This is a genomic window from Savagea serpentis (assembly GCF_015351395.1).
In the GTDB taxonomy this organism is placed as follows: domain Bacteria; phylum Bacillota; class Bacilli; order Bacillales_A; family Planococcaceae; genus Savagea; species Savagea serpentis.
On the sequence record NZ_JADKPV010000005.1, the window covers coordinates 115343 to 205933 of the forward strand.

Genomic DNA, 90591 nt, shown 5'->3' on the forward strand with positions numbered 1-90591 from the left:
AATTTGAGCAACATGTTGTTCACCGTAATATTGTTGTACCGCTTGTAATAATGCCAGCCTCTCCGTATCTTGAATATCCACATCGATATCTGGAATCGTCACACGTTCCTCGTTTAAAAAACGTTCAAACACTAAACCGTAATGTAGGGGATCGACCGCTGTAATATTTAAACAATAAGCGACGAGTGAACTCGCTGAAGAACCACGACCAGGACCGACGATAATATTTCGTTCATGAGCTAATTCAATGATGTGAGCAACGACCAAAAAATAATCTGCGAAATTTAAACGATCAATGACATCGAGTTCATATGTTAAACGGTCTCGATAACGAGCTTCATCGAGTCCTTTTTCCACGAGTTGACTATATGCTCGTTCTCTTAATAATTGCATCGTATCGCCATCGTATGGATAACGCGGCATTTGTAAATCGTTTGGTAAATCATATGGTTCACATTGTGAGAATAATTCTTCTTGAACAGTAAACCAGTCAGCATGATCAGCATATAAATCTTTCAGTTCCTGTTCAGAACGTGATACATACACTCCATTTGCAATCGATACTTCATCCAATGTTGTCGTTTGACGAATAGCGGTCGCAATCGCATACGTTTCAGCGTCTTCGGCATGAAGATAACGTATTTCATGATAATACGTGAGAGGAATTTCCTGCTCCTTCGTAAATGCAAGCCATTGTAATTCCATTTGCTCTTCAATCTCAAACTGACGGCTCAATGCAAAAGCAAATGTCGTACTTTCCAATAAATTGTCCGTAAAGGCATCGTACAACTGTGGCGAGCGATACCCTGTGATATCATTAGCGGGTGCGATAATTAAACAGTGTGCACTGTAAGCTCTAAGCCAGCGATACGGAATGATTCCGCCTTCTGTTTGAGCGATTGCACTCGATAGCTTTACGAGCATATGATACCCTTGAAGATTTTTGGCATACACGTAGAGCGGAACAATTTGTTCGTCAATGCGAATAGAGGCAGTCAAACCGATAATCGGTTCAATGCCTCTTTCGCGTGTATGGCGCAAAAAGGAAGGGACGCCGTACAAATAGTGATTGACGATGGCCATTTTGCGACTCGTCGCCAGATGTCTCGTTACTTGTTCTGTCGTCACAATGCTTCGCAATACATCATCACTCGTCACAATTTGTCCGTAAATCATGAACAGTCCCTCCTTTTATTATTCATCACATAATTGTTTCAATCGTTCAATCACTTCATCCGCTTCTTCCCAAGAGTAAACAGAAGCACCAGATGCTAACGGATGTCCTCCACCGCGATATTCAGCAGCTAATCCATTAATAACCGGTCCTTTTGAGCGGAGACGAACACGAATTAATCGATCTTCTTCCACAAAAATTACCCATGATTTAATTCCTTTTACATTCCCTAAAGAACCGACGAGTTGCGAAGTTTGTTCTGTTGTAACACCGTATTCACGCAATAATTCTTTCGTAATTTTAATATACGCAGCTCCATTTTCAAACATCGTGAAATTTTGGAAGATATACCCTTGTAAATGTAAAACATCGCGATTCACTTCATACATGGCATCAAATAGCGCTGTGCGGTCAAAGTCATAGGCAACGAGTTCTGATGCGGCTTGAAACGTAAATTGCGTTGCACTTGGGAAGACAAAACGCCCCGTATCTCCTACAATCCCAGCAAAAATTAAACGTGCCGCTTCATTTGGTAATGTCCAATTATAATGTTGTTCTCCGTATTTAAATAAACGGAAAATGAGTTCACTCGATGAACTGGACGTCGTATCTACCCAGCGGATGTCACCATAATGATCGACGTCTGGATGGTGGTCAATTTTAATCATATAGTCACCTTGTTCATAATAAGGGCTGTCGATACGACCTGTATTTCCCGTATCGGTAATAATGATGAGTGCTCCTTTGTATTGTTCTTCTGCTACTTCATCTTGCGTCGCTAAATATGTAAGCAATTCATCATGTTGCCCTGTTGCATATACCTCTTTATTCGGATAATTCGTTTGAATTAATTGTTTTAATCCCACTTGTGATCCATAGGCATCTGGATCTGGACGCATATGTCTTAAAATGATAATTCGATCATACTGCTCAATTTTCTCAATAATTTGCTGTTTCAATACAGTCACTCCTTCTATATTCATAGTAAAAAACAATAGTCGCATTTTCAATGATTTATCGTTACAATAGAAATATGTATGAATAAACGGAGGTTCTTTTTAGTATGAAAGTTTTGAACTCAATTTTTCTTTTCGGACTCTCAGCGTCTTTCATTTTTTATTTCTATTTAAAAACGAAACAATTCCATACTCTTCAAGTATACCCGATTCGCAAAAAAATGTATGCTAGTCTCGCTGGAATTCCGCTCGGTTTTTTATTGATCTTTTTTGCTTTGAATCAATTTGTCTTATTTGATGGTTGGATTACATATGTCGTTGGAATTATTTTTATTGTGTACGGAATTTATATGGCCGTCGCTAATTATAAAAAATATAAACATTATGAGCAATTTATCGAAGAAGAAACACGACTTAATCAAAAATAAAATGAGACGAGACCGATAGCAATTCGAGTTGCTAAATGGGTCTCGTCTCATTTTATTTTTCAAATAATTGATACATAACCATTGCACTCGCAATGACTTCTTGATTATGAACGAAATCAAAACTGAATTTAACAGAACGTCGACTTAAATGCAAAATACGCGACTTGACTAACACGCGGCCACCGAGAGGGACTTGTTTAACAAAGTAAACGGTTAAACTTTCTGGCACCCCTTCGCTCCTTTTATTTTGCTTTAACAGTTGACTACCAAATTCAGTTAATATTGTCGTCAATGCGCCATATGACAACGCTCCGAAATGATTCGTCAATTGCGGCGTCACAGTGAACGCTAATGATGTCGGGTCTTCTGGGACATCCGCCATTTGGTTACGCACGATGTCATCAATCGTTTCGCCTTGCTGTGGTTGGCGCTGCGCCATTTGAAATGCCTTTAAAACATCACGTCGACTAATAATTCCTTCTAAATAATCATCGCGATCGACTACCGGTGTTAAGTCAACACCTTCCCAAATCATATTATGTCCAGCCGCAGCTACCGTCATTTTGTCATTGACAGTGACAGGATGAGTAGACATGACGTCTCGAATGAGTAAATGTTCTTCTTTTCCTACAGCGTCACGACTCGTTACAATTCCGACAAGTTTTTTATTTTCATCGATAACAGGATAACCAGAATGAGCTGATTTACGATTTACCTGATTGAAATATTCAATCGTATCAGACGGCTCAAAATAAATTGTTTTTTCTAAAGGTGTAATAATATCTTCTACGAGCAAAATTTCTTTTTCAATCAATTGATCGTAAATTGCACGATTCAACATCGTCGCAACAGTGAATGTATCATAACTTGTAGATATGATTGGCATATCGAGTTCATCCGCAATTCGTTTAGCACTTTCCGCTGTATCGAAACCACCTGTAATTAAAATTGCCGCTCCTGCGTTGAGCGCACTTTCATGAGCACGTTCACGGTTACCGACAATTAAAAGACTTCCCGCATCAATATATTTCTCCATGTCAGGTAGTTGCATCGCACCGATAACAAATTTCGTCAATGTTTTATGAAGACCGTTACGACCACCTAATACTTGGCCATCGACAATATTGACGACTTCAGCAAACGTTAACTTTTCAATATTTTCTTTTTTCTTTTTTTCAATTCGAATCGTTCCGACTCGTTCGATCGTGTTAACGAGCTTTTGATTTTCTGCCTCTTTAATTGCTCGGTAAGCCGTTCCTTCACTGACAGAAAGTGCTCGTGCTACTTGACGAACGGATATTTTTTCTCCGACTTCCAATCCTTCAATATATCTGAGGATCTGTTCATGTTTCGTAGCCATCGGTTCATCCTTCCTCTTTTCGACTGAAGAAGAACACCTCGTGATGCGAGGTGTTCTTCTTCTTATAATTCGAGCATTGCGCCCACTTGCATAATATTGACCTCTGCATGCTCCACCAAATTTTTAAAGTTGTCTGGGTTTTGACGAATAGGTGGGAATGTATCGTAATGAACAGGTACAACGATTTTCGGTTTTAACATGCTCACTGCCAATGCCGCATCTTCTGGTCCCATTGTGAAATTATCTCCAATCGGTACAAAAGCGACATCGATTTCATTTGTGCGACCGATGATTTCCATATCGCCAAATACAGAAGTATCTCCTGCGTGATACACTGTTTTTCCTTCGGCATAAAGTAGAATACCTGCAGGCATCCCTGTATAAATAATTTCGCCGTCTTCTGTTGTATAAGACGAACTATGAAATGCTTGCGTATATTTTAATTTTCCGAATTCAAATTCAAAGGCACCCCCGATATTCATTCCATGCGTATCGAGTCCTTGTTGACCGAGATAAATCGCTAATTCATTTGGCGCGATCACTTTCGCTCCACTCGCTTTCGCAATTTCAACTGTATCTCCTACATGATCGTTATGACCGTGCGTCAATAAAATGTAATCAGGTTTTTGCTCTTCTACTTTCAAGTCGGTTAATGTATTTCCATTAATAAATGGATCAATTAATAATGTTAAACCGTTCGTTTCAATTTTGACAATCGAGTGTCCATGATAAGATAGTTTCATCTTACACTAGCCTCCCCTATACATAATCATTCTAATTGTTCCTACAACTCATACTTCTACTGTATAACAGATTGGACAAAAATGCACCTTTTCTTTCTCCTTGTATCGCGTTTCCTTTTCTATGCTTTCATTCTTATTTTCTGTTCTTTATTCTATTATTTTCAAATAACAAAACAGAAAAAAACTGTGAAACGATTGCGTTCCACAGTCTGTATCTATATTTATTGTAACAAAGTTAATGGATCTACGTATTGTAAGTCTTGCGCTTCCGCGATTGCACGATAGGTCACTTCACCTTTGTACGTGTTCAAGCCGAGACGTAATGATTCATCGTCTAAACATGCTCGTTCTAATCCTTTGTTTGCAATTTGAAGCGCGTAAGGAATTGTTACATTTGTTAAAGCCATCGTCGATGTACGTGGTACAGCTCCTGGCATATTCGCAACTGCATAGTGAATAACGTCATGCTTCACATGTATCGGATTGTCATGTGTCGTAATACGGTCAGACGTTTCAAAAATACCGCCCTGGTCAATCGCAATATCGACGAGTACAGAACCTGGTTGCATTTTTTTGACCATCTCTTCTGTCACTAACTTCGGTGCACGCGCCCCTGGAATGAGGACTGCTCCAATAACGAGATCTGATTCAGCAACCGCTGCTTCAATATTGTATGGATTGGACACTAAAGTTTGGATGCTATTGCCGAAAATTTCGTCTAATTGGCGAAGACGATCAACCGATAAGTCAAGTACATTGACATGTGCTCCGAGACCGATTGCGACACGTGCCGCGTTCGCACCAGCCTGTCCGCCACCGATAATCGTTACTCGACCGCGGTCGACACCTGTTACACCCGCGAGTAAAATTCCTTTTCCACCTTTTGTTTTCTCTAAATATTGTGAACCGATTTGTGTTGCCATACGCCCGGCTACTTCACTCATCGGTGCTAGAAGTGGAAGTGAGCGATTCGGCATTTGAACTGTTTCATATGCAACACCTGTTACACCCGTTTCTAACAATTTCTTCGTTAATTTTAATTCCGGTGCTAAATGTAAATAAGCGAAAATGATTAAGCCTTCACGGAAATATTGATATTCGTCTTCAGTTGGTTCTTTTACTTTCAATACCATGTCAACGTCCCATGCATCTTTCGCATGAGTGGCGATTGTCGCTCCCGCTTCACGGTACTCCTCATCTGTAAAGCCTGACCCTTCGCCTGCATTCGTCTCGACGATCACTGTATGACCGTTCGTCACGAGGTTGTGAGTGCCTGCTGGTGTCATTGCCACACGATTTTCACTATTCAGTAACTCTTTTGGCACACCTATTCTCATCTTATTCTTCCTCCTTAAACGTAGCCGTTCATCCTTCTTCATAAGACGACTATTCAACATATTTTAGGGCATCGAAATCATTATTTCAACCATTGTTAACGAATAAATTATCAAAATCTTCACAATCGGTAAAATATGTTTAAACAATTTTTGTATTTCCAATAAAAAAGGAGTACAATAGCATTAGGTTAAATAATAAAAAATGGAGTTGATTGGAAATGACAATGAAATACTCACACATTCTCGTAGCAGTGGATGGTTCACCAGAAGCGAAACATGCATTTGAAAAAGCAATCGAAATCGCAAAACGTAACGGCGCAACTTTACATCTTGCAAACGTAATTGACACTCGTTCATACGCTGCAGTGGAAGCGTACGACCGTACAATTGCAGAACGTGCACAAGAGTTCGCTGAAGATTTACTCGGCGACTACTCAACGCAAGCGAAAGAAGCTGGTGTGGATGCAGTTGAAATCCACGTCGAGTACGGAAATCCAAAAACATTAATTCCACGCGACTTATCGAAAAAAGTGGAAGCGGACTTAATCGTCTGTGGTGCTACAGGACTTAACAAAGTGGAACGCTTCTTAATTGGTAGCGTTTCAGAAAACATCGTACGTTCTGCACATTGTGACGTTTTAGTCGTTCGTTCTGACGCTTAATCTCAAGTAAAAAACGTGTTGTCTTTCACTTCTAGTGAAACGCAACACGTTTTTTTATTAAAGACGTTTTGTGGACTCGTGTACTTTGGCAAAAAAACGAGCCATCGCATTCGCATCAGATAAATCAGGTACTGTCGCAAGTAAAACTTCTTTTTTCTGTTTTTTCTTTTCAATGACGAGCACACTCTTTCCTTGATTCGCATCTTTAAATAAAGTAGCAGGTAATTGGAAAAGTGCACTAATTGTCCCTTCTTTTTTGAAAAACGGATACAGTAAATCAGATTGTTCCGATGAGAATAAATGATTCGGAACGAGCAACACCGCAACACCATCTTCTTTTAAATAGTTTAATGTTTGTTCAATAAATAAATGATGAGCATATGCGTGGCCTTCTGCTGGCATGAGACGGTAATTCAAACCATTTTCGTCATCTGGATAGTAACCAACTGGTAAATCGCTCACAATGACATCGACTGGATCGATATAAAGTGGACGTAAACTATCTTGACAATAATACGTAATCGGTTGTTCGATTAAATCGCTTGCTGCCGCTCCGATACGAAGAAGTAAATCATCAATCTCTACTCCGTACCCTTGCATTATCTTATGTTGTAAATGATTCATCACCGTTAATAATAAATTGCTCGTACCTACTGCTAAATCTGCAATGACGAGTTCTTTTTTCTGTTCTGTCCATTTTTCAACAAAATAACTCATTAACATACCGAGCGCATCAGGCGTCATTTGATGATGCGATTGTGTTGATTGCTTCATCCCTTTAATAAGCGCAAGTTGTACAGCTTTGCGGCGCTCTTCCTTCGTTCCTATTTTCTCTGCGTCGTTCAGTTGTTCTAAACGAGTGAGTAAATGTTCTAAATAAGCGACGCCTTCTTTTTCGTCAGATTCTTCGTCCAATTGATGAAATAATGTTTCTACTGTTGACATCGTTATTCCTCCTGTTGAAAAATGACAAGGCGATGGAAACACCTTGTCATCTGTCATTATTGTACTTCTGGTTGTTCGACCCTGTTCGTCGGAATCGCCGGTTCTCGGAAGATTGGCTGATGCTTTAACGCATACGTATCTTCATAGACGACGACTGTATCCGCAATTAAATCATGCACCGCTTCTTTCTTCGGTAAGAAAGGAATCGATAAATACGGAAGGACGAGTAAACGTGAAATGAACCGTCCGATCACTTCTCGGAAAAATACTTGCTTCCATGTTAACGGTGTGTCAAATGCTGATTTCACTTGAATTCCAACAATCATTTTACCGAGTGTCTGCCCTAACTTTTTCGTCATAATAGCGAAGTAAAGGAAGGCGATGATGAATAATGTAATTCGGTACGGAGTGAAAAATAAAAACCACCCTTTGCTCAATGACCACCCGAACCATTTAAACAACGGTTTCACTAAAATAGCGCCGATCGCATTGACCGTTAACATATCGAGGACAAATGCCCAAAAACGAACCCAAAAACCAGCGTATTTCAATTCATATTGATCGGCTGTCGTCGCTTGTCGTTCTATCATTTGTATTCCTCCTCTCAATATTCACCGTATAAGTACATCATGCGTGGTGCGCCATTATCGCTCAACAATTTCGCGACCATCTGTGTTTCAAAGTCCGGACGTAACATTTGTTGCATTTTTAAGCCGAATAATGAAGCGAATCCTTGGTTTTGTGAATAAGAGAATACTTGTGCATTTTCTAATCCGAAGTCTTTTTTCAACGCTTCAATCACTTCTGCACGTTTGGCAAATTCATCTGCTAAACCTGCTTCAATCGCTTGGCGACCGTTCATAATACGTCCGTCTGCTACTTTCTTTACATCTGCGACTGACATTTCACGGCCTTGTGCGATAATTTCAACGAAACGTTCATATGAATCGTTCAGCATTTCTTGCAATAAATTACGCTCGCGATCTGTCATCGCACGGTTCGGGCTCATCATATCTTTAAATTCGCCTGATTTGATCGTGTTGAATGAAATCCCTACTTTTTCTGCAAGTTCACTATAATTCATCGCTTGCATAATGACACCGATTGATCCTGTAATCGTTTCACGGTTGACGAAGATTTTATCAGCGGGTGCACTAATATAATACCCACCTGACGCTGCCATTCCACCCATTGACACGTAAATTGGAATTTCACGTTCTTCTTGAATAGCGATTAACGCATCATAAATGTCTGCCGATTCTAACACGCCACCACCTGGGCTGTTCACAGCGAGCACGATTCCTTTTACAGAATCATCTTCACGAATATCTTGGAGCTGCTTCATGAAAAATGTATGGTCATAACCTGAGCTAAACATGCCTGTTGCGCCTAAATCTTGAATAGCGCCATCTACTTCTAACACGGCGATTCGATTTGTTGCGTCTCCTTTTTCAAGTACTTTAATCCCTGTATTCGTTAATGCTTCTTCTTGGATTTCTTCCATCGCTGTTGAAAAATCAGTCGTGACAAATGACCAGACAACATTGACTGCAATAGAAATAAAAATCAGTGCTGCAACTGTAATCAAAGCGATAATTTGTTTTAATTTCATCTTCAATTCTCCTCATTTTCTGTCTATCCTTACAATAATTCACTAAAGCTCGCTACTTTTTCGCGTTTTGTAGAAATAACGACTTCTCGTTCATTCACTGCTTCTGTAATTAATTCTTCGAAATCTACTTGCCCTTCAAAATGCTCTACTTTATCGAGGCGCGGCTTCGTCGTCGGATTCGCTGGTGTGAAAATCGTACAACAATCTTCGTAAGGACGTATCGATATGTCATACGTTCCAATATGCTCGGAAGTTTCAATAATTTCACTTTTATCGAATGTGACGAGCGGACGAATGATCGGTGTTGCGGTTACTGCGTTGATCGCTGTCATACTTTCTAACGTTTGACTTGCGACTTGTCCGATACTTTCCCCTGTTACAATCCCGAGTAAACCACGCTCTTCTCGTACCCGGTCTGCAATGCGCATCATGAGTCGACGTGTCACCGTCATCGTCAAGTTCGCTGGAATTTTTTCATCGATTAACTTTTGAATTTTCGTAAATGGAATGACATGCACTTTAATCGTCGGTCCGAACTTCGATAAATGTTCCGCGAGGTCGAGCACTTTTTCTTTCGCTAAGTCACTCGTATATGGCGGACTCGCAAAGTGAATCGCCTCTAAAGCAACACCGCGCTTCATCATGTAATAACCTGCGACCGGACTGTCAATTCCTCCTGATAACATGAGCAAAGAACGCCCGCTTGAACCGACTGGGAAACCTCCTGGACCTTTGTACACTTCACTTGAAATGTAAGCCGCATCGCGACGAATGTCGACATGAAGTACGAAATCAGGATTTTTCATTTGAGCGGTTAACTCTGGGTAGTTGCGCAACGCATGTGCACCGATCCATTGTTGAATTTGTTGAGACGTTTTGCCATACGTTTTATCGGCACGTTTCGCTTCCACTTTAAATGTTTTTCCCGTTAAGTCTTTCATACTCAATACATCGAGGACGAGCTTTTCAATCGCTTCGTCTGTCCGTTCTGTACGTGCAATCGGGCTGTAAGAATGAATACCGAAAACATGCTGCAAACGTTGAAGCACTTCTTCAATCTCCGATTCATCTTCCGCTCGAATAAACATACGATCTCGCTCCGCATGAACAGAAACCGTTTCTAAATCTTTCGTTTGAAACTTCACATTTTTACGTAAACGTTGTACGAATAAGTTACGATTGCGCCCTTTGAGCGATAATTCTCCGTAACGAACTAAAATTTCATTCCATTTCATTGTTCATTTCCTCACTTTACTTGTTCATTTAATGCTGTTAAAGCATGTAATAATCGATCGATATCTGATCCATTCGTTGTCGTACCAAAACTGATACGAATGATGCCAGCTGCCCATTCTTTTGAAATGCCGAGCGCCTCCGCTACATGACTAATTGATCCATCTAGCGAACTACAAGCACTCGACGTCGACACAATGATGTCCCTTTGTTGCAAGAAGTTCACAGCGACTTCTCCACGTATCCCGCGAATCGCTAAAGCCGTAATATGAGCTGCTCCATCTTTCGGACCGACCACTTGAATTTGGCTTAATGTCTCCACATGTTCTAAAATGCGATTTTTCCACTGACGATATTCTGCTCGTTCCGTCGTACAAATAGCAAGTCGCATCGCTTTTGCTAAAGCGACCGCTTCTGCTAATGGAATCGTTCCGCTACGCTTATTACGCTGTTGCCCTCCACCGACAATCATTGGATGAAGCGGAATTCGATAGCGCAAAAAGAGCGCTCCACTCCCACGTATGCCATTGATTTTATGTGCAGAAATAGACATCATATCCGCTCCATCCACACCGAACGGTACTACCATTTTCCCGAAGCTTTGCACAGCATCAACGTGAAAAACAGCTGGACTATTTTTTTGAATTACTTTCTTTAATGAACGTAAATCTTGCACTGCTCCCATTTCATTATTGACGTGCATAATGGAAACAAGAATCGTTTCATCGGTTAAAGCGCCTTTCAATACGTCCATTTCAACTTGTCCTTCTTTATTAACAGGCAAGTAGGTCACACGGAAGCCCTCTCTCTCTAATTCTCGACATGCCTCTAACACAGAAGGATGCTCCATATTCGTCGTGACGATATGCTTTCCAAGATGTGCATGTTTTTTCGCATATCCGAGAATCGCTAAATTATTCGCTTCCGTACCTCCAGAAGTATATACTACTTCACCTTGATTCATCTTCAACAATTGCTTCATCTGTTCCGTTGCTTGTTGGAACAAAGCATTCGCCTCTACACCTAGCTTATGTAACGAGGACGGATTAGCAAAATAACGAGTGCTGACAGCGACATACGATTGTAAAACCTCCTCATTCGGGGGAGATGTTGCACTATGGTCTAAGTAAATCATCTTTCTTTCCTCCAACTGTTTACGAATGAAAGCCACCAGCAACGAATGCGCGGTGGCTCATCTTTTCGATGTTATAATGATTGTTTAATTTTTTCAAGTGCGCCTGGCTCTACTTCTTCAACAGCAGCCATCGCTTCTTCTAATGCTTTCGTATAACGATAATCCATAAATGATCGTTCTGCAATCTTTAAACGTTCATCTAGTTGAGAATCATTTAAACGATAACGATTTCCATATTGAATAATCTCTTCAATTAAGAGAACATTTGCTAATAATTGTTCTACCTCTTCAGCAATATGTTCGGTCGCAACTTTCGCTTCTTGCGTTTGTAATTCAACAGATTCCATATCGATTGGCGCTTCATTTAAGCTTTCATACGCTACGTAAATCTTCTCTTCTGCTTCTTCCATACGAGTATTGATATCGTTTGGAATTCCTGGCATATTACTGCGATGTAATCGTCGATCAGCATCTTGCATTTGTTTCGTTAACTGATCTAATTGTTCACGCACGCGATTTTCATCCGTACGTAAATTTGTAATTTTCGAAACGAATCCTTCAAGCTCTTCTTCAATTTGATCAACGTGCAACAATACTTTCTCCACTTCTTCCCATACAACTGAATAAGTTGTCGGCGGATGGTTGTACTGGTGAAGCAAATCTTCATAGCGAATTCGAAATTCTTGTAGCACGCGCACTAATTTCTCAGGTAAAGTCGCTTCTTGAACACTCAAGTGATAACTTCTCTGAACAGACTCCGCTTCCGTCGCAGCACCACTTGCTTCGTGAATTAAATGATTTAAACGATTATAACCATCTTCAATATCTTTTTGTAATTTACTACGAGCGCGAACTTCTTGTTCAAGCAAATCATAAAACTGCTCCATTTGATTTTCGATGAACAGTAATTGTTCTTCGACTGATTGTAAATTTAATTCTTTCACTTCTAATCCTAGCTCTTTTAACTGTACTTCTACTTGCTCTAGTTGTTCTTCGATATCCAAGTGAACTAAACTGTATTGTTGCTCTTCCATATCGCGCATACCGTTACGCAAATCTTTCATAGTAGCTGGAATGACCTTATTTAATTTGCTTAATAATGTCGGTGTCTTATCAATTAATCGAATGACTTCTTCAGATTCCTTCGTTAAATGTAATACAATTTCACGCGCTGTTAAATAATTTCCTTGCTTCGTTAATTCTTCATATTCTTCAAATTGTGGTGTGAATGTTTCTAACTTTTTTTCTAACGGCTCAAACGCTTGTCCAAAATCGTATTGCTTCGCTAAAATGGTTTGACGAGCTGTTCGATATTTCTCTTGAATTGCTTCCATTTCAAGCCGATTTTTCTCTTCACTTCCCATAAGTTCATCTAATTCTTCCAATATTTGTTTATGCTTTTGATCACATTTTTGAATCTCTTCAAAAATTTCTCTTTCGATAGCGCTCGCTTTCTTAAATTTCAAGCGATCAATCGCGTCTTCAGCATCGAATAGCATCGTATCAATTTGTGGCATAACAACATCGATGACTTCCGTCCACTCTTTGCGCCATCGTTCAAACTTCTCTTCTGTTTCCCCAGTCATATTTAAACGCTTTAACTTTGTCAGTTCCTCAAAGATTGGTTGATGTTGAATTTGTAGTTTCTCATCTTCCAATAACAAAATTTCGTTTATATGTTTTTTACGTATTAAATAAATGGCCATTGCAATTGCAAATAAAAATACGATGATTAATATAATCATTTTACCCAAACACGTTCACCTCTATTTTCCACTATGTATATTTATATTATCTTATATGCCAAGCGGTTTAAACTATTTTCCTTTCTTTTTTTATAATTCCTTTCATTCTTCGCAAAAAAACGACAGACTGCTAACAGTTCTGTCGCTTTCTATCATCCATCGGATTGCAGTGGCTTATAAATCACATATTTATTTTTCCCAGTTCCTTTCGCTTCATACAAAGCTTCGTCTGTGAAAATAAATAATTCCTTATATGTGTACTGATTCGCTTTTGACCAATACATCACACCCATAGAGACTGTCACTTTTGGGGTCGTTTTTATAGGAATTTGTTCTAATATTTGATCTGCAAATTTCAAGCCATTGGATAGATCAATCGCGGGCAATAATACCGTAATTTCTTCGCCACCCCAACGGCTAGCAATTCCATATTCGCCTACAATCGATTTCACGATTTTCGCTGCTTGAACGAGCACTTGGTCTCCAATCGCATGACCATGTGTATCATTTATTTTTTTGAAATCATCTATATCTAAAATGAGTAAAACGCCACACTCGTCGTATTTTAAAGATTGCGCAATCACTTTATCTGCATAGCGACGAGAATACAATTTTGTCAAACTATCTTTATCAACAAGTTCTTGAAGCTGTTCACGCAATAATATATTTGAAAGCGCTAAACTCGCATGACTAATTAAAGAACGGACTAATTTAAAATCTTCAAATGAAAAGGCATATTTTTCTTGATGTAATAAAATTACAAATCCTTGCACTTGACCTCGACTAATGACTGGAGCTGCAATTAAAGATTGAAATTCTGGTACTTTTGATGAATCAATATCAAAATCAGCATCGAAAATCGCATCATTTGTTTCGATAATTCTCTGTCCAATTTGATACAAATAACGCTCACCTCGCTCCGATGCGAAATATGGTGAACTTTCTTTTAAAATATGCAATAAACCTTCTTCAAAAAATACAAAAGCGTATTCCGTTGGGTGGAAAGCACGAACGAGTTGATTTTTTAAAAAGACAATCATTTCTCGTAAACCTAAATTATCATTTAAACGCTTTGATGTTTCATTCACTAATTGTAAATCATCGATTAAATTGGATGATTGGTTGTACAAACTAGCATTTTCCAAAGCATTTCCAGCAGATTGTGCAACCATTTGGATAAATTCTATTTCCAGTTCTGAATAGACATAAGATTTACTGGAACAAATTTGTAAAATTCCATAAATCCCTTGTTTTCCTTTAATCGGAACGTTGCGCACAACACGTGTTGGGAGTCGTCCTTCATCAATCGTCATTTCTCCAGATAAAAAAGCTTCAATTGTCAATTGACGCTCATTTAAATAATCAAAAAGACGGTAGCTCGTAACATGTTCCTTTTGTTCGTGTGACAACAATAAGTCGACCCTCATATTTGGAAAGCGTTCTTTAATCGTTCGCATAACAAGATCTAAAATTTCTTTGCTCTCCATCGTCGCATTAAAAGCTTTTGTTACTTCATAGAGCTTGCGATAATTCGTTTCACGATTTTGCATTTTCATCAATTTTGTAATAAAGCGACATGCTTGAAAGAACATGCGACTAAATTCCTGATATCGTTCTTCTTTTTTAAATGCGATCCATTGTTCAGTAGATTGAAGAAGAATTACAACTAACACTTGTTCACCTTCGCGATAGGCTAAAACATCATCGTATTGATGTTCGTACATTTCATACAACCATTGCATTTTCGGTTCGAAGTCTTCTTCTTTAATAAAAGAATCTATAATAGAAAAAGGAAGGCCATGATGATTTTGATAAGAGATGAGCTGTTGATGTTCAGCATACAAAAGCTGAGTACGTTGAACGTTGAAATAGCCTTTTAGAACTAATTTTATCTTTTCGTATAATAAAGCGTGCGTCCATTCAATCATTTCCGCATCATATAAGCTATAGATTTCTGTTTTCAACGATTCATACGTTTGAGCATCCATTCCATCGGTCACCTCACTATCCACTTGATTAACACAATTATTATAATACAAAGTAACTACTATTGCTACTAAACGAAATGAATTATATTAGTTCCTTCCTTTCCCCTATTCCTTGACAAGCGTTGAGATAGCTAGTAGAATATTTCAAGTGTAAGATAAACGCAGCAGTTGTACACATTTTTATTTTATTCTAATCCACATTCGTGGTGATGCATCACGTAATTCGATGGCTGCTCGAACGAAGGTGCAATAAGTTAGAATAGATAAGGTGACGCGTACTTCTGGTTTTTATTTTACAAATAAAACCAATTTAAAAGGAGGAGTCATTCATGGCTCGTTATACAGGTCCAACTTGGAAAATCTCACGTCGCTTAGGAATCTCTTTAAGCGGTACTGGTAAAGAAATCGAAAAGCGTCCATACGCACCAGGACAACATGGTCCAACTCAACGTACGAAATTATCAGAGTACGGTAAACAATTACAGGAAAAACAAAAACTTCGTTTCATGTACGGTGTAAACGAACGTCAATTCCGTAACTTATTCAACAAAGCAGGTCAAATGCAAGGGGTACACGGTGAGAACTTCATGATCTTACTCGAAACACGCCTTGATAACTTAGTATACCGTATGGGTCTTGCACGCACACGTCGTGCTGCTCGTCAGCTCGTTAACCACGGCCACATCTTAGTGGACGGAAAACGTCTTGACATCCCATCATACAGCGTAAAACCAGGTCAAGAAATCTCTTTACGCGAACGTTCATCAAACTTAAGCGTTGTAACTGAAGCTTTAGAATTAAACAGCTTCGTTCCAGAATACTTAGAGTTCGATGCAGAAGCTAAAAAAGCAAAATTCGTTCGTTTACCAGAACGTAGCGAATTATCAAGCGAAATCGACGAAGCATTAATCGTTGAGTTCTACTCACGTTAATTTTTTCACGATTTTTCAGCCTTTTTACAAGAAGCCTCATCTATCAACAAACGTTGATATGATGGGGTTTTCTTATATTTCCAGTCGAATATGCCTCTCTATAAGAATACATATAAATAACTCAATTTGGGGCAAGTTGTGGGGCAAGATTTCCAAAATTACTGCTAACTTTTTATGAAAGGGGATGAACTTTTGATCGTCGCTATTGGAATTACTTCAATCATTCCGAATGACACATTTCATTATACCGATACCACCGTCATTCAAACGAAAAATGCCCGCCTTCGTTATCGTTCATCCTACGATAAAAACCGCGTTGATTTTCACTTCACTGTCGTCTTTCCTGAAAACCGTTCTTGTCGCACAATTGATGATTATTACTCTTATGTGAAACCTCATGTCGATCTGGCATTCGGAACGAGAGGCGTTGTCACATTCGTTCAGACATACGAATTAGAAATAACAACTCGTCACCCTTTTCAATAATTCAAAAACGGAGTTGAGAGGTATACTATCTCAACTCCGTTTTTTAGTTAATTTACAACTTTAAAAGCCTCAATCGCAATATCATCTTCAAAATGCGTAAACAATTGCGCGAGACGTTCTTCTTTAAACTGAAGTAACGCGAGAGAACGTGTCTCTAAATCTAAATCTTCAAATGAATCGACATCCGCAATAATAACGACATCTGCATAATCAAACCGCTCGTCACCAATCGCTAAATCACCACTGTAACTCGTTGTTACCCGGATCTCTTCTGGTAAGACAGATTCTGATGTGGCAAAAGATAATAACGGACGCTCAGAATCGATTCTGCGCCATGCTTTATATTTTTTATCTGTTTTCACACGCAAGAGGCGCTCATCAATTAAAATATCAGCCATTTGCCTGCTCATATAGACAATTTTCTTTCCATCTACTTCTTCTTTTTTTATTTCGAATGTTTTGTTGTTCTCAAGTTGATTCGTCCAAGCAATTGGCGAATCATCCCAATCTCGTTCATCACCGATTACGAGAACTGAGCGCTCTTTTTCAAATGCTGAACAGCCTGCTAAAAACAGCGTGAGCACTATGACGAGAACAAACGGCTTCACCCATTTTTTCATCTGTTCACTCTCCTTCTTACTATGATATAAGAAATCTTACAAAATAGCATCTTCTTTCAATCGTTATCTTTTTGTCTAAATTGTGAACTTCCACAATAATCTCTACTATTATTTTAGCATACTTTAGCATTTCTCTCATCTTTAAATTGCTTTAAACATTGATTTAACAACATTCCGTAAACCCCATACCGTATGAGCAATTCACTAGAGTTTCACAACTAATCATGTTAAATTGTTACATAGTATGTGAAAAGATAAACATAGTTAGAAAGGAAGTTACATATGTCAACACCACAAATGATACCAAAACCACTCGTTCAAACGAATCAAGTATTTATTATTGTCACCGTTCTACTCGGAATGTTCGTCAACCCAAATATTTTGTACATTCCCTTTGTTCTCGGACTATTTACTGTGCTTACTAAAATGAATCCTGTCATCATTGCAGCACGCCCATTTTTACGTAAACCAGCTGATCAATATCATCCGGAAGATAAAGATCAACAAATCTTCAACCAATGGATTGCGACGATTATGCTAGGATTTGCTATTTTATCATTTACAATGGGGTGGACAATCGCAGGATATGTCTTCTCGATTATGATGTTAATTGCGACAGGTTTAGCTTTATTCTTTGATTTCTGCTTAGGCTGCACCGTACGCTTCCAATATCAAATGTGGAAAGGTCGCCGCAAACGTGCGAAAATGTCTCAATAATAAAATGCCTGAAGTCAACACTCTATATGACTTCAGGCATTTTTTTATTTCACAGCTTTTTGAAAACCGTCTCCGAGCACTTCACGTACGTCATGAATGACGACAAATGCGTCTTCATCAACGCCTGACACGAGCGCTTTTAGCTTCACAAGTTCTGGTTTGTTAATGACGATATAGAGCACTTCTTTCTCTTCTCCCGTATAACCACCATGTCCGTCCAATACAGTAACACCACGCTGAATTTTTTTCATAATTTCATCGCGAATCGCTTCCGGTTGACGTGAAATGATTGTCACTGCTGTTCGGTGATTCAGTCCTTCAATAACATAGTCCATCACTCTCGCTCCAACATAAACCGCAACGAGTGTGTACATCGCTTTCGCTTCTCCGATAACAAAGTATGATCCTGCGATGACGAGCACATCGATGAGAAGCATTCCTTTGGCGATTGACCAACCTAAAAATTGATGGGCAAGTTGGGCTAAGATTGCCGAACCTCCACTTGTCCCTCCTGCGCGGAAAATCAAGCCGAGACCAATACCTACGAACAATCCTGAAAATAATGCCGCGAGTAAAGTATCCTCATGTGGAGTGAGTAAAATTCCTTCCGTTAGATACAAGAAAAACGACGACATAAGGGTGACAGCAATCGTATAATATAATGTTTTTCGACTGAAATATTTATAACCGATAATTAATAAAAGTCCATTTAAAATAAAGTTAATCAGACCTGGAGACCATTCAAATACATAATAGGCGATAATCGTAAGACCGATGACGCCCCCTTCTGCTAATTCGTTCGGGATGGAGAAATAGTTCACCCCAAATGCAAATAAGAAAGAACCTATAATAAGCCCTATCCATTCAATCCATCTTGACACATGCTACCTCCGTTCTCATTTCCATTCTTTCGCTTGCGTCGTCACCGTGTGCATAAAACTCTCAAGCGCTGGTGTCATCCATTTATCTTCATGATATGCAAGTTGTGTATGCACGATAAATGTTTGACAAGCGAGTTGCAACTGCACGAGCTCTCCCCGACTCAACTCTTCACAAACCGTCATCTTCGGCAAAAACGACAACCCGAGCTCTGCTTTCACAGACTGCTTAATTGCTTCAATACTCCAAAAAGATAATGCGTGATACGGTATGCGGCGCTCATCTAATTCCGATTCTAACAATTCACGATAACTTCCAGGTTCCGTCAGTAAAAACACTTCATTTTTCAACTGATGATAATGAATGTTCAGCCCTTTCGCTAACGGATGATTTGGGGATGCAACGATCACAAGCTCTTCTTCAATTAAATCGATGGTCACGATATCTTCATTCAATCGCTCTGGATTAATAAACAATGCACAATCGAATTTTCCTTCTTTTAATTCTTGTTGCAATGACTGATTTTCTGATGGCTGTAATAAAAGATGAACATTCGGATATTTCTTTTTATATTCAGACAAAATCGTTGGCAAACGATAGGCCATAAGCGATTCATTCGCGCCGATGCGAATCGTTCCTTTGGGCGTTTCCATACATTGTGCTGAACGCACCGCTTCATCATGCAATTGTACAATTTGCTTCGCATAAGTTAATAATCGCTCTCCACTGTCTGTTAACGTCACCGTTTTCCCTAAGCGATCGAACACGCGATTTCCTACCTCTTCTTCAATCGCCCGAATGTGGTTCGTAACGGTAGATTGAGTATAGCCAAGTCGTTCTCCTGCTTTCGTAAATCCTTCACAATTTGCAACTTGAATAAATGTTCGTAGTTGACGAATCTCCAATAAATTCAACCTTCTTTCTCAGTTCGTCCAACGATGAAAAGCCGTCATCGGTCATTATAGTATGACATGAACGATAATTGAAATGAATGATTTTAATCAAAATGATTTATAAATCTAATGACATTTGGTAAAGTAAGAAGAAGCACGATTATTTTACATGTAGAGAGGGGTATTTATCAATATGACAATACGTAAATTTGGTTTTGCTTTCTTACTCGCGATGTTGTCTGTCATTTTAATCGCTTGTTCTTCAAACGATTCAAATGAAGACACATCAGAAAAAGGAACAGAATCAGACGACAAAGCTGCAAATGAACTCGTCATCGGTGTGGCAATTGAAGCAACAACGATTGACCCTGCAGGATCTAATGATTTATCAAGCGAAAAAATTCAAGCGAATATTTTCGAAAAACTAACAGAACGTGACGACAATAATGAAATTATTCCGAGCCTTGCAGAATCTTGGGAGTTCATTGATGAAACGACAGTGGAATTCAAACTGCGTCAAGGGGTCAAATTCCACGATGGAGAAGATTTCAATGCTGAAGCTGTCAAAATGAATCTCGATCGTATCTTAGATGAAGAAGTTGCCTCACCGAAAGCGAACACACTCGATATGATTGAATCTGTTACCGTCATCGACGATTATACAGTACAAGTGAAAACAGAGTTCCCATTTTCACCAATTCTCGTACACTTATCACATAGCGCTGGAGGAATGGTGAGTCCTAAAGTCATCGAAGAAGATTACGCTGCTATGAAAGAAGGGAAAGCAGTCGGTACGATCGTCAACCAAAAACCGATCGGCACAGGCTTCTTAAAATTTGAAGAGTGGAAACCTGATCAAGAAATTACACTCGTCAAAAATGAAGATTACTGGGGAGAACCTGTTAAATACGAGAAAGCGATTTTTAAAGTCATTCCTGAAACAGCGACACGTGTTGCCGACTTAGAACGTGGCTTCATTCATATCGCCGAAGAAATGCAAGCGACACAAGTTGAAACGATTAACGAAGGAGACTATGCAACAATCGATGTCACACAATCGACTGGTCTCACATTTATCGGCTTCAACGTCGAAAAAGAACCGTTCAATGATGTCGATGTTCGTAAAGCGATGACAATGCTTGTCAATAAACAAGAAATCATCGATGGGGTTTATGAAGGGTATGCTCAAGAAGCAATCGGTCCCCTTGCACCGCTCGCATTCGGCTTCTCTGAAAACTTAAAACCATTACCTTATAATGTCGAACAAGCGACACAAATTTTAAAAGAAAAAAATCTAGAAGGCATGAAATTGTCATTCTGGACAAACGATGACGATAAGCGTAAAGATACAGCTGTCATCTTACAATCTACTTTGAAAGATCTCGGCATTGATATGACGATTGAAACGATGGAATTCGGTGCGTATTTAGATGAACTTCGCGCTGGAAAACACGATATGTACATGCTGAGTTGGGGGAACAGTTTAGCAGACGGAGACAATGGACTGTATAACTTATTCCACTCATCTGGTAAAGGTGCGCCTCCAAATGCAATGTTCTTTGCAAATGATCGTGTCGATGAATTGTTAAAACAAGGCCGTGAAGAACAAGATACCGAAAAACGTCGCCTCGTTTATGAAGAATTACAACAACTTCTCATCGATGAAGCACCGATGATGTACTTGAACCACCCGGATTATTTAACAGCTGTCAGCAATAAAGTAAAAGGCTTTAAAATGTCGACAGCCAATATCTTTAAAATTCACGATGTTGAAATTACGCCATAATTCACATCAAAATGCCTGCGTACTTATGTGCGCAGGCATTTTTTATTTCAATCGAATATGGTGTTTTAAAATATGTTGTTGAAGCCCTGGCTTTGCCACGATGAATGTTTCTTGTCCTAATAGGGAGAGAGGTTCTCCTGTCATCGTCGAAGAAACAGCACCTACTTCCGATGCAATAACCATACCACCTGCAACATCCCATGGTGATAATCGCATCGACATGTAAGCATCCATTCTACCACTAGAAACATAAGCTAATTCAATCGCTGCTGAACCGTAAGACCGAGTGCCCCTGCAACTGCGCACAAGCTCAATTAACGGTTCATGTTCAACATATCGATTAGGCGTTACCCAAATGGCATTAATCCCTATAACAGCTTCTGAGAGCGGTGTGTTTTCAAGACGCGGTAGACGTTCATCATTGAAATAAGCCCCTTCTCCTCGCGTTGCATGATAAAAATCATCACGCATCACATCATAAATATAGCCAAACATCCCTACTCCATCAACGTAAATGCCTAAAGAAATTGCAAAATTTCTTTTTTGATGAACAAAGTTCATCGTGCCGTCAATGGGATCTAAAAACCAAACGACCCCGTCTAATGAATCGATCGTATCTCCAAATCCCTCTTCTCCAACGATGCGATGCTCAGGAAAATCTTTCGTAATGCGTTCGATAAAAAATTGTTCAATCTCTCGATCGATATTCGTCACTAAATCATTTGCGCTCGCTTTCGTATCAACGGAAATATTCGTATAAAAGGATACACGGATGCGATGTCCCGCTTCTTTTATTAATGATTTTGCATATTTGTCAATCGCGCCCCAATTCATATGTGCCACCACCTTCTATTGTTAATTATAACACGAAAAAGGTATGAACAAACGTCTCATCGCTCGTTCATACCTTATGTCGTTTCATTATTCTTTCGCAACGATCGTTTCATCTACAACTCCCCATACTGTTTCAATTCGTCTGTAATTTCAAATAAACGTTTTTTACTCATTTGAGCGGCATCTTGTTCTTCTCTTTGCATCGCATCATGCAAACAAAGCAACTCATAATCTAATTCATAACGCAACCCTTGAATGTATACTTCATATTGATTAAGTTCAGTATTCAAGTCAATCACTTGTCGCATATTAATCATCCTCTCTCCTCGTCATTTATACTCTACTTATTCCCATATTTTTGTTACACTAAACCTATGTGAAAGGAGAATGTTTTGTGACTTATTGGACAGAAGATGATTTTAATGTATTTACAATAGAAGGACTTGAAAATAGAATGACCGCCTTACAACAACAAATTCAACCAAAATTTAGGGAGCTAGGCGAAATATACAGTGCGACATTATCCGCTCATGGTTTAGGTGAGTTTCATCCACATGTAGCGAAACACGCGAGACGGACTGTCAACCCTCCGAACGATAGCTGGGTCGCTTTCGCACCGTCAAAACGAGGCTATAAAGCGTTACCTCACTTCCAAATCGGCTTGTGGGACGACAGACTGTTTATTACGCTCGTCGTCATTTATGAAAATACGAAAAAGCGTGAAATTAGTGAGGCTTTAACGAAACATCCTGAAGTCATTATAAACTTACCGGATCACTTCATCATGAGTGGCGATCATACGAAAAAACCGAGCGACTCTTTACAGTCACTCGGCCAAAACGGCATCGAAGCTCTCATCGCTCGTTTGCACGATGTGAAAAGCGCAGAACTTGTCATCGGCGTTAGTTTGACAGCAAAAGAGGCTTGCCAATTATCGAAAATTCAATTTTTCGATCTCGTTCATAAAACGTTTGAACAATTGATGCCAGTATACCGTCTCTATATCAATACCCCTTAACGCTTCATTGAAATTTTGGTTGCATCTGGACTTTCTTTAGCGAGTTTTACAGCGTGATAACAGCTGTATGAACTCGCTTTTTCAAATTGTCGAAAAATTGTTTTCTCTTCTGCTTTCGATGGAACGACTGTTTTAAATTGACGATAAGCTTCGATTAAATCATCGCGTGAAACAGATGTTTCATACGCCTGTTCAACTGCTTCAAAGAAGCGTACGACTTGTACCATTTCTTCTGTTGACCAATCGAGGTCGAGTGGGTAACTGTAATCCATTTATATCCTCCTATGAAAAATACCGCTTATACGACGTATAAGCGGTATAACAAGCTATTTTATTTTGTTACCATATGAATCGGCTTGCCGAGAGCAACTTCCGCTGCCTCCATCGCAATTTCACCTAATGTTGGGTGAGCATGAATTGTCATTGCCATATCTTCAAGTGTCATACCTGCTTCAATCGCAATACCGAACTCTGAAATCATATCAGATGCGTTCGCGCCTACGATTTGACCACCAAGGATGAGTCCGTCTTCTTTACGAGCGACGATTTTAACGAATCCTTCAGTCGCACCAAGTGCAAGTGCACGGCCATTTGCAGCATATGGGAATTTACCAGCGATTACTTCATAACCTTCTTCTTTCGCTTGATCTTCTGAAAGACCAACTGTTGCGAGTTCTGGAGATGTAAAGCATACTGCAGGAATTGCGATGTAGTCTACTTCAGATTTTTCACCTGAAATAGCTTCCGCCGCTACTTTTGCTTCGTATGAAGCTTTATGCGCAAGTTGTGGACCTTCGACAACGTCACCGATTGCATAGATGTTTGGAACATTCGTACGACCTTGTTTATCTACTTTGATTAATCCGCGGTCTGTCATTTCGATTCCAACGCCTTCTAAACCGATTTCGTCTGTGTTTGGACGGCGACCTACTGTAACGAGTACGTAATCAGCTTCGATTGTTTTCTCTTCACCTTTTACTTCGTAAGTTACTTTCACTTCGTCGTCTTTTTCTTCCACACCTTTAGCGAGTGCTTCTGTAACGATTTCAACGTCTTTTTTCTTCAAGCCTTTTTTGACGATTGCTGTCATTTGTTTTTCGAAGCCGAGTAAAATGTCTTTTCCACCTTCAAGGATCGTTACTTCCGTTCCTAAGTTCGCGTATGCTGAACCGAGTTCTGTCCCGATGTATCCTCCACCGATGACAACTAATTTTTTAGGTAATTTTTCTAATGAGAGTGCTCCTGTTGAGTTGAGAACACGTTTTGAGTAAGCGAAACCAGGGATTTCAACTGGACGTGAACCTGTGGCGATAATCGCATTTTTGAACTTGTACGTCTGTGCAGAGTCTTCGTTCATCACGCGTGCAGTGTTCGCATCGTTGAAATATGCTTCCCCTTTAATAATTTCAACTTTATTCCCTTTCAGCAATCCTTCAACGCCACCTGTTAAACGGTTTACGACGCTTTCTTTATACTTCATTGCTTGTGAGAAATCGAGCTTAACGTCTTTCACTTCAATTCCCATATCGTCTGCTTCTTGTGCTTGCACAAAACGCTCTCCTACTGAGATTAAAGCTTTAGATGGGATACAGCCGACGTTTAAACATACGCCACCGAGTTCATCTTTCTCCACGATTGCTACCTTCTGACCGAGTTGTGCTGCACGAATCGCTGCAACGTATCCTCCTGGGCCTGATCCTACTACGAGTGTGTCAACTTCGATTGGAAAATCTCCTACTACCATTTGCTTACGCCTCCATTAATAATAGTTCTGGATTACTTATGAGTTCCTTAAAATAGTTTAACGCATTTTGACCTGTTGCGCCATCAATAACTCTATGATCGAATACAAACGATAATGCGAGCATTGGAGCTGCAACAATTTCGCCATCTTTTACAATCGCTTTTTCAGCGATGCGGCCGATTCCTAAAATCATTACTTCTGGGTGGTTAATAATTGGTGTAAACCATTGTCCACCTGCTGAACCGATATTCGTAATTGAACATGAAGCACCTTGCATTTCATTTGGAGCAAGTTTACCGTCACGTGCTTTCACTGCGAGTTCATTAATTTCAGATGAAATGTTAAAGATTGATTTGCGGTCTGCATGTTTCACGACTGGAACGAGAAGTCCACGGTCTGTATCCGCTGCAATTCCGATGTTGTAGTAATGTTTTTGGATAAGTTCGTCTGTCTCATCATCGAGTGATGTGTTCAATACAGGGAACTCACGTAATGTCGCAACGAGTGCTTTTACGACGTATGGTAAAAATGTTAATTTAATATCTTTCGCTGCTGCCACTTCTTTAAATTTCTTACGATGTGCAACGAGTTTCGTTACGTCTACTTCGTCGATTAATGTAACGTGTGGAACTGTTTTCTTCGAATTTACCATCGCTTTTGCAATCGCACGACGCATACCTGATAATTTTTCACGCGTTTCCGGGAAGTCTCCTTCTGGAACGTCAGGTTTTGAAGCTTTTGCTTCTGGTGCTGCTGTTTCTTCAGAAGTTGAATCTGCTGCCGGTGCTGTTTGATCACCGTTTAAGAATGCCTCGATATCTTCTTTTAATATACGACCGTTTTTACCTGTTCCTGTTACGTCGGCAATTTGAACGTCATTGTCACGAGCAAATTTACGTACAGATGGCATCGCAATAACGCGGCTAGGACCTTTTGACGGAACGGCTTCACCTTTTTCTTGCTCTTTTGCAACAGGTGTTGCTTCTTGCTTCGGCTCTTCCGCTACTTTCTCTTCTGCTTTCGGTTGTTCGATTTCTTCATCGTCTGAATCATCTGATTCATAACCAGGTGCGTCAAAGCTTACTAAAACATCTCCAACGACTGCTACAGTTCCTTCTTCAACGTGAATTTCTTCTACTGTTCCTGTCACTGGTGACGGAATTTCAACGACCGCTTTATCGTTTTGGACTTCAAGTAATGTATCGTCCTCTTCGATTGCATCGCCTTCTTTTACGAACCACTTTACGATTTCACCTTCATGGATACCTTCACCGATATCTGGCAACTTAAATTTAAATGCCAAATTGCTCACCCTTTCTTTATCAAATTCGAGCGGAGAGTCCATGTGACTCTCGCTCATCCTTTATTGTGTCAATTAAAATGTCAATACATTCAATGCTGTTTCTTTAATGTCATTTGCATCCGGTAACCAAGCGCGCTCACCTTGAGCGAATGGATAAATTGTATCCGGTGCCGTTACACGAAGTACAGGTGCTTCTAAATGTAAAATCGCACGCTCTGTAATTTCTGCTACGACATTCGCCGCAATACCTGCTTGTTTTTGTGCTTCTTGAACGACGATTGCACGATTTGTTTTTTCGACAGAAGCGATGATTGTTTCGATATCTAACGGTTGAACTGTTCGAAGGTCAATCACTTCCACAGAATGTCCTTCTTTTTCAAGTTCCTCTGCTGCTTTCAAGCTTTCGTGAACCATCGCACCGTATGTGATGATTGAAAGATCTGTACCTTCACGTTTCACAGCTGCTTTTCCGAGTGGAATTGTGTATTCTTCTTCCGGAACTTCTTCACGGAATGAACGGTATAATTTCATATGCTCTAAGAAGATGACTGGGTTTTCATCGCGAATCGCTGAAATTAAAAGCCCTTTCGCATCGTATGGCGATGATGGAATAACGACTGTTAATCCAGGTTGTGATGCGACAATTCCTTCTAAACTATCCGCGTGCATTTCTGGTGTTGCTACACCGCCACCGAATGGTGAACGAATCGTCACAGGCGCATTTAATTTACCTGCTGTACGGAAGCTTTGACGAGCGAGTTGACCACTTACTGAGTCAATCACTTCGAATAAGAAACCGAAAAATTGAATTTCCATTACTGGACGGTAACCTGTCATAGATAGACCAACGGCAAGGCCACCAATTCCTGATTCTGCAAGAGGAGTATCGAACACTCGACTTTCTCCAAATTCTTTTTGAAGACCTTCCGTCGCGCGGAACACTCCGCCGTTAACACCGACGTCTTCTCCAAAGACGAGTACTTTTTCATCTTTTTTAAGCTCTACGCGCATTGCGTCTGTGATCGCTTGAATCATCGTCATTTGTGCCATAGTTTATTTCGACTCCTTTGCTTTGTAAATGTCATATTGTTCTTTTACGTTATATGGCATTTCGCCTTTATACATAATTTCGAGGAAGTCTGTCACCTTTTGTTTCGGTGCAGCATCCGCTTTTTTAATCGCTTCTTTAACGTCTTCTTTCGCACGTTCAATCACTTCATTTTCTTTCTCTTCTGTCCAGAGGCCTTTGCCTTCTAAGAAGATGCGGAAACGTACAAGTGGATCTTTTTTCTCCCACTCATCATCTGTGTCGCTCGTACGGTAACGTGTTGGGTCATCTCCAGCCATCGTATGTGGACCATATCGATATGTCATCGTTTCAATCAATGTTGGACCTTCTCCCGCAATTGCACGATCACGCGCATCTTTCGTTACTTTGTAGACAGCTAACGCATCCATACCATCGACTAAGATGCTTGGAATACCTGCTGCAATCCCTTTTTGCGCAAGTGTTTTACCACGTGTTTGCAATTCGCGTGGTGTAGAGATTGCGAATTGGTTGTTTTGTACGATGAATACCGCCGGCAAGTTGAATGCTCCTGCGAAGTTAATTCCTTCATAGAAGTCTCCTTGTGACGTACCGCCATCCCCTGTATACGTAAGTGCAATCGCTTCCTTACCGCTCTTTTGATAACCCATCGCAACACCTGCTGCTTGGATGTATTGAGCTCCAATAATAATTTGTGGAATGAAAATATTTAAGTCTTCTGGTAAGTCACTTCCTAAATAATGACCACGTGACCAGAGGAATGCTTGATGTAATGGTAAGCCGTGGAATACGATTTGTGGTACATCGCGATATCCCGGTAAAATAAAGTCTTCTTTCGTCGTTGCAAAATGACTTGCAAGCTGTGAAGCTTCTTGACCTGCTGTCGGTGCATAGAAGCCGAGACGACCTTGACGATTTAAAGAGATTGAACGTTGATCAAGCACACGAACGTATACCATACGCTCCATCAATTCAACAAGTTCTTCATCCGTTAAGTCTGGCATTAAATCCTCGTTAACGATCTCTCCTTTTTCGTTTAAAATTTGAAGCATTTCAAATTTTTCTTCAACTTCTTGCAATGTTTGAACTGGGTCAAATTGCGTTTTCTTATTTGCTGCCATGTGAGCACCTCTCCTTTAACTGTATTAATACTTTATGAATGACAAGGTAGTACAATATATCTTAATTACAAATTATACAGACGTTTTTTCTGCTTGTCAATCATCGTAATCTTAGTGTTTAGCGGTTTTATGCTTATTTAAGCTATACCATTCTGTACTACCTCAATAGGTAAGCTGTACTATAATACATTATGAATTTCATCTGTTTCCTCTATCTATTCCACATCTCGATTCATTTCAAACTGTTCATATTAAAACGAGTTGATACTTCTGCCTTTTCTAAATGAACGTTTTGCTCTATACTTATAATAAGTGTTTGTCCGTTACAATATAATGAAAGAAAGGAAGTACCACATGATTTTAATGAAAGATATCATTCGAGAAGGGCATCCTACATTGCGCCAAGTAGCAAAAGAAGTTGCGCTCCCTCTCAGTGAAGAAGATCGTAAAATAGCAGAAAGTTTAATGGAGTATGTCTTGAATAGTCAAAATGATGAATTGGCAGAAAAATACGACTTGCGTCCAGGAATCGGCCTTGCCGCTCCACAAATTAATGTATCAAAACGCATATTTGCAATTTATATTGAAGGGGAAGACGAGCCAGAACTTGATATTATTGCGATCAACCCTAAAATTGTTAGTCATTCGGTTGAGCAAACTTTTTTAGGTAGTGGAGAAGGCTGTCTTTCTGTAGATCGTCCAGTAGAAGGTTATGTCCCGCGTTATGCACGCATTACAATTGAAGCGTATGACCTCGACGGAAAAAAATTCAAAAAACGCCTTCGTGGTTTGCCAGCAATCGCTTTTCAACATGAACTCGACCACTTAAACGGCATTATGTTCTTCGATCATATCGATGAGAAAAATCCGTTAAAAGCGAACGAGTTCGCACAACCACTCGAATCATAAACGCAAAAGGATAGAATGCTAGAGAAGCTAATCTATTAAAAATGCAGATTAGCTTGTCTTTATTTCTTTCATTTGCCATGATATTATAAATGAATAGTATTTGAACGAAAAAGGAGAATACGACAATGATTTTTAAAGTTTTATATCAAAAAGATGTACATGAAGTGCCAGTCCGCGAAAACACTCAAGCAATGTACATTGAAGCAAATTCGGAACAAGAGGTGCGTCAAGCATTAAAGGGAAAAGTTCTCAACATCGAGTTCATTCAACCTTTAGAAGGCACTCATCTTGAATATGAACAAGCATCCGAGCATTTCGTCATCACAGAGGTTGACGACATCGAATGAAAATAATTAAAAATAACGAAACGGCTGTTTTCGCTCTAGGCGGACTAGGGGAAATCGGTAAAAATACGTACGGTGTGCAATTCCAAGATGAGATTATTCTCATCGACGCAGGAATTAAATTTCCTGAAGATGACTTGCTCGGAATCGACTATGTCATTCCAGATTACACATTTTTAAAGCGCAATGAAGATAAAATTAAAGGGCTTTTCGTTACACACGGACATGAAGACCATATCGGCGGTATTCCATATTTACTTAAAATGGTGAATATTCCCGTTTACGGTGGTAAGCTCGCACTCGGATTATTGCGTAAAAAATTAGAAGAACATGGATTATTGCGTTCAACGCAATTGATTGAAATCGAAGAAGACGATGTCATCAAATTCCGCAAAACATCTGTATCATTCTTCATGACGACACATAGTATTCCAGACGCTTACGGTGTAGTCGTTAAAACACCATCAGGAAACATCGTCCATACAGGAGATTTCAAGTTCGACTTCACACCTGTTGGCGAGCCTGCAAACTTGGCGAAAATGGCGAAAATTGGGAGTGAGGGTGTACTCTGCTTACTATCGGATAGTACGAACGCGGAAATTCCAAACTTCACGATGTCAGAACGTAAAGTTGGCGAAAGTATTACAGACATTTTCCGAGCAGTGGACGGGCGAATTATTTTTGCGACTTTCGCTTCAAATATTCACCGTTTGCAGCAAGTGATTGAATCTGCACAACTGTTCGATCGTAAAGTAGCTGTATTCGGACGCAGTATGGACAACGCTATTACGATCGGACGCGAACTCGGTTACATTGATGCACCAGATGATTTATTTGTCGATGCGCATGCATTGAATCGTCTCCCTGCAAATAAAGCGATGATTTTATGTACAGGTTCTCAAGGCGAACCGATGGCAGCTCTTTCGCGTATTGCGAACGGCACACACCGCCAAGTATCGATTCAACCTGGAGATACGGTCATTTTCTCTTCTTCTCCGATTCCTGGGAACAAGTTAAGTATTAACCGTACAATCAACTCATTATTTAAAGCAGGTGCTGACGTCATTCACGGGCCATTAAATAATATTCATACATCTGGTCACGGTTCACAAGAAGAGCAAAAATTAATGCTTCGCTTAATTCAACCGAAGTTTTTCATGCCAATCCATGGTGAATACCGTATGATGCGCATGCACGCAAAACTCGGAATCGATTGCGATGTTCCAGAAGAAAATACATTCATCTTAAGCAATGGTGAAGTACTTGCATTAACGCAAGATACAGCACGTGTTGCTGGACGCATTCCTTCAGGAGATGTGTACATTGATGGAAGTGGTATTGGGGATATCGGCAATGTCGTTTTACGCGACCGCAAAATTTTATCGGAAGATGGGCTTGTCATCGTAGTTGCAACAATCGATACGAAACGTAAACGAATTGTGTCTGGACCGGATATTATTTCACGCGGATTTGTCTATATGCGTGAATCAGGCTCGATGATTCATGAAGCACAAAAAATGCTTCAAAAACGTTTAAACGTATTATTGCACCACAATGAATATGATGCACAACTTGCGAAAAATGAAATTATCGAACAACTGAACCCTTATTTATACGATAAGACACAACGACGTCCGATGATTTTACCCGTCATTATGGAAGTTCAATAAACGAATAAAAGCCAGTGAGAAGTTTCTTCTCACTGGCTTTTCCTATTTTTCACTTCAATCGCACACTTCGGGACGAAAACAATAGGACAGGTCGCTAACTTTAATACGTGAGCACTGACACTTCCGATCGCTTCCTCATCCCCTTTTCCTTTCGCCATCACGATGTAGCGAATGTTCGCATTGCTTGACTCTGCTACAATTTCCATCGCAGCAATTCCCGTACGCACTTTCGCACTGTAAGCGACTCCTTCATCTTTTACCAACTCAGCCGATTTTTTTACTGCAGGTAACCCGAGCTCTTGTAAGTTTTGTTGAATGTTTAAAAATATAATTTCATCACCGTAACGTTTCGCCAGTTCTACTGCGAATGGGACGAGTTCATACGATTGATTTGTCCCATCAATCGGGACAATGATTTTCATCTCGTCTCTCCTTTAAGAAACTTATTTTCCAGTATTTTTATATTGGTCCAATTTTATCATTCTATACTAAATCCGCAACATGATTTTTAATTCCATATTGAATCAGTTCATGGATTTCTTGCAATTGTAACTTCTGCATCATATTTGATTTATGCCGCTCTACTGTTTTCGGGCTAATGACGAGTTGTTCCCCAATTTGAATATTTGTATATCCGAGTGTTACTAATCGCAATACTTCTTGTTCTCGAGGAGTGAGCACGGATTTTCTAGAGTCACTTGCTTCCATTTTTTCAAGTTGCTCTAAAGGAATTCGTGTACGATAATATCTCTCTCCTCGCATGACCGCTTCAATTGCTTCTTGTAACTCATTCGATTCGCTATTTTTTAACAAATATCCAGATATTCCTAACTGTAATGCTTTTTGGATATAAGCTTCTTCATCGTGCATCGTCAAAACGATAATTTTTGCATTTGGAACGGTTTTGTGGATATTTTGAGCAGCCGTAAATCCATCTAATCCTTCAGGCATCGATAAATCTAGTAGAACAACATCCGGTTGCTTCTGTTCAGCTAAGACAATGGCATCCGTTCCATTATCCGCTTCTTCAATTGTTTTGACAGCATCCCACCGCTCAAGCAACATTCTCACACCTTTTCGAATGAGAAAATGATCATCCACGATCAATATATTCATCATCATCATCACCTACCAATTGATGTTTTGGGACATACATCGTTATTTTTGTTCCTATTCCAATTTCAGATTGAATGATTGTCTTACCTCTCAATTGTGAAATTCTCTCTCCGATATGAAGCAATCCTAGCCCATCTTTTTCTTGTTCCACATGAAAGCCGATCCCATTATCTTCTATGATAATTTGTAGACCAAATGGATCTTTTTCGAATTGGACGAGCGCTTCAGTCGCTTGTGCATATTTCATCATATTATGTGTCGCTTCTTGTACAACCCGATAAATATTAATTTCAGCAATTGGCGTTAAACGGTCGTAGCAATTCGTCTCTAACCGAATATTTAAACTCGGCATTTTTTGACGAATGGATTGCAATAAGGCTTCAATTGTCGGCATTAATCCGAGGGCGTCTAAACTTTTTGGACGGAGTGATTGCGAATAAAATTTCACATCTTCCATCGCTTTTCCAAGTTCTTGACGTACTTCTTTCAAATAAGTAGCGAGTTCTTCATCTTCAATGGACATCGATAAATTATCCATAGCGATTGCGACACTATACAACGCTTGACCGACTCCATCATGAAGCTCTTGGCTAAGACGTTTATGCTCTACTTCACGCGCTTCTGTTAAGCGATGCAATATTTTTTTTGATAATTTCGCGGCATCTTCTTTTTCTTTCAACGTGCGGTCACGTATGACGAGTAAATAATATTTTTCGTCCGCTTCTTCGTACATTAAAACATTACTCATCTCTACATTCACCATATATTGCCCAACTTTCGGCATTTTCGATGAAAAATAAGGGATTTTTCCATCATTTGCGAGTAAAAAACAACGTTCTTCTCCTTCACGTAATGCACGAGTTTCACAATACGCACAATACGGAACGACATCCCCTTCCTTCCAACCCATTAAACGTTTCGCTGCGTCATTCATTCGAATAATCGTACGTGTACTCGTCATGACAATAATGCCATCTTGTAAATGATTGAATAAGTTTTCTGTGAAATACGTATCGACTGTATTCGGCAATGGTTCGGCCTCCTTTTCTTTTAGTGTAACAAAAAAGAGGAGCGCTGTATTACTTTCGCTCCTCTTCTGTCTTTGCCTAATTGCGATGCTTTTGAACTGTCGTTAAAAAGGCTTGCGCATATTTTAAACCGTCTTGGACAACCGGGTCTTTTAACATTTTCATCAAGCCGAAAATTGTAATGGGACTGTCGTCTTTCGTACGTTCAAATTCTTCTTTCGTCTCTTCGATAATTTCTTTTCCTTTATCGATGGGGACGTATTCTTTTACTGTTTCTGTCATCGTTGTCGTTAATTGATCAACCGTACGTTTGTCGCCCCACACACTTTCAGCGAATGATACGACATTGTCTACTTGTTCGATTACAGGAACGAGTCTCGGTAATAATTGCACCATCGTCATCATCGCATCTAAATGCGTTGAATCGATATGGAGTCGTTCAATTTTTCCTTCGACATCATCCGCAATCAATTCTAGACTGCGCTCATCTTGCATCGATGCAGCGACGAAAGCGAGTTTATCTTCTACTGCTTGTAAGGTTGATACGAATGTCGGTAATTTATCAACTAAGTACGAAAGTGATTCTAATTGTTCATCGCGCTCTAATGTCGATACGACTTCTGTTAAATCTCGTTTTTCTGTTGTCACCGTAATTCTCCTCTCTTTCGTTTCTTACATCGTGCCTTTAAGCATACCGTTCCAATACATCATTGGTAAAATGTTTTTCTTCATGAAATGCATCGAATGACGTTGTTTGCGTTGGTCGATTGGGAATGATTCTTTCGCTTCGTATCCGTATACGAATTCCGCAAGCATAACTGTGTCGTATCCTGTAACGACTGGACATGATGAATAGCCGTCATATTTCGCTGTCATTTCTTTATCGTTCATGATTGCAAGTAAGTTATCTACTGCTACAGGTGCTTGTTTACGAATTGCTGCACCCGTACGCGATGTCGGAAGGCTCGTGCAATCTCCCGCACCGAAAATATTGTCATATTTCGTATGGCGTAATGTATACATATCGAGATCAACCCAACCTGCTTCGTTCGCAATCGGACTTTTCGCGATAAAGTCTGGTGCCGACATCGGTGGTGTGACGTGAATCATTGAGAAGTCGCGCGTGATGCGTTCTTTCGTTTCCACATGTTCGAATGTCGCTTTTTTATTCGGTCCGTCAATTTCAACGAGATCCATGAAATATGTTTCTTTAATCTCTTTTTGTTTTACGAGATTTTTCAACACAGGGTAATAACGTTTTACTGGGAAGAGGTCATCCATTCCTGAAATGAATTCCATATTCGTACGGTGACGCACACCACGACGACGGAATGCTTCATCTGCTAAATACATAATTTTTTGTGGTGCTCCTGCACATTTTACAGGGGTTGACGGTTGTGTGAAAATCGCTAAGCCGTCTTTTACATTTTTAATCGATTCCCATGTGCTTTCCACATAGTCTTGATGATAGTTACTACACACGCCATTTTTACCGAGCGTGTCTTTTAAGCCTTTCACTTTATCCCAATCTAATTGAATGCCCGCTGCGACCATTAAATATTCGTATTTCACAACTGTTCCTTGGTCCGTTACGATTTCGTTTGAATTCGGGTTGAATGTCGTCACCGCTTCCAAAAGTAACTGTGCTCCTTCTGGAATGACTTCTTCTTGCGGACGCACATTATCTTCTAATTTGGAATCACCGCCACCGACTAATGTAAAGAATGGTTGGTAGTAATGTTTGTCTGATGGATCGATAATGATGATGTCATCTTTTAAATAAGGGGCTTTACGAAGTAATTGAGCCGCCATTGTAACGCCTGCTGTGCCCGCTCCTACAATTGCAATTTTCTTTTCGATTTGATTTGTCATGAAAAATATCCTCCTTTAATAAGGTATCGCTTCAATGTAATTCCATTGTACGCCCACTTCTCCTTTTCAACTATTAGGGGATTCCCCCATCTTTCGAATATGTTAAGATAAAGAAATTATGATATGACATAATTAAAGGAGTTTTCATATGAGGTTTCTTTTTGCGATTGCGCAAGAAATTATCGCACCAATTTTAGTTTTACTTTTCATCGGTGGTGTCTTACAACGGATTTTCAAATTCGATTTACGTTCTTTTTCACATTTATTAACGTACGCTCTTTTACCTGCTGCTGTCTTCATTAGCTTGTACGAGACCGTTCTCGATGGACCACTCCTCTTACAACTCATCTTCTATTTAATTGTTTTCAATCTCGTATTGATTGCGGTAAGCGAAGTAGGAGCACGCACTTTGAAACTTGAAAGAGATACAGGAGCTACATTTAAAAATAGTATCGTTCTCATGAACTCAGGAAATTATGGAGTGCCTGTTAGTCAAATGATTTTCGCCACTCAACCGATCGGTGTCTCGATTCAGATGATTGTTATGATTGCACAAAATGTGGTGACGTACACATACGGATTATACAATTTAATTTCTACTTCTAAATCGGGCCTCGATATTTTACGCGAACTGTTCCGCTTACCGATTATTCATGCCTTATGGATGGGAAGTCTACTTAACTATTTACAATGGTCTTTGCCAACTTTCATTGAACTTCCCATTCGTCAAATGGCGGACGGCTTTCTACCTCTCGCTCTTTTACTACTCGGAGCACAACTTGCTCAAATTGAATTTAAAGCGATGTTTCAAGGTGTCATTTACTGGAGTTCCTTTTTACGCCTCATCATTAGCCCAGCGATTGCCTTCTTACTCATCTTGTTATTCAAATTAGACGGAGTTGTCGCTAAATCTTTATTTATCGGCAGTTCATTCCCGACCTCACGCAATAGTTCGACACTTGCCTTTGAATATGACGTCAATCCTGACCTCGCTGCGCAAATCGTCTTATTTTCAACGATTTTAAGCGCCGTTACCGTAACGATTGTCATCTATATTGCTGAACTCGTTTGGGGATAATAAAAAGCTTTCAAGCTATAATCGCTGGGGCGAAAATAGTTTGAAAGCTTCTTTTTATAGGATCTGTTTTAAAATGTGAACTGCTTCGTCGATTTCTTCTTTTGATACAGTGAGTGGTGGTAAGAGACGGAGAACATTATTACCGGCAGCAACAGTTAATAATCCTGCTTCTTCGGCTTTTGCTAACACGTTTGCAACTTCCCAGCCCTGTTGACGAATACCGAAGAGTAAACCTTGTCCTTTCGTCTCCAGTGAAGGAAGTTCTTTTTCAATCGCTTCTTTTAAATAAGCGCCTTTTTCTTGCACTTGTTGTAAGAAGGTTTCATCGAAAATGATATCACACACTTTCGACGCGACCGCTGTCGCTAAGTAGTTTCCACCGAATGTCGTCCCATGCGTTCCTGGACCGAATGTGTCAGCGAGTTCTTTCGTTGCGATCATCGCTCCGATTGGGAAACCTCCTCCTAAACCTTTTGCAAGTGACATAATATCGGGTCGGAGTGCCGTCTGTTGGAAAGCGTATTTCGTTCCTGTTCGACCGACTCCAGTTTGCACTTCATCTACGATGATGAGCGCTCCGTATTGTTTGCTCATTTCGTTAATTTTATCAGCGAATGATGCGGTAATTGGTTCTACTCCACCTTCTCCTTGCACGACTTCTAACATGATTGCCGCAACATCGTCTCCCATCGCTCGTTCGAGTGCTGCTTCGTCATTGTAAGGAATAATGTCAAATGTTTCTAACATCGGGCCGAAACCTTCTTTTACTTTATCTTGTCCTGTCGCTGCCATCGTACCGAGTGTACGACCGTGAAACGACTGTTGGAATGTAATGATTTTAAATTTCCCTGTATGTTTGCGCGCTAATTTAATCGCCGCTTCGTTCGCTTCCGCTCCACTATTGCAAAAGAGCGCTTGTCCGAAGTGAGTTCCTTCTATTAATTTCGTTGCCACTTCTTCTTGCTTCGAGTTTTGGAATAAGTTTGACGTATGCCACACTTTTTTACTCTGTTCGCAAACGACTTGTACGAGTTCTTCATTCGCATGCCCGAGACTCGTGACAGCAATGCCACTCGAGAAGTCTAAATACTTTTTACCGTTTTGATCGTAAGCGATTGTTCCTTTTCCTTCTACGAGTTCAATCGGTCGTCTCGCATAGTTTTGAAATAATACACTCATTGTACATTCTCCTTTATGTCATCTACAATCGTCGTTCCTTGTAGTGTTTCATTCGTAATTTGAACGCTCGCCACGCCTTCTTTCATCGTCGCTAAAGCACCTTTCACTTTCGGAATCATCCCGCCATAAATCGTACCATCTTCAATCCAACGATTGATTTCACATTCTGTCGTCGACTCGATGAGTTCTCCATCAACGAGCAATCCTTGTACGTCTGTGACGAAAATCATTTGATCCGCTTGTAAGCTGACGGCTACCGCTGTCGCTGCGTCATCACCGTTAATGTTGAGCGGTTCTCCTTGTTCATTACATCCGACACAACTAATGACCGGAATGACGTTGAGTGCGAACAATTTTTCAAGCCACGCTTTATGCACTTCTTGCACGACGCCTACTTCTCCGTACGTCGCTTCGTCTAAATATGTACAGACGAACAATTGATTGTCATACCCTGATAAACCGACCGCTTCAAGCCCAGCCTTTGTCAATCGGTGGACGAGTGGTGCGTTCACTTCACCATTCAATGTATTGCGTACAATTTTTGCCGCCTTCTTCGTCGTAACACGCAAACCGTTTACCGTTTCATACGGTATGTTCGCTTCTTCTAATGCGCGCGATATGTTCGGTCCCCCACCGTGTGTGATGACGATATTTGAATGTTGATGCATCTCTTTCAACTTCGTAAAAAATGAGTCATTCAATTCACTTAACATACTTCCACCTAATTTTAAAACGATCGTATCACGTTCGGTATGAAGCGTTGATTTGCACGTAGTCATATGATAAATCGCACCCCCATGCTGTTCCTGAAGCGTCTCCGATTCCGAGATCGATATCGATGACGACTTCACTTTTCTTTAAATAATGTGTCACGGCTGCATCTTCAAATGGGACAGGCTCTCCCATAGAGAGCACGTCAAATGGACCGATCTTAATGGAAATTTTGTTTGGGTCGATCGGGACACCGCTATATCCGATGGCTGCAATAATACGTCCCCAGTTGCCATCATTTCCATACATCGCTGTTTTCACGAGTGGTGAACCGACCACTTTTTTCGCGATGATGCGCGATGTTTCCTCGCACATTCCATTATTCACATTCACTTCAACGAGCTTCGTCGCTCCTTCTCCGTCTTTTGCAATCATTTTCGCTAAATCTTCACTTACTGCACGTACCCCTTCAACGAATACATCCCAGTCTGGATGTTCGTCTGTTAACATGTCATTTTCAGCCATTCCGTTTGCCATGACGAGAACCGTATCGTTCGTCGATGTGTCGCCATCTACTGTAATCGAGTTAAACGTTTGATCTGTAATCGAAGACAATGCTTGTTGTAACGCTTCTGACGTTACCGCTGCGTCCGTCGTAATGAATGCGAGCATCGTCGCCATATTCGGCGCAATCATTCCTGAACCTTTTGCGACCCCTGAAATCGTCACTTCTTTGCCGTCGATGTCGAGAACGTATGATGTCGTTTTCGTCACAGTATCGGTCGTTAAAATCGCTTGAGATACTTGAATTGCATTTTCAGAAGACGTTCCGATATATAATTTATCGATTCCTGTTAATACCGGTTCCATATTCATCTGTTCTCCGATAATTCCTGTTGACGCTACTCCGACTAAGTTCGAGTCAATTCCTAATTTCTCAGCTGTCGCTTGTTGCATCTTATACGCATTTTCCAGTCCTTGCTTTCCTGTACATGCGTTCGCGTTTCCTGAATTGACGACAATCGCCTGCATCTTTTTCGTTTCGTAAACGACTTCTTTCGTCACATGTAAAGGTGCTGCTTGAATCGCATTTGTCGTAAATACTCCTGCGACATGCGCTGGAACTTCGCTATAAATGATTGCTAAGTCGCTGCGCTTATATTTCAGTCCACAATGCATACCGCCTGCGCGGTACCCTTTCGGTGTAATGACATTTTTATGAGAATATTGTTTTTGAATTTTTTGTACGAGTTCCAATGCATGTCACCTTCCTATCTTTCATTACATATATAATGGTATTTGGTCTAATCCGTCCATTTCGTCGTAACCGAACAGTACGTTCATATTTTGAATCGCCTGTCCTGCTGCGCCTTTCACTAAGTTGTCAATCGCTGCGACGACCGTTAAGCGATTTGTCCGTTCATCTAAGTCCCAATGAATATCACAATAGTTCGTTCCGCGTACACGATTCGTTCCAAACATACCTGCTTCTTCAATTAAACGAACGAATGGAGCATCTTTATACGCTTCTTCAAACGCTCGTTGAATCATGTCTTCCGTCGTTCCTTCTTTCACGTTGATGTACGTCGTACTCAAAATACCGCGCATCATCGGAACGAGATGGGTAGAGAACGTAATCGTATCTTCCGTCCCTGCAAACATTTTTAAACCTTGTTCAATTTCTGGAATATGTTGATGTTTATTCATTTTATAAATCGAAATATTTTCATTCGCTTCACAAAAATGAGAACTTTTCACTAAGCTATTTCCTGAACCTGTCACACCACTTTTTGCATCGATTATGCATGTGCCTGGAATAACGAGGTCCTCTTTATACAATGGGATTGTCGATAGTAATGCTGCAGTCGGGTAACAGCCAGGGTTTGAAATGAATGTCGATCCTTTCACATTTTCTTTCGCCCATTCTGTTAAACCGTATACTGCTTTATCCACATATTGTTGTTTCGCACTTTTTTTACCGTACCAATTTTCATAATCTTCTAAATTTTTAAGTCGGAAATCACCAGATAAGTCGATTAACACGACATCTTTATTCATTAAAGGTTCAAACAGTGTCGATGTGACCCCTGCTGGTGTACTTGCAAAAATAACATCGTACTGTGCTAGTTTTGAATAATTGATCTCCAGTAATGGTTGATCATATATTTGAATCATACTTGGATATTTATTAGAGTATTGCTCTCCGACTTCCGATGATGTAAAGACATCAATTGCTTCTACTTTTGAATGACCATGCAGTAAGCGGATAAGTTCAGCTCCTCCGAAACCTGTTGCGCCAATAATTGCAATTTTCATTTCCTTCACCTCTTCGTATTCATAATCATTAGTATAGACATGTATATTTATAAAGTCAAATGTATTTTTATTTATTTATATTTTCTTTGTATTTTATGCTATACTGTTTTTAGCAGTAGGTACTAATAGAAGGTATAAATGGAGGGTTAAGAAATGGATTTATTACAATTAAAAAATAAAAATATCGTCGTCATGGGTGTTGCAAATGAACGAAGCATCGCATGGGGGATTGCCAAACAATTATTCGCACTTGAAGCGAACGTCATTTTCACTTATCGAAAAGACCGTTCGAAAAAAAGTTTAGAACGCGCATTGGAAAAAGCAGGTTTTAAAGCACATGCGATTATTCAATGTGATGTGAATGAAGATGCAAGCATCCAAGAAGCTTTCTCTACATTAAAAGATACTGTCGGAACTGTACATGGGCTCGTTCACTCTGTCGCTTTCGCCCATCAAGAAGATTTGCGCGACGATTATATTAATACATCACGGGACGGATTCGCATTCGCTCTCGACTCGAGCGCATACTCATTAGCAGCCGTAAGTCGCGCAGTACGTCCTTTAATGACAGAAGGCGGTTCTATCTTAACGATGAGTTATCTCGGAGCAGAGCGTGTATTATATGGATACAACATTATGGGGGTCGCAAAAGCAGCACTCGAGTCAAGCGTTCGCTATTTAGCGAATGACCTTGGAAAAGAAGGAATTCGTGTCAACGCGATTTCCGCAGGTGCGGTGCGTACCCTTTCCGCAAAAGGCGTGCCCGCATTCAATGACATTTTGACTCGCGTCGAAGAAGAAGCACCACTTCGTCGCAACATTACACAAGAAGAAGTTGCCAACATGTCGATTGCCATGCTAAGTCAACTATCGACTGGGGTAACGGGTGAAATTATTTACGTCGATGGCGGATACAATATAATCGGATAATAAAAAACGGTTTCTTCTCATCTTTTGTGAGAAGAAACCGTTTTTTCATTTCGCAAAAAGAGTCGCTCGTTGACGCGCTTGTCCCCATAAAATAAAAGGCACAATTAAAATGCCAATGACTCCAGCAATGACACCCAGTATTAAATAACTCATCTGACTGACAATTACACCGGATAAAATGCTGCCTCCCGCTCCTGATAATGCGATGAATACGTCTGCAGAACCTTGTACTTTCGCCGTACGTGAACGATGTGCAGAGTCGACAACGATCGCTGTTCCACTAATTAAACCAAAGTTCCAACCAACACCTAATAAAATGAGCGCTGTTAATATTGGACCGAGTGACTCAACTGGCCCAAATGCTGCAAGGAGACTCGCAATGAGTAATGTAGTTCCTGCTGCTACGGCCATCCACGTACGACCAATTTTGTCAACGAGCACTCCTGTAAATAAGGAAGGTAAATACATTCCTGCGATGTGGAAGCCAATCACCATACCCGTTTGTTCCATCGTGAATCCATGACTTTGCATATAAATCGGTGTCATCGTCATGACCGCTACCATCACGACATGGCTAATGACCATAATGACAGTACCGATTGTTACACCTCGTTTTTCATGTGTAGACATCGGTGGTACTTCGACTTCTTTTTCATCTTTTTGACGCTCTTTCTCTAATTGTTGTGCAACGATAAAGGGATCTGGGCGTAACCAAATGTATAAAACAAGGCCTGCTAATGTATAAGCGACCGCCGCTAACATGAAAGGCCCTGACAATGTCGGGAAGCCAATCGAATCAGCAAAACGCCCCATCGGCGCTACTAAGTTCGGTCCTGCAACTGCACCGAATGTTGTCGAAACCATCGCAGCACTCACTGCTGTCGCTCGCTTTTGTGGAAGAGCTAAGTCTGTTCCTGCATAACGCGCTTGCAAGTTTGTCGCTGTCCCTGAACCGTAAATGAATAATGACAATAATAAAAGCGGGACGCTTTCCCAGTAAGCAGCGGCAATGACTCCAACTGCACCGATTGCTCCGACGAAAAATCCGTACGATAAGCCAAGGCGACGTCCGTGAGTTTGTGTGTGACGCCCAACTAAATAAGCAGCAAGTCCTGAGCCGAATGTGAAAAGCGCACTCGGAATACCCGCCGCGCCGTCTCCCCCTAGCATATCTTTCGCCATTAGAGCGCCGACTGTAATTCCTGCTGCAAGCCCTGCTCCACTAAAAACTTGTGATAAAATAACGATCCATAACGTCCTTTTATATAACTGTTGTTGTTTTCCATCCGTCATGACGATGGCATCGATTTGATTCTTTTTCACTCTTGTTCCTCCCTCGTATCGCATTATTGCTACATCCTATCATAATTCTTCACGTTTCCTTCACAAAATGCTCAAGGGGGTATATTTTATTTACGAAAAGTAGAAACATACGGATTACCACGCTCAAAAAAGCGCCACGGATAATCGGCAGCGCGTCCACTATTTGCAATTCCTACACGTGGACTACGAGCAATCTTCACTCCTTTTTCTCCTTCTTCTATATACAAGGGACGTTCATTTAACGGATGTGCATAGAGTGCCTTCGTAATATGAAAAGCTTTTGTCAACTTCCCTGGACCATTCGTCCAATCGATTTGCCTTTTCACTGTTGCACGATTTTGTTTCATCACTTCTAGTCCTGCAATCGGCTCAACCGCGCGAATGAGTACACCATGTGGTTGTCCCACTCTTCCTGTTACGACATTGAGCAAAGCATGCGTATGCATTTCATAAATATACGCATGTCCCGCTTCTTGAAACATCGCTTTCGTGCGTTCTGTCGGCCGATTCGAATACGAGTGAGCAGCACGGTCGAGAGGCCCTGCATACGCTTCTGTTTCTACAATTTTTCCAACGAGCGTTTCTCCATCTATTTCACGTACTAAATAACATCCAATTAATTCACGAGCCACTTGAATAACAGGTCTTTCATAAAAAGAACGTTGTAACATTTTCTTTCCTCCTAACTAAAAAAGTACGATTCATTCGCACTTTCTCTTAACTATCTTGCGTTGCATACGTTTCCTCGAATGGCTGAATAATAACGAAACCTTCGCCTTCAAACTTCATTTGAACCGATTCTCCACTTCCACGCCCGATAAATGTGCGCATCGACACATCCATGACAAACTCAGGCTCTAAATGACCACTCCAAGCAACTGTCGCATTCGGATCCGTCATGACAGGTTCTCCCGGTTTTACAATTAGCGTAAGCGGCTCAAAATGAGTCGTAATCGCTACTTTCCCCGGTCCTTGTAAATGAACATTGAATAATCCTCCTGCCATCATGCCTGCCATTTTTCGCATAAAACGAATATCCCACTCAACACTCGGTTCAAAAGCTAGCAAGTCATTGCCATTAACAGTCAATGTATCTCCTTGTAAGTCAAAAATTGTCACTTTCTTCCCTTGATCTGCTAAGTACAACTCTCCTTTTCCTATCGCCTTCATTAAAGATGTTCCTTCTCCTGTAAACGCCTTTTTAAACATTTTACCGAGACCGTGTTCAGCCATGCGTTCCCGTTCAAACTTAATATCCCCTTTATATGAAATCATCGCGCCCATCTTTGCCCATACGGTACCGTCTAAATTGACTTCCAACACGCGCTCTGTTTCCAGTTGAAAATAATCAGCTTTTTTATCATCTTGCTTCGTCTCATTGATAAATTGTTGCAATGAATAACTTGTCATGTTGCATGCCTCCTTTTCTTCCTATACGATCTATTCCCAAATATGTTTCGAAATAACTTCATGAAATTGAAAAAGAGCGCTATACTGATTCGTTAAGGAGGAATGTTTTTATGAAATTAAGCATATTAGATCAATCGCGTATTGCGACAGGGAGCAATGCCGCGGAAGCGCTTCAAAATACAGTACAACTTGCACAACTTGCCGATAAACTAGGCTTTCATCGCTTTTGGGTATCGGAACATCATGATACGAAAAAATTTGCAGGATCTTCTCCAGAAATATTAATGACCCACCTCGCCTCTCAAACGAAACGAATTCGTGTAGGAACAGGCGGAGTCATGCTCCCTCACTATTCTGCATACAAAGTAGCGGAAAATTTCAAAATTCTTGAAACTCTTTTCCCGAATCGAATCGATGCTGGTATCGGGCGAGCACCAGGGGGTATGCCACGTGCGACATATGCGCTCAATAATGGACAATACCGCAATGTCGACCGCTTCCCAGAACAAGTAGATGAGTTGAAATATTATTTATATGACACATTGCCTGACAACCATCCATATGGAAATTTAAAAGCGACACCGTTAACAGATACGAAAACACCTGTTTGGATGCTCGGATCTAGTACGAGTTCCGCACAACTTGCAGCGAGTAAAGGACTTCCTTACATGTTTGCTCACTTTATCAACCACGAGGCAGGCGATTATGCAGCGAGCATTTATCGCAAGCATTTCGTCCCTTCAGACGAACTCGCTTATCCTGAGCAAGGGGTCGCTGTCTTTTTCATCTGTGCGGAGACGGACGAAAAGGCTGAATACTTAGCGAAAGCAGCGGACCTTTCACTCCTTATGCAAGCGACGGGCATGCCGTCGAATGGTACGCCTTCACCGGAAGAGGCGATACATCGTGAATATAATAGTTATGAATTGGCAGCAATTGCAGACAATCGAAAACGAATGATTGTCGGCTCACCAAAAACAGCGAAGCGCAAAATTAAAGAGCTCGCTGCAAAATACCATGCTGAAGAAGTGATGCTCGTCATGTTTATGCATGACTATGAAGATAAATTAAAAGCGATTCAACTCATTTCAAACGAATGTCATGCGACTGGAGAAATTGATTAAAACTTTTGGAAAACTGTTCATTTTGAGCAGTTTTTCTTTTTTTAGGCCCTTTCATCCGTCCGCCACTTTTACGTATATGCGCATGCATCGCTCGCTGATACAATAAAACATCAATCGTTTCCTCTCGGTACAGAACGCCATTTTCATTCATCGCAAATCCTTTTTTTGCAAGCACGAGAGAAGCGAGCCCGTAATCTTGCGTAATGACGAGATCTCCCGCCTTCATCCTCGCGATAATTTCAAAATCAACTGCATCACGCCCTTCATCGACAACAACCGTCTCGGCTCGCTCATCGTAAATTTCGTGTGAGCGGTCTGTAACAATTGTCACGGAAATACAGTAGTGAGTCGCCACGTGCAATGTTTGCTTCACAACGGGTGAACCATCTGCATCAATCCATACGTGCATCTCATCCCCTCCTTTTTAAAAAGTATACCATTTTGTATTTTCAGTTTGTTTCCTTTAGGCAAATTATCATTTATATGATAAACTATTTTAGAATTCGAAATAGTTTAAAGGAGGTACTATATTTTATGGTACAAGCACATATTATTTTACAAGATGATGCGCGCATTACGCGTCAGCTCGAAGCGACAACGTATATGAACGAACAAGAAGGAACATTCACAACAGCATTTATCGATGGCGATCTTTACTATGTCGTTCGTCCTTCTGCGTTAAAAGAAGGTACACTCGATGAAGTTCGCTCACTCGCTGGCGACATTTCTCGCCATGCGCAACAAGCAAAAATTGAGCGCGTTACAACGACACAACAAGTAGTTGACACACTTATGAACGATGCAACGACTGCATTCGTTGAAGGCTTCCACCTCGGTGCGTACGCATTCGATAAATACAAATCGAAAAAGGCAAACCCGGTCGCACAACTGATCATTGAAGGATCGGATGCAGAAGCGGTCTCACTCGGAAAAACACGAGCGGACGCGATGGCTTTAGCACGCGACTTAATGAATGAAGTGTCAGACCATTTAAACCCTGAATATTATGCAGAATGGATGGCAGAACATTTCGCTTCGACGAACGTTGACGTGACGATTTTAGATCGCGATGCTTTAATCGAACATGAAATGAACGGCGTTTTAACAGTCGGACAAGGCAGTAAATACGAACAGCGATTTGCTGAACTCCGCCTCGCAAACAATCCATCTAAACCACTCGTTGCACTCGTCGGTAAAGGAGTGACATTCGATACGGGTGGTATCAGCTTAAAATCAGGTGCTGACTTATCCGATATGCGTATGGATATGGGTGGCTCTGCTGCTGTCGTCGGTGCAATGCATCTACTCGCAGAAACGAATGCAGACGTCAACGTTATCGGACTCATCCCAATGGTTGAAAACGCACCAGACAATACGAGCGTCTACCCTGGTGAAATTATTACGTATAAAAACGGTACGACCGTACAAGTTGGCAACACTGATGCAGAAGGTCGCCTCATTTTAGCAGACGCGCTCCTTCGTGCAGACGAACTCGGTGCTGAGTACGTCGTAGATATCGCAACATTAACAGGTGCGATTCATAACGCACTCGGCACAGACATTGCAGGTGTCTTCGGCAATGATGAATCACTCGCTTTTGAAATGAAAAAAATCGGGGACGAAAACGGTGACTTCAACTGGCCAATGCCACTCGTCCAAAGTTATAACCGCGGCTTAAAGAGCGATTATGCCGACTTAAATAACATCAGTAATCTCGGATTCGCTGGTTCTATTACAGCTGGTCTCTTCTTACAACATTTCGTGAAACCAGAAACGAAATGGTTACACGTTGATATGGCGGGAACGATGGAAGCTCCTGCTGCAAAAGGCTATTATGCCAAATCAGCAACAGGCTTTGGAGCACGTTTACTCGCAGACTACGCGATGAACATTTCAAAATAATAAACAAAACTCGTAAACGGTCGGATTGTTCCGCACCATTTACGAGTTTTTTTATAATAATATTTCTTTTTCAAAATGATGAATGTCGAGGTCTGAGCCAATGACGACTAGTATATCTCCATCTTTAATCCGTTCAATCGCTTGAGGCGAAACGAGAAGATGATTGTCACGCTTAATCGCCACAATATTAATTCCGTATTGTGCACGAATATCTAAATCGATTAACGTATGTCCGACGAGTTCACGGTTCGCTTGTACTTCCACAATGGAGTACTCATCTGATAGCTCTAAATAATCTAAAATATTATTCGATAGCATATTATTCGCCATACGACGTCCCATATCTCGCTCAGGATGAACGACTTGATCCGCTCCGATTTTAAGCAACACTTTCTCATGGTGATCATTTTGCGCTTTCACCGTAATACGAGGTACTCCAATTTCCTTTAAAATTAATGTTGTCAAAATACTCGCTTGAATATTTTCACCGATCGCGACAACGACATGTTCGAAATTTCGAATACCGAGCGAACGCAATACCGATTCATCCGTCGTATCTGCCACGACCGCTTGTGTTGCGATTTGTGCAAATTCATCCACTTTCTCCGAATCGATATCGATTGCCATAACACTCGCACCAAGCGCTACTAATTCTTGTACGATGCTTCCTCCGAGACGCCCTAAGCCGATGACGGCAAACTCTTTTTTCATCTTAATCCTTCTTCCCTATTTTTTCTTTATAGTGTATCACGTTCCCTTTCATGTATCGAATGAAAGCGTCAACCTACCTTAAAAAATCATGTAAAACACACAAAAAACTATTGCAAATCGCAAAGAAATGATTATAATTAAAAAGGTTGAAATAAACTTTAAGTTTACTATTACTAAACTTTAATCATAAAGGAGCGTGTGCTGTGGATATCGGAAGAAAGATTAAAAATTTACGACTTCAAAAAGGATTGACACAAGAAGAACTCGGGGAGCGGACCGATTTATCGAAAGGATTTATTTCGCAATTAGAACGTGATTTAAACTCCCCTTCTATCGAAACATTATTTTTACTTTTAGAAGTGCTCGGTTCCAGTCCAAAAGAATTTTTTGACGAACCAAAAAAATTAGGAAAAGTCGTCTATCGTGCGAGCGATCAAACGGTCTATACAAATGAAGATTTACGATACGATATTCGATGGCTCATCCCACGCTCAAACGAAAATGAAATGGATCCTGTCCATATTACATTGCAACCGGGCGGAGCCTTTAAAGAATATGAACCATCGGAAGCTGAAACGTTTATTTACGTTTTGAAAGGGAAAATTACCATTACGATTGGCACGAAACAATTTACTGCAAAAGAAGGTGACTCTGTCTATTTTGAATCACTCGACCATCATCAAATTCAAAATGCGAGTAAAAAAGTGAGTGAATTTTTATTAATTGCGACAGAATCATACTTATAAAGGAGGGTCATTATGACAAAACCAATTATCCGTTTCGAACATGTATCGATGAATTATAATGATTCGAAGCTCATTTTAGATGATATTAGCTTTGAATTAGAAGAGGGGAAATTTTACACATTACTCGGACCATCAGGCTGTGGAAAGACAACCATTCTTCGACTCATTGCAGGCTTTATGGAACCAACTCAAGGCGATATTTATTTTGATGGCGAGCTCGTCAATAATATTCCAGCGAATGAGCGACAAGTAAATACCGTCTTTCAAGATTATGCACTCTTTCCCCATTTAAATGTCTTTGAAAATGTCGCTTTTGGACTTCGCATAAAAAAAGTGAACAATAAAGAAGTGACAGAACGTGTACTCGAAGCATTGAAATTCGTGAGCTTAGCTGGTTTTGAAAATCGTGAAATTACTGAAATGTCAGGTGGACAACGCCAACGTGTAGCGATTGCCCGCGCAATTGTCAACGACCCTAAAGTGATTTTACTCGATGAACCACTATCCGCTCTCGACTTAAAATTGCGTTCTGAAATGCAATATGAGCTTCGCGAACTACAACAACGACTCGGTAAAACATTCGTCTTCGTCACACATGACCAAGAAGAAGCGCTCGCGATGAGCGATGAAATTTTCGTCATGAATGAAGGGAAAATCCAACAATCTGGCACTCCCCTCGATATTTATGACGAACCGATCAACCGCTTTGTCGCAGACTTTATCGGAGAATCCAACATCGTCGAAGGAAGAATGGTGCGCGATTATCTCGTCGAATTTAACGGCAAACAGTTTGAATGTGTCGATGGCGGAGTGAAGCCGAATGAAAAAGTAGACATTATCATTCGCCCCGAAGACCTCGTCATCACTACGCAAGGAGCGGGTATGATTGATGTCGAAGTCGATACTCAACTGTTCCGTGGCGTCCATTATGAATTGTCTACGTATGACGCAGATGGTAATGAATGGCTCGTCCATTCAACAAAAAAAGCAGAAGTAGGTGAAACGATCGGACTCCATTTCGACCCTGAAGATGTTCACGTCATGCGCTTAAATGAAACAGAAGAAGCTTTCGACATACGGATGGAAGCATACGGAGGTGCTGAAGATGAATAAATCCAATTTTCGACCATGGTATATGATTCCGTACATGATTTGGATTGCTTTTTTCGTCATCGCTCCGATTGTACTCATTTTTTATTACTCGTTTTTTGACATTACTGGCGCTTTTACATGGACCAATTACGTTGATTTTTTCAAATCGACTTATCTTATTTTAACAATCAATTCTTTCTGGTATGCGTTTCTCATTACATTTTTCACACTCCTGATCGCATATCCGACCGCTTACTTCATTACTAAAACGAAACATAAACAGTTGTGGTTATTGCTCGTCATCGTTCCGAGCTGGATTAATCTTTTACTCAAAACGTATGCCTTCATCGGAATTATGGGATTGCACGGACCGATCAATGCATTCATTACAGCACTCGGATTCGATCAACAACAAATTTTATTTACCGATTTTAGTTTCGTGTTTGTCGCGGTGTACATTTTTATTCCATTTATGATTTTGCCTATTTTCAATGCGCTCGATCAATTAAATCCTTCTTATTTAGATGCGGCGAAAGATTTAGGGGCAAGCGGTTGGACGACATTCCGAAAAGTCATTTGGCCCCTGACATTAAACGGGGTGAAATCCGGTGTGCAAGTCGTCTTTATTCCTGCGCTCTCGCTCTTTATGATTACGCGACTCATTGCCGGGAATAAAGTCATTACCCTTGGAACAGCGATCGAACAACAATTTCTCGTCACACAAAACTGGGGAATGGGTTCGACAATTGCCGTATTCTTAATTATTTTCATGTTCATCATTATGCGCTTAACCGCGACGAAAGAGATCGGAGGGAAAAAACATGACAAAGTTAAGTAAAGGACCAAAAATTTATTTAGCGTTCGTGTTTCTCATTTTGTACTTACCGATCTTCTATCTCATTTTTTACTCCTTTAATTCTGGAGGAAAAATGAGTCATTTCGAAAGTTTTACTTGGGAACATTATGCCGCTGTTTTTGAAGATACGCGCCTGCTCGTCATCGTCTTAAATACTATTATTATCGCGCTCTTTTCCGCGCTCATCTCGACGACAATCGGCACGCTCGGCGCATTGTCTATCTATTTTATGAAAAATAAAAAAGCACGTGAAACCGTACTCTCCTTAAACAATATTTTAATTGTCAGCCCCGATGTCATTATCGGTGCGAGTTTCTTAATTTTATTTACGATGCTCGGGGTGAAACTCGGATTCGCTTCTGTTTTAATCTCTCATGCGGCGTTTAGTATTCCGATTGTCGTCATTATGATTTTGCCTAAATTATTTGAAATGAATACATCGTTAATCGATGCAGCACTCGACCTTGGTGCTACGCGAAAAGATGTGTTAAAACGGGTCATTCTTCCGTACATTCAACCTGGTATTTTTGCGGGCTTCTTTCTCGCGTTGACGTATTCTTTAGATGATTTCGCCGTCACTTTTTTCGTTACAGGAAACGGTTTTTCAACATTATCTGTTGAAATTTACTCAATGGCGCGAACCGGGGTCACTTTAACAATTAACGCGTTGTCTGCAATTTTATTCGTCGTGACGATTTTACTCGTCGTCGGCTATTACTTCATTAGCAAACGCTCCAAAACTTCGATCGCGGGGGTGAAACGATGAAACCACTCATTCAAAGTGCCATTGCAATTTTAATCGTCGGTTTTATGATGCTTGGCATCGTTTGGAAACTCGAACAAGGTTCCGCTTCTGGAACGACAGATTCCATCACCGTCTATAATTGGGGAGATTATATAGACCCTGATGTGTTAAAACAATTTGAGCAAGAAACCGGCATTAAAGTCATTTATGAAACATTCGACTCTAATGAGGGAATGATGGGAAAAATCGAACAAGGTGGAACGAATTATGACATTACCGCTCCAAGTGAATATATGATTGAAATGATGATGGAAAAAGACTTACTTCTTCCACTCGACCATTCCCTTTTACCAAATTTAAAAAATATCGATCCGTATTTTCTAGATTTACCTTTCGATCCAGCAAATCGTTACTCCATTCCGTATTTTTGGGGTTCGCTCGGAATCGCTTTTAACCCTACTTTATTAGAAGGACAAACATTCGAGTCTTGGGACAATTTATGGGACCCTTCTTTAAAACAGCGCGTCATTTTAGTCGATAGTGCGAGAGAAGTCGTCGGGATGGGGTTAAATTCCCTTCACTATTCACTGAACTCGACTGACCCTGACGAAATTCAAGAAGCGATGGATAAGCTTGCTCTTCTCACACCTAATGTTAAAGCCGTCATCGGAGACGAAGTAACTCAGCTTATGGTAAACGAAGAAGCCGCAGTTGCCCTCACTTGGTCAGGGCAAGCGGCAGACATGATGAACTCGAATGAAAATATCGATTATATCGTCCCGGAAGAAGGCTCTAACTTATGGTTCGACAATTTTGTCATCCCACGCACGGCTAAAAATATCGAAGGAGCACACGCATTTTTAAACTTTTTACTCCGTCCTGATATCGCAGCGCAAAATACCGATTACGTCGGATATACGACACCGAACGAAGCCGCTTTGGAGCTGATGGACCCTGAAGTTGTCGAAGATGAGCGTTACTATCCAGACGAAGAGATGCGCGAACATCTCGAAGTATATCGAAACCTCGGTTTGAAAAACTTAGGCATTTACAACGAATACTTTTTAGAGTTTAAAATGGGCTTGCAATAGCTTTTTAAAAACGACTATTTCGATAGTCGTTTTTAAAATTGTCAATGGATGGAAGGGAAATATTTCAAGCAAAACAACTTTTTTAAGGGATAAGGCATAATCGGTGAACTCTATGAAGAAACGGAGTATATTTAATAGAATGGGGGTGAAATATGTATGAAACAACAAAATAAAATTGCGTTAAGTATTTTAATGTTAAATACATTTATTACAATGGCAGGAATCGGGCTCATTATTCCGATCATGCCACAATTTTTAAGAGGATTTGGTTCGGCTGATACAGTCGGAACCGCACTCGGCTTTATTATTGCGACATTTTCATTTGCGCAATTTTTATTTTCGCCCATTTCTGGACGATTATCCGATAAACATGGACGTAAAAAAATTATTTTAATCGGACTTCTCATTTATGCAGCGTCTCAATTAGCGTTCAGTTTATCTACTCAACTGTGGATGTTGTACGTTGCACGATTTTTCTCTGGATTCGGTGCAGCTTTCCTCATTCCACCGATGATGGCATTCGTCGCGGATATTACACCGTTTGAAAGCCGTGGGAAAGGGATGGGAATGCTCGGTGCTGCGATCACATTAGGTTTTGTCGTCGGCCCAGCACTCGGTGGATTTTTAGCGAGCATCACCTTATTATTCCCATTGTACTTCGCAACAGGCGCTACATTAGTAGCTTTTATTCTTTCAATCTTCTTCCTACCGAATATCAAACCGTCTGAAGAACAATTGGAACAAGCGAAAGTGCGCGTGTCACTCGGACAACAATTAAAACAATCGACGAAAGAAAACTACTTCGTTTTATTACTCGTCATGCTCATTTTCTCATTCGGCTTAGCGAATTTCCAATCGACATTATCTCTTTTCTTAGACAAAGTCTTTTCATACGGAGCCAAAGAAATTGCGATTGTCATTACCATTGGTGGATTTGCTGGCGTCATTATGCAATCTTTTTTCATCCAAAAATTATTTGAACGTTTTGGAGAAATGCGAATCATTTTAATTAACTTACTCATCGCAGGCATTTCGATGATGGGCATTTTATTCGTGCATCAATTTTGGTCGATTGCGCTCGTCGCAGCGATTTTCTTTACCGCTACATCGCTACTCCGTCCTGCAGTAAACACATTCGTTTCCAAACTCGCTTCTAAAAGTAGACAAGGATATGCAGCAGGCATGATGAATTCGTACATGAGTTTCGGAAATATGTTCGGTCCCGCTACAGCAGGATTATTGTTTGACTGGAACATTAGCGCTCCTTATATCGTAGGGATGACCGCATTAATCATTGGGTATGCCATTACGAAAACATGGTCCATCCGCAATACTGAACTCGTTCAAATGACATCTTCTCAAAAAAAACAAAATGCACTGTCTTAAAAAAATGAGTTTAGCTCTCAGCGCTAAACTCATTTTTTTGTTTCGAGTATCTGTCATACGATTTACTATGCTAAAGATTCTAATTTTTTCCTCAGCTGAATGGCATGCATGTTTGCCACTTGTGCGAAGGCAGCAACTTGTTGGAGTTCGAAGGCTGATTCGTATCCGATCAGCCATGTATCACGTGACAATTCGACAGGACTATCTTCTTCGATGAGTGGGATCATATTGACCTCTTCTTTTCCCGTCAATGTGATGGAAGGTAAAATCGCATATCCGATTCCATTTAAGGCGAGTTGTTTACATGTTTCGATTTGATCGACAATAATTTCTCGTTGTGGATGTGCACTGAATTTTTCTTTCCACCATTTGTCAATATCCATATAATAGCTAGAGTCTGATTTAAATTGAATGAATGGGCGCTCTGAATGCATAATATCACTTACTTGATCAATTTCACGATCGACTAAATATAACTGATCGCGAAACAAATAGGTTTTTTCGCTTTTCCAATCGATATCCCCTCGTACAATCCCGACATGGGCTTCCCCATTATGAATCGCTTGAACGATTTCTGAACTCCATCCCGTCATGAGCGATATTTTCGCATCGGGATAACGCGCGACGAAATCTTTCAATACACGAGGTAACCATGTTTGCCCGACGATTGTCGCACAAGCGATTTTCAATGTTCCATGCACTTTATTATGAAGCGAAGCAATGAGTTCTAATGTTTCTTCTTTTCTTAATAATGTTCCCCTTGCAAAATCAATAATTAACTCACCTGCTGACGTTGGTTCAAGACCTTTTTGAGAACGGATAAACAATTGCTCTCCCCAAGATTTCTCGATTGATTGTAGACGTTGAGATAAGGCAGGTTGAGAAATGAATAGTCGCTCTGCTGCTCTTCTCATATTGCGCTCCTCCGCCAATGTTACGATAATTTCAAATTCATTCACTGTCATGTGCGACAACCTTCCCTCTCGGTATTTTAAATATAAAATAAAAACAAATAATGACGATAATCAAAACGCCCATAAATACGACGAACATCGCCTGTTCTAAAACATTTTGGAGCAATCGTAGAGTAGTGTCGTCCAATGTTTTACGCGATTCATGCGTTAACAAAACATTCATCTCATCAATCGTACCTTCAGATCCTAGCTTTTGGAAATAATGCATAATCGAACGATTTAAAACTGCGCCAAATAACGCTGCTCCCATTGTATTTCCGAAATTACGCATAAACATATTCGATGCTGTAGCACTGCCTCTTAATGCATACGGTACACTATTTTGAATCGCAACTAAAAACGCCGTGCTCGTTAATCCCATTCCAACACCGATCCAAAAACTTCCGAAACCTGCCCAAATTGGGCCACTTGTCGGTGTCATTGTCACAAATAATCCTGCACCCACGGCTAAACTAATTCCTCCAGTAAGAGATGTCGTAAACGGTCCGTAACGAACGAGTAAATGACCGGAAATCGTTGAAGCTATCGGCCATCCGATAGACATCGCAGTTAACGTAAAGCCCGCGATAAGCGCATGTTCTCCCATCAATCCTGTCACATATGTCGGTAAATAAGAAGAGATCGCCATTAAAATAATGCCAGTTAACAAAGAGACGATATTCGCATATAAAATGAGTGGATTTCGCCATATATTCATCGGCACGATTGGATCAATCGCTCGCTTCTCTATACGGATAAACAAACATAAAAATAAAATTGCGAGCACAAGCATCAGCGAACCAATGAATGAAAAACGTTCAAATGACTGTCCGCCTTCTACGATCCACAAGATAAATAGAGAGAGTACAAGCGTCGAGAGCAAAGCCCCTTGATAATCGATCGCTACTCGTTTCGGTTTTACTTCTTCTTTCAAAAATAACGTAATACCGAGCATCGCTAATATTCCGAGTGGTACGTTCACCCAAAACACATAATGCCAACTAAAATATTGCACGAGTAAGCCACCGAGTGCTGGGCCAAGTACAGCCGAAATTCCCCAAACACTCGATAAATACCCTTGAATTTTCGCTCGTTCTTCCATCGTATAAATATCGCCAACGATTGTTGACGCAATAGGTGATAAAGCCCCCGCTCCAAGCCCTTGAATGAGGCGATACATCGTCAGCTGTTCGAAAGTCGTCGCAAAACCAGCCAATAACGAACCGATTAAAAAAATCGTCATCCCGATATTAAAAATTGTCTTTCGTCCATATACATCGGCAAGCTTCCCATAAATTAAGACGGATACTGTACTCATGAGTAAATAAGAAGAAAAGACCCAACTATAACGTGAAAAACTTCCGAATGATGCAGCAATCGATGGCATAGCAGTCGTAACAATCGTCGCTTCAACTGCACTGACGAACATCGCTAATATAACAGCAATTAATACAATCGGACGCTTCATTTCTCCACCCCCTAAAATAAAAAAACTGTAGCGAGACGTACGGCTACAGTTTTTATTCATTTTACATGTTAGCGTGGCTGATAAATATATTTCTTAAACTCTTTCAGCATAACGCGTCGTGTTAAAATTCCTGCAAATGTACCGTCTTCTTCCACTACGCATAAAAACGTGTGATTCACGAGTAAGTCGAGGCCCTTTTGAAAACGGTCTGTCGTATACACTCTCGGAATTTCCACATTCATAATGTCGTCTACTTTCAAATCAGATAGACGTTCATATTCGATTCGCTCCAGGCCAAGGATGGCGTCTGTGATCATCCCAATCCCTAACAAACCTTGTAATTTAAATTGTGCATCTAATACAGGAATGGCTGAGTAACCCGTTTTCGTCAAGACGAGCAACGCATGCTCTGCGTTATTGCCAACTTGGACATGGGCTACTTTTTCCGCTGATATTAAATATTGTTCAATTGGCGTTTCTAAAAATAATTTATCCTCAGTCGTAATCATACACTCCGCTCCTTTGTTCAATCGTTGTAACGCTCTCACTTACACCTCATCATACCATAAGAAAGCGCTTCAATATAATCATTTGCTATAAAAAGAATGTTCTTAATTCACCGAAAGCTTCGATTAGCGAAATATATAAAATAATTCTTTATAATCATTTTTCATAGTACTTAAAGTACTTTAGTCTCTTTTAAGCGCAATTATTCAGAATATTATTACTATATCATTTGATTTATAAAAATAATTCACGTATCATTAATTAGTATATTCATTAAAATCAATGAATACTTTATTTGATATTTTTAGAAAAGGGGTAATATTTTCCATGAAAAAATGGCTAACAATGATGTTCGCTTCACTATTTTTCGTCCTCACAGCATGTGGTGACGGAGATTCAGCAACTGAGATTGAAACGATTCACTTTGCTGACGCAGGATGGGATAGTATCCGCTTCCATAATAGTGTGGCACAAACGATTATCGAGAACGGTTACGGGTATGACACTGAAGTAACAAATGGTACATCCACTGCAACCCTTCAAGCGCTTCAACAAGGTGACTTGAATGTCTATATGGAAGTATGGACTGATAACTTAGAAGATATTTATACGAAAGCGATTGATCGTGGGGATATCGTCCGTGCAGCGACAAACTTTGATGATAATACACAAGGTCTTTACGTCCCACGCTACGTCATTGAAGGAGATCCTGAACGTGGCATTGAACCAGTAGCTCCTGATTTGAAGACAGTAAAAGACTTAGAAAAATATGCGGATGTTTTTATTGACCCAGAAGACACATCAAAAGGCCGTGTCGTTGGTGCACCTTCTAGTTGGATCATTAGTGAATACTTAGATGAAAAATTACAAACATATGGCTTAGATGAACAATACAACTATTTAGTCCCTGGTAGTGACTCAGCAATTGTTGCTTCACTCGCTGGAGCGGTCAAACAAGGCGAACCATGGGTCGGTTACTATTGGTCTCCTACTTGGGTAACCGCTAGTTTTGACCTCGTCTTATTAGAGGATGAACCGTTTGACATTGAAAAATGGGAAGAAGATCGAAGCACAGAATTTCCACCAAATGATGTCGTCATCGCTGTTCACAAAGACTTCCCGACACAAGCAAAAGACGTGTACGAGTTTTTGCAAAAGTATGAAACAAGCAACGCTTTAACAGAAGAAGCACTCGATTACATGAATGAAAATGACGCTTCACCTGAAGAAGCTGCAAAATGGTGGATGAATGAACATGAAGACATTTGGACTTCATGGGTGCCAGAAGATATTGCTGAAAAAGTAAAGTCAGCGATTCAATAATTTTAACGAAGCGTGCAGCGCAGTCTGCACGTTTTCTAAATAATAGAGAAAGGTGGTCTTACGCTAACGCATATTTATTACGTTAGCGATCCTTATGAAAAGTTTTCCTGACATCCAGTTTCCCATTGGGGATACGGTAGCAGCGTTTATCGATTTTTTAGCTTTAAATTTTAAAGGATTTTTTGATTTTTTATTCGTGATTTTTTCTTCCACGATTAAGGCGACCGAGCAAGGACTGCTCATGCTTCCATGGTGGTTACTTATTTTGATTGTCGTCGCAATTGGTACGTACTTCACTTCGTGGAAAGGTGGCATCACATTTGGTGTCTTCTTATTTTTAATCGGGACATTTGATTTATGGTCTCAAACGATGACGACATTAGCCGTTATTATTATTTCTGTCGTTCTTTCCCTCCTAATTGGAATTCCACTCGGAATTTTAATGGCGTTCAACCGAACATTTGCATCCATTATGCGACCGATTTTAGACGCGATGCAAACGATGCCAACATTCGTTTACTTAATTCCTGTTATTTTCTTCTTCCCGCTCGGAAACGTTCCAGCGGTGATTGCGACAATTATTTATGCATTACCACCCGTTATGCGTTTAACGGAACTCGGCATTCGCAATGTCGATGAAGAAGTCATTGAAAGTGCCGAATCTTTCGGTTCATCACGGATGCAAATGCTCATGAAAGTCCAGTTACCTCAAGCTTTACCGACGATTATGGCGGGAGTGAACCAAACGACGATGATGGCTTTATCAATGGCGGTCGTCGGTTCGATGGTCGGAGCAGACGGACTCGGAGAACGCGTACTTCATGCGTTAAACCGCATCGATATGTCTCTTGGATTCGAAGCGGGTATTAGCATCGTCTTTTTAGCGATCATTATCGACCGAATTACTGCTGGAATTGCGGATAAAATGCAAAGTCGTAGAGGTGAAGCATCATGACAGTTAAAATTCAACTTCAACATGTGAGCAAAATTTTCGGACCACGTCCACAAAAAATCGTACCACTTATTGAACAAGGCAAATCAAAAGAAGAAATTTTAAAAGAAACGAAACATACCGTCGGTGTATACGACGCTTCGATGGATATTTACGATGGAGAATTTTTCGTCATTATGGGGCTATCAGGCAGTGGGAAGTCAACATTAATTCGATGCTTTAATATGTTAAACGTTCCAACTGCTGGCAGCATACTCGTAGACGGTGAAGACATTACAAAATATTCAAAACAACAATTACGTGACTATCGTCAAAAGAAAATCGCGATGGTGTTCCAACATTTCGGATTGTTTAGCCATCGGACGATTTTAGAGAACGTCGAATACGGACTAGAAATTCGAGGTTTATCGAAAGAAGAACGCCGTAAAATTGCAATGGAACAATTAGAAAATGTCGGATTAAAAGGATATGAAGATCAATACCCTGACCAGCTATCCGGCGGTATGCAACAACGTGTCGGCATCGCACGCGCTTTAACGAACAATCCTGATATTTTACTGATGGACGAACCGTTCAGTGCGCTCGATCCCCTCATTCGGCGTGAAATGCAGTTAGAATTAATTGATTTGCAAGATAGACTTCAAAAAACGATTATCTTCATCACGCATGACGTCAACGAAGCTTTTAAACTCGGGGACCGGGTCGCTGTCATGAAAGACGGCCGTGTCGAGCAAATTGGCACACCGGAAGAAATTTTAGAGCAACCTGCAAACGAATATATTTCCTCCTTCACCCATGATATTGACCGTTCAAAAGTGCTTCAAGCAGAACATGTCATGTCACGCCCACACAATATTTTAACTTTAAAAGACGGTTTGCAAGTCGGGGTTAAAATGATGCGAGAAAACGGCATTTCTTCACTCTTCGTTGCAGATCGTGGCCGTAAGTTAGAAGGCTATATTACAATCGATGACGCAATTGATGCCATTCGTGAAAAGAAATCGATTGAATCTATTTTAAGACGTGAAGTGACGACAGTGTCACCAGATACATACATTCAAGACTTAATCCCACTCGTCTTGCAATCAGGATTGCCCCTTGTTGTCACAGATGAAGAAAATCGAATTCTCGGCATTATTTTAAGAGTCCACGTATTATCCAGTTTAATTGCCGAAGATTTTGATGCTGAAACTGTTTAATCTAAAAAGGAATGGTCCCCATTACGGGCGACCATTCCTTTTTTAGCGTTCACAAACGAGTATTTTTCTTTCAAACTTTGCTTTCCGTGCGATTGCTTCAGCTACAATTGTAAAGCCGATTTGTTGTAACTGTTCTTCGACTGATTCGATGGCTACAAAGACGACACGACTCGCGATGCGATATGCTGATTCTAAAATGGACGTCAGCTGTTCATCTGTCACATGCGTAAATAAATTATATGGCAAATCAATGATCGCCACGTCATACTGTCCTGCTACTTGTTCAATCGGACATAATGTCACATTCGCTTCATAACCAAAGTGGCTAATATTTTCACGAGAGCCGTCACAGACGAGCGGATTGACGTCACTTCCTTCAATCGGAACGCCCATCGATAACGCTTCAACTAAGACCGTACCAATCCCACAACACGGATCGATCACTTTATCAACCACTTCAATATCGGGTATCGCAATATTGACGATTGCTCGAGCTAAGCGAGAACTGAGCGCTGTCGAATACATGCGGGGCTTCTGTTGATGCTGGAACCAAATCGCTTCCCCTCTTTGAACGGCACCGAAATAATACATACCTTCTAAATAAATGACACCGAGTTCGACCGTCGGATTATGTAAGTCTACTTCGCCTGTAATCGCTGTACCAACCGAACGTTCAATTTGACGTCTCTGCGTATGCGACCATTTCTTCTCATCGTCAAAATCGACTTCATTTAAGCATGTTAATTTATATGTTTCATCTATCGGAAAAGTATACTTCGCCACACGTTCCCTTAACTCTTCCTCTGTATGTGCTTGAATCCAAACCGCAAGACGCCCTTTTATAAAGGGACTGCGAGAAGGTTCAAGAAGGCGCTCAGAGATGATGTATGGCTTTGGTGAAGCTTCACCAAATAGCGCATGCATTTCTAATTGACAAACTTCGCGTTCATCCATATGGCGCACATAGTAATATAAGTAATTCATCGCGCTTCTTCGCGTGCCGCTTCATACTTGCGCATCAATTGAACGACCGTTTCAATCGCTTGCTCAATCGTCCAATTCGCTTCGAAGCCATCCAATGCTTCCAACGTTAAATTCATATCGAACATTTTATCCGCTTGCGCATATAAAATCGCATGTTTCGCTAATGTTGGATTCGTTTCGGTCTCAATGAAATATTTTAAAAAAGCTTCCTCATCTTTCGACACGCGTAACCCAAATAATGCCGTATATGTTTGAAATACATCGTCTAATTCGATTGTCATACAATCGACATTTACTTCGTCAAATGTTGCAGATTCTACATAAATAAAACTTTCTTGATGGGTTTGTAAATACGTTAAAGGGTGTTGTAATACATTGAATACTTGTTGTTCTATGACTTCGTCTGTTTCTTTTAAACAGCGGTCAACTATCGTATAATTCATGTTCATTCCTCACTTCATTTCAAAATTCGCTTCTTCATACCAAGGGTTTAAATGGATGAGCACTTCATCGACATCTGGGTATGCTTCCATAATAGCATTGCGAATCGAACTCGACAAATCGTGTCCTTCTTGAATCGATAAGCTCGCTGGAATCGCAATTCGCAAGTCAACTAATACATAGTGACCGTGCTCTCTCGCGCGCAAACGATCGATGCGACGAACTTCTTCAAATTGACGAATCACTTCTTCAAACTGAAGGAGTCGCTCTGGTGCAACACTTTTCTCCATCAAAACGTCAAGTGATTCTCTTCCCATCTCAATTGCTAACTTTAATACGAGCAACGCGACGATAAATCCTGCAATCGGGTCTCCATAACTTAAAAATGGTTTATCCATCGCATCTCCAACGAGCGCTAGTCCAATGCCGATGACTGCTGCTCCTGAAGCATAAACGTCTGCCAAATGGTCATACGCTGTCGCAATTAATCCTTTACTATTTTCTTTTTTTCCAATTTTAATCGTATACATGTATAATGCTTGTTTCCAAACTAATGAGATAATCGCTGTAATTAAAGCGATATAACTTGCTTTTAGAGGCTCTTCAAACAATGTTACAACTGCTTCATATGCAATATAAATGGCAGCACCTGCTAAAATAATGGCGACGATTCCTGAACCAATCACTTCTGCTTTCCCATGTCCCCAAGGATGATCTTCATCTGCAGGGCGCTTTGAAATGCGCATTGATGTAAGTGCCGCTAGTGAAGCGACCACATCCGCCGCGTTATGGAAACCATCCGCTAATAAGACGGGGCTGTTAAACAATGCCCCTACTGAAATTTTTAAAATGGTGAGCAAAATATTACTAATTAAACTAACCCAAATGGCGACGATCGCCGCAAAGGAGTGCTTCGTTTCTACTGTGTGTTCCATCAAATTTCTCCCCTTTCAAAAAGTTTGCATACAGGCAACAAAAAAACCTGACATCCGAATGTCAGGTTTACCGAGTTGAAAAATATATAAAGTTGTATGTTTGTATGCAAATGGATGCGATATTCATCGATATCCCTCTTTTTATAAGTTTTGTATAGTTCATTGTAACACATATTTCCATCAATCACATACTTTTTGGATATCTTTTTTACTTTTTTCATCATATGGATAACGTTCTGTATCAAATCCCCGGGCATGGACGTATCCTTCTAAACTCCAAATGCCACATTTGTTCTTTTTCGCTTCCGCTTCAATTTCTTTAAAGTGCGTCACATATGAATCATTCGGCGGATAAACAAAGGCAACACGTGCCAGCCCTTTGCGGAGTAACATCTCTTGCACACTTTCACCATCGACATAAATATATGCGAGCAGGCGTCCATACTTATCTTCTTTTTCGCCGACATCGAATTCAATTTCCACTTTTCCGTCTTTCATCAATTCTTTCATAAAATTAGATGCTTCTGGTCCAAAACGTTCCGTCGTTTTTTTAGGATGGACGGTTTCTGGTGTATCGACGAGCAAATAACGTACCGCTTTTTCTTCTCCTTCATACTTTACCCGAATCGTGTCCCCATCGACAACACGGACCAATTCAACAGGAATTAATCCTTCTTTTGAAGGTTTTGTGTCTTCCGAATCGAGTAAATCAATACCAAAATAGCCTGCTATTGCTACGACGATTATCGAAATGATCCATTGTTTTAAATTTTTAGGTTGTTCTTTCTTTTGTTGTTGAGCCATCATTCTGTCCTTTCTTACACAATATATCCTAAAGAGCGTAACACATTATTTATAAAATCATTCGCATAAGCGAGCATCTCTTCCCGCTCTTCTTCTTGCCATACGTCATGACGGGCAAGTGGCCATTTTTTAAACTGGAGATGAGATAATTGGCGTTCGTAAAACCATTGTTGCGTATAAATTGGATTTGCAATTGCATCTTCCGCTCCCACGAATACGAGTGTTGAAATGTCTTGATATTTGCGTTCTGTCTGCTCAATCGTCTTCATTAAAAGCTGAGCATCATGATACCAAGAACTCGTCACGACACAATGATATAACGGATCTTCTTCAAATTGTCTTTGATGCAAATCTCCTCGTGTCAACAACGTGCTATTAATCGCATGATCAATTTTAGCGCTCGGACTAATCTTCATTAACATCGTGAGTAACTTCGGAGGTTGATGCGTCAATTCAAGCCAAGGCGATGTTAAAATAACTCCAGCACATTCAATGTTCTCTTTTTGGAGTAAACGAATTAATAATGTCGCTCCAAATCCATGACCGATTAAAAATAAAGGCAATTCTTCAGCATGACATGCGGCAATGAGACGTTTTATATATAAATTATAAGTACCGATCGCTTCATTATGTACATGACCTTCAATCCCATGACCCGGTAAGTTTCCTGTAATGACGTGGCATTGATTTGAACGCAACTGTTGGATGAGCCAAGCGTATCGTTCATGATGCTCATAAGCGCTATGAATGAGCCCGACAACAGCCTTCGCTTGTCCCTCTGCTTCCCATTTCCACAATCAAATCGACTCCCATCTGTTTCAAAAATGAAAGGACTTTCTACTTTTTATCTCATTTCATTTCTTTTTCAATTATTTTTTGCTAGGCTTATTATACATGATTTATGGAGAGAGGAGTGAACGGAATGATTTATCCATACAATGGCAAGATGCCTAAAATTGACGAAACTGCTTATATTGCTGATTTTGTAACGATTACAGGTGATGTCACAATAGGAGCGTACAGTTCCATTTGGTTCAATACCGTCATACGAGGTGACGTTTCACCGACCATCATTGGGAATCGAGTGAATGTTCAAGATTTTTGTTGTTTACATCAAAGTCCGAAGTACCCGCTCATTTTAGAAGATGATGTCACGATTGGACATCGTGTTACGCTTCACAGTTGTCACATTAAAGAAAAAGCGTTAATCGGTATGGACGCGACCGTTTTAGACGGAGCTGTCATTGGAGAAGGTGCATTTATCGGTGCCGGAAGTCTCGTCCCCCCTGGGAAAGTAATCCCACCGAACAGTTTAGCTTTCGGTTCACCTGTTAAAGTTGTGCGTGAATTAACGGAAGAAGATAAAAAAGATATGGAACGTATTCGAACAGAATATGTTGAAAAAGGACAATATTATAAAAGTATTCAAAAATAAAAAACAGCGGAGAGAAGTTCTCTTCGCTGTTTTGTTTTATTTCGTTAACTCTTTTAACTGTTCGACTTTATCGAGTTTCTCCCAAGGAAGTTCAACGTCTGTACGACCGAAGTGACCGTAAGCTGCCGTCTGTTTGTAGATCGGGCGACGTAAATCGAGCATTTGAATAATTCCCGCTGGGCGTAAGTCAAATGTTTGCCGTACTGCTTCAACGAGCTTCTCTTCGCTCACTGTACCCGTTCCAAATGTTTCAACCGCGATTGATACAGGTTGCGCAACACCAATCGCGTACGCAATTTGCACCTCACAATGTGTTGCAAGTCCTGCTGCCACGATGTTTTTCGCAACATAACGTGCTGCATATGATGCGGAACGGTCTACTTTTGTCGCGTCTTTTCCAGAGAATGCTCCACCGCCGTGACGCGCATAACCGCCATACGTATCGACGATAATTTTGCGGCCTGTTAAGCCTGCGTCCCCTTGTGGACCACCGATAACGAAGCGTCCTGTCGGGTTAATGAAATATTTTGTGTTTTCATCTAACCATTGTTGTGGCACAATAGGTCGAATGACATGTTTAAGAATATCCGTTTCAATTTGTTCGTTCGTTACTTCAGGATGATGTTGTGTAGAAAGAACAACTGTATCAACACGCACAGGCAATTTGTTTTCATCATACTCGATCGTAACTTGTGTTTTTCCATCTGGACGTAAATAAGGAATTGTTTCATCTTTACGAACATCCGCTAAACGCTTCGACAATTGATGCGCTAAGCTAATCGGAAGTGGCATAAATTCAGGCGTTTCATTACATGCATATCCAAACATCAACCCTTGGTCTCCTGCTCCGATTGCATCCAATTCATCCTCTGAAAGTTCGCGCATTTCTAACGCTTGGTCTACCCCTTGTGCGATATCTGGTGATTGCTCATCAATCGCAGTTAACACTGCAGATGTTTCCCAATCGAAGCCATATTTCGCACGTGTATAACCAATTTCCCGCACTGTATCACGAACGACTTTCGGAATATCTACATATGTAGATGTTGTGATTTCCCCTGCTACGAGCACGAGACCTGTCGTAATTGTCGTCTCACATGCTACACGTGCAGCTGGATCTTCTGCTAAAATGGCATCTAAAATCGCGTCTGAAATTTGGTCACACATTTTATCCGGATGACCTTCTGTAACCGATTCTGATGTGAATAATCGGCGGTTACTCATAATATTCCTCCTCTATAGTATAAAAATTGACCCGGTACTCCGTTACCCATGTTTTTTCGCCTGAACAACTAGACGAGCACATGCCGATGCGTCAATTCATAAAAAAAACCCTTCTCTCACGATTAGTCATGAGGGAAAGGTTTATACTCGAATAGCACCTTTCACTCTTATCGTCCAAGGAACTTCCTTGCTTTCAGGTTGGCACCTTCGCATGCAGTGAAATCATGCAGGTTGCTGGGTTTCATAGGGCCTGTCCCTCCACCGACTCGGGATAAGAGTATCCGTTTCAACGATAATCTTACAAAACCGTTACCATTTTGTCAAACTTATGCGCTTATCTTTTATCGTTTAACAGATTTTAATAGACTATCTTTTTTAATGTGTTATACTAATTACGAAATGTGTTATCACCCAACTTTTTTAGTTGGTTCTTATACTTAATAATAATACTGTAAAAGGAAGGTACGAACAATATGATTACTGCTAAAATGACTACTGAACTCGAACAATTACTTGCGAACAAGAACATCGTCATGCAACCCTCTGTCCCTACTTTAGTAGAGAAGGCGGTCAAACGTGGCGAAGCTCAATTAACTTCTGATGGAGCGATCGTTGCAACGACTGGAAAATATACAGGTCGCTCACCGAAAGATAAATTTATCGTAGAAGAAGCTGGAACGAAAGAAGATATCAGCTGGGGTAAAGTAAACCGCCCTATTTCTGAAGATGTCTTCGATAAATTATACAAAAAAGTAACAGATTACTTAGCGGAAAAAGAAGAAGTATTCGTATTTAAAGGATTCGCGGGCGCGGATAAAAAAGCACAATTATCCATCCAAGTCGTCAACGAATACGCATGGCACAATCTTTTCGTGCATCAATTATTCATCCGTCCAACTGAAGAAGAGCTACAAGCACATGAAGCTCAATTTACGATTGTTTCAGCACCTTCTTTCAAAGCTGATCCAACAGTAGATGGAACGAATTCTGAAGCATTCGTACTCGTATCATTCGAAAAACGCATCGTTTTAATCGGTGGTACTGAATATGCGGGTGAAATGAAAAAGTCTATCTTCTCTATTATGAACTACTTATTACCGAAAAACGGTATTTTCTCTATGCACTGTTCAGCGAACGTTGGAGAAGATGGTGACGCAGCTTTATTCTTCGGTTTATCAGGAACTGGTAAAACGACATTGTCAGCAGATGCACGTCGTAAATTAATTGGGGATGATGAGCACGGTTGGTCAGACGATGGTGTATTCAACATCGAAGGTGGATGCTACGCTAAATGTATCGATTTAACAGAAGAGAAAGAACCTGAAATCTATAATGCCATCCGTTTCGGTTCAGTTCTTGAAAACGTCGTAATCGATGAAGATACGCATGAACCAGATTATTTCTCAGGTGAACTTACTGAAAATACACGTGCAGCTTATCCAATTCATTACATCGATAATATCGTAACACCATCTGTTGCAGGTCACCCGAAAACAATCGTCTTCTTAACTGCAGACGCATTCGGCGTATTACCTCCAATCTCAAAATTAACGAAAGATCAAGCGATGTATCACTTCTTAAGTGGATTCACTTCGAAGCTTGCAGGTACAGAGCGTGGCGTTACAGAACCTGAAGCAACATTCTCATCATGTTTCGGAGAGCCATTCTTACCGCTCCATCCGACAGCATATGCAGAAATGCTCGGTAAAAAAATCGACGACCACGACTCACAAGTATTCCTCGTTAACACAGGATGGACGGGTGGAGGATACGGTGTTGGTGAACGTATGAGCTTAAAATATACACGCGCTATGGTAAATGCAGCAATCGAAGGTAAATTAAACGATGTCGAAACAGAACAAGACCCAATCTTCGGTTTACATATGCCGAAAGCAATTGAAGATGTTCCTTCTGACTTACTGAACCCACGTAACGTATGGGCAGATAAAGCAGAATATGACAAACAAGCAAAATACCTTGCAAACTTATTCCACGAAAACTTCAAACGTTTCGGTGAAGAATCAAAGCAATTCGAAGAAAACGGCGGACCACTCGTATAATAGAAAAACGACTAAGCAGAAATAGTCTGCTTAGTCGTTTTCTTATTTCATTCGTGTAAAATAAACGATATCATCGTTTCGTTCCACTTGAAATACGGTTTCGGGTGTGAATGGTTCACCATCGTAATAATCGTTTATCACGTAGCCATAATGCGAAGGATATCCCGATGCATAGTAGACAATTTTATCATCGCGAAGGACGACGAGTTGAAGCGTTCCATCGTTTACACTATCTCGATACCCTTTAATTTTTTGGCCGACCGCTTCAGTTGCCGTTTCTTTCGGTGTATACGGTTCAAAAGCATACATCTCTGTCCACGCAATCGGTAAAATTTCTTCAAATGTTACTTCATCTCCTGTTTGTAAAGGTTGTAACGCCTTCTGTACTTTTTGATTCATCCGCCACTCCAATACCGTTTCATTTATAAAAATAGCAAATGCTCCGATAAAAATGACGAAAATAATCATCATCCAACGACTCATCTTCATCTTTCCACTTCCTATCTGCCTAGGCGATTTTCTTCACTTTTCATCCAAGCTGTCATATGACGAATCAGCGTGCGACCAATCACATTCGGTAAAAAATGATCATATGTCTCAAAATAAATCGTCGCGACTTCTTTCTGCTCGGCCCGTAACAGCGCTTCTAACCGATACGATTGAGCGATCGATACATTTTGATCCCTCTTTCCATGAACGATTAAAAAAGGACAACGCACTCTATATAATTCCGACAAAGGATTACGCTCGCGATATCCACTCGAATTGCTATTTGGCGATTTTCCGATGAGCCGTTTCATCATGCGTCGCATATCGATGCGCTCAAAATATGTCGCAACAATATCGCTCATCCCGGCCCAAATCGTCGCAGTCGTCACTTCTTCTCGCGCGATGGCAGTCCAACAAGCCATTGCACCGCCACGTGAATACCCAACGATATGAATATGTCCATTCGTCCATTCAATTTGCTTCAACACATCAACTGCACTAATCGCATCAAGTCGATCGTCTCCAACAAATTCGTCTCGCCCTTCCCCACCCCGATTGCCTCGGTAAAAAGGTGCAAAGACGATAAATCCGTAAGAAGCATATTGAGCGATTCGCGCAGGTCTTACCGTTCCAAGCGATTGAATACCTCCACGAAAATAAATAATGGATGAATATCTTCCTTTTCGTTTCGGAATCGCAAGTAAACCTTTTACTCGATATGGTCCTGATTGATACGTTACTTCTTCGATCCGAATACGCGGATTCGGAGAAGGATAAAGTCTACGTTCAATAATTGTACCGCTCCTCATACTGCCTCACCCATTCCATTAACTGTTCCATTCCTGAATCTTTCATATGAAAACTTAAATGTTCACACGTGATAAATTGCTCCGTCGTCAACAATACGACGCCATCCGTTTCATAACGTTCCGCCTCTTCATCAAGCGCCACTACTTCTCCAGTGAAGACAACTTTACAAAAAGGTGTCTTTGTATGTACGACGTACTCTGCAACATACTGAATATTTTTTAAGGTTGCTCCTGTTTCTTCATACATTTCACGAATCGCTGCTTCTTCTAATGTCTCGTTCTCTTCTACTTTCCCACCTGGAAATTCAATCCCACGAACCCGATGTTTCGTTAATACCCATCGATTTTTCCAACGGGCGATGACGAGCACGTGGCGTGCTTCGATTTGAAAATCGTTCGGTCCGTACGTTAAATGAACATCCGCTCCTTGTAAATCTGTAAATGTTGGCACTTCCTTCACTCCTTATAAAAATAATATAGACGAAGTGCAAGCACTCCGTCTACATTGTGTTACGCTTTTAAATCAATTGTTTGTCCTTTGTATGGATGTGGTGCTGCGTTCGCTTCAGGCATTCCTTTCAGCATATCGGCAGCTGCTTCAGTACTCATCGAAAGGCTTTTGTTCATGACACTCATTTGTACGAGTGACTGTAAACTTTGTAATTGACTGGCCATCATTGCATTCAATTCCATGTAAACCACTCCTTTCCCTTCTATTATCGACGTTTATCTTTGTACATTCAACTAATCTGGGCACAATGTTTGTGAACATCTTACAAAATCGCTAAACTAAATAAGAAGAAAGAAGGGACGATATGAAAAAACTATTTATCGGGCTCATTCGCCTTTATCAAAAGTTTATCTCTCCTCTCACCCCACCAACTTGTCGCTTCAGTCCAACGTGTTCCCACTATGGAATAGAAGCATTAGACAAGCACGGCTTTTGGAAAGGAATGTGGCTAACGATTAAACGAATCGGACGTTGCCATCCTTTTCATAAAGGAGATTACTTCGATCCAGTACCTCCTACAAAAAAAGAAACGTCACATAAAAAATAAAGTGACGTTTCTTTTTTATTAGCTTTTTTAAAATTTATCTTGCTTTTTTTCAAAACATCCCGTAAAATCATATTTACAAATCGTAATCATTACTATTTGAATTTTGGAGGTACATACATTGAAAAAATTTTGGATTTTATTCATCACTATATTTGCACTCGCTGCATGTGGCACGTCAGATGATACAAAAGAAGGCTCAGAAGATCAGAAAGATAAACTAAATGTTTACACAACCGTATATCCTTTACAATTTTTTGCAGAGCAAATTGGTGGAGAACTTATTGAAGTCGATACCATTTATCCACCAGGAACAGATGAACATAGTTTCGATCCGACACAAAAAGATATGATGCGCTTGGCAGATGCTGACCTCTTCTTCTATATCGGGCTCGGATTAGAAAGTTTTGTTGAAAAAGCGGAAAAAACACTTGCCCAAGAAAATGTTAAGTTTATCGCAACAGGTGAAATAATTCCCGAAAGCGACTTGCAAGAAGGACATCATCATCACGATGACGAAGACGGACATGAAGGACATGAAGGACATGAAGGACATCATCATGATGAGGCGCATGAAGAACATGACCATGAAGGACATGATCACGACCACGGCGAATTTGACCCACACGTTTGGATTTCACCAAAATTGAGCCAATCGCTCGCATTATCTATTAAAGATGAACTCGTCGCTGCACTTCCAGAACATGCCGAGCAGTTGGAAGCAAATTATGAAAAAGTGATCGCTTCTTTAGAACAATTAGACCAATCATTCGATGCGATGGCACACGAAGCGAAACGCGATACATTTTTCGTCTCGCACGCGGCATTCGGATACATCGCAGACCGTTATCATTTACATCAAATTTCCGTAGCAGGATTAAATTCTCAAAGTGAACCGTCACAAAAACAATTAGCTGCACTCGTTCAACAAGCAAAAGAAGAAAATATTCAATACGTCTTATTTGAACAAAATGTTTCAAGTAAATTAACAGAAGTCGTTCAAAAAGAAATCGGCGCCAAATCATTAACTTTACACAATCTATCCGTCTTAACGGAAGAAGACTTACAAGCGAATGAAACATACTTCACGTTAATGGAACGCAATATTGAAGTGTTACGACAAGCATTGAACGATTAAATGAAATACGCGGATGCCCTTTCAGTGGCTCCGCGTATTTTTAACTTTCAAAACGTTTATATTCGTACGAACGAAGAACATCTTCATTTAAAGTAACACCGATACCGGGTGCTTCAATAATATGCATTTTTCCTTCCGCTACTGTGAGAGGTTCTCTAATAATGTCTTGCTCCCAAAAATGATTAGAAGCACTAAAGTCTCCTGGCAATGTGACACCCTCTAATGAAGCGAGCGCTAAATTATGTGCTTTCGAAATTCCGAACTCAATCATTCCTCCAAGCCAAACATCGACTTCATGCTCTTTCGCAAAACGGATTACATTGGCTGACCGAGACGTCCCTCCAACTCGTCCAGGCTTTAAAACGATGCAGTCTGCCGCATGCATCCGCACGAGACGCTTTGCATCTGCATAAGAACGAATGCTTTCATCGAGAGCGATTGGGGTTGTAAATTGCTCGGTTAAGCGTTGATGATCTAACCAATCATCTTCACGGAAAGGCTGCTCAAATAAACGGAAACCAATCGTATCAAAGCGCTCTAAAATAACAGGTGGACAGCTTGTAAACGTGCTATTTGCATCCGCGAAAAACAATAAATCTGGATATTTTTGGACGACCTCTGTTAAAGCTTCTATATCCGATTGTGGACTTACTTTAATTTTCACTCGCGTGTATCCATCTTCCACTGCTCTATCTACTTTTTGCTTCAATTCTTCTACCGTTTGCCACGTGACGACAACGCCAGCATCAATTGCTGTGCGTGAGCCGCCTAACATTTCGTACAATGGACGTTGTTGACGCTTCGCATATAAATCCCATAACGCCTGTTCAATCGCTGCTTTCGCCATGCGATTGCCTTTAATATGCGAAAAATAATTCGTTAAGTCATCGGGATGCGTAAAAGTCGCTTTCAAAAGTTCTGGAATGAGGTAATGTTTCATCACAAACCATGCCATTTTAATCGTTTCTTCTGTATACCATGGCGTTGTAAAAGCGACACATTCCCCTAATCCTGTCTGGTCTCCCGTCGATAATTCAACGATGATTGCTTCACGTTCTTGCACATGTTGCAACTTCGTCTGAAATGGATTTTTTAGCGGGACGATAATTTTTCTCATTTTTACATGTTCGATTTTGAATAGTTCCATGCTCTCAACTCTCTTCGTAACAATTTGTTTGAAGCGTTCCTTGGCAATGTTTCACAAAAATAAATATGTTTCGGTATTTTATAACGCGCCAAATGTTGGGCGCAAAATTGGATAATCTCCTCTTCCCTCACTTCGCTATCGCAGACGATATACGCAGCGGGCACTTCTCCCCACTGCTCATCAGGGACACCGCATACTCCCGCTTCTACAATCGCTTCATGACGAGCGAGTACTTTTTCAATTTCAGCAGGATAAATATTTTCTCCACCTGAAATAATTAAATCTTTACGACGATCGAGTATGTAAAGATAACCTTCTTCATCAAAATATCCGAGATCGCCCGTCGCTAACCAACCATCTTGTAAAGGTGAGTTGTCCGCAAACTTCCCAATATAACCCGGTGTTACGTGAGGACCGCGAACATAAATCTCACCGTGCTCATACGGTGTATTCGACGCACCTACTTTCAAATCGTTAAAAAATAACGGTTTTCCGACAGAGCCTAGTTTGCGTAAACTATCTTCGCTTGACAAAGTAGCCGTTTGAGAACTCGTCTCGGTCATGCCGTACGTTTGAACGATAGGGAGATGAAGAGCATTCGCTCGTTCAATATACGATTCTGGAATAACGCCTCCCCCCGCTAACATAAGACGGAATTTCGGTGAAGCTTGCCACTCTCGTTGTTCCATCTCTTCAATGATTGCCCGCAATGTCGGTGCGACGACAGACATGATCGTCACCTTTCCTTCTTGAATGAGCTGTGCACTTTTTAACGCATCGAACTTCTCCATCAAGTAGACTGGCATTCCGTACAATAAAGAGCGCATGACGATAGACAATCCACTAATATGGAATAAAGGCATCGCACAGAGCCAACAATCGGTCGGTAAAAATCCAAGATTCGTAATCGATGCCATCGCATTCGCTGTGTGATTTCCGTACGTTTGACGAACTCCTTTCGGAAAACCAGTCGTCCCTGACGTGTACATAATCGATGCTGTCGCATCCCGCTCTATTTGCGTCGAATACGAAATAGCGGGTGCTTCTCGTATATCATCAAGTGAAATAAGCGGAATCGCACATCCTTCAAAAAACGAAAAGTCATCCGTTATAATGCGAGATACTTCAGCGTCGGCTAATTGGTAATCAATTTCTTCGCGCGTTAAACGACGATTTAATAAAACGAGCTCTACTTGTAAGAGAAGGCAAGCTTGAATCATTAAATAAGTGTCTACCGTAGAAGGTGCTCGTAATGCGACTCGCATGTGAGATTTTACCCCTTGTGCATACAAAGAGCGAGCTCGCAGGTCCGCCTCTTGCATCATCTCTCGAAACGTATACGTTACAGTACTTGTTTGTAACGCTTTTCGATCAGGTGTCAATTGTACTCGTTTCATTAAAAAATTCGGTAACATATTCATCCTCCTTTCGTTGAAAAATAAAAAGAGGAAAGCACGATACGGCGCTCTCCTCTTTTGTATAGCTCGATTCCTATGGGAAACGTGGGAATTGATCGAAGTCTGGCTTACGCTTCTCTTTGAATGCGTCGCGTCCTTCTTTCGCTTCGTCTGTCGTATAGTAAAGGAGTGTTGCGTCTCCTGCCATTTGTTGAAGTCCTGCAAGACCGTCTGTATCTGCGTTCATCGCTGCTTTTAAGAAACGAAGAGCAGTTGGACTTTTCTCTAACATCTCTTCACACCATTGAACAGTCTCATCTTCGAGCTGCTCGTAAGGAACGACTGTGTTCACAAGCCCCATATCGAGTGCTTCTTGCGCATTGTATTGACGGCATAAGTACCAAATTTCACGTGCTTTCTTATGTCCGACAATCCGTGCTAAATAACCTGAACCGTATCCAGCGTCAAATGATCCAACATTTGGACCTGTTTGACCGAAAATTGCGTTGTCCGCTGCGATTGTTAAGTCACAGACGACATGCAATACGTGACCGCCACCGATTGCATATCCTGCAACCATCGCGACAACTGGCTTTGGAATTACGCGGATTAGACGTTGTAAATCTAATACGTTCAAACGTGGAATTTCATCGTCACCTACATATCCACCGTGTCCACGTACTTTTTGGTCTCCTCCTGAACAGAATGCTTTCTCACCTTCACCTGTTAGAACGATTACACCGATTCGGCTATCATCGCGTGCGCGTGAAAAAGCATCGATTAATTCCATTACTGTTTTTGGACGGAATGCGTTGCGTACTTCTGGACGATTAATCGTCACTTTTGCAATCCCGTTGTAAAACTCATATTTAATATCTTCGTATTCACGAATTGGTTCCCATGTACGAGTCATTGTTGAGTTCCTCCTCTAATTAACATTTAGTTCACTCTTTACTATTGTAGCAAATTCACGCTCTTTTTCCACATGAATCGCATGACCTGCTCCAGAAACTGTTCGAATTTGAATATTAGGCGCCTCTTTTTTCATCTGTTTTGCAATTTGAACAAACTTCGAATCGAGCTCTCCAACGATACATGTGGTCGAAACGGTCAGTGTATGGAGCGCGTCCCAATAGGAAGGTTGAGCGCCAGTTCCGATACCGCGCAAACTGTTCGCTAACCCGACTGCACTTTGGCTGAGACGTTCTTCACGAACTGCTTGGCGAATCTCTTCGGAACAACGCTTTTGCGTTTCAAATAAAGGAATCCCTTCCCAAAAACGGACGAATGCTTCAACACCTTCACGCTCAATGCGTTGCGCTAATCGCTCGTCTCGCTCACGTCGCTCTTGACGCTCCGCTTCTGTACGCAAACCAGGTGATGCACTTTCTAAAAGTAAATGGCGCATCTCTTTCCCGTAACGTAAAGCGTAAGAAAGAGCGATACGACCTCCCATCGAATACCCGACAATCGTATAAGGACGGTTCGTGCGCGATGTAATTTCATCGTGCAATTGTTCGATTTGAATATGCATCGCATAAAGTTTAGAATCATATTCAATTGGCGACTTTCCGTGGCCCGTTAAATCGATCGCGATACAATAATACGTATCACTCAATCTTTCTATAACGCGTGACCATGTTTTTGTACTTCCTGTAAAACCGTGTAAAAATACGATAGGTTCTTTATTCGAATCACCTACTGTTTCGACAAATAAACTCATTTTCCGTTCACCTCATCGTTAATCGCTGCCCACAATTGACGATGACGTGCTACATTGTCAAAACGATTCGTCGCGACTTCGATGATGCGAAGTGGTTGTGTTTTTTCAGCTTGTAAAGCTTGTACAAAGTCTTCTTCTGTCTCGACATGATCGTATTGAGCTTCATACAGGTGAGCGATCTGCTCAAACTTTAAATTTGTCGGTGTGCCGAACAATTGCTCATAATGTGCTTTTACTGTCGACTGTGGTAAATAAGAAAAAATTCCACCACCATCATTGTTTAACACAACAACTGTTAAATCGACTTCACCGTATCGTGTCGCAAGCAGTCCGTTCACATCGTGTAAAAAGGCGAGATCTCCGATTAATAACCACGTATGACGCTCCGCTCTTCGCTGTACGCCGATTGCCGTCGAAACGACACCATCAATCCCGTTGGCGCCACGATTGGCAAGTATTGGAATATCGCGATCCGTCTGCAAGAAAAATGTGTCGAGATCACGAATTGGCATACTGCTACTGCTAAAAAGCACATCTCCCGTCGGAATATGATTAGCTAATGCTTTCACATACGCTCCTTCATCATTTCCGGCGTAAGTACGCACATGCTTTTGTGCAATCACATTCGCCTCGATCCAACGTTTCGCATAAGGACGAACGGGTTTGTCCGTACTTTCCCAACTAAACAGTGCATCGGTCGGCATTTGCCAATGAATCGCTGTTGTTGCTGTAAAGTCACGGAAATGTGGCGAAGCATCCACTGTAATAAGACGTGCATCACTTTTCGCGATAAATTGATTTAATGGTTTAGAAGTCGGTTGTGCTCCGATGCGTAAAATATAATCCGGTCGCATCTCTTGTTGATACGATTCATCTTTCAATAAAGCATCGTATTGGTCGATACACATGACATCGTCTGGAACTTCCGTACGCAATTGTGAAATCGGATCAACGAGTACCGGCCATCCGAGCTGACGAGCAAATTGCCAAAAACGTTCTTTTTCTATCGGCATCTCTAACTCGCCGACAACAATCATTCCACGTTCTTCTTGACACATATCTTCTAACATCTGTTTCTGCTCTTCTGTCACTGTAACATTGCCAATCATTTGACGTTCATACGACAGAGACGGTACGTCTAAATCAAAGTCAATTAACAACGGTTCACGGAATGGAATATTGAAATGAACTGGTCCCATCGGATGAGTAGTCGCTGTTTGAATTAATCGTACCGACTGTTGTTCCACAAAACGATACGACGCTTCTAACTCTTCAGCTAATGGAAAATCGATGCTCGCTTTTACGAAATCGCCGTACATTTTCACTTGATCAATCGTTTGAGGTGCTCCTACTTCCCGCAATTCATGAGGGCGATCTGCGGTGAGCACGATGAGCGGGACTCTTGCGTAATGTGCTTCTGTAATCGCTGGCATGTAATTCGAAGCTGCCGTTCCAGACGTGCAGAGCAAAGCGACAGGCTCTTTAAATTGTTTCGCTAGTCCTAACGCTAAAAAACCTGCTGAGCGTTCATCGACTTGGATATGCACTTGTATGTGAGGATGAGACGCAAAGGCATATGCAAGAGGAGTCGAACGAGACCCTGGACTAATCACTACGTGAGCTACTCCACTTCCTACAATACTATTCGTCATACGTTTCACGTACTTCGTTAAACTACTCGTCATTTTCTCGCGCTCCTCCAAAAATACGTAACATCGGTGAAAATTTATTCCACGTTTCTTGATATTCGTGTTCTACATTCGAATCTGCCACAATTCCTCCGCCGGCATATAAATATGCCGCGTTGTCTTTTAATAAAGCAGAACGAATCGCTACCGCAAATTCACCGTTTCCTTCTGTGTCAAACCAACCGATTGGTGCTGCATATAACCCACGATCTTGACGTTCAAATTGACGAATGTATTCAAGCGATACTTTCGTCGGTACACCACCTAGAGCAGGAGTCGGATGTAATCGTTCGATAAATTGTAAAATCGTCACATCATCCTTCATCTCTCCTTGAATCGGTGTATGTAAATGTTGAATATCTCGCATTTTCAATAGTTGTGGACGGTCTGGCATCGTATACGTTTCACACAACTCTTGAAAGATCGGTTCAATCATTTCTACGACATAATGATGCTCTTCTCGATTTTTTTCATCGGCTAATAATGATTCTCCAAGTTTTTTATCTTCTTCAGCAGTGTTCCCTCGCCGAATCGACCCTGCAATACTTTCAGAATTTGCTTGACGATGATTGACTTTAATAAGACGCTCTGGAGTCGCTCCGATAAAAGTTGAATCATCGATATGGAAAGCGAAACGATAACTATTTTTTTGTTGTTCGTTTAACTGTTCCATCAATGACGCAATTTGAGGGTGTTGTTCAAACTGTAATCGCAAAGACCGAGCAAGTACCACTTTATGCGCTTTGCCTTCACGGATGAGCGATGTCATTTGAGGGATACTTTCTCGATATTGCTCTACTTGTCTCTCTTCTAGCTTCGTGTACGTCACGAATGTTGCATTTTCTTCTTTTTCTCGTTGCAACTGCTCCCACTGTTCAACTCGCTGATTGAGCAACTCGTCTTTTTCTTCGGGCTCACAATAGACAGTAATGGTTTTAGACCATACATCCCCGTCTCTGCGAATACAATATGTTGGCACGATAAATAATGCATTTTCATAAGCATCCCATTCTGGTGATGGTTCATGCGCCGCGTCAAACGTAAAACTACCGAATAACAAAAAGTCATCCTCTGCTCGCTGACGCAATAAACTCACGCTCGATTCAATCTCATGGAATCGTTCTTCTTCTGCTTCCGACTGCAATAAAAGCGTCGCGCCGATTCCAATCATCTCTACTGAATCATTCTCATTTTGCCAATAAAAAAAAGCGTCTTCTGTTAAGCTTTTTTTCTTCAACAGCGACAATCCGTCTTGCGCATTCCACGGCATCGTTTGCTGATAGATCCGGCGGTTATCACTCTGTTGTTGAAGTTGACGATACGTCAAACGTTTACACATTAGGTTCCCTCCGTACTGCTTTCCCATATAGAAAGCTTTCACTTTTTAATCATGACGTTCGATTACACTACATTCAAATTATACCGCCAATGGACGACTTTATCAAAAAAACGAGGCGAGGCAGTGACACTTTTTCATAATATACAGTACAATAGAAAGGAATCATTTTTCATGAAGGAGAGAATAACGTGCACGAACAATTACAAAAAGATGAAGGTTGGCGTATTTGGTGGAAATTAACACGTCCCCATACATTGACAGCCTCATTTGCCCCTGTCTTTTTAGGGACGATGATCGCTCTACGAGACGGTCATTTTCATACTGGCCTTTTTATCGCGATGCTCATCGCAAGTTTACTCATTCAAAGTGCGACGAATATGTTTAACGAATACTACGATTTCAAACTTGGGCTCGATAATGAAAAATCTATCGGGATTGGAGGAACGATCGTACGAAATGGCATTCAGCCAAAAACAGTATTACAACTTGCCCTAGCCTTTTATGCCATTGCCTTTTTCATCGGAATTTATATTATCGTTCAAACTTCTTGGTGGTTAGCCATTGTCGGTATCGTTTCGATGGCGATTGGTTACTTTTATACGGGTGGTCCTTTTCCAATCGCTTACACACCATTTGGTGAAGTTGTCTCAGGTTTCGTTATGGGAATGTTACTCGTGCTCATTTCATATTTCATTCAAACAGGTGAAGTGACGACAGATGCCATCCTTCTATCCGTTCCGAGCATGTTCCTCGTAGCGAACATTATGTTAGCGAACAATATTCGGGACATCTTACAAGATACAAAAGGCGGACGTAAAACGATGGCGATTTTAATCGGACGAGAAAATGCAGTGCGTGTATACGCAACACTTTTCGCACTATCTTACATTTGGGTCATCGCACTCGTTCTATCGCAACATGTGACACCATGGGCACTTATCGTCTTACTCACCATTCCAAAACCGCTCAAAGCAGTACGTACATTTAAGCAATCAGAAAATCCACTAGAAGTGATGCCTGCGATGAAAAACACAGGTGTAACGAATACATTGTTCGCTACATCTCTCGGGCTTGCTCTACTCATTCAATTCGCACTTTCCTAATATAAAAAATCCACCTTTATTCCTCGAAAGGTGGATTTTTTATAGGACACGACATCATCCGATTGGCTCTTTTCATTTTTTGTTTAACTTTCTACTATTCAAATTTTAATCAGATGATTTACTGTCACTTCCTAATTTAAAAGAGTAAGAATAATTTAAATACGGTGTTCTTTCATTTTCTCTTATTTTATGAACTTCCTCTAAACCTGCTTGATCATAGTTATAATTAATAAGCATATAAAAATCCTTTTTACCTATATTCTTTTTTATTTCTTCAGGTATTGGCAAAACAACTTGTTTATCTTTTGGATGCATCATAAAATAACTCTCATATATATGCCCGTCTGAATCGTAAAATATAATACTTTCTTTCATATTAAGGTTAATTTGGCTTATAGATACGAATTTAACTTTATCTGTTAGATGTTTGTCATGTAATACATTTTTATCTTCATCTAAAAATGTAATTCGAGGCCCTTCCAATTCATTGAATTCAGATTTATTTTGAAGCAAAGAATGATCCTCTTTATAGCGCTTATCTTTTTTTACTGGAATTTCGAGTAGCTCTTTTTCATTAGTTATATAAATCCTTATCGGACTATATTGAAAATCTATATCCGCCGGAAAGTCTTGATCGTGTATAAGGAAGGCTAACTCTGTTAAAGGAGATCCATCCACCAAATTAACTTTTTCATTCAATTCCATATAATTTTTTCCTTCAGGTAATTTTACTTCATAATATTTACTAAGTTGATCCAATTTTTTGAAATTTATAAATTCCTCTCCATCCCAAATCATTAATTTAAACTGCTTTTCTCGATTACTATCAATATCAATTATCAATTTAAATTGTGCAATTTGATCCTTTGCTTTCAGATAATCTAATTGTTCATTTAATAATGTATATTGTGCTGCCGATGTGAAGTCGGGTACAATCTCAACTGTATACTCTGGCTTAAACCCTAACTTTTCTTCATCAGATTCTTTTATTAAAATGTTTTTTCCTTTAACAAGTTTTTCATTTTCAATAACAACCTGTGCACTTTCCTGATTCGCAATATTGCTGCATCCTACACTTACAATTGTAATTACAAGAAAAAGTAATATTATATATATTTCCCTTAAATTCATAGTCTTACGTCCTTTGTAAGTTAAAATATTATTTTTTAGGTTCCTATTTTAATCTTTTTTGAGTCAGTCTTTAAAATTTTAAGCTCTCTCCAGTATAACCTACAGAATGGGATACTCCCTTTGTAATTGCGTGAGTACCATGAGCTCTATATTCAGTTTTTGGGACTACCGAACCAGGGAAAGTAGCTACACTTGCAGTTGCAGTTTTAGAAAGAGTTGATGAATCACTCTTACGGCCTAATTCACGACCATCTCTCATAAGAATTGTTGTTACAGCGGAATTTCCAATACTATGTTCTCTAATAGTTTTTCCAGTAGCAGTAATTCTAGATACAAGATACCCCGCCGGCACAATTTCCCCTCTTGAATTACTTGCAACAACAGAAATATTCATTGTTCCTTTGCCCTATTTTATATATTTGACATCTCTAGTACTAATTTTATCATCACCTTCAGATATGATCATTGTTTCACTTGGTAATCCTTCTGCTTCATTCCATAAATAACCAATATCATCATTTGCAGATGTAGTGCTTACTCCAAAACCAAAAAATAAAAGGCTTACCATAATTAAAAATTTAAATGATTTTAGCATAAAAGCTCCCCCATTCATTTCATATTTATATTTCTTCATTATAATCAAAAAAATCAAATATTTGTTAAGAAAAGGATATTCACTTAAAAATATTTCTTTGAAAGAAACTGAGTTAGTAAGTAAGGAAAGAGAAGTTAGAGATTTTAATTAAGGCTTACATCCCCTAGCCTAAAGGCATAGGGGTTTTACGCCCATCCCAATAAAAAACCATAACGCAACAAATCCTTGTAGCCCATAGGAATGGGACAATATCATCAAAATAAAAATACTGACGTAATAAAAAAACACTGCTAAATATTCATTTGGACATCTGATCAAATCCTTTTTGTTTGATAAATCATCCCTTTACAATCACTTTATTGCTTTAAAATGATGAAAAGGAAATAAAACAACTTCCGCAGTCCCTAAGATTTTCTCCTTTGGAACAAAACCTATTCGTGGATTCCGACTATCCTCACTTCTTTGACGATTGTCACCAAGTACGAAATAGTGTCCATCTGGTACTACCGTTTCGCCTAAATACGCTTCCAATGTAAAATCCTCCGTAAGCGTACCGTTATTAATTAACACTTCTTTATAGTCCTCTAAATAGGATTCCTCATAATGTTCACCGTTAATGAAAAGCTTGCCATTCTCATATTCTATATGATCACCTTGCACCCCGATAATACGCTTGATATAATGTGTTTCTTCGTTTGTTTCAAAAACAATGACATCAAATCGATTATACTCAACAAATTTTGCTCCTATTTTATTCACAACGACTATATCATCTTCTTCAAGCGTTGGCATCATAGAAGATCCCTCAACGACAATGGGAACAAACAGAAAGAAACGAATGACAAAAGCCAGCATAACAGCAAGCCCTATTGCTTTCACCCATCCAATCCATTCATTCTTTTCTTTAACTTTCTCCATCTACAACAACTTCCTCTCTATTAAAATCACTCCATTTCTCACCTAATAAGATTTTTTAACTATTTTTCCGTCTACTATATTTATGATTCCCTCACATTGTTTCGCAATCTTTTCGTCATGTGTTACAATTAAAACTGTTTTATTTTGTTCTTTATGTATCTTTTTGAAAATAGCTAATACTTGCTCACCTGTTTTTTGATCTAATGCTCCAGTCGGCTCATCTGCTAAAATAATATCCGGATTATTAATTAATGCCCGTGCAATGGCTACACGCTGCCTTTGCCCACCGGATAAATTATAGACATATTCAGACGCTTTTTCCTTCATCCCGAGCATATCCAACAAAGCTAAGGTTTTTTCTTTTTTATTGACCTTGTTCTTACTGTAATGAAGTGGAATTTCAACATTTTTCATAACGGTATAATCTTCAATCAGTGCAAAGTCCTGTACCACAAAACCAAAGTGCTGATTTCGTACAGCAGCTAATTTTCCACGGCTCAATGATTGCAGTTCTTGTCCATTTAACTTATATGTGCCTGCGCTAGCTACATCTAGGCAGCCAAGTATATTGAGCAGCGTAGATTTTCCTGAACCCGATGGTCCCATAATTGCTAGCATGCTTCCCGCCTCTATTTTTAAATCAATATTTTGAAGCGCATTCACTTCATTGGATTTAGATTTATTATAGACTTTTGAAATATTTTTCAGCTCAATCATTTAATCTTTTCTCCTTAATATATCACTGATTTGAAGTTTAAAAAGTTTAATAAAGCTAGGAAGACAAGTTCCTAGGCAAAGGAATAAAATTATTCCTGAAACACCGAATACAATAAAAGTTTGGCTTGAAATCATAAGTGAAAGTATAAAAGAAAGTAACCAAACAATAAAGATTTGTAAAAAAATCCTTAAGGCAATATGAACCTTGGTCGCTCCGCAAAAAATATGAATACTAAATTCCCTTATGTTTTTTCTAACAAATTCCAAAGTATTAATAATGACGAGTAATGAAGCAAAAACGATAACTAATATCGCTATAAATAAAAACACACCGACAGCTTCTTGCGTAGACTTTTCCATATAATGAGAAACACCCGCTATACTGCTAAAATTATAATTATAAACCTGTGATTTCTCGGTAATCTCTCTTAATTCACTGAGATCATTTCTATTCTTAAGTATGATTGTCGCATTATCGAGATAAGTTTCATAATCATAATTTCCATTCACATATATATTTTCTAATGTTGTCACATCGATTGGCATTAAAACAACATCATTTAATTTGATGACACCTTCGCCAAATGATACATCCACAAAAGTTTGTCCATCTTGTAAAAAGCCAATAACTTTATATTTCAAATGATTGACATCTGTAAACTCATCGCTAATCTCCATATATTTTTCATATGAATTCCCAAGTACAACAGGTATACTTTCATCGCTTACAAACTCCCAATTCGAGTCAAAAAATTCCCCTTTTGATAAAGCCAAATCAAATATATTTATAAAGCTGGGTGAAATAGACAACGTTTTATAAACCCACATTTTGGCGGGCCCTAGTTCCACCTCAATAGCGAGTGGATTTTTAGGTCTTTCTTCTATTTCTATATAATCTTCGATATTTGCATAACTTATATACTGATCACTTTGTTGAAGATGAGTATATAAATCTTTCATGATCTTTTCTTCGTATTTACCGCCTACATACGCTTCTTTCTCTTCCATTGATATATAGAAAGCATTTGATAAATCAAATGTATTAGACAAATGATGAAAGGCATCTTGCTTTTTATGTATGAAAGCAAAGGATTCCGTAATTAACAGGGTGATCATCACAATCTGAATTAAAAATGAAATGAAATAAAGTTTTTTTCGCCATATATCTTCTAGGGCATATTTTAATTGAATGAGCATTTTTATATTACCTCATAATTTTAATTAATTGTTTTCTTTGATTAATAAACAACATAGGTAGCGTGTATATGATATCCATCATAAAGAAGAGCACGATTCCTACGATGATCGATTCCAAACGAAACACCGTATTGTATGGCAATAAGTTAAAAACATTAGTAGCTAAAAAAATGAGTAAACTTGCAAATATGATTCCGATGAATCGAACACTTAGCATATTGAAGTAAATCGTTACTAACAAACGGGTCTCCCCTGCTCCTGATAATCTTCTAACAAACATCTCTCTTTTATATCTTTCTACCCACGAGAGTATAATCGTAAATCCAGAGATAAATAGGAGTGCACTAGACCCAAGAAATATAAATAGCGCATATCGTTGATTGAGTAAATCAGTTACCCATGCTTTTCCTACTTTTTCATAATTAAATTCAGCCTCGTTATTTGTTTTTTGAATGGTCGTTAATAAATCTTGTATGAGCAACTCACTTTTCCCCCCAGCATCTATGTAATACTCTCCTTCCATCGATGCTTCAGGGTTTGCTTCTAATGATGGGATAATACTTGCGACTATATTTGTGAAATGATCAATATAACCGACTACTTCATACTCTATCCGATCAAAATAAAAATATTTTTTACCATTTTTTACGATTTGATCATGTTTGTTCCATTCATTAATATATGCCGCGTTTTTCCCTACATTGTAAATAGTGGATGCTTCATTTGAATAGCTCAACCGACTAGCCGATTCTGGTAAATTCTTATAAAACGTAAAAGAATCATCTTGTTTATTTAGCCATGATAGTAAATCATCATTTGTGAAATTTATCTCCGAATCAGTTTGGTTCATATGAATTCGATATGTGTTTTTATGAATATTATTTGCCATCTTTTCTTCTACAGACAAGATGATAGATATTCCGCCCGCAACAATGCTAAAAACGATTATTGTAAAAAATAAAGGCAACCACGATTTTCTCATTAAATTTGGTATCATATTTACTTCCTTCGCTTTTTCATTAGTAACCATAACACAAGCATTATTTAAAATAGAAAGGCTTTTGGCAGCATTTAATACGCTGCCAAAAGACTATGAACATAAAAGCTAGACTAGTATCTCCAACTATAGGTAGTATAAGCAACTTCGAGTGGGTTATTTACTTTTGATAACTTAGGCGTCCAGCCACCCTTGTTTTTATAATTGTTGGCAGATTTATCGTAATTTCCTTCTTTTAACCTTACTTTAACACCAGTCACTACTTTGTTTTTATTAGTACCGTATAGACCTGTTCCTTTTACGCCTTTAGTATTATATCCTTCAATATAAGCTGTTGTAAGAGTACTTCCCATAGAAATATGTTGATGCGTCAATCCTTGTGCAGTAATAGTACTTGGTGCTAGTATAACTACTACCAATAGTGCTGCTAGTGCCGTAACGACCACTGATTTTACTTTTTTCATCATAAAGTACCTCCATTTTTTGATAAATTGCGATATTCGCCTCAGTAATAGGAACATGCTTTTAAGAGAATTATTTACCCTATAAATAATTACTTCATTTAAATCACTTCCTCGTAAGTCAGTAGTAAGAGTTCTTTCCGATAGAACCTCCAGTTGATCCGGATAACAACTAAGAGACCTATTGGAGAAGAGTAAAATTCTAGCTTCCACACTCTTTTTATGTTTTACCAATTTGACCTTACTTTACCAAGAAGACCAAAAGGATAAATCATCAGTTATTGTTTTATCAAAGTAGATGGTTTTATCAATCTTCTCTTTAATCATACTAGCTAAATTCCGAATAATGTTTCTTTTGTCGTGAAAAATACTTTTCTAGTCATGACCGTTAAAAATACTTCTAGATAATTCGTTTATGTACTCATGAACGCAATAACACTAAATATTCTACTATTAAAGCTACTCGTGTTCCATTACGAAAAACACGCTCAAGATAGGTTTTCATGCGTTTGCGACATTCCTTTTATTTTTTTTCAATTAAGTATGTATTTTCAACTTTCATGTAAACATAAACCTTTTCGTCCGAATATCCAGTACAATAAAACCATGATAAAGGAGGAGCTATCAATGGACTTTACTTATAGAGAAGAAAAGATATTAAAGCTCTTTTCTTCTAAAATGAAGTTATCTCATTTAGATCAAATTAAGTTGATTTATGGTTGGAGAATAGTTATCGCAGATTTCAAAAAATTATTCTTTATGTATGGCTTTGCACTTCTAATGGGCTGTTTTATAGAAACTTTCTTAATTCATGCCAGTTTCTTTTTGTTTAGGCAAGTTGCTTTCGGAGTTCACAGCAAAAATTTTTATCTATGCTTAATCGTAAGTTGTATTACTTTTCCTGTTTCTTCTTTTCTCTTAAAAAACTTAGACATTGGCATCATACATATTGGGATTACCTATTTAATAGCAGCAGTTCCCCTATTATTGTTTGCACCTATTGGTTCTGCTGTTAATCCCATTAGAGGGAGCGCCCATGCACAGTATCTGAGAAGGAAGATATATATCCGCTTAAGTATTTTAGGGGTAACTATTCTCGTCCTTCCCACTACAATCACTAAATTTTTAGTAGCAGGACTTTTAATAGAAACTTTTACAGTTTTGGTATCTACTATTCAAAAGGAGAGTGACAAGGAATGATAAAAGTGATTGGAAAACTTCTTATTTTTTGGGGTTCGCTTGGAAGTAGGCAAATGTGCTTTTCAATTTTTCATGAGATTGAAATACCAGAAGAGCTAAAAACTACAACATTTTAAATATCAATTAACCACCTTTTAAACTATAATTGAATACAAAGGAGGTACATTGATGGATATAGATTCCATTCTTGCTTTGTTAATAAGCTTATTGTTTCAGTTTTTTACTATATTCTTAATTAATATATTTTTACTTAATTATAAAATCAGCAAGCAGGATATTGTTCCAGTAATACTGTTCATCTTATTACCAACAATCTTGCTTTTCTTAGCTTTCGGGCCCTTTGCTGCATTCTACCTATTAATTAGCCTAATCATGTTTTTTAAAAGAAAATCCAATAGTCATATTTTTATTTTACACATTTTGATTTCTTTCATATTGGCTGTCATAATTGATCATCTTGTATCAATTATTAGCGTTCATTTATTTGCACAAGTTTCATCTGAATCCCTATTTTTCATACTAAGAGAACTCATGTTTCTCTTATTACTTTTTGCTACAGCCTATCTATATAAACGGATTTTCACTTATTTTATTCATAAAAATATATTTAGTAATAGAGTGCTTTATTTATTTGCTTCAATTGTTTTCCTGACGCTTCTTTTTTTCTATTTAAATATCGCAATGATGCCAGACTATCATTCGTACGAAGCGATTCAATTAAACTTATGGATTTTCTCGATTTATCTTGTGCTTATCTTGGTAATTGCAGCTGCCCTCGTTTATTTGTCAATCAAACATTATAATATTCGCGCCAAGGAAAAAGAACAGGAAAACTTTTTAAACTATCTGCAATTGCTTGAACAAACGAATGAGGATACAAGAAAATTTAAGCATGACTATATTAATATTCTTGCCTCCCTACGTTATTACATAGAAAAAGAAGATATGCAGTCTTTAAAAAACTATTTTTATGACAGCATTTTACCTACACAGCAAAAAGAAATTGCAAATAATATGATGTTAGATGAGCTCAACAAATTAAAAATCGACGGGTTAAAAGGATTACTTACGACGAAGTTTATCCACGCCAGGGAAAATGGCATTCCGATTCACTTTGAAGTTACAGAAGAAATCTTGCATATTCAATTAGACATCATCGAACTAAATCGTGTCTTAGGGATTTTACTGGATAATGCAATCGAGGCTTCTAAACAATTAGATAAGCCGTTGATCCGTGTCGCTTTTATCAAACTTGAACAGTCTATCATGATTGTCATTTCAAATAAAATCCAAGAAGATTTACAAGTTTCCATCCAGGATGTTTTCCGGAAAGGTTTTTCAACTAAGGGAGGAAAACGTGGGCTCGGTTTATCGATTCTGAAAGAAATTATCAATGCCAACAATCATGTTATACTCCATACTAAAATAGATACTCAAGCTTTTATCCAAGAACTCGAAATTCAACAGGAGGCGAAATAATCATTGGAAATTGTCATTTGTGAAGATCATGTAACCCAATTGAAAGCAATAACAGAAGTCATTCAAAAGTATGCCTTAATTGAAGATAACGGTATTCATATTGCCCTTGCCACAACAAATCCAAATGAAGTTTTGGCTTACGCGCAAAATCATAAAGTCGATTGCTATTTTTTTGATATTGACCTTGGTCATGAGATGACGGGCATGCAACTAAGTAGTGAAATTCGGAAACTCGATCCCATTTGCAGTATTGTTTTTATGACGACTCATTCCGAAATGGCTTTTTTAACCTTTACCTATAAAGTAGCTGCATTAGATTTTATTATTAAAGATGAAGTAAATGCATGGGAAAATAAAGTATTAGACGTGTTAAAAGAAGCACATAAACGTTATTTACAAATAGGGAACGACGCTGATGTCAACGTCGTTCAAATAAAAATGGGTTCTCGGATTCGCAATATCGACCATGATGCGATTTACTTTTTTGAGGCTTCGCCGAATCCGCATAAGCTCGTCCTTCATTTACACAATGAACAAATTGAATTCCCTGGCCGATTAAAAGATTATGAAAATCTGAGCGAGTATTTTTACCGTTGCCATAAAGGTTGTATCGTGAATGTAAAACATATAGAAGAGATCGACACGAGCGAACGACTTCTTACAATGGCGAACGGTTCGACTTGTGTGGCGTCCAGCAGGTTATTAAGAGGATTACTGAAAAAGTTCCAATCCAAAATATGATTGATTTGAGGGAATGACTAAGACCCTCTTTTAGAGTGCTTAAATACACAAAGCTAGATCACTTCCTCTACTTGGAATGAAAGAGGAATTCAATCAAGTCATTTTCAATAGTATTATGGAAAGCCACTTGAAACGGCTTCATGATTTTACAAATTCACTCAATCTATTCTATATTCGATAAATATTGACTACACAGCAACCATTGAATCATGACTAACTTGATTATCTATATTCATACTTTTACGAAAAATGAATACGAATCGTTTTACGATACAATAAAAAAAGTATCTTACGAATATTCGTAAGATACTTTTAAGAATGACCCCTACGGGACTCGAACCCGTGTTACCGCCGTGAAAGGGCGGTGTCTTAACCGCTTGACCAAGGGGCCAATATTTATCTGGCGGAGAAGGAGGGATTTGAACCCTCGCGCCGCGTTAGCGACCTATACCCTTAGCAGGGGTACCTCTTCACCACTTGAGTACTTCCCCAAATAATGGCTCCGCAGGCAAGGCTCGAACTTGCGACCGATCGGTTAACAGCCGATTGCTCTACCACTGAGCTACTGCGGATTCATATAAACAAATGGTGGGCCTAAGTGGACTCGAACCACCGACCTCACGCTTATCAGGCGTGCGCTCTAACCAGCTGAGCTATAGGCCCATTTGGAGCGGGTGATGAGAATCGAACTCACATCATCAGCTTGGAAGGCTGAGGTTTTACCACTAAACTACACCCGCATAC

General features: G+C 39.9%; 95 protein-coding genes, 5 tRNA genes and 1 riboswitch (1 of these 101 running past the window's edge). Of the genes, 32 read left to right on the forward strand and 68 right to left on the reverse strand.

Annotation, left to right across the window (positions count from 1 at the left end; genetic code table 11):
- Together IRY55_RS10085 and IRY55_RS10090 are read right to left on the reverse strand one after the other, a co-directional pair.
- A protein-coding gene (locus tag IRY55_RS10085) for a DNA polymerase III subunit alpha (RefSeq protein WP_194563197.1) crosses the window boundary here: on the reverse strand, positions 1-1176 show its 5' end (the start). Its footprint begins 1800 nt before the window's first position; only the first 1176 of its 2976 coding nucleotides appear in the window; it begins with the start codon at positions 1174-1176; the stop codon falls past the left edge of the window.
- A gap of 18 nt (positions 1177-1194) precedes the next feature.
- A complete protein-coding gene (locus tag IRY55_RS10090) occupies positions 1195-2133 on the reverse strand; it encodes a DHH family phosphoesterase (RefSeq protein WP_194563198.1) in 939 nt (312 codons plus the stop codon).
- 104 nt (positions 2134-2237) lie between these two features.
- Here IRY55_RS10090 and IRY55_RS10095 point away from each other — a divergent pair, with 104 nt between their 5' ends.
- Entirely contained in the window at positions 2238-2558 is a 321-nt protein-coding gene (locus IRY55_RS10095) for a YtpI family protein (protein WP_194563199.1), read from the forward strand.
- Between the two features lie 52 nt (positions 2559-2610).
- On the opposite strand, the gene IRY55_RS10100 is transcribed toward IRY55_RS10095, so the two are convergent.
- The 3 genes from IRY55_RS10100 to ald all read right to left on the reverse strand — a co-directional run bounded on the left by IRY55_RS10100 (position 2611) and on the right by ald (position 5998).
- On the reverse strand, positions 2611-3918 hold the full coding sequence (locus IRY55_RS10100) for a DRTGG domain-containing protein (protein ID WP_194563200.1): 1308 nt from the start codon (positions 3916-3918) through the stop codon (positions 2611-2613).
- Between the two features lie 62 nt (positions 3919-3980).
- Complete coding sequence (locus IRY55_RS10105) at positions 3981-4661, reverse strand: metal-dependent hydrolase (protein WP_194563201.1); 681 nt, start codon at positions 4659-4661, stop codon at positions 3981-3983.
- Positions 4662-4882: 221 nt separating this feature from the next.
- The gene (gene ald / locus IRY55_RS10110) at positions 4883-5998 is read right to left on the reverse strand and encodes an alanine dehydrogenase (protein WP_194563202.1); all 1116 of its coding nucleotides are present in this window, start codon (positions 5996-5998) and stop codon (positions 4883-4885) included.
- 218 nt (positions 5999-6216) lie between these two features.
- Between ald and IRY55_RS10115 the strand changes: the two genes are divergently transcribed.
- Positions 6217-6660, forward strand: coding sequence for a universal stress protein (locus IRY55_RS10115; protein ID WP_194563203.1), 444 nt, complete (start codon positions 6217-6219; stop codon positions 6658-6660).
- Between the two features lie 57 nt (positions 6661-6717).
- Here IRY55_RS10115 and IRY55_RS10120 read toward each other — a convergent pair whose 3' ends face one another.
- From IRY55_RS10120 to IRY55_RS10150, 7 genes are all read right to left on the reverse strand, one after another.
- Positions 6718-7605 (reverse strand): class I SAM-dependent methyltransferase, encoded by an 888-nt coding sequence (locus IRY55_RS10120; protein WP_194563204.1) that lies wholly within the window; start codon positions 7603-7605, stop codon positions 6718-6720.
- A 56-nt stretch (positions 7606-7661) separates the two neighbouring features.
- Entirely contained in the window at positions 7662-8195 is a 534-nt protein-coding gene (locus tag IRY55_RS10125) for an RDD family protein (protein ID WP_194563205.1), read from the reverse strand.
- Positions 8196-8209: 14 nt separating this feature from the next.
- A complete protein-coding gene (gene sppA, locus IRY55_RS10130) occupies positions 8210-9217 on the reverse strand; it encodes a signal peptide peptidase SppA (protein ID WP_194563206.1) in 1008 nt (335 codons plus the stop codon).
- Between the two features lie 29 nt (positions 9218-9246).
- Positions 9247-10452: a tRNA uracil 4-sulfurtransferase ThiI gene (thiI, locus tag IRY55_RS10135; protein WP_194563207.1), complete on the reverse strand. Its 1206-nt coding sequence runs from the start codon at positions 10450-10452 to the stop codon at positions 9247-9249.
- 11 nt (positions 10453-10463) lie between these two features.
- Positions 10464-11585, reverse strand: coding sequence for a cysteine desulfurase family protein (locus IRY55_RS10140; RefSeq protein ID WP_194563208.1), 1122 nt, complete (start codon positions 11583-11585; stop codon positions 10464-10466).
- A 71-nt stretch (positions 11586-11656) separates the two neighbouring features.
- Positions 11657-13330, reverse strand: coding sequence for a septation ring formation regulator EzrA (locus IRY55_RS10145; RefSeq protein ID WP_235961127.1), 1674 nt, complete (start codon positions 13328-13330; stop codon positions 11657-11659).
- 152 nt (positions 13331-13482) lie between these two features.
- Positions 13483-15318 (reverse strand): sensor domain-containing diguanylate cyclase, encoded by a 1836-nt coding sequence (locus IRY55_RS10150; RefSeq protein ID WP_194563210.1) that lies wholly within the window; start codon positions 15316-15318, stop codon positions 13483-13485.
- Positions 15319-15647: 329 nt separating this feature from the next.
- On the opposite strand from IRY55_RS10150, the gene rpsD reads away from it, so the two are divergent.
- Together rpsD and IRY55_RS10160 are read left to right on the forward strand one after the other, a co-directional pair.
- Positions 15648-16250 carry a 30S ribosomal protein S4 gene (gene rpsD, locus IRY55_RS10155; protein ID WP_194563211.1) on the forward strand — a complete coding sequence of 201 codons (603 nt, stop codon included), beginning with the start codon at positions 15648-15650 and terminating at the stop codon, positions 16248-16250.
- A 192-nt stretch (positions 16251-16442) separates the two neighbouring features.
- On the forward strand, positions 16443-16736 hold the full coding sequence (locus tag IRY55_RS10160; protein WP_194563212.1) for a hypothetical protein: 294 nt from the start codon (positions 16443-16445) through the stop codon (positions 16734-16736).
- A gap of 47 nt (positions 16737-16783) precedes the next feature.
- Here the strand turns inward: IRY55_RS10160 and IRY55_RS10165 are convergent, their stop codons facing one another.
- Positions 16784-17356 carry a lipoprotein BA_5634 family protein gene (locus IRY55_RS10165; protein ID WP_194563213.1) on the reverse strand — a complete coding sequence of 191 codons (573 nt, stop codon included), beginning with the start codon at positions 17354-17356 and terminating at the stop codon, positions 16784-16786.
- 282 nt (positions 17357-17638) lie between these two features.
- Here IRY55_RS10165 and IRY55_RS10170 point away from each other — a divergent pair, with 282 nt between their 5' ends.
- A complete protein-coding gene (locus tag IRY55_RS10170) occupies positions 17639-18073 on the forward strand; it encodes a DUF4395 domain-containing protein (RefSeq protein WP_235961122.1) in 435 nt (144 codons plus the stop codon).
- 44 nt (positions 18074-18117) lie between these two features.
- On the opposite strand, the gene IRY55_RS10175 is transcribed toward IRY55_RS10170, so the two are convergent.
- Both IRY55_RS10175 and IRY55_RS10180 read right to left on the reverse strand, forming a co-directional pair.
- Positions 18118-18954 (reverse strand): YitT family protein, encoded by an 837-nt coding sequence (locus IRY55_RS10175; protein ID WP_194563214.1) that lies wholly within the window; start codon positions 18952-18954, stop codon positions 18118-18120.
- Positions 18955-18969: 15 nt separating this feature from the next.
- The gene (locus IRY55_RS10180) at positions 18970-19857 is read right to left on the reverse strand and encodes a LysR family transcriptional regulator (protein ID WP_194563215.1); all 888 of its coding nucleotides are present in this window, start codon (positions 19855-19857) and stop codon (positions 18970-18972) included.
- Positions 19858-20038: 181 nt separating this feature from the next.
- On the opposite strand from IRY55_RS10180, the gene IRY55_RS10185 reads away from it, so the two are divergent.
- Entirely contained in the window at positions 20039-21631 is a 1593-nt protein-coding gene (locus IRY55_RS10185) for a glutathione ABC transporter substrate-binding protein (protein ID WP_194563216.1), read from the forward strand.
- A 42-nt stretch (positions 21632-21673) separates the two neighbouring features.
- Here IRY55_RS10185 and IRY55_RS10190 read toward each other — a convergent pair whose 3' ends face one another.
- The gene (locus IRY55_RS10190; protein ID WP_194563217.1) at positions 21674-22465 is read right to left on the reverse strand and encodes an inositol monophosphatase family protein; all 792 of its coding nucleotides are present in this window, start codon (positions 22463-22465) and stop codon (positions 21674-21676) included.
- A gap of 113 nt (positions 22466-22578) precedes the next feature.
- Positions 22579-22782, reverse strand: a complete 204-nt coding sequence (locus IRY55_RS10195) for a hypothetical protein (RefSeq protein WP_235961123.1) — start codon at positions 22780-22782, stop codon at positions 22579-22581.
- A 77-nt stretch (positions 22783-22859) separates the two neighbouring features.
- Between IRY55_RS10195 and IRY55_RS10200 the strand changes: the two genes are divergently transcribed.
- A complete protein-coding gene (locus IRY55_RS10200) occupies positions 22860-23483 on the forward strand; it encodes a YktB family protein (protein ID WP_194563218.1) in 624 nt (207 codons plus the stop codon).
- Here the strand turns inward: IRY55_RS10200 and IRY55_RS10205 are convergent.
- The 5 genes from IRY55_RS10205 to pdhA form a co-directional block, all read right to left on the reverse strand.
- Positions 23480-23755 (reverse strand): UPF0223 family protein, encoded by a 276-nt coding sequence (locus IRY55_RS10205; protein ID WP_194563219.1) that lies wholly within the window; start codon positions 23753-23755, stop codon positions 23480-23482. The two genes, IRY55_RS10200 and IRY55_RS10205, sit on opposite strands and share 4 nt — an antisense overlap.
- A gap of 59 nt (positions 23756-23814) precedes the next feature.
- Positions 23815-25227 (reverse strand): dihydrolipoyl dehydrogenase, encoded by a 1413-nt coding sequence (gene lpdA / locus IRY55_RS10210; RefSeq protein ID WP_194563220.1) that lies wholly within the window; start codon positions 25225-25227, stop codon positions 23815-23817.
- A gap of 4 nt (positions 25228-25231) precedes the next feature.
- Positions 25232-26530: a dihydrolipoamide acetyltransferase family protein gene (locus IRY55_RS10215; RefSeq protein ID WP_194563221.1), complete on the reverse strand. Its 1299-nt coding sequence runs from the start codon at positions 26528-26530 to the stop codon at positions 25232-25234.
- A 72-nt stretch (positions 26531-26602) separates the two neighbouring features.
- Positions 26603-27580 (reverse strand): alpha-ketoacid dehydrogenase subunit beta, encoded by a 978-nt coding sequence (locus IRY55_RS10220; protein ID WP_194563222.1) that lies wholly within the window; start codon positions 27578-27580, stop codon positions 26603-26605.
- A gap of 3 nt (positions 27581-27583) precedes the next feature.
- Positions 27584-28699: a pyruvate dehydrogenase (acetyl-transferring) E1 component subunit alpha gene (gene pdhA, locus IRY55_RS10225; RefSeq protein WP_194563223.1), complete on the reverse strand. Its 1116-nt coding sequence runs from the start codon at positions 28697-28699 to the stop codon at positions 27584-27586.
- A 354-nt stretch (positions 28700-29053) separates the two neighbouring features.
- Here pdhA and def point away from each other — a divergent pair, with 354 nt between their 5' ends.
- The 3 genes from def to rnjA all read left to right on the forward strand — a co-directional run bounded on the left by def (position 29054) and on the right by rnjA (position 31622).
- Positions 29054-29608 (forward strand): peptide deformylase, encoded by a 555-nt coding sequence (gene def / locus IRY55_RS10230; protein WP_194563224.1) that lies wholly within the window; start codon positions 29054-29056, stop codon positions 29606-29608.
- Between the two features lie 125 nt (positions 29609-29733).
- A complete protein-coding gene (locus tag IRY55_RS10235; RefSeq protein WP_194563225.1) occupies positions 29734-29955 on the forward strand; it encodes a DNA-dependent RNA polymerase subunit epsilon in 222 nt (73 codons plus the stop codon).
- Complete coding sequence (gene rnjA / locus IRY55_RS10240; protein WP_194563226.1) at positions 29952-31622, forward strand: ribonuclease J1; 1671 nt, start codon at positions 29952-29954, stop codon at positions 31620-31622. The genes IRY55_RS10235 and rnjA overlap by 4 nt, the downstream gene beginning before the upstream one ends.
- 29 nt (positions 31623-31651) lie before the next feature.
- On the opposite strand, the gene IRY55_RS10245 is transcribed toward rnjA, so the two are convergent.
- The 5 genes from IRY55_RS10245 to IRY55_RS10265 form a co-directional block, all read right to left on the reverse strand.
- A complete protein-coding gene (locus IRY55_RS10245) occupies positions 31652-32044 on the reverse strand; it encodes a universal stress protein (RefSeq protein WP_194563227.1) in 393 nt (130 codons plus the stop codon).
- 61 nt (positions 32045-32105) lie between these two features.
- The gene (locus IRY55_RS10250; RefSeq protein ID WP_194563228.1) at positions 32106-32741 is read right to left on the reverse strand and encodes a response regulator; all 636 of its coding nucleotides are present in this window, start codon (positions 32739-32741) and stop codon (positions 32106-32108) included.
- Positions 32716-33768, reverse strand: coding sequence for a sensor histidine kinase (locus tag IRY55_RS10255; RefSeq protein ID WP_235961124.1), 1053 nt, complete (start codon positions 33766-33768; stop codon positions 32716-32718). Before IRY55_RS10255 ends, IRY55_RS10250 begins: the two co-directional genes overlap by 26 nt.
- 76 nt (positions 33769-33844) lie before the next feature.
- The gene (locus tag IRY55_RS10260; RefSeq protein WP_328799651.1) at positions 33845-34414 is read right to left on the reverse strand and encodes a DUF1641 domain-containing protein; all 570 of its coding nucleotides are present in this window, start codon (positions 34412-34414) and stop codon (positions 33845-33847) included.
- 24 nt (positions 34415-34438) lie between these two features.
- A complete protein-coding gene (locus IRY55_RS10265) occupies positions 34439-35638 on the reverse strand; it encodes an NAD(P)/FAD-dependent oxidoreductase (protein WP_194563229.1) in 1200 nt (399 codons plus the stop codon).
- A gap of 148 nt (positions 35639-35786) precedes the next feature.
- On the opposite strand from IRY55_RS10265, the gene IRY55_RS10270 reads away from it, so the two are divergent.
- The gene (locus IRY55_RS10270; RefSeq protein ID WP_194563230.1) at positions 35787-36716 is read left to right on the forward strand and encodes an AEC family transporter; all 930 of its coding nucleotides are present in this window, start codon (positions 35787-35789) and stop codon (positions 36714-36716) included.
- Between the two features lie 54 nt (positions 36717-36770).
- Here the strand turns inward: IRY55_RS10270 and IRY55_RS10275 are convergent, their stop codons facing one another.
- From IRY55_RS10275 to argC, 4 genes are read right to left on the reverse strand one after another with little or no spacing between them, the layout of a single operon-like run.
- Positions 36771-37895, reverse strand: a complete 1125-nt coding sequence (locus IRY55_RS10275) for an acetylornithine transaminase (RefSeq protein WP_194563231.1) — start codon at positions 37893-37895, stop codon at positions 36771-36773.
- Positions 37892-38674 carry an acetylglutamate kinase gene (gene argB, locus IRY55_RS10280; protein ID WP_213086699.1) on the reverse strand — a complete coding sequence of 261 codons (783 nt, stop codon included), beginning with the start codon at positions 38672-38674 and terminating at the stop codon, positions 37892-37894. The genes IRY55_RS10275 and argB overlap by 4 nt, the downstream gene beginning before the upstream one ends.
- Positions 38637-39863: a bifunctional glutamate N-acetyltransferase/amino-acid acetyltransferase ArgJ gene (gene argJ, locus IRY55_RS10285; RefSeq protein ID WP_194563232.1), complete on the reverse strand. Its 1227-nt coding sequence runs from the start codon at positions 39861-39863 to the stop codon at positions 38637-38639. The genes argB and argJ overlap by 38 nt, the downstream gene beginning before the upstream one ends.
- 24 nt (positions 39864-39887) lie before the next feature.
- On the reverse strand, positions 39888-40922 hold the full coding sequence (gene argC / locus IRY55_RS10290; RefSeq protein WP_194563233.1) for an N-acetyl-gamma-glutamyl-phosphate reductase: 1035 nt from the start codon (positions 40920-40922) through the stop codon (positions 39888-39890).
- A gap of 153 nt (positions 40923-41075) precedes the next feature.
- Between argC and IRY55_RS10295 the strand changes: the two genes are divergently transcribed.
- A complete protein-coding gene (locus IRY55_RS10295; RefSeq protein WP_194563234.1) occupies positions 41076-41852 on the forward strand; it encodes an enoyl-ACP reductase FabI in 777 nt (258 codons plus the stop codon).
- Positions 41853-41897: 45 nt separating this feature from the next.
- On the opposite strand, the gene IRY55_RS10300 is transcribed toward IRY55_RS10295, so the two are convergent.
- From IRY55_RS10300 to IRY55_RS10310, 3 genes are all read right to left on the reverse strand, one after another.
- A complete protein-coding gene (locus IRY55_RS10300; protein ID WP_408015168.1) occupies positions 41898-43199 on the reverse strand; it encodes an MFS transporter in 1302 nt (433 codons plus the stop codon).
- Between the two features lie 62 nt (positions 43200-43261).
- Positions 43262-43846, reverse strand: coding sequence for a DNA-3-methyladenine glycosylase (locus tag IRY55_RS10305; protein ID WP_194563235.1), 585 nt, complete (start codon positions 43844-43846; stop codon positions 43262-43264).
- A gap of 46 nt (positions 43847-43892) precedes the next feature.
- On the reverse strand, positions 43893-44585 hold the full coding sequence (locus IRY55_RS10310) for an AIM24 family protein (protein ID WP_194563236.1): 693 nt from the start codon (positions 44583-44585) through the stop codon (positions 43893-43895).
- A gap of 110 nt (positions 44586-44695) precedes the next feature.
- On the opposite strand from IRY55_RS10310, the gene IRY55_RS10315 reads away from it, so the two are divergent.
- A complete protein-coding gene (locus IRY55_RS10315; RefSeq protein WP_194563237.1) occupies positions 44696-45709 on the forward strand; it encodes an LLM class flavin-dependent oxidoreductase in 1014 nt (337 codons plus the stop codon).
- On the opposite strand, the gene IRY55_RS10320 is transcribed toward IRY55_RS10315, so the two are convergent.
- Positions 45669-46118, reverse strand: coding sequence for a YaiI/YqxD family protein (locus tag IRY55_RS10320; protein WP_194563238.1), 450 nt, complete (start codon positions 46116-46118; stop codon positions 45669-45671). The two genes, IRY55_RS10315 and IRY55_RS10320, sit on opposite strands and share 41 nt — an antisense overlap.
- A gap of 125 nt (positions 46119-46243) precedes the next feature.
- Here IRY55_RS10320 and IRY55_RS10325 point away from each other — a divergent pair, with 125 nt between their 5' ends.
- Complete coding sequence (locus IRY55_RS10325) at positions 46244-47611, forward strand: leucyl aminopeptidase family protein (protein WP_235961125.1); 1368 nt, start codon at positions 46244-46246, stop codon at positions 47609-47611.
- Between the two features lie 51 nt (positions 47612-47662).
- On the opposite strand, the gene IRY55_RS10330 is transcribed toward IRY55_RS10325, so the two are convergent.
- Positions 47663-48322 carry a potassium channel family protein gene (locus IRY55_RS10330; RefSeq protein WP_194563239.1) on the reverse strand — a complete coding sequence of 220 codons (660 nt, stop codon included), beginning with the start codon at positions 48320-48322 and terminating at the stop codon, positions 47663-47665.
- Positions 48323-48525: 203 nt separating this feature from the next.
- Between IRY55_RS10330 and IRY55_RS10335 the strand changes: the two genes are divergently transcribed.
- The 6 genes from IRY55_RS10335 to IRY55_RS10360 all read left to right on the forward strand — a co-directional run bounded on the left by IRY55_RS10335 (position 48526) and on the right by IRY55_RS10360 (position 54238).
- On the forward strand, positions 48526-49068 hold the full coding sequence (locus IRY55_RS10335; protein ID WP_194563240.1) for a helix-turn-helix domain-containing protein: 543 nt from the start codon (positions 48526-48528) through the stop codon (positions 49066-49068).
- A 12-nt stretch (positions 49069-49080) separates the two neighbouring features.
- Positions 49081-50181, forward strand: a complete 1101-nt coding sequence (locus tag IRY55_RS10340) for an ABC transporter ATP-binding protein (protein WP_194563241.1) — start codon at positions 49081-49083, stop codon at positions 50179-50181.
- The gene (locus IRY55_RS10345; RefSeq protein ID WP_194563242.1) at positions 50174-50998 is read left to right on the forward strand and encodes an ABC transporter permease; all 825 of its coding nucleotides are present in this window, start codon (positions 50174-50176) and stop codon (positions 50996-50998) included. Before IRY55_RS10340 ends, IRY55_RS10345 begins: the two co-directional genes overlap by 8 nt.
- The gene (locus IRY55_RS10350) at positions 50982-51782 is read left to right on the forward strand and encodes an ABC transporter permease (RefSeq protein ID WP_194563243.1); all 801 of its coding nucleotides are present in this window, start codon (positions 50982-50984) and stop codon (positions 51780-51782) included. The genes IRY55_RS10345 and IRY55_RS10350 overlap by 17 nt, the downstream gene beginning before the upstream one ends.
- Positions 51779-52852, forward strand: coding sequence for an ABC transporter substrate-binding protein (locus IRY55_RS10355; RefSeq protein ID WP_194563244.1), 1074 nt, complete (start codon positions 51779-51781; stop codon positions 52850-52852). The genes IRY55_RS10350 and IRY55_RS10355 overlap by 4 nt, the downstream gene beginning before the upstream one ends.
- Before the next feature lie 156 nt (positions 52853-53008).
- Positions 53009-54238, forward strand: a complete 1230-nt coding sequence (locus IRY55_RS10360; RefSeq protein WP_194563245.1) for an MFS transporter — start codon at positions 53009-53011, stop codon at positions 54236-54238.
- A 65-nt stretch (positions 54239-54303) separates the two neighbouring features.
- On the opposite strand, the gene IRY55_RS10365 is transcribed toward IRY55_RS10360, so the two are convergent.
- The 3 genes from IRY55_RS10365 to cbpB all read right to left on the reverse strand — a co-directional run bounded on the left by IRY55_RS10365 (position 54304) and on the right by cbpB (position 57168).
- Positions 54304-55203 (reverse strand): LysR family transcriptional regulator, encoded by a 900-nt coding sequence (locus IRY55_RS10365; protein ID WP_194563246.1) that lies wholly within the window; start codon positions 55201-55203, stop codon positions 54304-54306.
- The gene (locus IRY55_RS10370; protein ID WP_194563247.1) at positions 55190-56659 is read right to left on the reverse strand and encodes an MDR family MFS transporter; all 1470 of its coding nucleotides are present in this window, start codon (positions 56657-56659) and stop codon (positions 55190-55192) included. The genes IRY55_RS10365 and IRY55_RS10370 overlap by 14 nt, the downstream gene beginning before the upstream one ends.
- A 68-nt stretch (positions 56660-56727) precedes the next feature.
- Positions 56728-57168, reverse strand: coding sequence for a cyclic-di-AMP-binding protein CbpB (gene cbpB, locus IRY55_RS10375; RefSeq protein ID WP_194563248.1), 441 nt, complete (start codon positions 57166-57168; stop codon positions 56728-56730).
- Between the two features lie 325 nt (positions 57169-57493).
- Between cbpB and IRY55_RS10380 the strand changes: the two genes are divergently transcribed.
- The 3 genes from IRY55_RS10380 (at position 57494) to IRY55_RS10390 (ending at position 60640) form a co-directional block, all read left to right on the forward strand.
- Complete coding sequence (locus IRY55_RS10380) at positions 57494-58489, forward strand: ABC transporter substrate-binding protein (protein WP_194563249.1); 996 nt, start codon at positions 57494-57496, stop codon at positions 58487-58489.
- 94 nt (positions 58490-58583) lie between these two features.
- Positions 58584-59444, forward strand: a complete 861-nt coding sequence (locus tag IRY55_RS10385; protein ID WP_194563250.1) for an ABC transporter permease — start codon at positions 58584-58586, stop codon at positions 59442-59444.
- Positions 59441-60640: a quaternary amine ABC transporter ATP-binding protein gene (locus tag IRY55_RS10390; RefSeq protein WP_194563251.1), complete on the forward strand. Its 1200-nt coding sequence runs from the start codon at positions 59441-59443 to the stop codon at positions 60638-60640. The genes IRY55_RS10385 and IRY55_RS10390 overlap by 4 nt, the downstream gene beginning before the upstream one ends.
- A gap of 42 nt (positions 60641-60682) precedes the next feature.
- Here the strand turns inward: IRY55_RS10390 and IRY55_RS10395 are convergent, their stop codons facing one another.
- The 5 genes from IRY55_RS10395 to IRY55_RS10415 all read right to left on the reverse strand — a co-directional run bounded on the left by IRY55_RS10395 (position 60683) and on the right by IRY55_RS10415 (position 64601).
- A complete protein-coding gene (locus IRY55_RS10395) occupies positions 60683-61624 on the reverse strand; it encodes a TRM11 family SAM-dependent methyltransferase (RefSeq protein WP_194563252.1) in 942 nt (313 codons plus the stop codon).
- Positions 61621-62067, reverse strand: coding sequence for a hypothetical protein (locus IRY55_RS10400; protein WP_194563253.1), 447 nt, complete (start codon positions 62065-62067; stop codon positions 61621-61623). Before IRY55_RS10400 ends, IRY55_RS10395 begins: the two co-directional genes overlap by 4 nt.
- 9 nt (positions 62068-62076) lie before the next feature.
- The gene (locus IRY55_RS10405) at positions 62077-63000 is read right to left on the reverse strand and encodes a cation diffusion facilitator family transporter (protein WP_194563254.1); all 924 of its coding nucleotides are present in this window, start codon (positions 62998-63000) and stop codon (positions 62077-62079) included.
- 180 nt (positions 63001-63180) lie between these two features.
- Complete coding sequence (locus tag IRY55_RS10410; RefSeq protein ID WP_194563255.1) at positions 63181-63804, reverse strand: thermonuclease family protein; 624 nt, start codon at positions 63802-63804, stop codon at positions 63181-63183.
- 14 nt (positions 63805-63818) lie between these two features.
- Positions 63819-64601: an alpha/beta hydrolase gene (locus IRY55_RS10415; RefSeq protein ID WP_194563256.1), complete on the reverse strand. Its 783-nt coding sequence runs from the start codon at positions 64599-64601 to the stop codon at positions 63819-63821.
- Positions 64602-64726: 125 nt separating this feature from the next.
- Between IRY55_RS10415 and IRY55_RS10420 the strand changes: the two genes are divergently transcribed.
- Positions 64727-65239, forward strand: coding sequence for a gamma carbonic anhydrase (locus tag IRY55_RS10420; RefSeq protein WP_194563257.1), 513 nt, complete (start codon positions 64727-64729; stop codon positions 65237-65239).
- A 36-nt stretch (positions 65240-65275) separates the two neighbouring features.
- Here the strand turns inward: IRY55_RS10420 and metK are convergent, their stop codons facing one another.
- Positions 65276-66466 (reverse strand): methionine adenosyltransferase, encoded by a 1191-nt coding sequence (gene metK / locus IRY55_RS10425; protein ID WP_194563294.1) that lies wholly within the window; start codon positions 66464-66466, stop codon positions 65276-65278.
- A gap of 161 nt (positions 66467-66627) precedes the next feature.
- Positions 66628-66741: riboswitch (SAM riboswitch) on the reverse strand.
- A gap of 195 nt (positions 66742-66936) precedes the next feature.
- Between metK and pckA the strand changes: the two genes are divergently transcribed.
- Positions 66937-68523 (forward strand): phosphoenolpyruvate carboxykinase (ATP), encoded by a 1587-nt coding sequence (gene pckA, locus IRY55_RS10430; RefSeq protein ID WP_194563258.1) that lies wholly within the window; start codon positions 66937-66939, stop codon positions 68521-68523.
- Between the two features lie 42 nt (positions 68524-68565).
- On the opposite strand, the gene IRY55_RS10435 is transcribed toward pckA, so the two are convergent.
- Genes IRY55_RS10435 through IRY55_RS10450 form a run of 4 tightly spaced genes read right to left on the reverse strand, consistent with a single transcriptional unit; the run spans position 68566 to position 70514 of the window.
- Complete coding sequence (locus IRY55_RS10435; protein WP_194563259.1) at positions 68566-69012, reverse strand: hypothetical protein; 447 nt, start codon at positions 69010-69012, stop codon at positions 68566-68568.
- An 11-nt stretch (positions 69013-69023) separates the two neighbouring features.
- Complete coding sequence (locus IRY55_RS10440) at positions 69024-69821, reverse strand: alpha/beta hydrolase family protein (RefSeq protein ID WP_194563260.1); 798 nt, start codon at positions 69819-69821, stop codon at positions 69024-69026.
- Positions 69799-70272, reverse strand: coding sequence for an RNA deprotection pyrophosphohydrolase (gene ytkD, locus IRY55_RS10445; protein ID WP_194563261.1), 474 nt, complete (start codon positions 70270-70272; stop codon positions 69799-69801). The genes IRY55_RS10440 and ytkD overlap by 23 nt, the downstream gene beginning before the upstream one ends.
- 59 nt (positions 70273-70331) lie before the next feature.
- Complete coding sequence (locus tag IRY55_RS10450; protein ID WP_194563262.1) at positions 70332-70514, reverse strand: putative motility protein; 183 nt, start codon at positions 70512-70514, stop codon at positions 70332-70334.
- Between the two features lie 122 nt (positions 70515-70636).
- On the opposite strand from IRY55_RS10450, the gene yidD reads away from it, so the two are divergent.
- Positions 70637-70879 (forward strand): membrane protein insertion efficiency factor YidD, encoded by a 243-nt coding sequence (yidD, locus tag IRY55_RS10455; protein WP_194563263.1) that lies wholly within the window; start codon positions 70637-70639, stop codon positions 70877-70879.
- Between the two features lie 118 nt (positions 70880-70997).
- Positions 70998-72014: a metal ABC transporter solute-binding protein, Zn/Mn family gene (locus IRY55_RS10460; RefSeq protein ID WP_194563264.1), complete on the forward strand. Its 1017-nt coding sequence runs from the start codon at positions 70998-71000 to the stop codon at positions 72012-72014.
- Between the two features lie 40 nt (positions 72015-72054).
- On the opposite strand, the gene menC is transcribed toward IRY55_RS10460, so the two are convergent.
- From menC to IRY55_RS10490, 6 genes are all read right to left on the reverse strand, one after another.
- A complete protein-coding gene (gene menC, locus IRY55_RS10465; protein ID WP_194563265.1) occupies positions 72055-73161 on the reverse strand; it encodes an o-succinylbenzoate synthase in 1107 nt (368 codons plus the stop codon).
- Positions 73134-74576 (reverse strand): o-succinylbenzoate--CoA ligase, encoded by a 1443-nt coding sequence (locus tag IRY55_RS10470; RefSeq protein WP_194563266.1) that lies wholly within the window; start codon positions 74574-74576, stop codon positions 73134-73136. Before IRY55_RS10470 ends, menC begins: the two co-directional genes overlap by 28 nt.
- 76 nt (positions 74577-74652) lie before the next feature.
- Positions 74653-75471, reverse strand: a complete 819-nt coding sequence (menB, locus tag IRY55_RS10475; RefSeq protein ID WP_194563267.1) for a 1,4-dihydroxy-2-naphthoyl-CoA synthase — start codon at positions 75469-75471, stop codon at positions 74653-74655.
- Positions 75472-75486: 15 nt separating this feature from the next.
- Entirely contained in the window at positions 75487-76281 is a 795-nt protein-coding gene (menH, locus tag IRY55_RS10480) for a 2-succinyl-6-hydroxy-2,4-cyclohexadiene-1-carboxylate synthase (protein ID WP_194563268.1), read from the reverse strand.
- Positions 76278-77966: a 2-succinyl-5-enolpyruvyl-6-hydroxy-3-cyclohexene-1-carboxylic-acid synthase gene (gene menD, locus IRY55_RS10485; RefSeq protein ID WP_194563269.1), complete on the reverse strand. Its 1689-nt coding sequence runs from the start codon at positions 77964-77966 to the stop codon at positions 76278-76280. The genes menH and menD overlap by 4 nt, the downstream gene beginning before the upstream one ends.
- Entirely contained in the window at positions 77956-79308 is a 1353-nt protein-coding gene (locus tag IRY55_RS10490; RefSeq protein ID WP_194563270.1) for an isochorismate synthase, read from the reverse strand. The genes menD and IRY55_RS10490 overlap by 11 nt, the downstream gene beginning before the upstream one ends.
- 188 nt (positions 79309-79496) lie before the next feature.
- Between IRY55_RS10490 and IRY55_RS10495 the strand changes: the two genes are divergently transcribed.
- A complete protein-coding gene (locus IRY55_RS10495) occupies positions 79497-80411 on the forward strand; it encodes a 1,4-dihydroxy-2-naphthoate polyprenyltransferase (RefSeq protein WP_194563271.1) in 915 nt (304 codons plus the stop codon).
- A 105-nt stretch (positions 80412-80516) separates the two neighbouring features.
- On the opposite strand, the gene IRY55_RS10500 is transcribed toward IRY55_RS10495, so the two are convergent.
- The 8 genes from IRY55_RS10500 to IRY55_RS10535 form a co-directional block, all read right to left on the reverse strand.
- A complete protein-coding gene (locus IRY55_RS10500; protein WP_194563272.1) occupies positions 80517-81542 on the reverse strand; it encodes a hypothetical protein in 1026 nt (341 codons plus the stop codon).
- 70 nt (positions 81543-81612) lie between these two features.
- Entirely contained in the window at positions 81613-81936 is a 324-nt protein-coding gene (locus IRY55_RS10505) for a hypothetical protein (protein WP_194563273.1), read from the reverse strand.
- Positions 81937-81948: 12 nt separating this feature from the next.
- Positions 81949-82137, reverse strand: coding sequence for a hypothetical protein (locus IRY55_RS10510; protein WP_194563274.1), 189 nt, complete (start codon positions 82135-82137; stop codon positions 81949-81951).
- Positions 82138-82488: 351 nt separating this feature from the next.
- Positions 82489-83055: a signal peptidase I gene (gene lepB, locus IRY55_RS10515; protein ID WP_194563275.1), complete on the reverse strand. Its 567-nt coding sequence runs from the start codon at positions 83053-83055 to the stop codon at positions 82489-82491.
- 42 nt (positions 83056-83097) lie between these two features.
- Entirely contained in the window at positions 83098-83772 is a 675-nt protein-coding gene (locus tag IRY55_RS10520) for an ABC transporter ATP-binding protein (RefSeq protein ID WP_194563276.1), read from the reverse strand.
- Complete coding sequence (locus IRY55_RS10525; protein WP_194563277.1) at positions 83773-84969, reverse strand: ABC transporter permease; 1197 nt, start codon at positions 84967-84969, stop codon at positions 83773-83775. It abuts the gene before it with no gap.
- Between the two features lie 7 nt (positions 84970-84976).
- Positions 84977-85966, reverse strand: a complete 990-nt coding sequence (locus IRY55_RS10530) for an ABC transporter permease (protein WP_213086701.1) — start codon at positions 85964-85966, stop codon at positions 84977-84979.
- A 113-nt stretch (positions 85967-86079) separates the two neighbouring features.
- Positions 86080-86433 (reverse strand): hypothetical protein, encoded by a 354-nt coding sequence (locus IRY55_RS10535; protein WP_194563278.1) that lies wholly within the window; start codon positions 86431-86433, stop codon positions 86080-86082.
- A gap of 621 nt (positions 86434-87054) precedes the next feature.
- Between IRY55_RS10535 and IRY55_RS10540 the strand changes: the two genes are divergently transcribed.
- The 4 genes from IRY55_RS10540 to IRY55_RS10555 are packed head-to-tail and all read left to right on the forward strand — an operon-like array spanning position 87055 to position 89847.
- Positions 87055-87627, forward strand: coding sequence for an accessory gene regulator ArgB-like protein (locus IRY55_RS10540; RefSeq protein WP_194563279.1), 573 nt, complete (start codon positions 87055-87057; stop codon positions 87625-87627).
- Complete coding sequence (locus IRY55_RS10545) at positions 87624-87743, forward strand: cyclic lactone autoinducer peptide (RefSeq protein ID WP_194563280.1); 120 nt, start codon at positions 87624-87626, stop codon at positions 87741-87743. Before IRY55_RS10540 ends, IRY55_RS10545 begins: the two co-directional genes overlap by 4 nt.
- A 52-nt stretch (positions 87744-87795) precedes the next feature.
- Positions 87796-89106, forward strand: a complete 1311-nt coding sequence (locus IRY55_RS10550; RefSeq protein ID WP_194563281.1) for a sensor histidine kinase — start codon at positions 87796-87798, stop codon at positions 89104-89106.
- Positions 89107-89109: 3 nt separating this feature from the next.
- Positions 89110-89847, forward strand: coding sequence for a LytR/AlgR family response regulator transcription factor (locus IRY55_RS10555; protein ID WP_194563282.1), 738 nt, complete (start codon positions 89110-89112; stop codon positions 89845-89847).
- Between the two features lie 319 nt (positions 89848-90166).
- On the opposite strand, the gene IRY55_RS10560 is transcribed toward IRY55_RS10555, so the two are convergent.
- From IRY55_RS10560 to IRY55_RS10580, 5 genes are all read right to left on the reverse strand, one after another.
- A tRNA-Glu gene (locus tag IRY55_RS10560) sits at positions 90167-90238 on the reverse strand.
- A 10-nt stretch (positions 90239-90248) separates the two neighbouring features.
- Positions 90249-90338 (reverse strand) — tRNA-Ser (locus IRY55_RS10565).
- A 6-nt stretch (positions 90339-90344) separates the two neighbouring features.
- A tRNA-Asn gene (locus IRY55_RS10570) sits at positions 90345-90419 on the reverse strand.
- A gap of 14 nt (positions 90420-90433) precedes the next feature.
- Positions 90434-90510: transfer RNA gene (locus IRY55_RS10575), tRNA-Ile, on the reverse strand.
- A 3-nt stretch (positions 90511-90513) separates the two neighbouring features.
- Positions 90514-90587, reverse strand: a tRNA-Gly gene (locus IRY55_RS10580).
- Positions 90588-90591: the final 4 nt, after the last annotated feature.

Excerpts from the sequence above, each read along its gene's own strand:
- IRY55_RS10095 (WP_194563199.1), top strand. The coding sequence starts at position 2,238 with ATGAAAGTTTTGAACTCAATTTTTCTTTTCGGACTCTCAGCGTCTTTC.
- IRY55_RS10235 (WP_194563225.1), top strand. The coding sequence starts at position 29,734 with ATGATTTTTAAAGTTTTATATCAAAAAGATGTACATGAAGTGCCAGTC.
- IRY55_RS10405 (WP_194563254.1), bottom strand. The coding sequence starts at position 63,000 with ATGGAACACACAGTAGAAACGAAGCACTCCTTTGCGGCGATCGTCGCC.
- argC (WP_194563233.1), bottom strand. The coding sequence starts at position 40,922 with ATGAAAATTGCAATTATTGGCGCAACAGGTTTCGGAGGAGCTGAACTT.
- IRY55_RS10245 (WP_194563227.1), bottom strand. The coding sequence starts at position 32,044 with ATGAAAATCATTGTCCCGATTGATGGGACAAATCAATCGTATGAACTC.
- IRY55_RS10385 (WP_194563250.1), top strand. The coding sequence starts at position 58,584 with ATGAAAAGTTTTCCTGACATCCAGTTTCCCATTGGGGATACGGTAGCA.
- IRY55_RS10340 (WP_194563241.1), top strand. The coding sequence starts at position 49,081 with ATGACAAAACCAATTATCCGTTTCGAACATGTATCGATGAATTATAAT.
- IRY55_RS10510 (WP_194563274.1), bottom strand. The coding sequence starts at position 82,137 with ATGCTAAAATCATTTAAATTTTTAATTATGGTAAGCCTTTTATTTTTT.
- IRY55_RS10115 (WP_194563203.1), top strand. The coding sequence starts at position 6,217 with ATGACAATGAAATACTCACACATTCTCGTAGCAGTGGATGGTTCACCA.
- rpsD (WP_194563211.1), top strand. The coding sequence starts at position 15,648 with ATGGCTCGTTATACAGGTCCAACTTGGAAAATCTCACGTCGCTTAGGA.
- menC (WP_194563265.1), bottom strand. The coding sequence starts at position 73,161 with ATGGAACTATTCAAAATCGAACATGTAAAAATGAGAAAAATTATCGTC.
- IRY55_RS10490 (WP_194563270.1), bottom strand. The coding sequence starts at position 79,308 with ATGTGTAAACGTTTGACGTATCGTCAACTTCAACAACAGAGTGATAAC.
- IRY55_RS10150 (WP_194563210.1), bottom strand. The coding sequence starts at position 15,318 with ATGGATGCTCAAACGTATGAATCGTTGAAAACAGAAATCTATAGCTTA.
- IRY55_RS10520 (WP_194563276.1), bottom strand. The coding sequence starts at position 83,772 with ATGATTGAGCTGAAAAATATTTCAAAAGTCTATAATAAATCTAAATCC.
- IRY55_RS10325 (WP_235961125.1), top strand. The coding sequence starts at position 46,244 with ATGGTACAAGCACATATTATTTTACAAGATGATGCGCGCATTACGCGT.
- menD (WP_194563269.1), bottom strand. The coding sequence starts at position 77,966 with ATGACGAGTAGTTTAACGAAGTACGTGAAACGTATGACGAATAGTATT.
- IRY55_RS10370 (WP_194563247.1), bottom strand. The coding sequence starts at position 56,659 with ATGAAGCGTCCGATTGTATTAATTGCTGTTATATTAGCGATGTTCGTC.
- IRY55_RS10390 (WP_194563251.1), top strand. The coding sequence starts at position 59,441 with ATGACAGTTAAAATTCAACTTCAACATGTGAGCAAAATTTTCGGACCA.
- pckA (WP_194563258.1), top strand. The coding sequence starts at position 66,937 with ATGATTACTGCTAAAATGACTACTGAACTCGAACAATTACTTGCGAAC.
- IRY55_RS10345 (WP_194563242.1), top strand. The coding sequence starts at position 50,174 with ATGAATAAATCCAATTTTCGACCATGGTATATGATTCCGTACATGATT.
- IRY55_RS10170 (WP_235961122.1), top strand. The coding sequence starts at position 17,639 with ATGTCAACACCACAAATGATACCAAAACCACTCGTTCAAACGAATCAA.
- IRY55_RS10295 (WP_194563234.1), top strand. The coding sequence starts at position 41,076 with ATGGATTTATTACAATTAAAAAATAAAAATATCGTCGTCATGGGTGTT.
- def (WP_194563224.1), top strand. The coding sequence starts at position 29,054 with ATGATTTTAATGAAAGATATCATTCGAGAAGGGCATCCTACATTGCGC.
- sppA (WP_194563206.1), bottom strand. The coding sequence starts at position 9,217 with ATGAAATTAAAACAAATTATCGCTTTGATTACAGTTGCAGCACTGATT.
- IRY55_RS10525 (WP_194563277.1), bottom strand. The coding sequence starts at position 84,969 with ATGCTCATTCAATTAAAATATGCCCTAGAAGATATATGGCGAAAAAAA.
- IRY55_RS10185 (WP_194563216.1), top strand. The coding sequence starts at position 20,039 with ATGACAATACGTAAATTTGGTTTTGCTTTCTTACTCGCGATGTTGTCT.
- menB (WP_194563267.1), bottom strand. The coding sequence starts at position 75,471 with ATGACTCGTACATGGGAACCAATTCGTGAATACGAAGATATTAAATAT.
- IRY55_RS10540 (WP_194563279.1), top strand. The coding sequence starts at position 87,055 with ATGGACTTTACTTATAGAGAAGAAAAGATATTAAAGCTCTTTTCTTCT.
- IRY55_RS10450 (WP_194563262.1), bottom strand. The coding sequence starts at position 70,514 with ATGGAATTGAATGCAATGATGGCCAGTCAATTACAAAGTTTACAGTCA.
- IRY55_RS10470 (WP_194563266.1), bottom strand. The coding sequence starts at position 74,576 with ATGTTACCGAATTTTTTAATGAAACGAGTACAATTGACACCTGATCGA.
- IRY55_RS10505 (WP_194563273.1), bottom strand. The coding sequence starts at position 81,936 with ATGAATATTTCTGTTGTTGCAAGTAATTCAAGAGGGGAAATTGTGCCG.
- menH (WP_194563268.1), bottom strand. The coding sequence starts at position 76,281 with ATGAGTTTATTTGTCGAAACAGTAGGTGATTCGAATAAAGAACCTATC.
- ald (WP_194563202.1), bottom strand. The coding sequence starts at position 5,998 with ATGAGAATAGGTGTGCCAAAAGAGTTACTGAATAGTGAAAATCGTGTG.
- IRY55_RS10125 (WP_194563205.1), bottom strand. The coding sequence starts at position 8,195 with ATGATAGAACGACAAGCGACGACAGCCGATCAATATGAATTGAAATAC.
- IRY55_RS10120 (WP_194563204.1), bottom strand. The coding sequence starts at position 7,605 with ATGTCAACAGTAGAAACATTATTTCATCAATTGGACGAAGAATCTGAC.
- IRY55_RS10250 (WP_194563228.1), bottom strand. The coding sequence starts at position 32,741 with ATGATGAATATATTGATCGTGGATGATCATTTTCTCATTCGAAAAGGT.
- IRY55_RS10140 (WP_194563208.1), bottom strand. The coding sequence starts at position 11,585 with ATGATTTACTTAGACCATAGTGCAACATCTCCCCCGAATGAGGAGGTT.
- IRY55_RS10220 (WP_194563222.1), bottom strand. The coding sequence starts at position 27,580 with ATGGCACAAATGACGATGATTCAAGCGATCACAGACGCAATGCGCGTA.
- IRY55_RS10440 (WP_194563260.1), bottom strand. The coding sequence starts at position 69,821 with ATGAGGAGCGGTACAATTATTGAACGTAGACTTTATCCTTCTCCGAAT.
- yidD (WP_194563263.1), top strand. The coding sequence starts at position 70,637 with ATGAAAAAACTATTTATCGGGCTCATTCGCCTTTATCAAAAGTTTATC.
- IRY55_RS10435 (WP_194563259.1), bottom strand. The coding sequence starts at position 69,012 with ATGAAGATGAGTCGTTGGATGATGATTATTTTCGTCATTTTTATCGGA.
- IRY55_RS10350 (WP_194563243.1), top strand. The coding sequence starts at position 50,982 with ATGACAAAGTTAAGTAAAGGACCAAAAATTTATTTAGCGTTCGTGTTT.
- IRY55_RS10380 (WP_194563249.1), top strand. The coding sequence starts at position 57,494 with ATGAAAAAATGGCTAACAATGATGTTCGCTTCACTATTTTTCGTCCTC.
- IRY55_RS10165 (WP_194563213.1), bottom strand. The coding sequence starts at position 17,356 with ATGAAAAAATGGGTGAAGCCGTTTGTTCTCGTCATAGTGCTCACGCTG.
- IRY55_RS10320 (WP_194563238.1), bottom strand. The coding sequence starts at position 46,118 with ATGCACGTATGGATTGATGCAGATGGTTCACCCGTTGTGAAGCAAACA.
- lpdA (WP_194563220.1), bottom strand. The coding sequence starts at position 25,227 with ATGGTAGTAGGAGATTTTCCAATCGAAGTTGACACACTCGTAGTAGGA.
- IRY55_RS10500 (WP_194563272.1), bottom strand. The coding sequence starts at position 81,542 with ATGAATTTAAGGGAAATATATATAATATTACTTTTTCTTGTAATTACA.
- IRY55_RS10275 (WP_194563231.1), bottom strand. The coding sequence starts at position 37,895 with ATGAGTGTATTATTTCAAAACTATGCGAGACGACCGATTGAACTCGTA.
- IRY55_RS10315 (WP_194563237.1), top strand. The coding sequence starts at position 44,696 with ATGAAATTAAGCATATTAGATCAATCGCGTATTGCGACAGGGAGCAAT.
- IRY55_RS10535 (WP_194563278.1), bottom strand. The coding sequence starts at position 86,433 with ATGATGAAAAAAGTAAAATCAGTGGTCGTTACGGCACTAGCAGCACTA.
- IRY55_RS10410 (WP_194563255.1), bottom strand. The coding sequence starts at position 63,804 with ATGGCTCAACAACAAAAGAAAGAACAACCTAAAAATTTAAAACAATGG.
- rnjA (WP_194563226.1), top strand. The coding sequence starts at position 29,952 with ATGAAAATAATTAAAAATAACGAAACGGCTGTTTTCGCTCTAGGCGGA.
- argB (WP_213086699.1), bottom strand. The coding sequence starts at position 38,674 with ATGACTACGTGCAAATCAACGCTTCATACCGAACGTGATACGATCGTT.
- IRY55_RS10305 (WP_194563235.1), bottom strand. The coding sequence starts at position 43,846 with ATGTTACAACGTTCTTTTTATGAAAGACCTGTTATTCAAGTGGCTCGT.
- IRY55_RS10360 (WP_194563245.1), top strand. The coding sequence starts at position 53,009 with ATGAAACAACAAAATAAAATTGCGTTAAGTATTTTAATGTTAAATACA.
- IRY55_RS10355 (WP_194563244.1), top strand. The coding sequence starts at position 51,779 with ATGAAACCACTCATTCAAAGTGCCATTGCAATTTTAATCGTCGGTTTT.
- IRY55_RS10530 (WP_213086701.1), bottom strand. The coding sequence starts at position 85,966 with ATGATACCAAATTTAATGAGAAAATCGTGGTTGCCTTTATTTTTTACA.
- IRY55_RS10420 (WP_194563257.1), top strand. The coding sequence starts at position 64,727 with ATGATTTATCCATACAATGGCAAGATGCCTAAAATTGACGAAACTGCT.
- IRY55_RS10265 (WP_194563229.1), bottom strand. The coding sequence starts at position 35,638 with ATGACAAATCAAATCGAAAAGAAAATTGCAATTGTAGGAGCGGGCACA.
- IRY55_RS10105 (WP_194563201.1), bottom strand. The coding sequence starts at position 4,661 with ATGAAACTATCTTATCATGGACACTCGATTGTCAAAATTGAAACGAAC.
- IRY55_RS10145 (WP_235961127.1), bottom strand. The coding sequence starts at position 13,330 with ATGATTATATTAATCATCGTATTTTTATTTGCAATTGCAATGGCCATT.
- thiI (WP_194563207.1), bottom strand. The coding sequence starts at position 10,452 with ATGAAATGGAATGAAATTTTAGTTCGTTACGGAGAATTATCGCTCAAA.
- IRY55_RS10195 (WP_235961123.1), bottom strand. The coding sequence starts at position 22,782 with ATGATTAATATGCGACAAGTGATTGACTTGAATACTGAACTTAATCAA.
- IRY55_RS10330 (WP_194563239.1), bottom strand. The coding sequence starts at position 48,322 with ATGAAAAAAGAGTTTGCCGTCATCGGCTTAGGGCGTCTCGGAGGAAGC.
- cbpB (WP_194563248.1), bottom strand. The coding sequence starts at position 57,168 with ATGATTACGACTGAGGATAAATTATTTTTAGAAACGCCAATTGAACAA.
- IRY55_RS10205 (WP_194563219.1), bottom strand. The coding sequence starts at position 23,755 with ATGGATTACAGTTACCCACTCGACCTCGATTGGTCAACAGAAGAAATG.
- IRY55_RS10400 (WP_194563253.1), bottom strand. The coding sequence starts at position 62,067 with ATGAATTATACGATAGTTGACCGCTGTTTAAAAGAAACAGACGAAGTC.
- IRY55_RS10545 (WP_194563280.1), top strand. The coding sequence starts at position 87,624 with ATGATAAAAGTGATTGGAAAACTTCTTATTTTTTGGGGTTCGCTTGGA.
- lepB (WP_194563275.1), bottom strand. The coding sequence starts at position 83,055 with ATGGAGAAAGTTAAAGAAAAGAATGAATGGATTGGATGGGTGAAAGCA.
- IRY55_RS10270 (WP_194563230.1), top strand. The coding sequence starts at position 35,787 with ATGAGGTTTCTTTTTGCGATTGCGCAAGAAATTATCGCACCAATTTTA.
- IRY55_RS10395 (WP_194563252.1), bottom strand. The coding sequence starts at position 61,624 with ATGAATTACTTATATTACTATGTGCGCCATATGGATGAACGCGAAGTT.
- IRY55_RS10300 (WP_408015168.1), bottom strand. The coding sequence starts at position 43,199 with ATGCGATACGAGGGAGGAACAAGAGTGAAAAAGAATCAAATCGATGCC.
- pdhA (WP_194563223.1), bottom strand. The coding sequence starts at position 28,699 with ATGGCAGCAAATAAGAAAACGCAATTTGACCCAGTTCAAACATTGCAA.
- IRY55_RS10310 (WP_194563236.1), bottom strand. The coding sequence starts at position 44,585 with ATGACAAGTTATTCATTGCAACAATTTATCAATGAGACGAAGCAAGAT.
- IRY55_RS10190 (WP_194563217.1), bottom strand. The coding sequence starts at position 22,465 with ATGAATTGGGGCGCGATTGACAAATATGCAAAATCATTAATAAAAGAA.
- IRY55_RS10100 (WP_194563200.1), bottom strand. The coding sequence starts at position 3,918 with ATGGCTACGAAACATGAACAGATCCTCAGATATATTGAAGGATTGGAA.
- IRY55_RS10550 (WP_194563281.1), top strand. The coding sequence starts at position 87,796 with ATGGATATAGATTCCATTCTTGCTTTGTTAATAAGCTTATTGTTTCAG.
- IRY55_RS10365 (WP_194563246.1), bottom strand. The coding sequence starts at position 55,203 with ATGACAGTGAATGAATTTGAAATTATCGTAACATTGGCGGAGGAGCGC.